The following is a 115343-nucleotide window of genomic DNA, read 5'->3' on the forward strand; positions in this document are numbered from 1 at the left end:
CCGACGGCGTCCCAGCCCAAGATGCGCGGCGCATCGGTCGGCGCACCGTTGCGTACCTTGGTATCCACCGGGTTGACGGAGATGGCGCGGATTTTTACCAGCAGATCGCGCGGGCCGGGCTGCGGCTTGGGCAGCTCGGTTTCGTACAGCGACTGCGGGTCGGCGATGGGTAAACCGTTCTGGCTGTAAACAATGGCTTTCATCATGCGGTTCCTTATTAATACGACGAATAATGAATGTATGTTAAACGCCGGCCGGTGGGTGAAACATGCCGGACAGAGAGCAGGACTTTCACTCCTGCTGTGAAAATCATTTACAGTGATAGCGTCAGACTTCAAATAATGGGGATAAATGATGATTCGTCTGGAGGACGTTACGCTGTTTGTCCGCTCCGCCGCGCTGGGCAGTTTTTCCAACGCCGCCAGGGAAGCGGACCTGTTGCCCGGACAGGTGAGTGCGGCGGTGCAGCGGCTGGAACGGGATCTGGATAAGCGGCTGTTTGCCCGTTCCACCCGCAGCCTGCGCCTGACGGCGGAGGGGGAAAAATATCTGCCCTACGCACTGGAGATGTTGGCGATCGTGCAGGCGGGGGCGGAAAGTCTGCACAATACGGATCATGAATTCAGCGGCGAGCTGAAAATCGCCGTGCCTTCCGACACCGGCCGCAATCTGCTGTTGCCGCTGCTCAATGCCTTCTGTCGGCAGCATCCGAAGCTGGCGCTGCGCCTGTCGGTCTCCGATCAGGTAAGCGATGTGTTCCGCGACCCGGTAGACGTGGCGATTCGCTACGGCGTGCTGAACGACAGCAGCTATGTGGCGCTGCCGCTGGCGGACAATAACCGGCGGGTGCTGGCCGCCTCGCCAGACTATCTGGCGCGCCACGGCCGGCCTGAGACGCTGGACGCGCTGGCGGATCACCACTGCATTCTGTTTACCATCAACGGTCACGCCTGGGACCGCTGGCCGTTTTATCCCGAGGAGGGGAGCCGGGAGCTGAAGGTTTACGGGCGGCTGATCAGCGATGATGCCGACGTTGCCCGGCGTTGGGCGGTGGACGGCATGGGCATTGTCTATAAGTCGTGGATCGATCTCTATCCGGATATCGCCGCCGGCAGGCTGGAAGTGTTGCTGACGCAGATCCCGGGCCAGGCGGCGCCGCTTAACTTTATCTGCCCGCACCGGCGCCAGTTTTCGCCGGCGATTCGCGAACTGTACCGGCAGTTGCAACAGGCGCTGAGCGATATCGCCGGGCGACGGTAGCCGCGCCGGTATGAAGGTCTTCCCCGTTGCGAATGGCGCCTGTTTCCCTTACGGCGTCATTTTATAGGTTTTTTCTTATTTATATTACGGATGATAAACCCTAATCTACTACTCCTAAAATATATATAACCGCCCGGTTCTACAGCATTAATCTTACTGCGGCAGGTTATTGAATCGCTGTTTCCATTCAATTTCTGCACAATTAAAAATCAATATATTTCCAATATTAATTGATTATTTAAATAATACCCTAAGTAATAACCTTTTATTTTGTCGTGGATTGATCGTTTTCAGCGATCAATCAGATCACATTGATCTGCACAACCAATTATCTTTGCGCTGTTTACACGGTTAAGATCGGAGCGGATCGCCGCTGTAGGGCTTTGCCGCTATTTTTTTGCTGACGATCCTTCCCGGCGTGCCGGCATCGTTGTTTATTCGGTGTTAATTTTTCTTGTGTATTCGCTCTTTCGACATAGGTGCGAAAGTAAAGCCCGTGGCATTTTTCCTGAGACGACGAATTATGAGCAGTCACCCCCACGCCGTATTTAACTCTCCTCATAAGGCGTTATTGCCCGATAGTCGTCTCCCCAATGTTTTATTACACCGTGAACGGGTGCAGCGCATATTGGTGATTAAACTGCGGCACTTTGGCGACGTATTACTGACGACGCCGTTGCTCAGTACGCTGCGGGCGAATTATCCCAACGCGCTGATTGATGTGCTGGTGTATGACGGTACCGAGGCCATGCTGGCCGGCAACCGCGATGTTTATCTGGCCTATACCGTGGATCGCAGCCTCAAACATCAGGGGCTGAAGGCGCAATACCGTGGCGAGTACGCGCTGTGGAACAGCTTGCGCACCGGGCATTATGATTTGGTCATCAACCTCTCCGATCAGTGGCGTGCGGCGCTGTACTGCCGCTTCCTCAAACCTACTTTCAGCCTTGGGTTCGCCTATCCGAAGCGTAACAACCGGCTGTGGCGGCGTTGTCATTCTCTGTTGGTCGATACCGAGGGGCATGAGCGGCAACATACCGTGCTCAATAACCTCAGCATTTTGGCGCCGCTGGCGCTGCCGACGCAGGTCACGCGCGTGACGCAATCCTGGCGACAGTGCGATATCGATGACGTGGAGCGGCTTGGCCGCCATTACCGGCTCAGGAATTTTGTCCTGATTCAGCCGGCGGCGCGCTGGGCGTTCAAAACCTGGACGGCGGCCGGCTTCAGCGAGGTGATCAATCACCTGACCGCCAGAGGTGAGACGGTGGTGCTCACCGGCGGGCGCTCGGCCGAAGAGGCGGCGATGATCGACGCCATTCTGGCCGGCTGCATCTCACCGCAGCGGGTGATTAACCTGGCGGGGCGGCTGGACTTGCCGGAACTGGCGGTGCTGATTTCCCGCGCCAGGCTGTTTATCGGCGTGGATTCGGTGCCGATGCATATGGCCGCCGCGCTGCAGACGCCGTCCGTAGTGCTGTTCGGCCCCAGCAATCTGGCGCAGTGGGCGCCGTGGCAGGCATCGCACACGCTGCTGTGGGCCGGTGATTACCGGCCGCTGCCGCCGCCGGAAGCAGTGGATACCGCGACGGCAGAACGCTATCTGGCCGCGATCCCGCCCGGCGATGTGATACGGGCGGTCGACCGGCATTTGGCGCCGTCGGATGCGCCCGCTTCTGTGGGTTGATGACGCTGGTGCGTCGTCGTTTCTCTATGGCGCTTGCGCCACGTTTTTCTTCTCTGCGATGAGTATTTCACTATGGTTTCTGTTCCTGCTCTTACTGTCCCGCAGTACCGGCAACGATTATTCGCCTTTACGGCCTTGTTACTTGGCGCATCGCTGCCGGCCTCCAACTTCCTGATGAATGTCGCCCTGGGGCTGGCGGTGGTCTGCCTGTTGTGGCAGCGGGATGGCCGTCAGTGGAGGGCTTTGGCGGTTCATCCGCTGGTATGGCTGCCGGCGCTGATGTTCGCGCTGTTGGCGCTGTCGCTGCTGACGCACAGCCATGCGTATGGGGCGTCGATGGTCGGCAAGTATAAAAAGTTACTGTATGTGCTGCCGCTGGCGCTGTTTTTTCTGGCCGATCGCCGCCTGCCGGCGCAGTTTCTCCGCGGCTTTTTGTGGGCCAACGCGCTGATACTGGCCATCAGCCTGGCCGGCGGCGCCGGGCTGGCGACGCGCTGGGGCATCAGCCCTGACAACCCGACGGTGTTTAAGCTGCAAATTACCCAGAACGTCTTTATGGCGCTGGCCGCGCTGGTCTGGCTGACGCGCGCCTTTGCCTGCCACGGTATGCGCCGCTGGCTGTACGGTGCGCTGGCGTTGCTGGCGGCGGCCAATGTATTGCTGATGGTGCAGGGGCGAACCGGCTATGTGGCGCTGGTGGTCGGCATGGGGATCTGGCTGCTGCTGACGCTGCGCCGCCGGCAGCGGGTGGCCGTTATCGCCTGCGGCATACTGGCCGTCGCGATGCTGATGCTGACCCCCAATCTTGCGATGGAGCGACTGGCGCTGGGCGTTCAGCAAGTGCGGCATTGCGTACTGGCCCCCGCCGAGACGGCTTATCAGGCCTGTGACAACTCGATGGGGCAGCGTACCGCTTTTGCCCGTGAATCATGGCGGCTGATTCAGCAGGCGCCGCTGCTGGGCAACGGCGCCGGCAGTTTCTGGTACGGCAACGCGGAGACCGGCTACAGCGTGCATAATCCGCACAATGAGTATCTGCTGGAAACGGTGCAAAACGGCCTGTTGGGCCTGGCGTTATTTATTGGCTGGATGTGGTGCTGCTATCGTGTGGCCTGGCGACAGCCGGTGCAGCGTCGTAACCTGCTGGTGGCGGTGCTGTGCAGCTATATGGCCTGTCATCTGTTCAACTCGTTCCTGCTGGATTCTTCCGAAGGGCACCTGTTCGTGGTGATTGCGGCATTGCTGGCGGGGTGGGTGGTGATGCCGCGGGAGATGGCGGATGAGTGGTGCTGATTTCGCATGCTTGCAAGATAGCATCCGGCAGGCGGGTATGGCGCTGTAAACATCATCTGGAATGATGGCCTGTTTACGCACCCCGCCGAGATTGTTGTCGCGACATCAAAAAACCACCGGCGGTACAGTTTGCCGGCTCAACGTCGCCGCCCGCTGCAAGGCGTGCCGATCGCCTTGCTCGTTTTCGGTTTTTTCCCCGGAGAAAGTACGCAGCGCCAGCATCTTGCCGACTTTTTCGCCGTCAACGGCAAACAGCTGCTCGGCCTGGGTGCCCATATGCGTTTTGGAGGTGACATAAATCGCAGGCCGGTTGTTAACCGTGACGAAAGCGGCCTTGCCGAGCGCCCTGCCGTAATAGCGCACGGCCGTCATGCCTGAGAACGTCTTGTTGGCTCCGATACGCACCAGATACGGCTGCTCATCAAACCCGGCGTCGACAATCAGATTGACCACGCACAGATCGTTGGCGCAATCGACGATGTGTAATTTGGGTTTTCGCCCTTCCTTGATGACGTTGGTCCAACCGCCTTTTTCCATGCTGTCGCTATAGGCCTGATAAAACGCGGAGCGAAAGGCGTCTTGCCTGTCCGGCGTCAGCGTTATCGGGGCGGCGTTGGCAAGGGCCGGCAGGCAGGCGGCGATGCCGAGCAGCACTCCGGCCAGTTTTCCGAACCATTTATTGCTGTTGGCTGATTGTCGGTAAGGCATGCGGCGTTCCCTCTCATTGAAAAATATCTCGGCGCCACAAAAGTGTAGCAGCGCCAGAGAGGGGATGCTTGACTACGCTCCCGGCCCGATCAACTGCCGCTGGACTGCCGCGCCGGGCATCATCGCCTCCAGTCCCTGGATCAGCGCGTCGCCGGCCTGCTGCAGCGCCTCGAGCGGCATCTCCGGCAGGCTTTCGAGGATAAACCACATCAGCGGGCTTTCCACGCTCAGGCGGGTTCTGACGCCCTGACGCCAGTTCCAGCGCCGGCAGGTGACGCCGGTATCATCACGCCATACCACTTCCCCCGCTTCCGGCGCTTCGTGGGCCGGCTGCCCCTCTTTGATGGTGTCGAACAGCTCTGTGCCGTCGGCGATGACCAGCCGCGGCTGACCGGCGTAGGCGGCCAGGTTCTCGCCGCCGACCGGCACCGCATAGCGCAGGCTGACCGCGTTGTAGAGATCCACCACCGGGTCGATGGCGGGCATCATGCCGTCGCGCTGTACGCGTTTGCGCAGCGCCTGCGCCGAACAGGGGGTGCGTTTGGGTTTGGCGCCGAATGCCTTGAACACGTTATCCCAGGCCGCCAGGTGTGCGTCCGCCCACGTCGGTTCGCCGGCCATCACCGCCTGGCAGGCCTGCTGCAGCGCGGTTTCCCCGACGTCAGGGTGGCGTACCGGCGCGGGTTCCACCAGAATGCTCAGCGCCCGGAAGGCTGGCGCAAGGCGGGTAATCTGCGGATCGATTGACGGGGTGACGCTAGGCATAGAATAATCCTGTAATGACCAATTTATTGCATACTAGCGACCAATGACCAAAAAAGTCAATAAAACGACCGAGGCGGGGGCCGATGTCGTCTCGGTAAGCGCCGCCGTCGCCGGGCGTATCCGGGAGTTTCGCCGTCAGCAGAAGCTGTCGCTCGACGAACTGTCGCGCCGCGCCGGCATCAGCAAAGGCATGCTGGTGGAGGTGGAGAAAGCGCAGGCTAACCCCAGCATCGCCATTTTGTGCAAAATCGCCGCCGCGATGGGGCTGTCCGTCGCCGATATTGTCGATGTCGCCAGTAAACCGCAGGCGCACCTGATCTCACAGCAGGACATTCCCACGCTGTGGCACGGACCGCAGGGCGGCAGCGCCCGGCTGCTGGCCGGCACCAGCGGCCCGGATATGCTGGAGCTTTGGCGCTGGGACATGCAGCCCGGTGAAGATTTTGCCTCAGAGGGGCATCCGGCAGGCACCACGGAACTGCTGCATGTTGAAAGCGGTAGTCTGACCGTGCAGGTCGGCGATGTGTCGCTGACGGTGCCGGCGGGCAGCTCCGCCGTCGCCAAAACCGATGTGCCGCACGCCTACCGCAATCAGGGCGCGGATGTGCTGGTGTTCACCATGACGGTGATGGAACGCCATATTTATCAGTAGCCTGATAACGTGATAGCGGCCGTTGTGGCCGCCGCCGTTGCCGTGATTTACCGCTTGTAAAACATTTGGTGATATGTGAGCCAGCACTTTTATCACGATGAACTATAGTTAACCTTCATCACGGAGGGGGAGCTATGCGCTTTATCGTCATCAGGCATGCAGAATCACAGGGAAGTCGCGAAGGGATCATTCAGGGACAGCATGACAGCCCGGTGACGGCCGATGGCTATCGCCAGATCGCAGCACTGATGGCGGCGCTGAAAGACACCACGCTGACGCAGATTTTCAGTTCTCCTTCCGGCCGGGCAATGACCACCGCGCAGGCGCTGGCGGCGCACTGCAAGTGCGTTGTGCGCAGCGATGAGCGCCTCTATGAACAACATTTCGGCTGTTATCAGGGCCAATCCTACCATCAGGCCATCTCCAGCGACCCAAGCGGTTTCGCCCGTATTTTTGCCGGCGAACCGACGGCGACTGCGCCGCAGGGCGAGTCGGCGCTGCAGGTGGTACAGCGGCTGATGTCTTTTTTCCGCAGTTTCCCCGCCGGCTCCTGCGGCACCGCCGGGGTGGTGACGCACGGCCATGCCATTCAGGCGCTGATCTGGCAGTTACAGGGCGCCAACCCCAAAGAAGAAACCAGCAAGTACGGCCATCTGAGCGGCAGCTATTCGATTGTTGAAGCCGGCAGTCAGGGGCTGACGCTGCAGCACTGGGGCATCGCCAGCCATTTACGCGCGTTGCGCCGCTCGCCGATCTGAGCAACGCTCAGACAAACCCCAATAAACGGAAAGCATCATCCTGCGGGTGATAATCCAGCAGGCGGGAGGTTTCCTCCAGCGACAGCCGTTTGTAGCGGTTGTCGGAGATGCCGTGCACTACCGCATAATGCACACCATCGACGCGAATACAGCGGTCCAGCAGGTCGGCAGCGTCGCGGTGGCTGAGGAAGGCGCTCATATCGCGGGCGCTGACCTGCTGGCCCGGCTCCAGCGTGCAGAAGTTGGCGAGACGCACCGACAGCGCGGATAATCCCTCCTGATAGGCAAAATAGGCGGCGATGCCTTCGCCGAACGCCTTGCTGGCACCGTACAGGTTTTTCGGTCGCGGCGCGTCGTCCGGCCGCACCTGATAATCCAGCGGATAGCCTTCCACCGCCTGCGCGCTGCTGGCGAACACCACGCGCCGGCAGCCGGCGTCTTTGGCGGCGCGGAAGATATTAAAGGTGCCGAGGATATTGTTGTCTTTGAGCGAGCCGCAAAAATCGGCGTCGGGCGAGGGGTCGGCGGCCAGGTGCAGCACGGTGTCGATGCCGTCGCAGGCGCGGCGGCAGGCCTGCAGATCGCGGATGTCGCAGGCGATGATTTCATCATGCGCGCCGATATCGGTCAGGAGGGCGGTATCGCGCTCCGCCAGCCGCAGCGCATGGCGTCCGGCGATAGCCCGTCGATAGACGGTGGCCACCCGGCCTCCGGCGCCGGTAATCAGGATACGTCCTATCTCATTACGCAACGTCATGGCTTTTAATCCCTAAAGCAAATTACGCTGGTCCAGTAATAATCCCATGAAGTATTTTTGTCCAGAATAATATTAATAATTCTGATGGTTATTGTTGGTAAGACCGCTGAAGGGATAGGTAACGCGCTGATGTAAAATATTTTACATACAGACGGCTGAAAATAACGCTATTTTACGTCAGGGTATGGATATAAATACCGAGTTTTCACCCGGTTATTTCTCCGCCACCGCCGGCAGCGCACGCCTGGTGGCAGATTATTTAGTTAGTTAATCTTATCTATTGGCGGGTGTTGTCCGGCGTTCAGGCGGATGCGCGTTCACTGTCGCGGTAGCGCTGACGCGCATGCTCAAACCAACTGGCGGGTACGCTGTGCGGAGGCAGCAGCAGCGCCGCCAGCCCCTGTTCGACGATATGGTGGGCCTGCTGCCAGAGTTGGCGATCCCCTTCGGTCAGGACTTCCAGCAGGCGCTGTTTTTCAATCAGATAGGTGCGGGCGAAGTGGCTGTCGTAGGTCAGCAGCGAGCGGGTGTTGTCGATCAAATCCGCCAGCTTGATGGTTTTTGCCTGCGGTGAGGCCTGCGCGCTGTGGCGTCGGTCGTCATTCTTACGCTGGTAACGGTTGCCGCTGCCGGGCGTGCTGACGTTGGTCAGCATGCCGACCAGTTCCGCCACCTGCGGGCCAAAGCGGCTTTCCAGGTCGGCCAGCGTGGTTGGCGTGTCTTCCACCGTGTCGTGCAGCCAGGCCGCCGCCAGCATTTCGTCGGTATGGGGAACGCTGCGGACCAGCTCCATCACCGCCTGCGGATGCACAATATAGGGATCATTGGTGTATTTACGGCGTTGATCGATGGCCGCATGCGCCTTGGTGGCATAGCGGCGCGCACGTTCTACCAGCGTTGCGCTCATGGCTGTTCCCTCCCGTCCTGTGGCACGCAAATGCGTTCCTGTAAATAAAAAAATAGCACAATCGTCGGGTGTTAGCTTGCTATTTTATCGTGTGCTATATATGTTTAAACAATGAAAGATAACAATACATTCAACGAAAAAAACGCGCTGCAGCTCGATCAACAGATGTGTTTCGCGCTCTACTCGGCCAACCTGGCGCTGCATAAGGTGTATCGCAAACTGCTCAGCCAGCTGGAGCTGACCTATCCGCAATATCTGGTGATGCTGGTGCTGTGGGAGCGGGATGAGATCACCGTATCCGATATTGGCGAGCGGCTGTTTCTGGACTCCGCCACGCTGACGCCGCTGCTGAAACGTCTGGAGGCCGCCGGGCTGTTGGTGCGCTATCGTGCCGCCGCCGACGAGCGGCAGGTGATTATTGCGCTGACCGACGCCGGCCGTGCGCTGCGCGCCAAGGCGCAGTCGGTGCCGGAAGCGGTGATGTGTGCTTCTGCCTGTAGCCTGGAGGACGTACAGAGCCTGAAGCAGCAGCTGGAAACGCTGCGCGGCAACCTGCTCGGACAGGTGTAACGCCGGGTGGCGGGCAGCACGCACGATCGTCGATCGTGCGCTAAACTGAAAATGAGTCTGTTAAGTATATAGTGTGCGATTTAATCGCGAGCTCATCTGGCGCCGCGGCATCTATGACGGGCGACGCCTGTTGGCCCACTCGAAAAAAGGAAGCAAAGATGTCTATTGAAAAAGTTGTGTACCGCGCTCATGCAAAAGCCACCGGCGGCCGTGATGGTCGTGCTACCTCATCTGACGGCGTACTGGACGTGAAACTGGGCGTGCCGAAAGAGATGGGCGGCGCCGGCGGCGAGGTCACCAACCCGGAACAGCTGTTTGCCGCAGGGTATTCCGCCTGTTTTCTCGGCGCGCTGAAGTTCGTCGCGGCGAAGGAAAAGGTCAAAATTCCTGCCGATGCCGCCATTGAGGGCACGGTGGGCATCGGAGAAATCCCGAACGGTTTCGGCATTGAAGTGCAGTTGGATATCAGTCTGCCGGGGGTTGAGCGCAGCGTGGCGGAAGATCTGGTGCAGAAAGCGCACGTGGTTTGCCCATATTCCAATGCCACCCGTGGCAATATTGATGTTATATTAAACGTGAAATAACGCGTTCGAGCGCTGATCAATGGAGGGGAAACCCTCCATTTTTTGTTTTTTCTCCTGCCTCGCCCCGCGTCCTGAAGCGGCAACACGCCCATTGCTTAAGAATCATCCTGATTCTCGACTAAAAAATAGGGCTTATTGTCGATCGGCTGAACCTGCCGACGCATTGAGTGTCTGAATGGTTTCAGAACAGTTTAAAAGTCCCCCGGAGTTACCGCGTTGCATGAACAAAGTTAAATCGCTATCACAGCAGAATTTATCGTTATTGTTAGCGATCTATATCGGCATCTTTTTAAACCTTTCCGTTTTTTATCGTCGTTTTGATTCATTTGCGCACGGCATTCAGGGGATTAAGGTTGTTTCCGCAATAACGGAAGTTGTTGCTATCGTTCTGTTCACCTTCTTTATCATGCGTCTGATATCGCTGGGCGGCCGGTTGTTTTACCGCATCGTCGCCTCGCTGCTGGTATTGATCTCGGTGGCGGCCAGCTATTACATGACCTTCTTCAACGTGGTGATCGGCTACGGCATTATCGTGTCGGTGATGACCACGGATATCGATCTGTCGAGAGAAGTGGTCGGCATGCACTTTGTGGTGTGGATGCTGGTGGTCAGTGCGCTGCCGCTGCTGCTGATCTGGCGCAACGACCTGCGTGATACGCTGATTGAACAGCTGAAAACGCCGGGCCGGCGGCTGAAGCCGCTGCTGGTGCTGCTGGCGGTGGTTGCGCTGGTGTGGCTGCCGCTGCGCACGCTGGATAAAGAGCAGACCGCGCAGGAGAAAATCACCAATATCGACCTGCCGAGCTATGGCGGCGTGGTGGCGCACTCTTACCTGCCGTCCAACTGGCTGTCGGCGCTGGGGCTGTTTGCCTATACCCGCTACGATGAAAGCCAGGACGCCGCCAATATGTTCGACCCGGCGCAGCACTTTACCTACGTGGCGCCGGACGGCCTCGATGATACCTATGTGGTGTTTATCATCGGCGAAACCACCCGCTGGGACCATATGGGCATGCTGGGCTATGAGCGTGACACCACGCCGAAGCTGTCGAAAGAGAAAAACCTGGTGGCGTTCCGCGGCGAGTCCTGCGATACCTCGACCAAGCTGTCGCTGCGCTGCATGTTTGTGCGCGAAGGCGGCACCTCGGACAACCCGCAGCGCACGCTGAAAGAGCAGAATATTTTTGCGGTGCTGAAAGAACTGGGCTTTACCTCCGAGCTGTTCGCCATGCAGAGCGAGGTATGGTTCTACAACAACACCGACGTGAATAACTACTCCTTCCGCGAGATGATCGCCTCCGAGAAGCGCAATGACGGTAAATCGGTCGACGATATGCTGCTGGTGGATGAGATGAAAGAGTCGCTGGCGCGCTATCCGAAGGGCAAGCACCTGGTGGTGCTGCATACCAAAGGCTCGCACTACCTGTACTCGCAGCGCTATCCGCGCAGCTATGCGCGCTATCAGCCGGAGTGCATGGGGGTGGATGATTTCTGTTCCAAAGATCAACTGATCAACGCCTATGACAACACCGTGCTGTATACCGACAGCTTTATCGATAAGGTGATTGACCAGGTGCGCGATAAGAAAGCCATCGTGTTCTACGCTGCCGATCATGGCGAATCGATCGGCGAGAACTCGCACCTGCACGGCACGCCGCGTGAGATGGCGCCGCCGGAGCAGTTCCGCGTGCCGATGATCGTCTGGGCCTCGGACAAATATCTGGCGGACGACCATAACCGCAGCGCGTTTGAGCGTCTGCAGGCGCAGCAGCGGGTGGGCAAATCCCACCGTCACGTCGAGCTGTTTGACACCATTCTCGGCTGCCTGGGCTATACCTCGCCGGACGGCGGTATCGTCGCCAAGAATAACTGGTGCAACAACCCTAATGCGGCACCGGTATCGGCCAAGGCGACGCCTGCTCCATCGGCGCCGGCTGCCGGCGCGGTCGCCAAGCCGTAACCTGACCGACCGGGCGCCGTCGCTGCTTTTTTGGCAGATTCGGCGCTTTTATCGCCGTTTGCAACGGCGGGGCGAAAAAGTGATTGACGCCCCTGTGCGCCAGCAGTAAGATGCGCCCCGCATCGGCGAGTAGCGCAGCTTGGTAGCGCAACTGGTTTGGGACCAGTGGGTCGGAGGTTCGAATCCTCTCTCGCCGACCACCATTCGAAAAACCTGCTTTTTAAAGCAGGTTTTTTTTCGTCTGTAGCGGATAGAGGATGAAGAACCTCCGAAGGAGGTTTGAGCCGAGCGCAGCGAGACCACGTTGCGCAGCAACGCCCGAAGGGGGCGCATCTTTGATGCGCATAATCCTCTCTCGCCGACCACCATTCGAAAAACCTGCTTTTTAAAGCAGGTTTTTTTTCGTCTGTAGCGGATAGAGGATGAGACAAAACTGTCGGGAACAGTTTTGAACAACGCGTTAGCGTTGGCCCGTAAGGGTGAGCGCAGGATGCGCGAAATAGCCTCCGAAGGAGGTTTGAGCCGAGCGCAGCGAGACCACGTTGCGCAGCAACGCCCGAAGGGGGCGCATCTTTGATGCGCATAATCCTCTCTCGCCGACCACCATTCGAAAAACCTGCTTTTTAAAGCAGGTTTTTTTTCGTCTGTCGATCGGCCATACCGTGGCCGTGAGGATGGAGATACGCCGCCACAGGCTCCCCCCACTTTTTTCCCTGCGCGCAGATAGTTGCCGAGCGGCGCGAAAAAAGCGCGCATCGGACTCACTCTTTCGGGGTATTCGTCAGCATTTCGTTCTGCTTTTGCAGCCAATCGTAAAAATAACCGTTCAGATTTTCAGCATTTAACAACAAACTTTTTTAGTTTTTTCTCGGAGTTTAACGCTGGTTAATTTTTGTTACTCAGGGAATCACACTGAAAAATTGTCACATAGCATAAGTTTAATGCTGTATATGTTAACAAATGGTTTTTTTTATGTTTGTTTGCTGTTTCTCACAGTCTGCGTAAAACCCCACTGGTTATATTGACGCCACCCTCAACAGTTGGCAACTTGATAGCCTTAGGGGTTAGAGCGAGAGCTGTTTGAGTGGCGACCACCCGCTTAAACGCCTATTTCCGGATGCGTTCCATCCGGCTCATTTCTGACCCTGGCCGCCGCACAGACCGCGCAATAAAAAAATACAGGTCTGGCGGACATTAACCCCCACGATTTCATGCTGCAGGAAAGCGGCACCCCAGAACGGCGCACTGCCTTGGCAGTGGGCCGGGTAAGGGCCGCCGCCGCACCGGCCAGCGGAAACGTGACGGGTATACACACATCACATCACAAATGGAGCACTAACGATGACGAGTTCCTTGACCAAATCGGGGATGCTGAAATTCGGTATAGGACTGGTGGCGCTGACCGTCGCCGCCAGCGTACAGGCGAAAACGCTGGTTTACTGTTCTGAAGGTTCGCCGGAAGGTTTTAACCCGCAGCTGTTCACCTCCGGCACCACCTATGACGCCAGCTCGGTGCCAATCTATAACCGTCTGGTGGAGTTCAAGCTCGGCACCACCGAAATCGAGCCGAGCCTGGCCGAAAAATGGGACGTCAGTGAAGACGGCAAAACCTACACCTTCCACCTGCGTAAAGGCGTGAAGTGGCAAAGCAGCAAAATCTTTAAGCCGACGCGCGATTTCAACGCCGACGACGTGGTCTACTCCTTCGAACGCCAGCAGGATCCCAAACACCCGTACCACAAGGTCTCCGGCGGCAGCTATGAGTACTTCCAGGGCATGGGCATGCAGGATTTGATCGCCAAGGTGGAGAAGGTGGACGATCACACCGTGCGCTTTGTGCTGACCCGCCCGGAAGCGCCGTTCCTGGCCGATTTGGGCATGGATTTCGCCTCGATTCTGTCGGCGGAATATGCGGACAACATGATGAAAGCCGGCACGCCGGAAAAAGTGGACCTCAACCCGGTCGGCACCGGTCCGTTCCAGTTGCTGCAGTACCAGAAAGACTCGCGCATCCTGTATAAAGCGTTTGACGGCTACTGGGGCACCAAGCCGAAGATCGACCGTCTGGTGTTCTCCATCACCCCGGATGCCTCCGTGCGTTACGCCAAGCTGCAGAAAAACGAATGTCAGGTGATGCCGTATCCGAACCCGGCCGACCTGGCGCGTATGAAGCAGGACAAAACGATCAACCTGATGGAACAGCCGGGGCTGAACGTCGGCTATGTGTCGTTTAACGTCGAGAAAAAGCCGCTGGATAATGTGAAGGTACGTCAGGCGCTGACCATGGCAGTCAACAAGCAGGCCATTATCGATGCGGTCTATCAGGGCGCCGGTCAGGCGGCGAAAAACCTGATCCCGCCGACCATGTGGGGCTACAACGACGCGGTGAAGGATTACGCCTACGACCCTGAAAAAGCGAAGGCGCTGTTGAAAGAAGCCGGCATGGCGGAAGGCTTCACCATCGACCTGTGGGCGATGCCGGTACAGCGTCCGTACAACCCGAACGCCCGCCGTATGGCGGAGATGATTCAGTCCGACTGGGCGAAGATCGGCGTCAAGGCCAAAATCGTTTCCTATGAGTGGGGTGAATACCTCAAGCGCGCCAAAGACGGCGAGCACCAGACGGTGATGATGGGCTGGACCGGCGACAACGGGGATCCGGATAACTTCTTCGCCACGCTGTTCAGCTGCGCGGCGGCGAAGGACGGTTCCAACTATTCACGCTGGTGCGACAAGTCGTTCGAAGCGCTGATTCAGCCGGCGCGCGCCGCCTCTGACCATAACAAGCGCATCGAACTCTACAAGCAGGCGCAGGTGGTGATGCATGACCAGGCGCCGGCGCTGATCATCGCCCACTCCACCGTTTACGAGCCTGTGCGTAAAGAAGTCAAAGGCTACGTGGTGGATCCGCTGGGTAAACATCACTTCGAGAACGTATCCCTGGATTAATGCGTAACCGGGCCGGGTTTACCCGGCCCTGACAAGCCGGGGATGGCGCATCAGCCGCAGGCACAACGCGTTGCGCCTGCGGCTGCCCGTCCCCGCCAGGATCTTTTCAGAAGATGTGAGCTTAATAAGCCCGGCGGACGATGAGCTGTCGGGCGCCTATACAGAGAGTTCGGGATATGTTGCAGTTCATACTCCGACGTTTGGGGTTAGTTATCCCAACGTTTATCGGCATTACTTTGCTGACTTTTGTCTTTGTGCACATGATCCCCGGCGATCCGGTGACGATCATGGCCGGGGAGCGCGGGATCTCCGCAGAGCGCCATGCGCAGATCATGGCGGAAATGGGGCTGGACAAGCCGCTGTATCAGCAATATTTCACTTACGTATCCAATGTGCTGCAGGGCGACTTGGGTACGTCCCTCAAGAGCCGTATTTCCGTCTGGGACGAGTTCGTGCCGCGCTTTAAGGCGACGCTGGAGCTGGGCATCTGCGCGATGATATTCGCCGTGCTGGTGGGTATTCCGGTCGGCGTGCTGGCGGCGGTGAGGCGGGGATCGATTTTTGACCATACCGCGGTGGGCATCTCGCTGACCGGCTATTCGATGCCGATTTTCTGGTGGGGCATGATGCTGATCATGCTGGTATCGGTGCAGCTGAACCTGACGCCGGTCTCCGGCAGGATCAGCGATACGGTGTTCCTTGACGATACTCTGCCGCTGACCGGCTTTATGCTGATCGACACCCTGTTCTGGGGCGAGCCCGGCGATTTTGTCGATGCGGTGATGCATATGATTTTGCCGGCAGTAGTGCTGGGCACCATTCCGCTGGCGGTGATCGTGCGTATGACCCGTTCGTCGATGCTGGAAGTGCTGGGGGAGGACTATATCCGCACCGCGCGCGCCAAGGGCGTCAGCCGTATGCGGGTGATTGTGGTGCATGCGCTGCGCAACGCGCTGCTGCCGGTGGTGACGGTGATTGGTCTGCAGGTCGGCACGCTGCTGGCGGGCGCCATTCTGACCGAAACCATCTTCTCCTGGCCGGGCCTTGGCCGCTGGCTGATTGAAGCGCTGCAGCGGCGCGACTACCCGGTGGTGCAGGGTGGGGTGCTGCTGGTCGCCTGTATGATCATCCTGGTTAACCTGCTGGTAGACGTGCTCTACGGCGTGGTTAACCCACGTATTCGTCACAAGAAATAAGGGGCGCCGTAATGACTCAAGTAACTGAGCCGGTAGCCGCCGGCGCGCCGAAGCCCATGACGCCGCTGCAGGAGTTTTGGCACTACTTCAAGCGCAATAAAGGGGCCGTGGTCGGCCTGGTCTATATCATCATTATGCTGGTTATCGCGCTGGGCGCCGGTTTCCTGGCGCCGCATGCGCCGGCGGAACAGTTCCGCGACGCGCTGCTCAAACCGCCGGTCTGGCAGGAGGGCGGCAGCTGGCAGTTTATTCTCGGCACCGACGACGTGGGCCGCGACGTGCTGTCGCGGCTGATGTTCGGCGCACGCCTGTCGCTGCTGGTCGGCTGTCTGGTGGTGGCGCTGTCGTTGATTATGGGCGTGGTGTTCGGCCTGCTGGCCGGCTACTGCGGCGGCGTGGTGGACGCTGTCATCATGCGCGTCGTCGATATTATGCTGGCGCTGCCGAGCCTGCTGCTGGCGCTGGTGCTGGTGGCGGTATTCGGGCCGTCGATCGTCAATGCGTCACTGGCGCTGACCTTCGTCGCCCTGCCGCACTACGTGCGCCTCACCCGCGCGGCGGTGCTGGTGGAGGTCAACCGCGACTACGTCACCGCCTCACGGGTGGCGGGCGCCGGGGCGCTGCGCCAGATGTTTGTCAATATTCTGCCTAACTGTCTGGCGCCGCTGATCGTGCAGGCGTCGCTCGGTTTTTCCAATGCCATTCTCGATATGGCCGCGCTGGGTTTCCTCGGTATGGGCGCACAGCCGCCGACGCCGGAATGGGGCACGATGCTCTCCGACGTACTGCAGTTCGCGCAAAGCGCCTGGTGGGTAGTGACCTTCCCGGGGCTGGCGATTCTGCTGACGGTGCTGGCGTTTAACCTGATGGGGGACGGTTTGCGCGATGCTCTCGACCCCAAACTCAAGCAGTAACTGAGGAATGGATCATGGCGTTATTAAATGTAGATAAGCTTTCGGTGCACTTTGGTGACGAAGGCGCGCCGTTCCGCGCGGTTGATCGCATCAGCTACAGCGTGGAGCAGGGGCAGGTAGTGGGCATTGTCGGCGAATCCGGCTCCGGCAAGTCCGTCAGTTCGCTGGCGATTATGGGGCTGATTGATTATCCCGGCCGGGTGATGGCCGATAACCTGGCGTTCAACGGCCAGGATTTGCAGAAACTGTCAGAGAAAGAGCGCCGCCAGCTGGTGGGCGCCGAAGTAGCGATGATTTTCCAGGACCCGATGACCAGTCTGAACCCGTGCTACACCGTCGGTTTTCAGATTATGGAAGCGCTGAAGGTGCACCAGGGCGGCAGCCGCCGCACCCGGCGTCAGCGCGCGGTCGATCTGCTGACGCAGGTGGGGATTCCCGACCCGGCGTCGCGGCTGGACGTCTACCCGCATCAGCTGTCCGGCGGTATGAGCCAGCGCGTGATGATCGCCATGGCGATCGCCTGCCGGCCCAAGCTGCTGATTGCCGATGAGCCGACCACCGCGCTGGATGTCACCATCCAGGCGCAGATCATCGAGCTGCTGCTGGAGCTGCAGCAGCGTGAAAACATGGCGCTGGTGCTGATTACCCACGACCTGGCGCTGGTGTCGGAAGCGGCGCAGCACATTATCGTGATGTACGCCGGTCAGGTGGTGGAGTCCGGCAAGGCGTCGGAAATCTTCCGCGCGCCGCGCCATCCGTATACCCAGGCGCTGTTGCGCGCGCTGCCGGAGTTTGCCGCCGACAAGGCGCGCCTGGCGTCGCTGCCGGGCGTGGTGCCGGGCAAGTATGACCGCCCGGGCGGCTGTCTGCTCAACCCGCGCTGCCCGTACGCCACCGAGCGCTGTCGCAATGAGGAGCCGGAACTGCGCAGCATTCCCGGCCGTCAGGTTAAATGTCACACACCGCTGGATGATGCGGGGAGGCCGACCGTATGAGCCAGAATCAACCTTTACTGCAGGCCACCGGGCTGAAGAAGTATTATCCGGTGAAGAAAGGCTTGTTTGCGCCGGAGCGGCTGGTGAAAGCGCTGGACGGCGTCTCTTTCACCCTGGAGCGCGGCAAGACGCTGGCGGTGGTGGGGGAATCCGGCTGCGGCAAGTCCACGCTGGGCCGCCTGCTGACCATGATTGAGACGCCGACCGACGGCGAGCTGTACTATCAGGGGCAGGATCTGCTGAAGCCGGACGTCACGGCGGAAAAGCTGCGCCGGCAGAAGATCCAGATTGTGTTCCAGAATCCCTACGGATCGCTCAACCCGCGCAAGAAGGTCGGGCAGATCCTTGAGGAGCCGCTGCTGATCAACACCTCGCTCAGCGCCGCCGAGCGGCGGGAGAAGGCGCTGGCGATGATGGCCAAAGTCGGGCTGAAAACCGAGCATTACGACCGCTATCCGCATATGTTCTCCGGCGGCCAGCGGCAGCGTATCGCCATCGCCCGCGGTCTGATGCTGAATCCGGACGTGGTGATCGCCGATGAGCCGGTCTCCGCGCTTGACGTGTCGGTGCGGGCGCAGGTACTTAACCTGATGATGGACCTGCAGCAGGAGCTGGGGCTGTCCTACGTGTTTATTTCGCACGACCTGTCGGTAGTGGAGCATATCGCCGACGAGGTGATGGTGATGTATCTGGGGCGCTGCGTGGAGAAGGGCAGTAAGGACGCCATTTTCAACAATCCGCGCCATCCGTACACTCAGGCGCTGCTGTCGGCGACACCGCGCCTGAACCCGGATATGCGTCGGGAGCGCATCAAGCTGAGCGGCGAGCTGCCCAGCCCGATGAACCCGCCGCCGGGCTGTGCGTTCAACGCCCGCTGCCGCCGGGCGTTCGGCGCCTGTACGCAGCGCCAGCCGCAGCTGCGCCAGTATGGCGAGCAGATGGTGGCGTGTTTTGCCGTCGATCAGGATGAGGAGCGCGGATAACCCGCAGGGGAGCAGGGGCCGTAGCGGCGGCCCCTGTTATTCAGCCAGGCAGAAATAAGGTCGCCGGCGCGAACGGATAAGGAATACGGCCATTTTTCCTGATGTCGGAAAGGTTAAATAGCGTCGCCTTTTTATGTCATAAAATGGCGAAAGTATGCAGAGTGACTAGCAGGGTAATTATTTTTTTACCGCGGTTAAAAACAAGAATAGTATTTGTATTCAGAATGTTCCTAGTCGCGATTTTGACATGATTAAAATAAAACGGGCGCATATTTTATGCGCCCGTTTTCTCTTTGCCATCCTTGCTATTGCGGGTAGGGCACCCAGTCGCCGCCGTTAAGGCGAATATAGGTTTTACCCTGATATTGCATCACCACCGCATTATCATTCTCAGAGATTGGCGCGGTCTGCGGCAGCCCCTGAGTCAGCGTCTGCCAGTCCACCTGGTCGGCGCTAAAGGCTTTGCCGTCCACCAGGCGCGCCACCAGTTCGGAAATTGCCAGATAGCTGCTTGGTGTTTTCACCTGCAGCGGGCTGCCCGGGTGCGCCGCTGTCATGCCGACCAGCTTAATGCCGACCGGAATATGGGTGATGCTCGGGCTGGGGATATCGCGCAGGCCGGACATCTGCATTTTGTCGCCGACCAGCGCCGCGCCGTGCTCCGGCACGATGACCACCATGACTTTACGGCCGGACTTCTCCAACTGGTCGAGGAAGGTGTTCAACTGGTCGAACAGCTGCTGCGCCCGCGGCGCATAGTCGGCGGTCTTTTTCGAACCGACGAAGCGGTTGCCGTCGTGCAGCGGAATCAGGTTGAAGAAGGTCGCGGTGCGCGCTTCGCCGCCGTTTTTCTGCTGTTCCAGCCAGCGGCTCAGCAACTGCAGATCGTTGTAAATCGGTTCGCCGTCAAACGAGCCCAGCTCATTGCCGATGCCGTTCTGCGACATCAACGGCGCCTGCATATCACCTTCCTCGCGCAGCTCTTTCAGGTAATTGCCGAACACGCCGGAGTGGTCCATCATCAGTTGCTCTTTGAAGCCCAGTTTCGCCAGGTTATCAAACAGGTAGCACTGCTGGTTCACCGGCTGGTACAGGTCGCGGTGCGACGTCTGGCCGCAGCTGGCGCGCAGCAGGCGAATCGACGCCGGGCCGCTGTAGGCGGTCGCCGAGTTGAAGTTGTCGAACATGATGTCCATTTTGGCCCACAGCGGGTGGTTCTGCAGCCCGGAGGCCTCAATATCCGACCAGGCCAGCGAGCAGATATTGATCACCAGCAGGTCGAACGGCTGGGCATCGGCCGGCAGCGACGCCGGGAAGGCGGTGGCGCGCTTTTTCTCCTGCTGATAGAACCGATCGAGGTAGGCCGTCAGATTAGCGCTGGTGGGCGGCCCGCTGGCGGCGGGCAGCTGGCCGTTGGCGGTATCGTCAGCGGACGCCGGCGTAGCGGCAGGCCCCGGCGTCGCCGCGGTGCTGGGGGCGGATGGCAGCAGGGAAAACGCCGGGCCGCCGATGGCCAGCAGGTTGAGCCAGACCAGCGCCGCGACGGTAAACACCGTCACGCGGATCCACTGCGACAGGAACAGGTAGCCGATCAGCGCCACAAAAGCCGCGCCGACCATTTGCCAGTTGATAAAGCGTGTTACCAGTTCCAGCAGGTAGTCGGCGCTGAAGCCGGTGAGCTGCGAGCCCTGGCTGAGAATGCTGCTGATACCCGGTAGCCAGGTGTCGTGATAGAACAGCGCGAAACCTATCGGGATCGCCAGCCAGTGGCGCCAGCGGTGCAGCCGCAGCGAAGGGAGCGGCATCAGCAGGAAAGCCATAAATACCAGGTTGGCCAGCGGGTGGAAGTTCAGATATCCGAACCACAGCAGACCGAATTTAATCAGAAAATAGTAGTTCCAGCCGCCGAGACCGCGCCAGTAGCGCCACAGCGCGTGCGTGGTGTGCGTCGTGTTTTTATCGTTCATTGCGGTTTCTTACGCTTAGTCTGAGAGGTGGAACCATCGCGCGACCACAGTCCGGCCGACTGCAGATAACGCGGTGAAAGAAAACGGTTTTTTATATTGCGCCAGCCGTGGGGGAAGCGGCGGTGCAGTCCATAGCCCAGCGGGAGAAAGATAATCGCGCACAGCAGCACCAGCTGTACGATGTCGTCCAGATTGATCATGCCTGTTTCTCCTGAGCGACGGGCAGGGTGATGGCCACCGGCTGACGGCGCACGGGCGGCGCGGCGTCCGCGTTTTTCTCCGCCGTTTTGGCAGCGATCGGCGTTTCCTGCCGGGCGGCGGGGGTAGCGACGCCCTGCGCCATACGCTTGATTTCCGAGTTGATATCGACGTCCTGATACCATACTACGCGGTTGCTGAACGCCTCCTCCACCGGCAGGCGCAGGATGTGCCGCAGCGCGGTGTCCAGATCGTTGATGCGGCAGGTGGAGAGAAACAGCAGCAGCCGTCCCTGCGCCACGGTCATCACGTCGCCGAAACGGCGCAGCTGGCACAGCGTCATCGCCTGTTCGGCGCGCAGCCCCGGCGCCGGACGCAGCGCCACCATCACGCCTTTGCCGTCTTCCGGCAGCAGGGTATTACCCATCAGCGAGCGCACCGCCGCCGTAAACGCCTCAGGGCGCAGATAGCCTTTCAGCTGCAGCGGGCGCAGGCCGGACAGCAGCACGTCGATATCTGCCGGCACGTGGCGTGAGAAGCGCTGCCCCTGGATGCCCTCCAGCATGGTGAGAAAGCGCGACAGCGGCGCGACGTGCGGCACAATCAGGTTGGCGCCGCAGGCCAGCAGCAGGCGTTCGTCGCTGTAGCGCAGGCTGGCGCGCATTTCACGCACCACGATTTTCAGACCGTTGCCGCGCTGCCGGCGCAGGCTGTGGATCTGCTGCGCCAGCGTATCGATCTCTTCGCTGTGGTACAGGGCGAACACCAGCGTGGCAGACAGCATCAGCATGCCCTGCTGCGCCAGTTGGGCGTTGTTTTCCAGCAGTTGCCAGTTGGCGGACAGCGGCGGCGCGCCTTCCAGCACGCGCTGTTCCGCCAGGTAGATATGGTCGTCGTTGCGTGCGGCGCTGGGGGCGGGTTTCTGGTCGTCTTCCCCCTGCCAGCCCTGCTGCGCGGCGTACAGCGTCAGCAGTTGATTGGCGTTGACGCCGTTTGCCGTGCCCCACCAGTTCACCAGGTACTGCGCGCTGTCCTGCTGCCACAGCAGGCTGGCCAGCCCGTCCAGCGCGCGATGCTGTGCCGCCAGCTGGCCGCGCAGTTTATTGACGCCGTTGCCATGGCTGAGCACCACCAGGGTGCACTGCCGGCGGCGCAGCCAGTGACCCAGCTCGCGCAGCCAGGCGTGGAGCTCTTCACGGGTGAAGGTTTGCCACAGGCTGGCGTGGGCCAGCAGGATCAGCAGACGGTTGTGTGGCTTCAGGGCGCGGGTCAGATCGTCGCTGAGGCTGAGCAGGGCGGCTTTTTTTTCCGGCAGGGTATACAACGGCAGCTTGTGCAGCGCCGGCGCAGCCAGTTCGCTTAACAGTGCGTCGGGTTTGTCGCCGCTGCAGATCAAGGCGCCGCGGCTGTCTGCGGATTGCGCGGCGATGATTTGACGGCAAAGCAGGTTGGCGTCGGTTTGGCGGTCGCAGTTAATCCAATAAAATCCAGGGGACTGCATGACAGAAAGTTCTTCCCAAATCTGTCGTATTCCTAATGAGAAAGAGTGCGCCATAGGTTTTTCTACTTTCGTTGAAAGCGTCGCGGGTCAATAACTGGCAACTGGATTAAATTAATAAACGATTGTAACATTGTCATCAATAATAACAAATTCGCCACCTGAGTAATAATATCCGACGGGATTTATCTTATTGGGCGTTTCTTTCCATATCATTGCTATAGCTATGTAATATTAGCCTATTTTCAGAGACCGCAGGATGGATAATCAATTAATACGCTCCGATGCGGATTTATCGTCAGAAACGCCGGATGACCTGCAGGCGCTGCGTCACGCTTTCTCCTTACCCCCATTACGTTATATCGATATTTTGCAGCAGGAACGTTTAATGCAAATGATGACGCGTTGGCCGCTGCTGGATGAATTGTCCAAAGAATCAGGGAGTCACTAATTTATGCCGGTAATTGCGCTGCAGGGGATGCGGGGCGGAATAGGAACGACGTCGGTCACGGCGGCGTTGGCCTGGGCATTTCAGCAACTGGGTGAATCGGTGCTGGCGATCGACTGTTCGGCGGATAATTTACTGCGCCTGCATTTCAACACGCCGTTCGCGCTGGCGCGCGGCTGGGCGCGCGCGGAGCTGGACGACGGCGACTGGCGACAAGGGGCGATGCGCTATAGCGAAAACCTCGACTTTCTGCCGTTTGGCCGGCTGAGCGATGCGGAACGCCGCAATCTGCAGCAAAGCCCGACGCCGTGGCGGGAAAAGATCCGTCAGCTGCAGGACGCCGGGCGCTATCGCTGGATCCTGCTGGACGTCCCGGCGGGCGACGATGCGCCGGCACGGCAGGCGCTCGACGCCGCCGACCGGGCGTTTGTGCTGCTGACGCCGGACGCCAACTGCCATGCGCGCCTGCATCAGCAGCCGCTGCCGGAGCACGGCCATTTTCTGATTAACCATTACAATCCGCACAGCCAGCTGCAGCAGGATCTGCACCAGCTGTGGCTGCAAAGTCTGCATAACCTGCTGCCGGTGATGGTGCATCGCGATGAGGCGCTGGCGGAGGCGCCGGCGATGAAACAGCCGCTGGGGGAATACCGCCCGGAGAGCCTGGCGGCGGATGAAATTCTGACGCTGGCCAACTGGTGCCTGCTGCATCTGCAGGACAGCGCTGCATGAGCCGGGTGATGCATCTGCTGCTGATGCCGCCGGTCTATCAGGCGGTGCAGACGCGCTATCGCGGCTACCGGCGCAACGGTTCGTCAGCGCTGACCGCCCTGCTGACCACGCTGTTGGTCGCCTGCGGCTGGGCGCTGCTGCGCTTTGAATCACCGTCCTGGCAGCGCATTCGCGCCGGCCGGACTTACTGGTTCCCGCATCTTTCCTCTACCCGGCCGCGTCCGGCCGACGCGCTGCGCTATCTGCTGCAGGCGCTATGGCTGCTGCTGTTTCGCAGCGGGCGCGGGTCGCGCACACGTTTTACCTTCAGCGGCTGGCGCACGCTGCGCCTGCGCTACCTCAACTGGATGCAGCGTTTACCGCACCGGCTGGCGGACGCCGGCGTCGAGCAGCAGACCACGGCGCGTCTGGGGCGGATGAACCGCCATCTGCGCCGTATCCTGTTTATCTTTGCCGGCGTGCTGGCGGCGATCCTGGCGCTGCTGTGCATCTCCCAGCCGTTCGATCTGTCCGCGCAGTTTGTGTTTGTGCTGCTGCTGTGGGGCATTGCGCTGGTGGTGCGGCGGGTGCCGGGGCGTCTGCCGGCGCTGATGCTGATCGTGCTGTCGCTGACCGTCTCCTGCCGCTATCTGTGGTGGCGCTATACCGCCACGCTGAACTGGGATGACCCGCTCAGCCTGATCTGCGGCCTGTTGCTGCTGGTGGCGGAAACCTACGCCTGGGTGGTGCTGGTGCTGGGCTATTTCCAGACCGTGTGGCCGCTGAACCGTCAGCCGGTTGAGATGCCGCCGGACAGCCGCCAGTGGCCGACGGTCGATCTGATGGTGCCGACCTATAACGAAGATCTCAGCGTGGTGAAACCGACTATCTATGCCGCGCTGGGCATCGACTGGCCGCGCGACAAGCTGAATATCTTTATTCTGGACGACGGCAACCGCCCGGAGTTCCGCGCTTTCGCCGAAGAGGTGGGGGTGAAGTATATTGCGCGCGCCACGCACGAGCACGCCAAGGCCGGTAATATCAACCACGCGCTGCAGCACGCCAGCGGCGAATTCGTAGCGATCTTCGACTGTGACCACGTGCCGACGCGCTCTTTCCTGCAGCTGACCATGGGCTGGTTCTTTAAAGACCGCAAGCTGGCGATGCTGCAGACGCCGCACCACTTCTTCTCGCCGGATCCGTTTGAGCGCAACCTGGGCCGCTTCCGCCAGACGCCGAACGAAGGCACGCTGTTCTACGGGCTGGTGCAGGACGGCAACGATATGTGGGACGCCACCTTCTTCTGCGGTTCCTGCGCTATTTTACGGCGTTCGGCGCTGGATGAAATTGGCGGTATCGCGGTGGAAACCGTCACGGAAGACGCGCATACCTCGCTGCGCCTGCACCGTCTGGGCTACACCTCGGCCTATATCCGCATTCCGCAGGCGGCCGGGCTGGCGACCGAGAGCCTGTCGGCGCATATCGGTCAGCGCATCCGCTGGGCGCGCGGCATGGTGCAAATCTTCCGGCTGGACAACCCGCTGTTCGGCAAGGGGCTGAAGCTGGCGCAGCGACTGTGCTACGCCAACGCCATGCTGCACTTCTTGTCGGGCATCCCGCGGCTGATCTTCCTGACCGCGCCGCTGGCATTTCTGCTGCTGCATGCCTATATCATCTTCGCCCCGGCGCTGGCCATCGCGCTGTACGTGCTGCCGCATATGATCCACTCCAGCCTGACCAACTCGCGCATTCAGGGCAAATACCGCCACTCGTTCTGGAGCGAAATCTACGAAACGGTGCTGGCGTGGTATATCGCCCGGCCGACCACCGTGGCGCTGCTCAACCCGCACAAGGGTAAGTTTAACGTCACCGCCAAGGGCGGCCTGGTGGAAGAGGAACACGTCGACTGGGTGATTACCCGGCCATATATGGTGCTGGTGCTGCTGAATCTGGCCGGCCTGTGCTTCGGCGTCTGGCGCATGATGTACGGCCCGGCGGATGAAATCATGACGGTGATCGTCAGCCTGGTGTGGGTGCTGTACAACATGACCATTCTCGGCGGGGCGGTAGCGGTGGCGGTGGAAGCCAAACAGGTGCGTCAGTCGCACCGGGTGGAGATCGCCATGCCGGCCGCGCTGTCGTGCGAAGACGGCCACCTGTATCCCTGCACGCTGCGCGATTACTCCGACGGCGGCGTCGGGGTGGAAATGCGCCTGCCGGATCGGCTGCAAGAGGGCGACAAGGTCGGGCTGCTGCTCAAACGCGGCCGGCAGGAATACAGCTTCCCCTGCGTGGTGACGCGCGCCTTCGGCGCCAAGATCGGGCTGCGCATGGTGGCGCTGACCACCCGCCAGCACATTGATTTTATTCAGTGCACGTTTGCCCGCGCCGATACCTGGGCGCTATGGCAGGACGGTTTCCCTGAAGACAAGCCGATTGACAGCCTGCGGGACGTGCTGGCGCTGGGCTTCCGCGGCTATCTGCGGATGGCGGACTATGCGCCGCCGCTGGTGCGCGGCGTGCTGGTCGGTGCGATGTCGCTGCTGAGCTGGCTGCTGTCGTTTATCCCGCACGGCGTCGGGCGCAGCGCGACGTTCAGCCAGAAAGAAACCGTGGTGTAGGCCGTGTAACAACAGCCGGCGGGCTTCCGCGCCGGCGCTAACTTTGATGATGATACGATGACGAGAAAAATTACCTGGTTAACCGCGCTGGCCTTAGGCATCAGTACGTTGTCGCAGGCCGCACCCGCCACCGCGCCGGAGGTGACGCCGCCGGCGAACGCCGATGCGCCGCTTGTCGCGCCGCTCAACCCGGCTGCGCCGCAGGATCCGAACGCGCCGGTGCGCGACGTACAGCTGCCGTTTGCGCAGATTGCGCCGCCGCCGGGCACTTTTACCCTGCGCGGCACCCATCCTGACGGGCAGATTGAGTTCGGCGTGCGCAGCGACGAGGTGGTGTCGCAGGCGATGCTGGACCTGGAGTTTACCCCGTCGCCGGCGCTGATCCCGGTAGAATCGCACGTCAAAGTGTACCTTAACGACGAACTGATGGGCGTCACCACCCTGACCAAAGAGCAGCTGGGTAAGCCCAATCGTGTCCAGATGGCGATCGATCCGCGCTATATCACCGATTTTAACCGCGTGAAGCTGGTTTTTGTCGGCCACTATCAGAACATCTGTGAAAACCCGGCCAGCAGCGCGCTGTGGCTCGACGTCGGCAAGGGCAGTTCTCTGAAGCTGCGTTACCAGACGCTGCCGCTGAAAAATGAGCTGTCGCACTTCCCGGAGCCATTCTTCGATAGCCGCGACAACCGTCCGCTGACGCTGCCGATGGTGTTTGCCGGCCAGCCGGATATCACCCAGCAGCGCGCCGCCGGTATTCTGGCTTCCTGGTTCGGCAGCAAGGCGCAGTGGCGCGGGCAGTCCTTCCCGACGCTGTTTAATCAGCTGCCTGAACGCCACGCGGTGGTATTCGCCACCAACGATCGGCGGCCGGATTTCCTGCGCGATTACCCGGCGGTGAAAGGCCCGACGGTGGAGATGATCAGCCATCCGGATAATCCTTACGTCAAGCTGCTGCTGATTCAGGGCCGCGATGACAACGATCTGGTAACGGCGGTGAAGGGCATCGCCCAGGGCAATATTCTGTTCCGCGGCCAGAACGTGTTGGTGGACAAGGTGGAACAGCTGCAGCCGCGGCAGCCGTACGACGCGCCGAACTGGGTGCGCACCGACCGGCCGATGACCTTCACCGAACTGCAGCAGTATGCCGAGCAGCTGCAAACCAGCGGCATTCAGCCCGGCCCGATTTCGCTGACCATGAACCTGCCGCCGGATCTGTATCTGATCCGCAGCACCGGCATCGATATGCGCCTGAAATATCGCTATACCCCGCCGCGTATTCAGGACGGTTCGCGGCTGAACGTCAGCCTGAATAACCAGTTTATGCAGGCGTATTCACTGCTGCCGGAGCATGAACAAGGTTCGCAGTTGCTGCGTCTGCCGTTGACGCAGGGGCTGATCGACTCGGATAAGAACGTCAATATCCCGGCGCTGCGGCTGGGGGCGATCAACCAGCTGCGCTTCGATTTTGATTACACCACGCTGCTGGCCAGCGGTGCGGAAGGACGCTGTGAGACTTACTCCTTTACGCAAAACCACGCGGTCATTGACGGCAATTCGACCATCGACTTCTCCGGCTACCGCCACTTTATGGCGATGCCGGATCTGCGCGCCTTCGCCAACGCTTCGTTCCCGTTCAGCCGCCTGGCGGATCTGTCGCAGACGCTGGTGCTGGTGAATAAACAGCAGCAGCCGGCGCAGGTCAGCGCCATGCTGAACGCGCTGGGTAATATCGGCGCGCAAACCGGCTACCCGGCGCTGGCGGTCAAACTGAGCGACGACTGGGGACAGGCCAAACAGGCGGACAGCGATCTGCTGCTGATCGGCGCTATCCCGCCGGAGTTGCGTGACGATAAAAAAGTCAGCCTGCTGGTGGATGCAACGCAGAGCTGGGTGAAACAGCCGCGTCGCCAGCCGACGCTGCCGATGGCGGACGTGCAGGCGGAAGATGCGCAGGCCGACAGTAAAACCAGCGTACGTTCGGAAGGGGCGATGTCGGCGATTATCGGCGTGCAGTCGCCGTTTGATAAGCAGCGCAAGTATGGTGGCGCTGCTGGCCGACAGCCCGCGCGGCTATGAACTGCTGAACAACGCGCTGCTGGACAGCGGCAAGCGCGCCGCGATGTTCGGTTCGGTGGCGGTGATCCGTGAGTCCGGCGTCAACAGCCTGCGCGTGGGCGATATTTATTACGTCGGCCACCTGCCGTGGTGGGAGCGCATCTGGCATGCGCTGTCGACCCATCCGGTGCTGCTGGCGGTGCTGGCGGTGATTGTGGTGGTGATCCTGGCGCTGATGCTGTGGCGCGCTCTGAAAGCCTACAGCCGTCGTCGTCTGGCGCCGGAAGATCGGGATTAACGCCATGGGCGTGCTGTTGAAATATTCCCTGAGCCTGCTGCTGCTGTGCGCGTTCGGCGCGGCAGCCGGCTGCGACTGGCCGGCCTGGCAGCGCTATAAGCAGGACTACATCAGCGAAGGTGGCCGGGTGATCGATCCGAGTTCGCCCAACCGCATCACCACCTCGGAAGGGCAGAGCTACGGCCTGTTCTTTGCGCTGGTGGCCGGCGACCGCCCTGCCTTTGACCGCCTGCTGGGCTGGACCGAAGACAATCTGGCGCAGGGCGATCTCAGCGCCCGCCTGCCGGCCTGGCTGTGGGGCGAAAATGAGCAGAAAACGTGGACGGTGCTGGATGACAACTCGGCATCCGATTCCGATCTGTGGATTGCCTACAGTCTGCTGGAGGCCGGCCGCCTGTGGGACAGCCGCCGCTATCAGACGCTGGGCACTCTGTTGCTGCAACGCATCGCGCGCGAAGAGGTGGCGGATATTCCCGGGCTGGGGCCGATGCTGCTGCCCGGTAAAGTCGGCTTTGTGAAAGATGACGGCTGGCGGCTCAACCCGAGCTACCTGCCGCCGCAGCTGCTGGCGCGTTTTGCCGCGCTGCGCGGACCGTGGCAGGCGATGCGCGAGTCCAATCAGCGCCTGTGGCTGGAGAGTGCGCCGCACGGCTTCTCGCCGGACTGGGTGGTATGGCGCAAAGCGCAGGACTGGCGGCCCGATGAGGCCAAGCCGAACGTCGGCAGTTATGATGCCATCCGCGTTTACCTGTGGGCGGGCATGCTGGCGAACGACGATCCGCTCAAGGCCGCGCTGGTGCGGCGCTTTCAGCCGATGGCGCAGCTGACCGCACAGCAGGGCGTGCCGCCGGAAAAAACCGATACCGCCAGCGGAAAAACCCACGGCAGCGGCCCGGTGGGCTTTTCCGCCGCCCTGCTGCCGCTGCTGGCAGAGCAGCCTGAGGCGCTGGCGGCGCAGCGGCAGAAAGTCATCGACCACCCGCCGGGCAACGACGCCTACTTCAGCGCGTCGCTGACGCTGTTTGGCCAGGGTTGGGATGAACAACGTTACCGTTTTAACCGTCAGGGTGAACTGCAACCTGCCTGGGATCGTCAATGCGCAACTTCAGAATAAATTGGCTGGGGCTGTTTCCCCTGAGTCTGGCCCTGCTGCCGCCGGCGCTGGGGGCGGATGCCGTATCGCCCGAACGGTGGCTGTTGGAACAGGTGCGGGTTGGCGAAGCCAGCCATAAAGACGAGCTGGTGCGCCAGTCGCTGCACCGGCTGGAGCTGATGGATCCGAATAATCCCGAGGTGATTTCGGCGCGGATGCGTCTGGCGCTGCGTCAGGGCAACCACGTGCTGGCGCAGCAGCAGCTGGAGAAATTAAAGGGCGTTGCGCCGCAGTCGGCTGCCTACCGGCAGGCGCAGATGAATATGCTGTTGACCCAGCCGGAAACGCGGCAGCAGCTGCAGCAGGCGCGGCTGATGGCGACGGCGGGACGGCTGCCGGAAGCGAAGGCCGCCTACGACGCGCTGTTCAAGGGCGAACCGCCGACGCTCGATCTGGCGATCGAATATTGGCGGCTGGTGGCCCGGCTGCCGGGGCAGGAAGCGGCGGCGGCGAGCAAACTGCAGGCGTTGGATAAACAGTATCCCGGCAGCGTGCCGCTGCGCATGGCGCTGGCGCGTATGCTGTTCAGTCAGGATAAGAACGCGCAGGCCTACGCGCTGCTGCAACAGGTGGCGGCGGACAGCGCCGGTCGGGGTGAAGCCGCCGATCTGTGGCTGGATAAGGTGAAGGCGATGCCGGTCAGCAACGACAGCGTGGCGGCGCTTAACCGTTTCCTCGGCGTGTTCAGCAGCGGCGATCAGGCCGCCGGCGCCCGGCAGGAGCTGGCGCGGCAGCAGACGCTGCTGGCGGATCCGGCCTATCAGGCGCGGGCGCGCGGACTGGCGCAGGTCGGCAAGGGCGGCGGCCGCGCCGCGATCCCGGAACTGAAAAAGGCGCTGGCCGCCTCCCCGGACGATCCGGAAGTGCTGGGGGCGCTGGGGCTGGCCTATGCGCGCGCCGGCAACCGCGCGCAGGCCATCGCGCTGTTTCGTCAGGCGCAACAGGCCGACAAGAGCGGCTATGACGGCGGTAAATGGCAGAGCCTGATCAAAACCAACAGTTACTGGCTGGCGGTTGCCGAAGGCGACCGGGCGCTGAAGGCCGGCAATCTGGCGCGAGCGCAGCAGCAGTACCTGCGGGCGCGCCAGATCGATAACAGCGACAGCGACGCCCTGATCGGCCTCGCCGACGTGGCGGTGGCGCGTCATGACGACGCCGCGGCGGAGCGTTATTACCAGCAGGCGCTGCGTCTTGACCGAAACAGCGGCAGCGCGGTGCGCGGGCTGGCGAATATCTACCAGCGTCAGTCGCCGCAGAAGGCGCTGGCCTATCTCAATAGCCTGCCGCGCGCGCAGCAGAACCAAATGCGCAGTACGCTCGACGGCCTGCGGCTCGATATGCTGAAGCAGGACGCCGAGGCGCTGGCGCAGCGGCAGCAGTGGCACCAGGCGGCGGAGAAATACCGTCAGGCGCAGCGGCAGGATCCGGACGATGTGTGGCTGACCTACCGTTATGCGCAGGCGTTGCGTCAGGCCGGACAGCCGCAGCAGGCCGACGAGCTGTTCCGTTCTCTGGCGCAGCGGCACCCCGACAGCCCGCAGCAGGCGTATGCCTACGCGCTGTATCTCTCCGCCAGCGATCGCGACCGGCAGGCGCTGGCGCAGCTGGATACGCTGCCCCGGGCGCGCTGGAATGACGATATCCGCCAGCTGGCGCAGCGGCTGCGGCTGCAGGCGACGCTGGAGCATGCCGAACAGCTGCGCAGCGGCGGCGATGAGGCGGCGGCGATCGCCTACCTGAAACGGCAGCCGACGGCCACGCGTATCGATCTGACGCTGGCCGACTGGGCGCTGGCGAACGGCGACTACCAGAGCGCGCTGGCGGATTACCGGCGCGTGCGGGCGCGTGAGCCAAACAATCCGGATGCGCGGCTGGGCGAGATTGAAGCCTATGTGGCGCAGGGCGATCTGCCGGCGGCGCGTCAGCGGCTGCAGAGTGCATCACCGGCGCAGGATACGTCGCTTAACGGCCGGCGCCGCGAGGCCAACGCCTGGCATGCGGTGGGCGAGCGGCAGAAGGCGGGCGAGATCTTCAGCCAACTGAAGATGGCGGCGGCGCAGGAAGAGAACGGCCAGGGCAAAGCGCTGATTTACCGTGATGCGGCCAGGTTGGAGCGCGAACAGCGGCAGCCGGATCTGGCGCGGCAGGATTATCAGCAGGCGATGGTGGCCGGCGGCATCACGCCGGGCATTCCGCAGAATAATGACGATTATACCCGCCTGACGCGCAATACGCCGGGCGATGACTGGCTCAAACGCGGCATCCGCGCCGACGCGGCGGATCTGTACCGCCAGCAGGATGTGAATGTGACGCTGGATCACGATTATTGGGGCTCCAGCGGCACCGGCGGCGTGTCGGACTATCGGGCGCATGACACCATGCTGCAGGTGGACCTGCCGCTGTATGACGGGCGCGCCTTCCTGCGCACCGATACCGTCCAGCTGAACGCCGGGCGCTTCTCGACCCGCGACGGCAAATCGTACGAAACCTTCGGCACCTGCCATGATGTGGGCTGCAGCGGCGATGAGCGGCAAAAAACCAACGGCACCAGCGTGGCGGCGGGCTGGAAGAACGACCGCTGGCAGGCGGATATCGGCACTACGCCGATGGGCTTTGAGGTGGTCGACTGGGTCGGCGGCCTGGCCTACAGCGGCGACTGGCGGCATATCGGCTGGACGCTCGGCGCATCAAAGCGGCCGATCTCCAGCTCGCTGCTGGCCTATGGCGGCACCCGCGATCCCAATACCGGCAAAACCTGGGGCGGCGTCCGCGCCACCGGCGTCAGCCTGAGCGCCAGCTACGACCGCGGCGAGGCGCACGGCGTCTGGGCCGATCTCAGCGCTCATCAACTGACCGGTAAAAACGTGGCGGATAACCAGCGTGAACGTCTGATGGCCGGCTATTACTACAAGCTGATCAACGAGGACAACCGGCGGGCGACCATCGGCCTCAATACCATGCTGTGGCACTACCAGAAGGATTTGAGCGGCTATTCTCTGGGGCAGGGCGGCTACTACAGCCCGCAGCGCTATATGTCGCTGGCGCTGCCGGTCAACTATCGCCAGCGCACCGAGAACTGGTCGTTTGAGGTGGGCGGTTCGGTGTCGCTGTCCCACTCGAAAACCGACAGCCAGCGGCGTTATCCGCTGCAGGGGCTGATTCCGGATTCGCTGCCGGATAAACAGGCCGTCGAAAGCGGCAGCTCCTCCACCGGGGTGGGCTATACGCTGCGCGCCATCGTCGAGCGCCGCCTGACGTCGCACTGGACGCTCGGCGCCGGCGTGGATATCCAGCAGGCGAAAGACTACACGCCAAGCCATGCGCTGATTTATCTGCGCTATTCGCAGGGCGGCTGGCAGGGCGATCTGGATCTGCCGCCGCAGCCGCTAACGCCGTACGCCGACTTCAAGTAATGCGCCGGCCGGCGCGGGTTCCCCTCCCGGGGTAACGGCGCGCCGGCCTCTTTTCATCCCCGTCCGCCCCCGGAAATAATCAGACAGATTCAGAGTGTCGCCCACAGGGTAGTTTTGCTACCCTGTGTTCAGGTTAGGAAAAGACTGAAACCCGCGTATTTCTAAGTTCTTCCATAACAATGGCAAGATAAAAACACGCAGCGATCGCGTATACTCGAACCGATTCAAAAAGGGCGTGGCGTGACTCTCGTCCCTGATTATTCTTTCAGTCCGATTAACGGAGAGCAGATTTGCGCGTCAGGCGTTCATTAACGATTAAGCAGATGGCGACGGTGTCCGGCGTGGCGCTGGTGACGATCTGTATTTTTATCGTGATTCAGTTGTTCCATTTTGTGCAGCAGCGCAGGGATGACTACGCCCAACAGCTGGAGAATATCGCCCATTCTGTGCGTCAGCCGCTGGCGGACGCGGTGCTGCGCATGGACATGCGGGAAAGCAAACGGGTGCTGAACTCGCTGCTGCCGGTCGGTATTCTGACGCAGGCAGATATTGTCTTGCCGAATGAACTGCAGGCGCTGCACGCCAACTTCCCGCCGGAACGCCCGGTGCCGGCGGCGATCGCGCGGCTGTTCGACCTGCCGGTGCGCATCTCGGTGCCGCTCTATTCGCTGGAGCGGGTGCCGGCCAATCCGCAGCCGCTGGCCTATCTGGTGCTGCAGGCCGACTCCTACCGCATGTACAAATTTATCCTCAGCGCGCTGTCGACCATGCTGTCGACCTATCTGCTGCTGGCGCTGATTCTGTCGATCGCCATCACCTGGTGCATGAACCGGCTGATGGTCTATCCGCTGCGCGCGATGGCGAAAGAGCTGGAAAATATCTCCGAAGAGGATGCGCCGTATCATCAGCTGATGCTGCCGACGCTGCATCAGGATGACGAACTGGGCCTGCTGGTGCGCAATTACAACCGCAATCAGCAGCGGCTGGCGCGGGCATATGCGGATATGAGCCGCCTCAGTACGCGCAACTCGGTCACCGGGCTGCCGAATCAGGTACTGCTGACCGCCCTGCTGGAGCAGCATATCGCGTCGACCCTGCGTCCCCAGCGGTTTAACCTGCTGGTGATCGGCATTGAAACGCTGCATGAGGCCACCGGCGTATTGTCGCAGCAGCAGCGGGAAAAGCTGCTGCTGGCGCTGACAGAAAAATTACGCCAGTGCCTGGATAAGGATTCGCTGCTGGCGCAGCTGAGCAATGCCGAGTTCGCCATTCTGGCAAAGGGCGTTGAACGGCCGTTTCACGCCATGCAGCTGGCGCAGCGCATCATGCGGCAGCTTAATGCGCCGCTGAGCATTGAGCCGTTGTCGCTGCGGCCGAGCGCCAGCATCGGCATCGCCCATTACCTCCAGCCGGGGGAAAACGCCGAACAGCTGTTGCGCAGCGCCATGTCGGCGATGATGTCGGCCCACCGCGACGGCAAGAACCGCATCCTGTTCTTTGAGCCGCGGCTGACGGAACGCACGCAAAAGCGCCTGACGCAGGAAAGCGAAATTCTGCACGGTATCGAACATAACCAGTTTGCCCTGTTCCTGCAGCCGCAGATGGCGATGCGCAGCAACACGCCGGTCGGCGCGGAAGCCCTGCTGCGCTGGCAGCAGTATGACGGCAGCTTCAGCCTGCCGGCGGATGTCATCCCGCTGGCGGAAGAGCTGGGGGTGATGGTGCCGCTGGGCAACTGGGTGCTGGAAGAGGCCTGCCGCATGCTGGCCGACTGGCGGGCGCGGGGCATCGGCCTGCCGCTGGCGGTAAATATTTCACCGCTGCAGATGCGCGACGCCGGGTTTATCCCCCACCTGAAACAGCTGCTGGCGCAGCACCAGATCGACCCGCGTCAGCTGCAGCTGGAAATCACCGAAACGGTGCGTATCGACGACTTTGACCACCTGCTGGCGAAGCTGCGCGAGCTGCATGAGCTGGGCTTGTCTATCTCACTGGACGATTTCGGCATGGGGTATTCCAACCTGCATTACCTCAACCGCCTCAAGAGCCTGCCGGTCGATCAGATCAAGATCGACAAAAGCTTCATCTGCAGCCTGCCGGCGGATGATGCCATGGCGCGCATTATCGGCCAGATTTCGCAGGTGCTGCAGTTGCCGGTGCTGGCGGAAGGGGTGGAAACGGCGGCGCAGCGCGACTGGCTGCTGCAAAACGGTATCGAACACGGCCAGGGCTTCCTGTTCTCGGCCCCGCTGCCGCGCGACGAGTTTGAACGGCGGTTTATCGCCGGCGGCGATAAATAGGCCGTTATTGCGTCCATCTGCGGTTATCGGTGTGTTACTGCTCGCATAAATAGAAACTTTTTCTCAACAAGGCCGTAAACAACCCTTATGCTGGCGTCTTGGTTGGCACATTTTGTTACAAGCTGCCACATTTGATGACCAAGGGATGCGAAATTCATGGCTGATACTCCTCTGACACCCTCTACTTCTTCGCCGGCGACGCGGCGCGGGCTGCTGATTCTGGCGGCCGACTGCGTGCTATTTGCGGTTTTGCTCTACACGCTGCCTTTTTCCCCGCAGGAAAATACCGGCCTGGCGCTGCTGGCGTTTATCGGCATTCTCTGGCTGACCGAGGCGATCCACGTCACCGTGACGGCGCTGCTGGTGCCGGTGATGGCGGTGGCGCTCGGCATGATGAATGTCGATAAGGCGCTGGCGTCGTTCGCCAACCCGACCATCTTCCTGTTCTTCGGCGGCTTTGCGCTGGCGACGGCGCTGCATATCCAAAAGCTGGACCGGCTGATCGCCAACCGGCTGCTGTTGCTGGCGGGCGGTAAAATGCTGCTGGCGGCGCTGATGCTGTTTGGCGCGACGGCGGTGTTGTCGATGTGGATCAGCAATACCGCGACGGCGGCGATGATGCTGCCGCTGGCTATGGGGATCCTGAGCAACCTTGACCGCGAACGGGATCACAATACCTACGTCTTCCTGCTGCTGGGCATCGCCTACAGCGCCAGTATCGGCGGCCTGGGCACCATGGTCGGCAGCCCGCCGAACGCCATTGCCGCAGCGCAGCTGGGGTTGGATTTCGTCGGCTGGATGAAGTTCGGCGTGCCGGTGATGATCGTGCTGCTGCCGCTGATGGTCGGCACGCTGTACCTGATGATGCGGCCGAATCTGAAGCACCGCTTTGACATCACGCTGGAAAACTTCCCGTGGACGCGACCACGCTGGATTACGCTGGGTATTTTCCTGCTGACGGTCTTTTGCTGGATCCTCAGCAGCCAGATCAGCGCGCTGCTCGGCGGCGTGAAGCAGTTCGACACCCTGGTGGCGGTAGGTGCGGCGGTGCTGATCGGCATCAGCGGCGTGGCCAGCTGGGCGCAGATTCAGCAGAACACCGAGTGGGGCGTGCTGATGCTGTTCGGCGGCGGCCTGACGCTGAGCGTGATCCTCAAAGACTCCGGCGCCAGTGCGGTGATGGCTGAAGGGATGGCGTCGCTGTTTGGCGCCAGCCACTGGTTTGTGATTATTCTGGCGGTGGCGGCATTTATTATTTTCCTGACCGAATTCACCAGCAACACCGCCAGCGCCGCGCTGCTGGTGCCGGTGTTCGCTACGGTGGCGGAAGCGCTGGGCATGCCGCCGGCGCTGCTGACCATCGTGATCGGCATTGGCGCGTCCTGTGCCTTTATGCTGCCGGTGGCGACGCCGCCGAACGCCATTGTTTACGGCACCGGCGAGATCCGCCAGAGCGAGATGGTGAAAGTCGGCTTTTGGCTGAATATCCTCTGCGTGTTGGTGGTGTCGCTGTTCGCCTGGTTTATCTGGCGCTGACCCCTGCTGCCGGCGGCGTTTTGCCGCCGGCAGGCTGTCTATCTCTGCGCCCCGGTCTGCGGGGCCGCAATACAATCTTCTGTAAAAAACGCGCGTAAACCCGGTTTTACGCTGTTTTTTCGTTTCATTTCTGCTGTACCGTTTCAGCTCTTAAATTCATATCAACGACAGGCGCGATCTCAGCAAATTGTTCCCATCTTGTTAATCGGGTGTTATTTTCGCGCAGGCGTTGAGCAGGCATGAAAAGTACCGATAACCGCCTGTCCGCGTCCCCTTCAAAGGATGTTCATATGAAAAAAAATATCTTTAAGAGCCTTTATTTCCAGGTGCTTATGGCCATTACGCTGGGTGTGCTACTCGGCCATTTCTACCCTGACCTCGGCACTCAGATGAAACCTCTGGGTGATGGATTTGTTAAGTTAATCAAAATGATTATCGCGCCGGTGATCTTCTGTACCGTGGTAACCGGCATCGCAGGCATGGAGAGCATGAAGGCCGTCGGCCGCACCGGTGCCATTGCGCTGCTGTACTTTGAGATAGTCAGCACCATCGCGCTGATTATCGGCCTGGTGGTGGTGAACGTGGTACAGCCGGGAGCGGGGATGAACGTCGATCCCGCTACGCTGGATGCCAAAGCCGTGGCGGTGTACGCCGAACAGGCCTCGCAGCAGGGGATTATTCCGTTCCTGTTGGATATTATTCCCGGCAGTGTGATCGGCGCCTTCGCCAGCGGCAATATCCTGCAGGTACTGCTGTTTGCGGTGCTGTTCGGCTTTGCGCTGCATCGCCTGGGAGAAAAGGGGCAGCTGATCTTTAATGTGATCGAAAGCTTCTCCAACGTGATTTTCGGCATCATCAATATGATCATGCGTCTGGCGCCGCTGGGCGCTTTCGGCGCGATGGCGTTCACCATCGGTAAATACGGCGTGGGCACTCTGGTGCAGTTGGGGCAGCTGATTTTGTGCTTCTACCTCACCTGTATCCTGTTCGTGGTGGTGGTGCTGGGGGCGATTGCCCGCGCCAACGGCTTCAGCATCTTCAAGTTTGTTAACTACATCAAAGAAGAGTTGCTGATCGTGCTGGGCACCTCGTCGTCCGAATCCGCGCTGCCGCGCATGTTGGACAAGATGGAGCGGCTGGGTTGCAAGAAATCGGTGGTGGGGTTGGTGATTCCGACCGGTTACTCCTTCAACCTGGACGGCACCTCGATTTATCTGACCATGGCGGCGGTGTTTATCGCCCAGGCCACCAATGCTCATATGGATATTATGCATCAGATTACGCTGTTGATAGTGCTGCTGCTCTCCTCGAAAGGGGCGGCGGGGGTGACCGGCAGCGGCTTTATCGTGCTGGCGGCGACCCTTTCCGCAGTCGGTCATCTGCCGGTGGCGGGGCTGGCGCTGATTCTCGGCATCGACCGCTTTATGTCGGAGGCGCGTGCGCTGACCAACCTGGTGGGCAACGGCGTGGCGACGGTGGTGGTGGCCAAATGGTGCAACCAGCTGGACAGCCAGCAGCTGAAAGATACGCTGAATAACAAACGGCCTGCCGGCGTGGCGGACGAGAGCCAACGCTCGACGTGACGGCCGGTTGTTGAAGTCAAGCCATCGGCTGTTGTGGCGGCCGATGGCGTTTTCCACCTTTTCCGCTTGTAAAACTCCCTCAATGACTATTTTTCGCCGCATTGGGTAACATCGAACAAGGCGCGCGGTCCAACACAATGGTACACTTTCTACTTTCCGCCCCACTGTGAAACTCAGGGCGTGCTTTTATGATTCCAGTGAATGGAATACGTGTATCAAAGATAAATTGGATAGCCATTAAGTAGGGGTTCACATGCAGGGCACCAGAATTCATCTTCTTGTGGGTGGGCTGTTGTTGGCGGCCGCCAGCGGCGGCGTGCAGGCTGAAGCGCTACAACCCGATCCTGCCTGGCAGCAGGGAAAATTGGATAACGGGTTTTCCTGGCAGGTGCTGGATACGCCGCAGCGGCCAAGCGACCGCATTGAACTGCGGCTGCTGGTGAATACCGGATCGCTGGTCGAATCTTCCCAGCAGATCGGTTTCGCCCACCTGCTGCCGCGCCTGGCGATGGCGCGCAACGAAAGTTCGCCGCAGCTGCGTTCGCTGTGGCAGCAGGGCGTGGATGACGAACAGCCGCTGCCGCCGGCTATTAGCTCGTATGATTTCACCCTCTATAACCTGAGTTTGCCGAATAACCGCCCGGATCTGCTGAAAGAGGCGCTGAGCTGGCTGGCGGAAACCAGCGGCAAGCTGCCGATCGACGAGCAGACGGTGCATAAGGTGGTGAATTCCGGTGCCGATCCGATCGGCCTGTTCCCTGCCAATACCCAGGATGCCTGGTGGCGCTATCGGCTGAAAGGCTCTACGCTGCTGGCGCACGACCCGGGCCAGGCGGTGAAGCGGCCGGTCAATCTTGAACAGCTGAAAGATTTTTACCAGCAGTGGTACACCCCGGACATGATGACCTTGTATGTGGTCGGTCGGGTGGACAGCCGCAGCCTGAGCGAGCAGATCAACAAGGCCTTTTCGCCGCTGAGCGGCAAACGGGAAACGCCTGCCACCATGCCGACCCTGGCGCCGCTGCCGCCGCAGCCGGTCAGCCTGATGAATGAGTCTATCCAGCAGGATATGCTGTCCATTATGTGGGATACGCCGTGGCAGCCGATTCGCGACTCCCAGCAACTGAGCCGCTACTGGCGCAGCGATCTGGCGCGCGAGGCGCTGTTCTGGCACCTGCAGCGCGCGCTGGAAAAGAGCCCGCAGAAGGATGCGCAGCTGGGCTTCGACTGCCGGGTGCAGTATCAGCGTTCACAGTGCGCTATTCATCTCAACACCAGCAACGCCAACCTGAAGTCCGCGCTGGAGTTTGTGGCGACGGAAATGGCGGCGGTGCGTGATAACGGGCTCAGCCAGCAGGAATTTGATGATTTGCTGGCGCAGAAGAACGATCAGCTGAGCAAGCTGTTCGCCACCTATGCCCGTACCGATACCGATGTGCTGATGAGCCAGCGTCTGCGTTCGCAGCAGAGCGGCGTGGTGGACATTTCCCCGGAGATGTATCAGAAGCTGCGTCAGGCGTTTCTGGCGTCGCTGACGCCGGAATCATTGCACCAGGCGCTGAAACTGCAACTGTCGCAGGACGCTACGCTGGTGCTGCAGCAGCCGAAAGGCGAAGCGGAAACCAATATGAAGCAGCTGCAGGATGTTTACAACGGCATTATGGCGCCGCCACCGGCGGTGGTGAGCGAAGAGCCGAAGCCTGAAGGCGAAGCGGCGACGCCGGAGAACGGCGCGCAATAACGCCCCGGCAGCGCCCCTTCGGGCGCTGCCGGTCAGTTTCGGTACAACACCTTGATAATGTGGTAGCCGAACTGGGTTTTCACCGGCCCGTACGGTTTGAGCAGCGGGATGCTGAACACCGCTTTATCAAACGCCGGCACCATCGCGCCCTTGTTGAATTCGCCCAGTGAGCCGCCGTTACGTTTCGACGGGCAGGTCGAGTATTTGCGCGCCAGCGTGTCGAAGCTGACGCCGCGCTTGAGTTTGGCCAGCAGTTCATTGGCCAGCTTCTCGTTATCAACCAAAATATGCAGTGCGGATGCGCTCTTCGCCATGGTATTACCCTGTGTGCTTACGGTGGAGGGCGCATTATACCCGTTTTATCCGGGCAGGGCGGCATTGACGCGACGGGTATCAATCTTGCCGGCGCTTTCTGCTACACTGCCTGTCCCACGTTAAGATTGTCGAGCCATAAAGCCCCATGCGATTAAACCCCAGCCAACAACAAGCCGTTGAATTCGTTACCGGTCCCTGCCTGGTTCTGGCCGGCGCCGGCTCGGGCAAGACGCGCGTAATCACCAATAAAATCGCCCACCTGATCCACCATTGCGGCTATCAGGCGCGGCATATCGCCGCGGTGACCTTTACCAACAAGGCGGCGCGCGAGATGAAAGAGCGCGTATCGCAGACGTTGGGGCGGAAAGAGGCGCGCGGCCTAATGATTTCGACCTTCCATACGCTGGGGCTGGAGATCATCAAGCGCGAATATAAAGCGCTGGAGATGAAGTCCAACTTCTCGCTGTTTGACGACCAGGATCAGCTGGCGCTGCTGAAAGAGCTGACGGAAAAATGGCTGGAAAATGACAAAACGCTGGTGGCGCAGCTGATCTCCACCATTTCCAACTGGAAGAACGATCTGGTGGACCCCCAGCGTGCTGCCGAGCTGGCGCGCTCCGAGCGCGACAAGCTATTTGCCCACTGTTACGGTCTGTACCATGCGCATATGCGCGCCTGTAACGTGCTGGATTTCGACGATTTGATCCTGCTGCCGACGCTGCTGCTGCAGCGCAACGAAGAGGTGCGTGAACGCTGGCAAAACCGCCTGCGCTATCTGCTGGTGGATGAGTATCAGGATACCAACACCAGCCAGTATGAGCTGGTGAAGCTGCTGGTGGGCAACCGCGCCCGTTTTACCGTGGTGGGCGATGATGACCAGTCAATCTACTCCTGGCGCGGCGCGCGGCCGCAGAACCTGGTGCTGCTGAAAGAGGATTTCCCGGCTCTGCAGGTGATTAAGCTGGAGCAGAACTACCGCTCCAGCGAGCGTATTCTGAAAGCGGCCAACATTTTGATCGCCAATAACCCGCACGTGTTTGAGAAACGGCTGTTTTCCGAGCTGGGCTACGGTGAAGAGCTGAAAGTAGTGACCGCCAATAACGAAGACCACGAGGCCGAGCGGGTGGTTGGCGAGCTGATCGCCCACCACTTTGTGAAGAAGACCAACTATGGCGATTACGCCATTTTGTACCGCGGCAACCACCAGTCGCGGGTGTTCGAAAAAATGCTGATGCAGAACCGCATCCCGTACAAGATTTCCGGCGGTACCTCGTTCTTCTCCCGCCCGGAAATCAAGGATCTGCTGGCCTACCTGCGGGTGCTGACCAACCCGGACGACGACAGCGCCTTTCTGCGCATCGTCAATACGCCGAAGCGGGAAATCGGCCCGGCGACGCTGCAGAAGCTGGGAGAGTGGGCCAACCTGCGCAATAAGAGCCTGTTTGCCGCCAGCTTCGACGTGGGGTTGGGCCAGCACCTTACCGGCCGCGGCCTGGAGTCGCTGCAGCGTTTTACCCAGTGGATGGACGGCATCGCCCGGCAGGCCGAGCGCGAGCCGGTGGCGGCGGTGCGCGACCTGATTCGCGGCGTCGACTACGAAAGCTGGCTGTTTGAAACCTCCGCCAGCCCGAAGGCGGCGGAAATGCGCATGAAAAACGTCAATACGCTGTTCGGCTGGATGACGGAAATGCTGGAAGGCAGCGATCTGGAAGAGCCGATGACGCTGACGCAGGTGGTCACCCGCTTCACGCTGCGCGACATGATGGAGCGCGGCGAAAGCGAGGAAGAGCTGGACCAGGTGCAACTGATGACGCTGCACGCCTCCAAGGGGCTGGAGTTCCCCTATGTGTTCCTGGTGGGGATGGAGGAGGGTTTACTGCCGCATCAGAGCAGTATTGATGAAGATAATGTCGAGGAAGAGCGGCGTCTGGCCTATGTGGGGATAACCCGCGCCCAAAAAGAGCTGATTTTCACCCTGTGCCGTGAGCGCCGACAGTATGGTGAATTGGTGCGTCCGGAGCCGAGCCGTTTCCTGTTGGAGCTGCCGCAGGATGATTTGGCGTGGGAAACGGAGCGTAAGGTAATTAGCCCGCAGGAACGGATGCAAAAGGGGCAGAGCAACGTCGCCAATATCCGCGCCATGCTGGCGAAGGCCAAGGGCGGCGGCTGAGTCGCGGGGAAAAAGCGGGGTTCGCCTGGGCGAACCCGCATCGGGTTAGGCCTGTTCTTCCAGCATCAGCGGCCAGTGGACATAGCTCTGCCAGCGGCTTTCCTGCTCCAGTTCTTCACCACGCAGCGGATGCTGCTCCAGCCAGCCGTGCGGCACAATCACGCGCAGCGCGTCGTCGTTCTGGTGGCCGCGCAGTCTGACCGCCGGCAGCGTGTCGTCGCGGCGGCGGCTGGCGAAGATAATCGCCAGGCGCAGCAGGCGGCACAAATGCTGGGCGATGCGCGGCGGCACGGCGTTTTGCTGGCTGAGCAGCGTGAGATCGAGCGTGTTGCTCTGGTTTTGCAGCAGGGCGGCCAGCAGTTTTTTCTGCGCCGGGGTAAAACCGGGCAGCGCCAGATGGCGAATCAGATAGGCGGCGTGCTGCGGCGCCTGTTTGAAGTCGACGCTCAGACCGATTTCATGAATCAGACAGGCGGCGTGCAGTAGTTCACGGCTGCGGGTATCCAGCTGCCACTCATTGGCTACCTGCTGTGAGAAGTTACTCGCCAACTGGGCAACGCGGGCCGCCTGCTCGGTATCCAGCAGGTAGCGCCGCTGCAGATTGCGAATGGTGCGGTGGCGGATATCCTGCTCCACCGGCAGGTGCAGCATGCCGTACACCAGCCCTTCGCGCAGCGCACCGCCGGAAAGCAGCATGCTCTCAATGCCCAGCTCCTGGAAGATCGCCAGCAGAATCGACAGCCCGCTGGGGAACACCAGCGCGCGCTCCAGCGTCAGGCCTTCAATTTCCAGCTCTTCCAGCTTGCCGCATTGGATGGCGCGCTGTTTGAGCTGGCGCAGTTTCGGCAGGGTAATGCGTTCGTCCATACCCTGCGCCACCATGATTTCCTGCAGCGCCTGCACGGTGCCGGAGGCGCCGACGCAGATCTGCCAGCCGTGCTCACGTAAAGCGGAGGCAATCGGTCGCACCATTTCGCGCGCGGCCAGTTCGGCGCGGTCAAAGTTGTCGCGCCCGAGGTTACGGTCGCTGAAGAAGCGTTCCAGCCAGGTGACGCAGCCCATCGACAGGCTGTACAGCTGCTCGGCCTGGGCGCCGCTGCCGGTCACCAGTTCGGTGCTGCCGCCGCCGATATCGACCACCAGACGTCGATCGGGGCCGCCGGTAGTGTGCGCCACGCCGTGGTAAATCAGGCGCGCCTCTTCTTCGCCGCTGATCACCTGTACCGGGCAGCCTAAAATTTGCTGTGCGGTATGCAGGAACTCATCGGCGTTATTCGCCAGACGCAGCGTGGCGGTCGCCACCACGCGGATCTGTTCGCGCGGAATATCCTGCAGACGTTCGGAAAACAGCCGCAGGCATTGCCAGCCGCGCTGCATGGCGTCGTGCGACAGGTTATTGTCCCGATCCAGCCCGGCCGCCAGCCGGACTTTGCGTTTGATACGCGCCAGCGTCTGAATACTGCCGGCGACCTCGCGCACTACCAACATATGGAAGCTGTTGGACCCCAGATCGATGGCGGCATACAGCGTGCTGGAACTGAGCATAATTTATCTCCCTGAAGTTTCACATCGCATCGTGGCTGTCAGCCCGCCGTTGCCGAGCGGCGCCGGACTGTGGGGAAAGTAACCTTGGCTGTCGGGATGCAATGTGAAATTCATGGAGTTATCTCAGCCTGAACGTTTACGGTTGTTGCGCGGCGCGCCGCCGCTGCGGCGTTGCGACGAATTACGGCGCGAATTGTTGCCGCCGCGCGGGCGCGACAGGCGTTTCGGCGCCGGCAAATCATCCAGCAGTGCGTCGCTGTTGTATTTGCTGACCGGAATGCTGTGGCCGGTATAGGCTTCGATCGCCGGCAGGTTGAGGGCATATTCCTCACAGGCCAGGCTGATGGAGTGCCCGCTGGCGCCGGCGCGGCCGGTACGGCCGATGCGGTGGACGTAGTCCTCGCAGTCGTCAGGCAGATCGTAGTTGAAGACGTGGGTAACCGCAGGAATATGCAGGCCGCGCGCCGCAACGTCGGTGGCCACCAGAATATCCAGGCTGCCTTTGGTGAAGTCTTCCAGAATACGCAGGCGTTTTTTCTGGGCGACGTCGCCGGTCAGCAGGCCCACGCGGTGACCGTCGGCGGCCAGATGGCCCCAGATGTCTTCGCAGCGGTGTTTGGTGTTGGCGAAGACGATAGCGCGATCCGGCCATTCTTCTTCAATCAACGTCTGCAGCAGGCGCATTTTCTCTTCGTTGGACGGGTAGAACAGCTCTTCTTTGATGCGGTGGCCGGTTTTCTGTTCCGGTTCGACTTCCACATATTCGGCATTGTTCATCTGCTCGAACGCCAGCTCGCGTACGCGGTAGGAGAGGGTGGCGGAGAACAGCATGTTCAGACGCTGATCGGCCGATGGCATGCGGCGGAACAGCCAGCGGATATCTTTGATAAAGCCCAGATCGTACATGCGATCGGCTTCATCCAGCACCACCACCTGAATGGCGCTCAGGTCGATATAGTTTTGTTTTGCGTAGTCAATCAGTCGGCCGGTGGTGCCGATCAGAATATCTACGCCCTTTTCCAGCACTTTCAGCTGTTTGTCGTAGCCGTCGCCGCCGTAGGCCAGGCCCAGCTTCAGTCCGGTGGACTGCGACAGCATTTCCGCATCGGCGTGGATCTGCACCGCCAGCTCGCGCGTAGGCGCCATGATCAAGGCGCGCGGTTGGTTGGTCTGGCGATCCTGTTTCGCCGGGTGGGAGAGTAAATAGTGAAAAGTAGACGTCAGAAATGCCAACGTCTTTCCGGTACCGGTTTGCGCCTGACCTGCAACGTCACGCCCGGAGAGCGTGAGCGGTAATGCCAGCGCCTGAATAGGCGTGCAGTTGTGAAACCCTTTTTTTTCAAGGGCTTCAAGGACTAACGGGTGCAGGGCGAAGTCGGAAAACTTCTGTTCAGTCAAGTGTGTTTTGCTCATAGTGTGGTAGAATATCAGCTAACTATTGCTTTACGAAAGCACATCCGTTGAAATAAACGCGGTGAAATAAAATCACCTTGAGTTGGTTTAATGCTACACCAACAAGGTAGACATAATCCTGTGGAGTAGAACATGAGCGATAAAATTATTCACCTGACTGACGACAGCTTTGCTACAGAGGTGCTGAATGCCGAAGGGCCAATCCTGGTCGACTTCTGGGCTGAGTGGTGTGGTCCGTGCAAGATGATTGCTCCGATTCTTAATGAAATTGCCGAAGAGTTCGACGGCAAATTGACTATCAGCAAACTGAACATCGACGAGAACCCGGCTACCGCACCTAAGTACGGTATCCGCGGCATCCCAACGCTGTTGCTGTTCAAGAACGGTGAAGTGGCGGCGACCAAAGTGGGCGCACTGTCCAAAGGTCAGCTGAAAGATTTCCTGACCGCCAATCTGTAACCGGGCGGGATGCCCCGGGTCTGGCGTCCGGTCGCGAGTTTTCGCATCGGCGCCGGCCCAATTTTTCCGGTTTGCGGCGGCAGTGTCCGCGGCTCTCCAGGCAGGCTCCGCACGGTGATGTGGGTAAACATGGCCCGTCTGCGACTAAAGATGCAGTTTGCTTGCGGCGGCTATAGACGCCCGCCGAGAAGCGTGTTAAGTTTAATCACACTGCATATAGAACTTGCCCGAAGTTTTAAGTCTAAAGAGTTTGAATCTAAAGCGTTACTCTGTGTCATAGCATCGGCGTTGTCTTCATACCTGGACTTGGCCCGCGCGTTGACAATCAATGGTTTTGCAAAAATCAGTTTTAAGGCACCTTCGATCCTAAACCGCCAGCGTGCGCGTCCAATGTAAGCCATCTCTTACCACGACGGCTAAGCGGCCCGGTGATTGAACGTCCAGTAAACAGGCACGAAAATCCCGATGCGGGAACATCACGCTGCCATACTATTCACGTTAAAGTTCGAGACATACCCCGATTTTAAGAACCCACCACTATGAATCTTACCGAATTAAAGAACACGCCGGTTTCTGACCTGATCACACTCGGCGAAAATATGGGGCTGGAAAACCTGGCCCGCATGCGTAAGCAGGACATTATCTTTTCCATTCTCAAGCAGCATGCGAAAAGCGGAGAGGATATTTTCGGTGACGGCGTGCTGGAGATATTGCAGGATGGATTTGGTTTCCTCCGCTCCGGAGACAGTTCCTACCTCGCAGGCCCCGACGACATCTACGTATCCCCTAGCCAAATCCGCCGCTTCAACCTCCGTACAGGTGACACCATTTCCGGTAAGATTCGTCCGCCAAAAGAAGGCGAACGTTACTTTGCCCTGCTGAAGGTTAACGAAGTCAACTACGACAAACCGGAAAACGCCCGCAGTAAAATCCTGTTCGAAAACCTGACGCCGCTGCATGCCAACTCGCGTCTGCGTATGGAGCGCGGCAACGGTTCAACCGAAGACCTGACCGCTCGCGTACTGGATCTGGCATCGCCGATCGGTCGCGGCCAGCGCGGCCTGATCGTCGCACCGCCGAAAGCCGGTAAGACCATGCTGCTGCAGAACATTGCCCAGAGCATTGCCTACAACCACCCGGACTGCGTGCTGATGGTGCTGCTGATCGACGAACGTCCGGAAGAAGTCACCGAGATGCAGCGTCTGGTGAAGGGCGAAGTGATCGCCTCAACCTTCGACGAACCGGCTTCCCGCCACGTGCAGGTTGCGGAAATGGTGATCGAAAAGGCCAAGCGTCTGGTTGAGCACAAGAAGGACGTGATTATCCTGCTTGACTCCATCACCCGTCTGGCGCGCGCTTACAACACCGTGGTGCCGGCTTCCGGCAAGGTGCTGACCGGTGGTGTGGACGCCAACGCCCTGCACCGTCCGAAGCGCTTCTTCGGCGCGGCGCGTAACGTGGAAGAGGGCGGCAGCCTGACCATTATCGCCACTGCGCTGGTGGATACCGGCTCGAAGATGGACGAAGTGATTTACGAAGAGTTCAAGGGCACCGGCAACATGGAACTGCACCTGTCGCGTAAAATTGCGGAAAAACGTGTCTTCCCGGCGATTGATTACAACCGCTCCGGTACCCGTAAGGAAGAGCTGCTCACCAGTTCTGAAGAGCTGCAGAAGATGTGGATCCTGCGCAAGATTATCCACCCGATGGGGGAGATCGACGCGATGGAGTTCCTCATTAATAAATTGGCGATGACCAAGACCAATGATGAGTTCTTCGATATGATGAAGCGCTCATAATTACATAAAAAATTTAATCAACGCCACGCCAAGCCGTGGCGTTTTTTGCTTTTGGCAGATAGGATACGCGGCAGAAATAGAAATTTAATTTACTTTTCTGATCGCGGCGTGTTTGATTGGGTTACGCACATATCCATTTGCGGCATCGGTCGTTCACGATGAGAAATGCTATATAGTGCAATGAAACTCAATCGCGTTCGTCATAGGAAATGACTGAAAGGAAGCGAGACATCTGGTGCCAGATTCAGCCCGTGTTAAGCTGCCTTATCTTCTCAGAGATCTGTTAACTGTGAACTACTCACATGAGTACTGAAATTCTATTTGTTTTTCTATTCTCCTTGGCATTTTTATTTGTTGCCCGTAAGGCAGCGAAACCGATCGGCCTGGTGGATAAACCCAATTATCGCAAGCGTCACCAGGGGTTAATTCCGCTGGTCGGGGGGATTTCGGTTTATGCCGGACTGTGTTTTGCCTTCCTGATCTCTGACCAAACGATTGCGCACAGCAAGTTATATCTCGCCTGCGCCGGTTTGCTGGTATTTGTCGGCGTGTTGGACGACCGTTTCGATATCAGCGTAAAAATCCGTGCCTTTGTTCAGGCGCTGGTCGGCGTGATTATGATGGTGTTTGCCGGCCTGTACCTGCATAGCTTCGGCTATATTCTGGGCGGATGGGAAATGCAGCTGGGGCCGTTCGGCTATCTGGTAACGCTGTTTGCGGTGTGGGCGGCGATTAACGCCTTCAATATGGTGGACGGCATCGACGGCCTGCTGGGCGGTTTGTCCTGCGTGTCATTCGGCGCGCTGGGCGTGCTGCTGTATCTCAACGGTCATTCTGAGCTGGCATTCTGGTGTTTTGCCATGATCGCCGCCATCGTTCCCTATATCTTGCTGAACCTCGGCATTCTTGGCCGTCGCTATAAAGTGTTTATGGGCGACGCCGGCAGTACGCTGATCGGCTTTACCGCCATCTGGCTGCTGCTGCAAAGTTCGCAAGGCCAGACGCCGGCGATTCGTCCGGTGACCGCGCTGTGGATCATCGCGATTCCGCTGATGGATATGATCGCCATTATGTATCGCCGTTTGCGTAAGGGCATGAGTCCGTTTTCCCCCGACCGGCAGCATATTCACCATCTGATTATGCGTGCCGGCTTTACGCCGCGTCAGGCTTTTGTCCTGATTACCCTGGCTGCAGCGCTGCTGGCGGCGGTCGGCGTGCTGGGCGAATGGTTAACATTTATCCCGGAATGGTTCATGTTGGCATTATTCTTGCTAGCATTTCTGTTCTACGGTTATTGCATCAAGCGCGCCTGGCGTGTTGCGCGTTATATTAAGCGCATCAAACGCCGTATGCGTCGCTCGGTGGACAATAAGCAAGTACCTTAAACCAGAGGCTTTTGGGCAGTGATGATTCCAGATACAACGTCAGACAAGAACCGCCCGGCGGTAGATAACGAACTCGATATTCGTGGCCTGTGCCGCACTTTGTGGCGCGGCAAGGTCTGGATTATTGGTCTTGCCGTTTTGTTTGCAGCGGTCGCGCTGGCGGTCTCTTACCTGGTCAAGCAGGAGTGGAGCGCAACGGCGATCACCGATCGGCCGACCGTGAATGCGTTGGGCGGATACTACTCCCAGCAGCAGTTCCTGAGGAATCTGGATGTGCGCACCATGCCGGCCGTGGCGACCGACCAGCCGAGCATTGCCGATGAAGCCTACAAAGAGTTCATCATGCAGCTGGCGGCCTACGATACCCGGCGCGATTTCTGGCTGCAGAGCGATTACTACAAGCAGCGGCAGGAAGGGGATGAGCGCGCGGATGCCGCGTTACTTGATGAATTGATCGCCAATATTCAGTTTACGCCGCGTGATGATAACAAAGTGCCGAACGACGGGGTTAAACTGACGGCTGAAACGGCGTCGGATGCCAACCGTTTACTGCGCGAATATGTGCTGTTTGCCAGCCATCGCGCGGCGCTGCATCTGAACGAAGAGATTCAGGGCGCCTGGGCGGCGCGCACCACCTCGATGAAAGCGCAGGTTAAGCGCCAGGAAGCGGTGGCGGACGCGATTTATAAGCGTCAGCTGAGCTCGGTGCAGCAGGCGCTGAAAATCGCCGAGCAGCAGGGCATCGCCCGTGCGCAGACCGATACGCCGGCCGAACAGCTGCCGGACTCCGACCTGTTCCTGCTGGGCAAACCGATGCTGCAGGCGCGTCTGGAAGGTTTACAAGCCTCCGGTCCAAGCTATGATTTGGATTACGATCAAAACCGCGCCATGCTGGCGACGCTGAACGTCGGCCCGACGCTGGATAAACAGTTTCAGACTTACCGCTATTTGCGCACGCCGGAAGAGCCGGTAAAACGTGATAGTCCAAGAAGAGTATTTTGGCTGATCCTATGGGGCGCTATCGGTGCGATGGCCGGCGCCGGGGTGGCTTTGGTTCGTCGTTCACGCAATTGAAAATATTATAATAATTCGTTGATGGGCGCGTAAGCGCCCTCTTTGCAGGTTTGCCTGCGATAACTGACCAAAAGAGATCCGCTGTGAAAGTGTTGACCGTTTTCGGCACCCGACCTGAGGCCATCAAGATGGCCCCGTTGGTACATGCCTTGGCTCAGGACGAAGCCTTTGAAGCAAGAGTCTGTGTGACCGCCCAGCATCGTGAGATGTTGGATCAGGTCTTGCGCTTATTTGAAATTGTTCCTGATTACGATCTCAATATCATGCAACCGGGGCAGGGGCTGACGGAGATCACCTGCCGCATTCTGGAAGGGCTGAAGGGCGTTCTGGAAGAGTTTAAACCGGATGTGGTGCTGGTGCACGGAGATACCACCACCACGCTGGCCACCAGCCTGGCGGCATTTTATCAGCGCATTCCGGTCGGCCACGTCGAGGCCGGCCTGCGTACCGGCAATTTATATTCCCCCTGGCCGGAAGAGGCGAACCGTACGCTGACCGGCCACCTGGCGATGTTCCACTTCGCGCCGACGGAGAATTCACGTCAGAACCTGCTGCGTGAGCAGGTGCCGGACAGCCAGATTTTTGTCACCGGCAACTCGGTGATTGACGCATTATTCTGGGTGCGCGATCGCGTGATGAGCGATACGCAGCAGCGCGACGAACTGGCGCAGCGCTACCCCTTCCTGGATGATGACAAGAAACTGATTCTGGTAACCGGCCACCGCCGTGAGAGCTTCGGCGGCGGTTTTGAGCGTATCTGCAGCGCGCTGGCGGAAATTGCCCGTCAGCACCCTGACGTACAGGTGGTGTACCCGGTGCATCTGAATCCGAACGTCAGCGAGCCGGTTAACCGTATTCTGAAAGGCATCGACAACATCATGCTGATCGACCCGCAGGATTACCTGCCGTTCGTCTATCTGATGGCCAGATCGACCATTATCCTGACGGATTCCGGCGGCATTCAAGAGGAAGCGCCGTCGCTTGGCAAGCCGGTATTGGTGATGCGTGAAACCACCGAACGCCCGGAAGCGGTTGATGCCGGCACGGTGCGTCTGGTAGGCACCGACGTGGCGAAGATCGTCGAAGCGGTGGGACGTCTGCTGACGGATGAAAACGAATATCACGCAATGAGCCGGGCGCATAACCCTTACGGCGATGGTCATGCCTGCCAGCGTATCCTCGAAGCGTTAAAGAATTATCAGGTGACATTATGAGTTTTGACACGATTTCAGTTATCGGCCTGGGTTATATCGGCCTGCCGACGGCGGCGGCGTTTGCCTCACGCAAGAAGCAAGTCATCGGCGTTGATGTTAATGCCCACGCGGTGGCAACCATTAACCGCGGTGAGATTCACATCGTCGAGCCGGATCTGGACAAAGTGGTGAAGGAAGCGGTCGACGGCGGTTATCTGCAGGCGGTGAACAAGCCGGTAGCGGCGGATGCCTTCCTGATCGCGGTGCCGACGCCGTTCAAAGGCGATCACGAGCCGGATCTGGCCTTTGTGGAGTCCGCCGCCAAATCGCTGGCGCCGGTGCTGAAAAAGGGCGATCTGGTGATTCTGGAATCGACGTCGCCGGTTGGCGCTACCGAACAGATGGCCGCATGGCTGGCGCAGGCGCGCAGCGATCTGAGCTTCCCGCAGGACGCCGGCGAAGAGGCGGACATCAACATCGCCTACTGCCCGGAGCGCGTATTGCCGGGGCAGGTGATGGTGGAACTGATTCAGAATGACCGCGTGATTGGCGGGATGACGCCAAAATGTTCCGAGCGCGCCAGCGCGCTGTATAAAATCTTCCTGGAAGGCGAGTGCGTGATCACCAACTCGCGCACGGCGGAAATGTGCAAGCTGACGGAAAACAGCTACCGTGACGTCAACATCGCCTTCGCCAATGAACTGTCGCTGATCTGCGCCGATCAGGGGATTAACGTCTGGGAGCTGATCCGCCTGGCCAATCGACATCCGCGCGTCAATATTCTGCAGCCCGGTCCGGGCGTCGGCGGCCACTGTATCGCCGTCGATCCGTGGTTTATCGTGGCGCAGAACCCGCAGCAGGCGCGTTTGATTCACACGGCGCGGCTGGTCAACGACGGCAAGCCGCTGTGGGTGGTCGACCGCGTGAAAGCGGCAGTGGCAGATTGCCTGGCGGCCACCGACAAGCGGGCGTCCGAACTGAAAATCGCCTGCTTCGGTCTGGCCTTCAAACCCAATATCGATGACCTGCGTGAAAGCCCGGCGGTAGAAGTGACCCAGCTGATTGCCGACTGGCATCAGGGCGAAACGCTGGCGGTAGAACCGAACGTGGAGCAACTGCCGAAGGCGCTGGCCGGCCAGGTCACGTTGAAAAGCATCGGCGATGCGCTGCAGCAGGCCGATGTGCTGGTGATGCTGGTGGATCACAATGAGTTCAAGGCCATCGCGCCGGAAGCCGTCAAGCAGAACTGGATCGTCGATACCAAAGGCGTCTGGCGTTAAGCGCCGCCTTCGCCCCGTCGGCAGATTAGCCGCCGGGGCGGAGCTTGTTTCCTACACTCTGGCGCAGACGTCGGTCATCAACTGAATGGATAACGCTATGATTCTCCGCGCTACCGTCGACCCGTTAACCTGGGAAAGCGACTATTTCCGTATTAACAGCGCCAGGTTGAATATTGCCGCATCGGCGCCGCCGCTGACCGCCGCCGCGCTGGATCGCTTTACGCTGGTTCAGGCTAAAATCCCGTCTCACCGCCTCGATCTCGCTGATGCCCTGACTACGTTTGGTTTTCAGCTGGCGGAGGGGGAAGTCGATCTGGTTATGCAGATTGGCACGGAAACTGCTTCTAAAACGGCTTCCGACGTGCGATCGGCGGCGGCCGACGATATTCCCGTTTTACAGGCCGCCGCCGCGCAGGCGTTCGCCGCCAGCCGTTTCCGCGCCCCTTGGTATCAGCCGGCGGACAGCGGGCGATTTTACGCCACCTGGATTGAGAAAGCGGTGCTTGGCACGTTTGACCACCTTTGCCTGCTGGCGCTGGATCGTCAGGGGCAGCCGGAAGGATTTGTCAGCCTGCGGGATATTGGCGACGGTGAGGCGCGTATTGGCCTGCTGGCCGCGTTCCCCGGCGCCGGTGGCAAAGGTATTGGTTCGCGGCTGATGACCGCCGCCGCCGCCTGGTGTCAGCAACAACAATTACAGCGCCTGCGGGTAGCGACACAAATCAGTAATATTGCCGCGCTACGGCTTTATCAACGGCACGGTGCCGTTATCGACAGCACCGCGTATTGGTTATACAGAGGTTCACATGATTCCATTTAACGCACCACCGGTTGTTGGCACGGAAATCGACTATATGCAGGCTGCCATGGGCAGCGGGAAGCTGTGCGGCGACGGCGGCTTTACCCGCCGCTGCCAGCAGTGGATGGAGCAGCATTTCGGCGCGCGCAAAGTGCTGTTGACGCCGTCCTGCACCGCGTCGCTGGAGATGGCGGCGATTTTGCTGAACATCCAGCCGGGCGACGAAGTGATCATGCCAAGCTTTACCTTTGTCTCCACCGCCAACGCTTTTGTGCTGCGCGGCGCCACCATCGTATTTGTCGACGTGCGTCCGGATACGATGAATATTGATGAAAGCAAAATCGAAGCGGCCATCACCGATAAAACCCGCGCGATCGTACCGGTGCACTACGCCGGCGTTGCCTGTGAAATGGACGCCATTATGGCGCTGGCGAAAAAGTACAACCTGTTCGTGGTGGAAGACGCCGCGCAGGGCGTAATGTCGACCTACAAGGGCAAGGCGCTGGGCACCATCGGCCATATCGGCGCGTTCAGCTTCCATGAAACCAAAAACTATACCGCGGGCGGCGAAGGCGGCGCGACGCTGATCAACGATCCGGCGCTGATTGACCGGGCTGAAATCATTCGCGAGAAAGGCACCAACCGCAGCCAGTTCTTCCGCGGCCAGGTGGATAAATATACCTGGCGCGATATCGGTTCCAGCTACCTGATGGCCGACCTGCAGGCGGCCTACCTGTGGGCGCAGCTGGAGGCGGCCGAGCGTATCAACCAGCGCCGGCTGAAGCTGTGGCAAAACTATTATGATGCGCTGAAGCCGCAGGCTGACGCCGGGCGCATCGAGCTGCCGGTGGTGCCGAAGGACTGCCGCCATAACGCCCATATGTTCTACATCAAGCTGAAAGACGTGCAGGATCGTACGGCGTTTATCAACTACCTGAAAGAGGCGGAAATCATGGCGGTGTTCCACTATATTCCGCTGCATGAATGTCCGGCGGGCGAGAAGTTCGGCCACTTTGCCGGCGAAGACCGCTTTACCAGCAGCGAGAGCGCGCGTCTGGTGCGTCTGCCGCTGTATTACAACATGTCCGATGTTAACCAACGTACGGTGATTCATACCATTTTGAGCTTCCTCGCCTGATATGTCCCTGGCAAAAGCATCCATCTGGACCGCCGGTTCCACGCTGGTCAAAATCGGCGTGGGGCTGCTGGTGGTGAAACTGCTGGCGGTGGCGTTCGGGCCGAGCGGCGTGGGGCAGGCGGGCAACTTCCGTCAGCTGATCACCGTGCTGGGCGTACTGTCCGGCGCCGGCATCTTCAACGGCATCACCAAGTATGTTGCGGAATATCATCAGGATCCGCAGCGTTTACGCCTGGCAGTCGGCACCGGCTCCAGCATTGTGCTGGGCTTCTCTACCCTGCTGGCGCTGGTGTTTCTGTTTGTCGCCGAGCCGATAAGCCAGGGGCTGTTCGGCCATACGCGCTATATCAACGTGGTGCGCGCGCTGGCGTTTATGCAAATGGGCATCGCCTACGCCAACCTGTTTCTGGCGATTCTGAAAGGCTATCGCGACGCCATGGGCAACGCGCTGGCGGTGATCGGCGGCAGCCTGATAGGTCTGGTGGCCTTTGTGCTGTGCTTTAAACTGGGCGGCTATGAAGGTGCGCTGGCGGGGCTGGCGCTGGTACCGGCGCTGGTGGCGCTGCCGGCCGCTACGCTGCTGTGGCGGCGTAAAACCCTGCCGCTGCGCTATCTGGCGCTGGCGTGGGATAAGGCGTTGGCCAGCCACCTGGGCAAGTTCACCATTATGGCACTGATCACCTCCGTGACCTTGCCGGTGGCGTATGTCATGATGCGTAACCTGTTGGCGGCGCACTATAGCTGGGATGAAGTGGGCATTTGGCAGGGCGTCAGCAGCATTTCCGACGCGTATCTGCAGTTTATTACCGCCTCTTTCACCGTATATCTGCTGCCGACGCTGTCGCGGCTGAGCGATAAGGCGGCGATCGGCCGTGAAATCGTCCGCGCGCTGAAGTTCGTGCTGCCGGCGGTGGCGGCGGCCAGTTTTACCGTGTGGCTGCTGCGTGATTTCGCCATCTGGCTGCTGTTTTCAGACAAGTTTATCGCCATGCGCGATTTATTCGCCTGGCAGCTGGTGGGCGATGTGCTGAAGGTTGGCGCCTATGTGTACGGCTATCTGGTGATCGCCAAGGCGTCGCTGCGCTTTTATATTATGACTGAGGTCAGCCAGTTCCTGCTGCTGACGCTGTTCTCGCACTGGCTGATCCCGCAGCACGGGGCGCTGGGGGCGGCTCAGGCTTATATGGCAACTTACATCGTGTATTTTACGCTGTGTAGCTGCGTATTTATTCTTTACCGTAGACGAGTATGACCACACTGATTCACGTATTGGGATCTGATATCCCGCACCATAATCAGACGGTGCTGCGCTTCTTCAACGACGTGCTGGCCAACCAACTGCCGTCGCAGCAGGTGAGCCGGTTTATGGTCGCCGCCAAAGACGTGGCCGCGCTGGGGGAGTACCCGGCGTTGACGATTGACAGCTATCCGGATAAGAAGAGCCTGGCGGAGGCGGTGATCGCCTGCGCCAAAGCCGACCGCAGCCGCCGTTTTTTCTGGCACGGGCAGTTTAACCCGACGCTGTGGCTGGCGTTGCTGAGCGGTAAAATCAAGCCGCAGCAGGTCAGCTGGCATATCTGGGGGGCCGATTTGTATGAAAACGCCACCGACTGGAAATTCCGCCTGTTCTATCTGCTGCGTCGGGTGGCGCAGGGGCGGGTTGGGCATGTGTTCGCCACGCGCGGCGATCTGATTCACTATCAGCAGCGCCATGCGCGGGTGCCGGCATCGCTGCTTTACTTCCCGACGCGTATGGATCCGGCGCTGACCGGCGTTGAGGTCGAGAAAAACGTCGCCGGGCCGATGACCATTCTGGTGGGCAACTCCGGCGACCGCACCAACCGCCATATCGAAGCGCTGACTGCTATCCATCAGCAGTTCGGCGACAATGTGCGGGTGATTGTGCCGATGGGCTATCCGGCCAATAACGACGACTATATCGAGCAGGTGCGCAGCGCCGGCCTGCGGCTGTTCAGCGAAAGAAATCTGCAGCTGCTCACCCAGCAGGTGGCGTTTGACGATTACCTGAATATTTTGCGCGAGTGCGACCTCGGCTACTTTATCTTCGATCGCCAGCAGGGCATCGGCACGCTCTGCCTGCTGATTCAGTTCGGCGTGCCGTTTGTGCTCAGCCGGCAGAACCCGTTCTGGCAGGATCTGGCCGAGCAGCACCTGCCGGTGCTGTTTTACGGCGATACGCTGGATGAGGCGGTGGTGCGTGAAGCGCAGCGTCAGCTGGCGTCGGTGGACAAGCAGGATATTGCCTTCTTTAACCCGAACTATGTTGACGGCTGGCGGCAGGCATTGGCGCTGGCGGCGGGAGAAACGGCATGACGCTGGCCCAATTTGGCGGTTTGCTGGTGGTTTACCTGATTAGCGTCACCTTTATTCTGACGGTGACCTATCAGGAGTTCCGGCGCATTCGTTTTAACTTTAACGTATTCTTTTCGCTGCTGTTCCTGCTGACGTTTTACTTCGGTTTTCCGCTCAGTTGTCTGTTGGTGTTCCGCTTTGACGTGGCTATCGTGCCGGTCGAGTTTCTGCTGTACGCCATGCTTTCCGCCACCTGTTTCTATGCTATCTATTACGTCAGCTATAAGACCCGGCTGCGCAAGCGCAGCACCGAGCCGCGTCAGCCGCTGTTCAACATGAACCGGGTGGAAACCAATCTGACCTGGGGATTGCTGGCGCTGGTGGCGATCGGCACGGTGGGCCTGTTCTTTATGCAGAACGGTTTCCTGCTGTTTAAACTGAACTCCTACAGCCAGATCTTTTCCAGCGACGTTTCCGGCGTGGCGCTTAAACGCTTCTTCTACTTCTTTATCCCGGCGATGCTGGTGGTGTTCTTCCTCAGACAGAGTCTGCGCGCCTGGTTCTTCTTCCTGGTGGCGACGGTGTCGTTCGGCCTGCTGACCTATGTGATCGTCGGCGGCACGCGCGCCAATATCATTATCGCGTTTGCCCTGTTCCTGTTTATCGGCATCGTGCGTGGCTGGATCACGCTGTGGATGCTGGCGGCGGCGGGCGTGATGGGCATTGTCGGCATGTTCTGGCTGGCGCTGAAACGCTATGGTTTGGACGTCAGCGGCGATGAAGCGTTTTACACCTTCCTGTATTTAACGCGCGACACCTTCTCCCCCTGGGAGAACCTGGCGCTGCTGCTGCAGAACTACGACAAAATCGACTTCCAGGGGCTGGCGCCGATCGTTCGCGACTTCTACGTCTTCATCCCTTCCTGGCTGTGGCCGGGGCGGCCGGACGTGGTGCTGAATACCGCCAACTACTTTACCTGGGAAGTACTGGAGAATAACTCCGGCCTGGCGATTTCACCGACGTTGATCGGATCGCTGGTGGTGATGGGCGGCGCGCTGTTTATTCCGCTTGGCGCGGTGGTGGTCGGGCTTATCATCAAATGGTTCGACTGGCTGTACGAGCTGGGACGCCATGAGCCAAACCGCTATAAGGCGGCCATTTTGCAGGGCTTCTGCTTTGGCGCGGTGTTCAACATCATTGTATTGGCGCGCGAAGGGCTGGATTCGTTCGTTTCGCGCGTGGTGTTTTTCTGTTTGATTTTCGGCGCCTGTCTGGTGCTGGCGAAGTTGCTGTACTGGCTGCTTGATACGGCAGGTCTGATCAAGACGCGTATGGGCCCCCGCCCGCCTGCGGCGCAAGCGACCGCCGCATCGGGATCCGACAGCCTACTGCAAAGGTAATGAGAATAATGGATACAAAGGTTTCGGCTCCAGAGTACGCGCTGCGCGGCATTAAGCTTTGGGGATTTCGCAATATGGCGCACTGCCTGGACTTCCTGTTTGACGGCGGCCGGATGAAGCAGGGGACGCTGGTGGCGATGAACGCCGAGAAAATGCTGGCGGCGGAGCAGGACGCTAATCTGCGGGCGCTGCTGGACGGCTGCGAATTTAAATATGCCGACGGCATCAGCATGGTGCGTGCGATGCGACGTAAATATCCGGGGGCCGATGTTTCGCGCGTGGCGGGCGCCGACCTGTGGGAGGCGCTGATGCAGCGTGCCGGGCAGGAGGGTACGCCGGTATTTTTGGTCGGCGGTAAACCGGCGGTACTGGCGGAAACCGAAGAGAAACTGCGTCGCCAATGGAACGTCAACATTGTCGGCAGCCAGGACGGTTACTTCACGGCGCAGCAGCGTGAAGCGCTGTTTGAACGGATTCATGCCAGCGGTGCGGCGATCGTAACCGTAGCGATGGGGTCACCTAAGCAGGAAATCCTGATGCGCGACTGCCGCAAGGTGCATCCGCAGGCGCTGTATATGGGCGTAGGCGGCACCTATGACGTATTTACCGGCCATGTGAAGCGGGCGCCAAAGGTGTGGCAGAACCTCGGGCTGGAGTGGCTGTATCGCCTGCTGTCGCAGCCAAGCCGCATCCGCCGGCAGATCAAACTGCTGCGCTTTGTCGGCTACTATTACGGTGGCAAACTGTAACCTCGCCGGCCGGGGCTAATGCTGCCCCGGCATGGCTGCTCGCCGCTATTGTGCGGCAGTTGTATAAAATCGCCGCACAACTATAACCTCATCTAAGAATTATCCCTTCATTTATTCCATAAAGTTTTAATTCGCGGTTTGCTTATAGCAGCAAAATACGGAACGATACCGTCCGGAAATCACCCCAGGCCGCTGATGCCGCTAATCGCAGTGCTGAATACCCTATTTTTCGCTGTCAATTTGCCCTCATCCTTGCTGGCGATCGGTCGCGCCGGCGGGAGTGATGCCGCTTTCTGTTTAAAACAATAAGGCCGTTGCAGGTCGATGCACGCACGACGCAGACATAACGACTGAGGATCTATGCCAACTAAAGATAAACCGCAAGGACTACATCGCGGGCTGGAAGCCCGGCACATTGAACTTATCGCGCTCGGCGGCACGATCGGCGTCGGCCTGTTTATGGGCTCGGCCAGCACCCTGAAATGGGCAGGGCCTTCGGTGCTGCTGGCATACATTATCGCCGGGCTGTTTGTGTTCTTTATTATGCGTTCGATGGGCGAGATGCTGTTTCTGGAGCCGGTGGCCGGCTCGTTTGCGGTCTATGCCCACAAATATATGGGCCCTTATTTCGGCTACCTGACCGCTTGGGGCTACTGGTTTATGTGGATTGCGGTCGGGATTTCGGAAATTACCGCCATCGGCGTGTATGTGCAGTTCTGGTTCCCGGAGATCCCGCAGTGGCTGCCGGCGCTGTTGGCGGTGGCGATGGTGGCGCTGGCCAACCTGGCGGCGGTGCGGCTGTACGGCGAGCTGGAGTTCTGGTTTGCGATGATTAAGGTCACCACCATTATCGTAATGATTCTGGTGGGGCTGGGCGTCATCTTCTTTGGTTTTGGCAACGGCGGCGTACCGACCGGGTTCGCCAACCTGACGCAGCACGGCGGCTTCTTTGCCGGCGGTTGGAAAGGCTTCCTGTTTGCGTTGTGTATCGTGGTGGCCTCTTATCAGGGCGTAGAGCTGGTGGGCATTACCGCCGGTGAGGCGAAGAACCCGCAGGTTACCCTGAAGCGCGCCATCAACAATATTCTGTGGCGCATCCTGATTTTCTATGTCGGCGCAATTTTCGTTATCGTCACTATCTTCCCGTGGAACGGCATCGGCACCGCAGGCAGCCCGTTTGTGCTGACCTTTGCCAAAATCGGCATTGTGGCCGCCGCCGGCATCATTAACTTTGTGGTGCTGACCGCAGCGCTGTCCGGCTGCAACAGCGGTATGTACAGCGGCGGACGCATGCTGTATGCGCTGGCGAAGAATCGACAGCTGCCTTCCGCGTTCACCAAACTGTCCGCCAGCGGCGTGCCGGTAAACTGCATCGCCATTACCATCGTCTGTTTGCTGGCCGGGTCGGCGCTGAATTACCTTATCCCGAACCCGCAGCAGGTGTTTGTGTATGTCTACAGCGCCAGCGTACTGCCGGGCATGGTGCCGTGGTTTGTGGTGCTGATCAGCCAGCTCTACTTCCGCCGTGAACATAAAGAGGCGATCAAAAACCACGGTTTTAAATCGATAATGTTCCCGTATGTGAACTACCTGACCATCGCTTTCCTGGCGTGTGTGCTGGTTGGCATGGGCATTAACCCGGATACGCGTATTTCTCTGCTGGTCGGGGCGATTTTCCTGGCGGCGGTCAGCCTGTGCTACTTCGCCTGCGGGATGCATAAAAAACGCCATCAGGCTGAAATTGGGATAAAAAACCAGCAGTAAAGGTGAAAAAGGGGCTGCGGATTGCGCTTTTATGCGTAGGAGTGAGCAAAGCGTAATCAAACGCAACATTTCTGCGAAAAAGCACTAGACAGGATTGCTTTAAATCCGTAGTATCCCCACCCGCAACGGCGCTACGCGCCCGTAGCTCAGCTGGATAGAGCGCTGCCCTCCGGAGGCAGAGGTCTCAGGTTCGAATCCTGTCGGGCGCGCCATTTAGTTTGTGCGCAAGAGCTGCGGTGGTATGATTACCGCGTGAAGTAGTAAAGAAATGGTGGCTATAGCTCAGTTGGTAGAGCCCTGGATTGTGATTCCAGTTGTCGTGGGTTCGAGTCCCATTAGCCACCCCACTTTACCCTAGGGGTAGAGTAGAAGATAAAAAGCTGTTTTGTGACCGTGCGAAGGTGGCGGAATTGGTAGACGCGCTAGCTTCAGGTGTTAGTGTTCTTACGGACGTGAGGGTTCAAGTCCCTCTCTTCGCACCACACAAAACGTCATGTAAATCTTAACGATTACATGGACATGGGCTTTAAAATCTTGTAGTATCAGCACCACAGAATCGGCGAGTAGCGCAGCTTGGTAGCGCAACTGGTTTGGGACCAGTGGGTCGGAGGTTCGAATCCTCTCTCGCCGACCAATTCGAAAAACCTGCTTTTTAAAGCAGGTTTTTTTTCGTCTGTAGTTTATCCTCCGCCTGCCATCCTTTCCGTGTCCATCCACCCGCTGTTTAGACCGTGGGCATGCCCGCTATTTGTCTGCCGTTGGTTTTTAGCGACAACAGAAGGGCCGCCTGTCGTCGGTGAGAGACACGCAATGCATTGAAAAATAATATAAAAAATAACTTTACCTTAAGTCGTCGTTTTTTGGCGACAGGCGGGCCGATGGCCGCGATGACGGGATGGATAGGCACCGGCCGCAGGGTGATAGGAAAGTTAAAAATAAACCTTTTGAATTCAGGTGATTAAATTTATTTTTTACAAGACTGACGCCAGAATGGGAGAGTTGGCACGCGAAGTGCAATATCTATAGCGTAGATGCTCATTCCACTTCTTATGTTCGCCCTAGGCCTCATAAACCCTGGGAATGACGCAGAGCCGATTTAGGGTGCCTATTGCCCACCAGAACGATGAAAGCCTCGCTTGCGACGCCGACATCACACTGCGGGCACAACGTTGAGTGAGGCACCACCCCTGTTGTCCTAGACCTGATTGCTTCTTTATACACTTGCCGGACCGGCAAGTGTTTTTTTTTGCCCATACCCGTCATACTTCAAGCTGCAGGTGCGTTGGCTGCGCTCAGTCACCCGAATCACTGACCAGAGTCAGCTCATCGGGATTCCTTCCCTTGCCGCCTTCCTGCAACTTGAATTATTTAGGGTATCTACCCGCCATACTTAAAACAGCAGGTGCGTTGGCTGCGCTCAGTCACCCGAATCACTGACCAGAGTCAGCTCATCGGGATTCCTCTGCAACTCGAATTATTTAGGGCATATTGCCGCGTAAAGGGACGCGGGCGAAAAAAAAGCGTGGCCGTAGCCACGCTTTGTTCAGCGGTTTATCCGGCGTTATTCGCCGTTTTGCCGCAGGGTCAGCATCAGGCCTTCACGGCGCATTTGTGCTGCCTCCTCGGAGCGGTGCAGCTTTTCCAGTACGTCGGCCAGCCAGGCATAGTCATAGGCATCCGGACGCTGTTTCAGCGCTTCTTTGAAGGCGTCGTTGGCCTGTTGCCATTCACCGTGCTTCATCAGCAGCTGGCCCAGCGTGCTGTTAAGCAGCGGCGTGGCGCCATGCTGTTTGATCTGCTGACGCAGCGCTTTTTCCAACTGCTCCGGGTTGCCGGATTTGATGCGCGGAATCAACAGAACCAGGCGCTCGTCATACTGGCGTTTCAGGCCGTCGAGGACGATCTCCTGCGCCATTTCATGATCGTTGCATTCGATCAGGTGCTCCACCATGGCGATCTGCAGCGGTACTTCATGGCGTACTTTGCGGCTTTGATTCTTCCACCAGCGTTTCAGACCGTCGCTGCCTTCCTCCGCCATCGCCTGGTTCATCAGGCCGAGATAGGCCTGCTGTTGCAGCGCCTGCAGTTTCTCTTCGTCATGCAGCTTGATTTTGCTCATCGACGGCAGGATTTCCAGCAGGGAAGCGTAAGCGCCGGTGCGCAGGTAGGCCTGCTCCGCCAGACGCAGCACTTCCGGGTGGCGCGGCGCCTGATTCAGCAGACGATCGACACCGTGGCGCGCGGCATGTACTTCACCCTGCGCCAGCTGAATGCGTACGCGGGTAATGTCGACCGGCAGCTGGTCGGTGTCTGCCGCTTCGGCGGCGCGTTCCAGATACTGGTTGGTGCGGAACTCGTCGCCGCGCTGCTGTGCCGCTTCTGCCGCCAGCAGGTAGTTCACCACCGGCTGTTCGGCATGATCGGCATTGCGCGTCAGCAACTGTTCGACCTGTTTATGGTCGCCTTCCGCCAGCTTAATCAGCGCCGCTTTGGTTTGAGCGCGCGCGCGGCTGCGTTTACGGCCGAGGAACCAGCCGCGGGTGCGGGCGCCGGTACGGAAAATGCGGCGCAGGATCCATTCGATAATAAACAGCGCCACAAACAGCAGAATGCCCATGATCACCAGACCGGTGACGCTGGTTTCAATGTTGTAGTTGTCGGTCTGGATCAGGACATAGCCCTGATGACCGGCCAGCATCGGCCCGAGCACCACGCTGGCGATCAGCACCAGAAACAGGAATAACACGCGTAACATGGCTTATCCCTCCTGGTGAGTGGCGGCAGCGCCTTGCGCCAGCAGATTGCGTACCCGGGTCTGCATCAGTTTTTCCAGCAGCGGCTGGCTCTTCAGCTGATCCGGCACGTCCATCGATACGGACTGCTGGCTCAGGGCGTCAAGCTCTTCCAGGAAGGCTTTGGTGGCCGGATCGCTGGTATCGAAATAGGCGCGCACCCAGGTAGAGATGGTTTCCAGCGACTGCTTATACACTTCGTTCTGATGGCGCGGCACCGCCTGGGCGGCGACCAGCAGGCGGGAGCGGATATTTTCGCGCAGGTAGATGTCCTGATTCGGCGCCAGCAGCGGCTCTGCGCCGGTGTCGCGGCGGCGGATGGTAATGAAGTTGGCCATAAAGTTATGCCAGGACTTGGTCAGGTTCTGTCGCCATTCGCTCAGCGAGGCGGACAGTTCGCCGCTGTCTTCATCCATCGGCGCTTCGTCGCTGTCGTTATCTGCCAGGCGCAGGTTGTCGACCTGGTTAGACAGCTGGTTCACCTTCAGAATGATGCCGTCAAAATCGACCTGGGACAGGGTGGACAGCCCGCTGATATCTTCGGTAATGGCGCGACGCACGTTCATCAGGCTGGGATCGTTCATATCCGCCAGGCTGGCATCGGCGCTTTTCAGCAGGGTGGCGGCGGTGGTGACGTCCTGATCGCTCCACAGCTTGCGGCCGGCCATTTTGACCAGGAAGTCAGCCTGCGCCAACAGCCAGGTTTTGGCGTCGCTGCCGGAAATGGTGGCGACTTTTTCTTGCAGTTCGCTGAGCTGACGCGCCAGCGAGGTCTGCTCGCGGTCAGCGGCGTCGAGGGTTTTACCCTGCTGCTGCAGCAACCCTTCCAGCGCGCTCTTCTCCTGTTGCTGGCTCTGCTTCAGATCCGCCAGCTGTTGCTGCAGGGACTGGTTTGCCGCAATCAGCTGCTGTGCCTGTCGGTGTGTGTGGTAGTAACCGCCGGCGGCCAGCGCAATAACCAGCACGATGGCGATCGCGCCGAGCACCGGGCCGCTGTTTTTACTTTTACGGCTGCCGGTCTCTGGCTGTTGGGGACTCTCAACCGCCTGGTTGTTCTCTTCAACCGGTGCGGATGGGGTATTTTGTTCCGTCATAGTGGCGCATCCCATTGTCAGGTTTATTGTAGCGCGCGTAGCAGCGCGTCATTATCGGCATTTTCAGCTACCCGAATGCTGCTCCAGCCCAGTTCCCGGGCCAGGGTAGCCAGACGTTCGCTGACCACTACCAGGCGGCAACGCAGCAGCCATAAAGAACGGTAGTAATCAGGAACTAAAGTATACAACTGTTGTAACATTTCACCGCTGGTGACCACCAGCGTATCAATGCCCACGCGTTGCCAGTGGGCGCTCTGTTCCGCGCCGTCATAATGGACGGGACTGCGCTGGTAACATTCATAATAGCTGACATTGGCGCCGCGCTCGCGCAGCGTATCGCCGAGCAGCTCGCGTCCGCCGTTGCCGCGCAGGATCAGCGCCTGCTTGCCCGTCAGTTTTTGCAGCGCGGGTAATAATAGTAGCGTTTCGCTGATTTCGCGCTCGTGCGGATAGTCCACCGGCAGGCTGGTGATGCGGTGCAGCGCCAGCGCGGTGGTGCGCCCGATGGCGTAATAGGCGGGCTGGGCCGGCCAGGCGATGCCCGTGCGCCCGATCACCGAGTCGGCGTAATTCACCGCGTGCTGCGACAGGACGAACACCAAATCGCCGGCGCTCAGGTTGTGCAGCGCCGACGCCAGCCGCGGCAAATCGGCACCGGGGGCGAAATCAATCAGCGGGGCATGATAGGCAACCCGGCCGAGCGCGCGCAGCCGGCTGACCAGTTGCTCCCCGGAGGGGGAAGGGCGGGTTACCAAAATCGTCATGCCGGCGGATTCCCCTGATACACGTCCTGCAGGATTTCACGGGCGCCGTTGGCCAGCAGCTCTTCCGCCAGCGAGACGCCCATTTGCTGCGCCTGCGCCGCCGGGCCGCGGCGTTCGCCGCGCACCATCTGGCTGCCGTCCGGCGCGCCGACCAGTGCGCGCAGCCACAGCGTGTCGCCATCCAGCTCGGCATAGCTGCCGATCGGCACCTGACAGCCGCCTTCCAGGCGGGTGTTCATGGCGCGTTCAGCGCTGACGCGCAGGGCGGTCGCCTCATCGTTCAGCGGCGCCAGCAGCGCGCGGGTCACCTCGTCATCCAGCCGGCATTCGATGCCGACAGCGCCCTGACCGACGGCCGGCAGGGATTCTTCCGGGCTCATCGCGCTGCGGATGCGCTGCTCCAGCCCCAGCCGCTTCAGGCCGGCGACCGCCAGAATAATGGCGTCATACTCGCCGTTATCCAGTTTGGACAGGCGGGTACCGACGTTGCCGCGCAGATCGCGTACGATCAGATCGGGACGACGTTGGCGCAGCTGACACTGGCGACGCAGGCTGGAGGTGCCGACCACGCTGCCCTGCGGCAGTTGGTCGAGGGATTCGAAACGGTTTGATACAAATGCGTCGCGCGGATCGTCACGCTCGCAAATGGTCACCAAACCCAGCCCCTGCGGGAATTCTACCGGCACGTCTTTCATCGAGTGCACGGCGATATCGGCGCGGCCTTCCAGCAGCGCCAGCTCAAGTTCTTTGACAAACAAACCCTTACCGCCGACTTTCGCCAGCGGCGTATCCAGAATGATGTCGCCGCGCGTCACCATCGGCACCAGCTCTACCTGCAGGCCGGGGTGGCTGTCCATCAGGCGTTGCTGCACATAGTGCGCCTGCCAGAGCGCCAGAGGGCTTTGTCGGGTGGCAATTCGAATAATTTTGTCTAACATGCTTGTTACCGTTTTTATATTTCGCCAGCCATCCTACCACTGAGGACGAAAACTGTCAGTGCAAGAAGGAAGGGGGCCAGAAAAGGACAACGGAATCAACAGGACGTGTGATGTGTTTTGGGCAGTTAACACCGCGGATACGTCGTTTATGGTGAGGCGATAATAAGTGTGTCGCGTTACTTTCTTTACGGTCAATCAGCAAGGTGTTAAATTGATCACGTTTCCAGCAATAAGTCGTCAAATACTCTTTCTAACCTAACGACGCTTATGGAATACGGGTTTTTTTCTAAGCACCGGGATAATCAGGCGAGACGTCTTGTACCTTTATATCGAGACATTGAAGCAGAGACTGGATGCGATCAACCAACTACGTGTCGATCGCGCCCTGGCGGCCATGAAACCTGCCTTTCAACGGGTATACAGTCTGCTGCCTACCTTACTGCACCACCACCACCCGCTGATGCCGGGTTACCTGAATGGTAACGTTCCCCATGGCATTTGCCTCTACACGCCTGATGAAAACCAACAATCTTATCTGCACGATCTGGAAGACAAGTGGGGTAGTCCGTTTGAAACGCTGGCCAGCGGCGAACTGCCGATCACCGGCGTTTACTCCATGGGCAGCACCTCCTCGATCGGGCAGAGCTGCAGTTCGGATCTGGATATCTGGGTCTGCCACCAATCCTGGCTTGATAACGAAGAGCGTAATCGCCTGCAGCAAAAATGCAGCCTGCTGGAGAAGTGGGCGGCCTCGATGGGCGTGGAAGTCAGCTTCTTCCTGATCGACGAAAACCGCTTCCGCCATAATGAAAGCGGCAGCCTGGGCGGTGAAGACTGCGGTTCTACGCAGCATATCCTGTTGCTTGACGAGTTTTACCGTACCGCCGTGCGCCTGGCCGGCAAACGCATCCTGTGGAATATGGTGCCGTGCGAAGAAGAAGCGCATTACGATGAATATGTGCTGTCGCTGTACGCGCAGGGTGCGCTGACGCCGAACGAGTGGCTGGATCTCGGCGGGCTTGGCACGCTGTCGGCGGAAGAGTACTTCGGCGCCAGCCTGTGGCAGCTGTATAAAAGCATCGACTCGCCGTATAAGGCAGTGTTGAAAACCCTGCTGCTGGAAGCTTACTCCTGGGAATACCCGAACACGCAGCTGTTGGCGACGGGTATCAAACAGCATCTGCACGAGGGTGAGATCGTCTGCTTCGGTCTGGATGCCTACTGTATGATGCTGGAGCGCGTCACCCGCTATCTGACGCAGATTAACGACACCACCCGCCTCGATTTGGTCCGCCGCTGTTTCTACCTGAAAGTGTGTGAAAAACTGTCTCATCCGCAGGCCAGCGTCGGCTGGCGGCGGGAGATCCTCAGCCAACTGGTCAGCGAGTGGGGCTGGGACCAGGAACGGCTGGCGATGCTGGATAACCGCGCCAACTGGAAGATCGAACGGGTACGCGAAGCGCATAACGAGCTGCTGGATGCGATGATGCAAAGCTACCGCAACCTGATTCGCTTTGCGCGCCGCAACAACCTCAGCGTCAGCGCCAGCCCGCAGGACATCGGCGTGCTGACGCGCAAGCTGTACGCCGCCTTTGAGGCGCTGCCGGGCAAGGTAACGCTGGTGAATCCGCAGATTTCGCCGGACCTGTCAGAAGGCGATCTCACCTTTATCCACGTGCCGATCGGCCGCGCCAACCGCACCGGCTGGTACCTGTACAATCAGGCGCCGGCGATGGACTCCATCGTCAGCCATCAGCCGCTGGAATATAACCGCTACCTGAACAAGCTGGTGGCCTGGGCCTATTTCAACGGCCTGCTGACGTCGCGTACGCGGCTGCATATCAAGAGCGCCAACCTGTGCGACAGCGAGAAACTGCAGGAGCTGGTGGCCGACGTGTCGCACAGCTTCCCGCTGCGCCTGCCGGCGCCAACGCCGAAAGCGTTGTACAGCCCGTGTGAAATCCGCCATCTGGCGATTATCGTCAATCTGGAAAACGACCCGACCGCCGCCTTCCGCAATCAGGTGGTGCACTTTGATTTCCGCAAGCTGGATGTCTTCAGCTTCGGCCAGCAGCAGCAGTGTCTGGTCGGCAGTATCGATCTGCTGTACCGCAACTCGTGGAACGAAGTGCGTACGCTGCATTTCAGCGGTGAACAGTCAGTGCTGGAAGCGCTGAAAACCATTCTGGGCAAAATGCACCAGGATGCGTCGCCGCCGGAGTCGGTGGAAGTGTTCTGCTACAGTCAGCATCTGCGCGGACTGATCCGCACCCGTATTCAGCAACTGGTCTCCGAATGCATCGAGCTGCGTCTGTCCAGCACGCGGCTGGAGCCGGGCCGCTTCAAGGCGGTGCGCGTGGCCGGCCAGACCTGGGGCCTGTTCTTCGAACGTCTGAGCGTCTCGGTGCAGAAGCTGGAAAACGCGGTGGAATTTTACGGCGCGATTTCCAACAACAAGCTGCACGGCCTGTCGATCAAGGTGGAAACCGATCAGGTGCATCTGCCGCCGGTGGTGGATGGCTTCGCCAGCGAAGGGATTATTCAGTTCTTCTTTGAGGACGCCAAGGACGATCAGGGCTTTAATATCTACATTCTGGATGAGTCAAACCGCGTTGAGGTGTATCACCACTGCGAAGGCAGCAAGGAAGAACTGGTACGCGACGTCAGCCGTTTCTACTCCTCCTCACACGACCGTTTCACCTATGGCTCCAGCTTTATCAACTTCAACCTGCCGCAGTTCTATCAGATCGTGCAGATCGACGACCGCACGCAGGTGATCCCGTTTCGCAGCAACGCGCTGTCCAACCTGTGCGTTACCGTCAGCGACGGCGCCGCCGCGCAGCCGCTGAAGCAACAATATCAACTGCACTGATAACGTCAGGCGCGCTCCTTCGCACCCGTGATGACGGTCAGGCGAATTCGATCGTCTCGCCGGCCTGCTGCGTCGCCGCCTCGCTCAACAGTTGGGAGAATGACCAGCCGCTGCGGTCGCATAGCCAGGTGCCGTCGCGGTAGTCGAAGTGATAGCCGCCGGATTTGGTCGCCAGCCAGACCTGATGCAGCGGCTCCTGACGGTTGATGACGATCTTACTGCCGTTCTCGAAAGTCAGCGTCATCACGCCGGCGTTGGTTTCGTAATCGATGTCCGCATCGCCGTCAAAATTATCCAGCGTTTGCTCAATATCCTGCATCAGCTGGTCGGCCAACTGGTGAAACTCACTGTCGTTCATATTCGATTCCTATTGCTTTTCATGATCCACCTGCGATTATATACCCTTCATACTTGCCGCCTTGCTGCAACGCCGATTATTTTGGCTATGGCAGGCTCGGACGCATAAATTACAGGCATTAATGCAAATGAAAAAACAACTACGCTATGCGCTGCTGGCGGTTCTGGTCGCCGGTCTCTCTGGTTGCGGTCTGAAAGGCCCGCTGTACTTCCCTGATGATGCGAAAGGCGAGAAGACGGCGCAGCCGGTACAAACCGGCGATCAGGTGCAGAAAAATCAGCAGGAAGCCGCCGGCTCTCAGCAAAAACCGTCGATGAGCGCCGAATAACGCGCTGCACGGCGGAGGCGAGCGCCGCCGTGAATGACCGACGGCTAGCGCGTCCAGAAAGCGGAGTATGATATGCAGTTCTCCAAAATGCACGGTCTGGGCAACGACTTTATGGTGGTCGATGCCGTGACACAGAATGTCTATTTTTCCCCGGAGCTGATTCGCCGGCTGTCTGATCGGCATCTGGGCATCGGTTTTGACCAGATGCTGGTGGTGGAACCGCCTTACGATCCGGAACTGGATTTCCATTATCGCATCTTCAATGCCGACGGCAGCGAAGTGGCGCAGTGCGGCAACGGCGCGCGCTGTTTTGCCCGTTTTGTGCGGCTGAAAGGGCTGACCAATAAGCGCGATATCCGCGTCAGCACCCAAACCGGCCGCATGGTGCTCAGCGTGACCGACGACGATCGGGTATGCGTCAATATGGGCGAGCCTAACTTTGAACCGCAGGCGGTGCCGTTCCGCGCCGCCAAGGCGGAGAAGACCTATATCATGCGAGCGGCCGAGCACACGGTGCTGGCCGGCGTGGTATCGATGGGCAACCCGCATTGTGTTTTGCAGGTGGATGATGTAAAAACCGCCAAAGTGGAACTGCTTGGCCCGGTGCTGGAAAACCACGAACGTTTTCCGGAGCGCGCCAATATCGGCTTTATGCAGGTGGTCAGCCGCGAGCATATTAAGCTGCGCGTTTACGAGCGCGGCGCCGGTGAAACGCAGGCTTGCGGCAGCGGCGCCTGCGCCGCCGTGGCAGTAGGGATTCAACAGGAATTGCTGTCAGAAGAGGTGCATGTGGAACTGCCGGGCGGCAGTCTGCACATACGCTGGAAAGGGCCGGGCACGCCGCTGTTTATGACCGGCCCGGCCACCCATGTTTATGACGGATTTATTCATCTATGAAAAGCGTTGAGGACCAGGCCGTCGCAGCCATTGCGCTTGATGACGACGCCGTAATGCAGTACCTGCAGCAGAACCCGGATTTCTTTATGCGCAATGCGCGCCAGGTTGAGCAGATGCGCGTGCCCCACCCGGTGCGCGGCACCGTATCGCTGGTGGAGTGGCATCTGGCGCGACAGCGCAACCATATTGACCGGCTGGAAGAAGAGATTACGCTGCTGATGGAGCAGGCCAGCGCCAATGAAAACCTGTTTGGCCGGCTGCTGCATCTGCAGGCCAACCTGGCCACCGCCGACAGCCTGCAGGATATGCTCAATCGCCTGCAGCGCTGGGCGCGCGGCTTCGGGCTGGCCGGCGCCAACATCCGCCTGTTCAGCGATCGCTGGCAGATCGGCGCGCCGTCGGACTTTACCCACCTGGGCATTGCGCGCTCGGCATTTGAACCGCTGCGCATTCAGCGCCTGGGGGATGACCACCACTTTCTCGGCAGCCTGAACGGCCCGGAACTGCTGCTGCTGTTGCCGCAGGCCAAACAGGTCGGCTCGGTGGCGCTGTCGCTGCTGGGCGAGGACGGCGATTTGGGCATGGTGATCTTCAGCAGCCGCGACACGCAGCACTATCAGCCGGGTATGGGCACCGTAATGCTGGCCCAGCTGGCGCGCATGCTGCCGGAACTGCTGGAACGCTGGATCGAACGCGCATGACGGGCCCAGCGGCCGGCCTGCAACCGCCGGTGGACGCTTTTCTGCGCTACCTGAAAGTGGAACGCCAGCTCAGTCCGCTGACCCAGATTAACTACTCCCGCCAGCTGCAGGCGCTGTGCTCGTTGGCCGGCGGGCTGGGCGTCAGCGCCTGGTCGCAGCTGGATGCGGCGCTGGTGCGGCAACTGGTGGCCCGCAGCAAGCGGGCGGGGCTGCATGCCGCCAGCCTGGCGCTGCGTCTCTCCGCACTGCGCAGTTTCCTCGACTGGCAGGTGAGCCAGGGGCAGCTGCCTGCCAACCCGGCGAAGGGCATCCGCACGCCGCGCAGCGGCCGCCATTTGCCGAAAAATATCGACGTCGACGAAGTGAGCCAACTGCTGGAGATCGACGTCAACGACCCGCTGGCGGTGCGCGACCGCGCGATGCTGGAAGTGATGTACGGCGCCGGACTGCGTCTGGCGGAGCTGGTGGGGCTGGACTGCCGGCACCTCGATCTGGCCGCCGGCGAGATCTGGGTGATGGGGAAAGGCAGCAAGGAGCGCAAGTTGCCGATCGGCCGCACCGCCGTCACCTGGCTGGAGCGCTGGCTGGCGATGCGCGATCTGTTCGCGCCGGGCGACGATGCGGTATTTCTCTCCAATCAGGGCAAGCGCATCTCCACGCGCAATGTGCAAAAGCGCTTTGCCGAGTGGGGCGTCAAACAGGGCGTCAGCAGCCACATTCACCCGCACAAGCTGCGCCACTCCTTTGCCACCCACGTGCTGGAATCCAGCGGCGATCTGCGCGCGGTGCAGGAGCTGCTGGGGCATGCCAACCTGACCACCACACAAATCTACACCCACCTCGACTTTCAACACCTGGCCAACGTGTACGATGCGGCGCATCCACGCGCCAAACGGGGGAAATCCTGATGCATTTTTACCGGCCGCTGCGCCCACTGGCGGCGCTGACGTTCGATCTGGACGATACGCTGTACGACAACCGCCCGGTGATCGTTGAGACGGAGCGGCAGTCGGTGGCCTTTTTACAAGATTACCATCCGGGGCTGAAAGACTTTCAGTCGGCGGATTTTCACCGCCTGCGGCAGGCGCTGCGCGCGCGCGAGCCGGAAATTTACCATGACGTCACCCGCTGGCGCTGGCGGGCCATTCACCTGGCGCTGAGCCGGCAGGGGCTGGCGGAAGGCGACGCGGCGGAAGGAGCTGACGCCGCCATGCGGCACTTTGCCGACTGGCGCAGCCGCATTGAGGTGCCGGCGGCCACCCACGCCACGCTGAAGGCGCTGGGTGCGCGTTACCCGCTGGTGGCGATCACCAACGGCAACGTCGATCCGGCGCGCTGCGGCCTGGACGGTTATTTCCGCTTTGTGTTGCGTTCCGGGCCGGACGGCCGCGCCAAGCCCTATCAGGATATGTATCAGCTGGCCGCCGAACGGCTGGCGATCGCGCCCGCGCATATTTTGCACGTGGGCGATGACCTGACCACCGACGTAGCGGGAGCGCTGCGCGCCGGTTTTCAGGCCTGCTGGATCAATGACCGCCGGCGCAGCCTGATGCAGGCCGCCGACAGCCGTTTGCTGCCACATATTGAGGTTTCGCAGTTGGCATCGCTGACAGCGTTGTTATAATCCCTCCATAACTCTGTATAAATTCACAGTGAAAGCCGCGCCGGCGCGGTTTTCCCTTACCACGTAATGGTGCCTATGGACGTTTCCGACCTGCTCAACAGCATGAATGACAAACAACGTGAAGCCGTGGCGGCGCCACGCAGCAACCTGTTGGTGCTGGCGGGCGCGGGAAGCGGCAAAACCCGGGTGCTGGTGCATCGCATCGCCTGGCTGCTGGCGGTAGAGAACTGCTCGCCGTATTCGATTATGGCGGTCACCTTCACCAACAAGGCGGCGGCGGAGATGCGTCACCGTATCGAGCAGCTGATCGGCACCAGCCAGGGCGGCATGTGGATCGGCACCTTCCACGGTCTGGCGCACCGTCTGCTGCGCGCCCACCATATGGACGCCAACCTGCCGCAGGACTTCCAGATTCTCGACAGTGAGGATCAGCTGCGGTTGCTCAAACGCATTATCCGCGCGCTGAACGTGGACGAGAAACAGTGGCCGCCGCGTCAGGCGATGTGGTACATCAACGGCAAAAAAGATGACGGCCTGCGTCCGCAGCATATTGAAAGCTATGGCAATCCGGTGGAAGCCACCTGGCTGCGTATCTATCAGGCCTATCAGGAGGCCTGCGATCGCGCCGGGCTGGTGGACTTTGCCGAGCTGCTGCTGCGCGCCCACGAGCTGTGGCTGAACAAGCCGCACATCCTCAACCATTACCGCGATCGCTTCACTAACATCCTGGTGGACGAATTCCAGGATACCAACCGCATTCAGTACGCCTGGATCCGCCTGCTGGCGGGCGACCGGGCCAATGTGATGATCGTCGGCGACGACGACCAGTCGATCTACGGTTGGCGCGGTGCGCAGGTGGAGAATATTCAGCGCTTCCTGAAAGACTTTCCGGGCGCCGAAACCATCCGTCTGGAGCAGAACTACCGTTCGACCAGCAATATCCTCAAGGCCGCCAACACGCTGATCGCCAATAACGACGGCCGCATGGGGAAAAACCTGTGGACCGAAGGGGCGGAAGGGGAGCCGATTTCGCTGTACTGCGCGTTCAACGAGCTGGATGAAGCCCGCTTTGTGGTCAACCGCATCAAAACCTGGCAGGAAAACGGCGGCGCGCTGAACGACTGCGCAATCCTCTACCGCAGCAACGCCCAGTCGCGCGTGCTGGAAGAGGCGCTGCTGCAAACCGCCATGCCGTACCGCATTTACGGCGGCATGCGCTTCTTCGAGCGGCAGGAGATCAAAGATGCGCTGGCCTACCTGCGTCTGATCGCCAACCGTAACGACGATGCGGCGTTTGAACGCGTGGTGAACACGCCGACGCGCGGCATCGGCGACCGTACGCTGGACGTGGTGCGCCAGACGGCGCGCGACCGCCAGCTGACGCTGTGGCAGGCCACGCGCGCGCTGCTGCAGGACAAAGTCCTGGCCGGACGCGCCGCCTCCGCCCTGCAGCGCTTCACCGAGCTGGTGGATTCGCTGGCGCATGAAACCGCGGATATGCCGCTGCACGTGCAGACCGACCGGGTGATCCGCGACTCCGGCCTGTTCCTCATGTATGAGCAGGAAAAGGGTGAAAAGGGCCAGGCGCGGATCGAAAACCTGGAGGAACTGGTGACGGCGACGCGCCAGTTCAGCTATCAGGATGAAGATCAGGATTTAATGCCGCTGCAGGCATTTTTATCGCACGCGGCGCTGGAAGCCGGCGAAGGGCAGGCCGACGCCTATCAGGACGCGGTGCAGCTGATGACGCTGCACTCGGCCAAAGGGCTGGAGTTCCGCCAGGTGTTTATCGTCGGCGTGGAAGAGGGCATGTTCCCCAGCCAGATGTCGCTGGAAGAGGGCGGCCGGCTGGAAGAAGAACGCCGTCTGGCCTACGTCGGCCTGACGCGGGCGATGGAAAAGCTGACGCTGACCTACGCCGAGACGCGCCGGCTGTACGGCAAGGAAGTGTACCACCGGCCATCGCGCTTTATCGGCGAGATCCCGGAGGAGTGCGTGGAGGAAGTGCGGCTGCGCGCCAGCGTGTCGCGGCCGGTGAAACACCAGCGTATGGGCACGCCAATCAGCGAGAACGATACCGGCTACAAACTGGGTCAGCGGGTGCGCCATCCGAAGTTCGGCGAAGGCACCATCGTCAATCTGGAAGGCAGCGGCGAGCACAGTCGGCTGCAGATTGCTTTCCAGGGCGAAGGCATCAAATGGCTGGTGGCGGCCTACGCCAAGCTGGAGACGCCGTAATCCCCCGGCGCCCGGCGGCCTCAACCCGGGTAGCGGTCGCCTTCCTGTGCGGTCGCGTACCAGCGCAACACCGCCTCAATGCCGTCGCCGCCTTCGGGCGGCGCCCAGCGCATGCAGTCTTCCGCCGTTAACGGCTGATACGGCCCCGGCTTCACCTCGAACAGCACCCCGCCGGCATCGACCGACAGCACGGTATGCCAGACGTTGGCAGGCATTTCCAGCAGCCGGTTCTCTTCGCCCAGCATAATGCGCCGGATCACCGCGCCGTGGTCGTCAAATTGCAGCACCACAAAGCGGCCGCGCAGCGGCGTCAGCAGCTCCCAGCTTTGCGGGTGGCGGTGCGGGCGAATATAGGTGCCCGGCTCCATGGCAATGGTCATTCTCTGCACCGGCTCATTGATATCGTCATGCAGCAGGTGGTGGGTGCGCAGGCGCGGCAGTTGGGCGGCCTGCTCGCCCATCGCGTTCATCTGTTGTTGGGTTATTAATTTCATTAAGGAAATCCGCAAGCTATCGATGTAGTGATTCTAGCAACTTTCCCGGCGCGGGGCGTTGCGCGCGGTCATTTCTTTGCGCCGGCACGCGGATTTTTATGGCATTGTCATCGTGGTGAATTGTTGGGTATTTATCCTGTTTAACGTGTTGACAGGCTTTTTCCTCTCGGCGTAACATGCGCGCACGATTATCAATGAGGACATTCGCCTTGGACACACCCAGTAGATGCTGGCTCACTGACCTGGATCCCAACAGGTACAACTTCTAAGGCTATCCCATTACGCTGATAGCCTTCGTGGTTGTCGGCGACCCCTCCGTGTGTCGCTCTGAGTCAGATCTCTTTATGGTCTGAAACGAGCGTGGCCTGTGTGCCTCCCCCGTTTCTGTGCTTCAACGCGTTGTCTGCCTAAAATGATGTGAGTTGCATCAGTGGGTTTGGGCGTTCTGTCGCCCGGGATGATGCAACTCCAATGAATGCAGGGTATCCCCTCACCATTAGGGAGTTTTAGCACATGCTAAGCGCTTTCAAATTAGATAACAGCCGCTTGTCCCGCCTCGAGCTGGATGAGGCAGAAGACCTGACCACCTCACTGTGGGTAGACCTGGTCGAGCCGGAAGAAAGCGAGCGCGACCGTGTGCAACATGAGCTGGGACAAAGCCTGGCCACCCGTCCGGAACTGGACGACATCGAGGCCTCGGCGCGTTTTTTTGAAGACGAAGACGGTCTGCACATCCACTCCTTCTTCTATTTCGAAGATGCGGAAGATCACGCCGGCAACTCCACCGTGGCATTCACCATCCGTGACGGCCGACTGTATACGCTGCGCGAGCGCGAGCTGCCGGCGTTTCGCCTGTACCGCATGCGTGCCCGTAATCAGATGATGGTGGATGGCAACGCCTATGAACTGCTGCTGGATCTGTTTGAAACCAAAATTGAACAGCTGGCGGACGAAATTGAGAATATTTACAGCGATCTGGAAAAGCTCAGCCGGGTGATAATGGAAGGGCATCAGGGCGATGAGTACGACGAGGCGCTGTCGACGCTGGCGGAGCTGGAAGACATCGGCTGGAAGGTGCGCCTGTGTCTGATGGATACCCAGCGCGCGCTGAATTTTCTGGTGCGTAAGGCGCGGCTGCCAACCGGCCAGCTGGAGCAGGCGCGTGAGGTGCTGCGCGATATCGAATCCCTGCTGCCGCACAATGAGTCGCTGTTCCAGAAGGTGAACTTCCTGATGCAGGCGGCAATGGGCTTTATCAATATCGAACAGAACCGCATCATCAAGATCTTCTCGGTGGTGTCGGTGGTGTTCCTGCCGCCGACGCTGGTGGCCTCCAGCTACGGCATGAACTTCGAATTTATGCCGGAGCTGAGGTGGTCGTTTGGCTATCCGGGTGCGATCAGCCTGATGATTCTGGCCGGCCTGGCACCGTACCTGTACTTTAAGCGTAAGAACTGGCTGTAAGCCGGTGCGGTTCCCGGCCTGCCGGCGTCAAGCCGCAGGCCGGGGCGGCGTAGCGCCTGCCGTATCGTGATTTCACGCCGTTAGCCTGCTAAGATAATTCCCTGCAAAATTATTTGAAGGCAATCCTTCCCATGGAGAGGTTCCCCGCGGTACTGCAATGGCTGATCCTGCTGCTGGCGTCGCTGGCGCTGGGCTTCGCCCTGCTGGCGTTCCATATTCCCGCCGCCCTGTTGCTGGGGCCGATGATCGTTGGCGTGACCATGGGGCTGCTGGGCGCGTCGGTACGCATTCCTAAACCGCTGTTTATCGGCGCGCAGGCCGTGCTGGGCTGCATGATCGCCCAAAGTCTGTCCCCTTCCATTCTGACGCCGCTGCTGGCCGACTGGCCGCTGATTTTACTGGTATTGCTGGCGACGCTGCTGGCCAGCGCCATCTCCGGCTGGTGTCTGGTGCGCTTTAGCGATCTGCCCGGCCCGACCGGCGCCTGGGGCGCGTCGCCCGGCGGCGCCTCGGCGATGGTCGCCATGGCCGGCGACTTCGGCGCGGACGTGCGTTTGGTGGCGTTTATGCAGTATCTGCGCGTACTGTTTGTCGCCACGGCGGCGGCGGTAGTGGCGCGTATCGGTCTGGGGGATGAAGCGGGGCAGAGCAGCGCCGCATTGGTCTGGTTCCCGCCGCTGGACTGGCGCTTTCTGGCGACGCTGGCGGTGGCGGCCGCAGGCGCTTGGCTGGGGCCGCGGCTGCGTATTCCTTCGGGAGCGCTGCTGCTGCCGATGATTATCGGTGCCGCGCTGCACTCCAGCGGCGCGATGGCGCTGCAGATCCCGGAATGGCTGCTGGCGCTGGCCTATACGCTGATTGGCTGGAGCGTGGGGTTGCGTTTCACCCGGCCGATCCTGTTGCTGGCGATGCGTACGCTGCCGCAGATGCTGGTGTCCATCGCCGCGCTGATGCTGTTTTGCGGCCTGCTGGCGTGGATGCTGACCTGTTTCCTGCCGGTAGACATGATGACCGCCTACCTGGCCACCAGTCCCGGCGGGCTGGATACGGTGGCGATTATCGCCGCCGGCAGTCGGGTGGATATGTCATTTGTGATGGCGCTGCAGACGCTGCGGCTGTTCACCATCCTGCTGACCGGGCCGGCGATCGCGCGTTTTATTTCCAACCACGCGACGCCGGCCTCCAGCTCATCGTAGCTTGCGCTGGGTGTACAGGGCGTCGAGGGTAAACAGCACCAGTGCGGCCCAGATAAAGCCGAAGGTCACCAGTTTATCCTGACCGACGGTTTCCCCGTAGAAGGTGACCGCCAGCAGGAACATCAGCGTCGGGCCGAGATACTGGAAAAAGCCCAGCGTCGACAGACGCAGACGGGTGGCGGCGGCGGTGAAGAACAGCAACGGCACGGTGGTGACGATGCCGGCGGCGACCAGCAGCAGGTTCAGTGACCAGGGGTTGGCGCCGAGATGGCTGGTGGCGCTGTCGGCGATAAAGAACAGATAAACGGCGGCGACCGGCAGCAGCCACAGCGTCTCAATCAGCATACCGGTTTGCGCGTCGATGGCGATTTTCTTGCGCAGCAGGCCGTAAAACGCAAAGCTGAACGCCAGCCCCAGCCCGATAACCGGCAATGAGCCGAACTGCCACAGCTGCACCAGCACGCCGGTAAACGCCAGGGCGACCGCCACCCACTGCATCCGGCGGAAACGCTCGCCGAGAAATAGCACCCCCAGCAATACGTTCACCAGCGGGTTGATGAAGTAGCCCAGGCTGGCTTCCAGCATATGGTGATTATTCACCGCCCAGATAAACAGCAGCCAGTTGCCGCCGACCAGCAGCGCGGTGAGCGCCAGCAGCAGCAGGCGCTTGCGGTTGGCGCAGGCGGCGCGCACCTTCGGCCAGTTACGCCCCAGCGTCACCAGCGCCAGCATAAAGAAAAACGACCAGATAATCCGGTGGGTAAGGATTTCGTCGGCCGGTACTTGCTGGATAAGTTTGAAATAGGCCGGGGCGATGCCCCAAATAAAATAGGCGGCCAGGGCAAAGAAGATGCCCTGACGCGTTTGCTGTGCGTCCATGACGTGACCTGGAGGTAAGGGTTCGGATACGGTGAGTGTACTGAAGACGCTCACCGGGCACAATCAGCCAACCAGATAGGTGGCGGTGGCGCTAGCGATATGCAGGCCGTCGTTGTTATGCAGCTCGACGCGGGCGACGGCCACCTTGTTGCCGCTGCGCAGCACCGAGGCGGAGGCGATGAAATGTTCGCCGCGGCCGGGGCGCAGATAGTCGACGCGCAGGTCGATGGTGCCCATGCGCGACAGGCGCGCCGCCAGCTCCTCTTCAATCAGCGATTCCTGACGCATCAGCACGCTGCCGACGCATGTCAACCCGGCGGCGACGTCCAGCACCGAGGCGATCACGCCGCCGTGCAGGATCTTCTGCGCGGCGTTGCCTACCAGTTTGTGCTGATTGGTAAAGGTCAGTTCGACGCCGTCGTCGTCAAAATGGCGCAGCTCCAATCCCAGCTCGCGGTTAAACGGCATGTGATAAACAAAGATTTCGCCAATTTTCTGGCGAGCGGCTTCCGTTGTAAGAGGCATGGTCGACATAATGGTGATTCTTCTTATTGATAGATGGGTTTAGGATACTGGTCAGTCCAGGTTAATGACTTGTTGATTTTATGCTTAACCTTTGTTGCTTTCCAGACTATTCCAATAAAAGCGCCCCGGACTGCTGTAAACGCTGCTTTGTGTGTAAAATGGCCTGTTTTTATTTCAGGGTGTGTTTTTATTTGCTGGAGTGATGAGAATTATGCGTATTCTGTCAGGGGCCGTAATGGCAACGCTGCTGGCCCCGGCGCTGGTTCAGGCCGAAGAAGCGAAACAACAAGAAATACATGATAAACCGGCGGTTAACGGCAGCATTATCGCCAATATGCTGCAGTCCCACGATAACCCGTTTACGCTCTACCCGTACGAACCTAACTACATACTGTATAGCTACACCAGCGATCTCAATAAAGAGGCGATCGACAGCTACAGCTGGGCGAACCATGCGCGCAAAGACGAAGTGAAATTCCAGCTCAGCCTGGCGTTTCCGCTGTGGCGCGGCATTGTTGGTGAAAACTCGGTGCTCGGCGCGTCCTATACTCAGCGTTCCTGGTGGCAGCTCTCCAACAGCGGTCAGTCCTCGCCGTTCCGTGAAACCAACTATGAGCCGCAGATTTTCCTCGGTTGGGCAACGGATTACACCTTTGCCGGCTGGACATTGCGCGACATCGAGGTGGGGCTTAACCACCAGTCGAACGGCCGTTCGGAGCCGACCTCGCGCAGCTGGAACCGCGCCTACGCGCGCCTGATGGCGCAGAACGGCAACTGGCAGGTCGATGTCAAACCCTGGCTGCGTTTCTCTGAAAGTGCCAGCAGCGACGACAACCCGGATATCACCAAATATATGGGCTACTACCGCCTGAAAGTCGGTTATACCTGGGGCGAGAGCGTCTTCAGCGTGGACGGCCACTATAACTGGAATACCGGCTTCGGCGGAGCGGAACTGGGCTGGAGCTATCCGATCACCAAGCATGTCCGCTTCTATACCCAGGTATTCAGCGGCTACGGTGAATCGATGATTGATTACAACTTCCGGCAGACACGCGTCGGCGTTGGTGTCATGCTGAACGATATTATGTAATCATATCCCCACGTCCCTGAGGCCGCCGCAAATCTGGCGGCGGCTTCATTTATCGGGGTACTCAGAATTTAACATGGGGAAGTGTGTGTCTACCGCAGCAGTGATAAACAGCGAATTGCTGGCAGAGCAGGTGTTACGCGACACCTTTGGCTATCAACAATTCCGTCCGGGACAACAAACGATTATCGACGCGGCGACCCGCGGCCAAGACTGCCTGGTGGTGATGCCGACCGGCGGCGGCAAATCGTTGTGCTATCAAATCCCGGCGCTGATGCTGGAGGGCCTGACCCTGGTGGTCTCCCCGCTGATCTCCCTGATGAAGGATCAGGTGGATCAACTGCTGGCCAACGGCGTGGCGGCGGCCTGCTATAACTCGACGCAAACGCGCGAACAGCAGTTGGAAGTGATGGCCGGTTGCCGCAGCGGCGCGATTAAAATGCTGTATATCGCCCCTGAACGCCTGATGATGGACAGCTTCCTGTCGCTGCTCGACAGCTGCCCGCCGGCGATGCTGGCGGTGGATGAGGCGCACTGTATTTCCCAGTGGGGCCACGATTTCCGGCCGGAGTACCGCGCGCTTGGCCAGCTGAAGCAGCGCTTCCCGGCGATGCCGGTGGTCGCACTGACGGCGACCGCTGACGAGACCACGCGCAATGACATTTCGCGCCTGTTGGCGCTGCAGGATCCGCTGATTCAGGTCAGCAGCTTCGACCGGCCGAACATCCGTTATACGCTGGTGGAGAAGTTTAAACCGCTCGATCAGCTGTGGCGCTTTGTGCAGGACCAGCGCGGTAAAAGCGGCATTATCTACTGCAACAGCCGCGCCAAGGTGGAAGACACCGCCGCCCGTCTGCAGAGCCGCGGCCTGAGCGTGGGGGCATACCACGCCGGCCTCGACAACGCGCGGCGTGCGCAGGTGCAGGAAGCCTTCCAGCGCGACGATCTGCAGGTGGTGGTGGCCACGGTGGCGTTCGGCATGGGGATCAACAAGCCCAACGTGCGTTTCGTGGTGCACTTCGATATTCCGCGCAACATTGAGTCCTACTATCAGGAAACCGGCCGCGCCGGCCGTGACGGCCTGCCGGCGGAGGCGATTTTGCTGTATGACCCGGCCGATATGGCCTGGCTGCGCCGCTGTCTGGAGGAAAAACCCGCCGGGCAGCAGCTGGATATCGAGCGTCATAAGCTCAACGCCATGGGCGCCTTTGCCGAAGCGCAAACCTGCCGGCGTCTGGTGCTGCTCAACTACTTTGGCGAAGGCAAACAACAGGCCTGCGGCAACTGCGATATCTGCCTCGACCCGCCGAAGCGCTATGACGGGCTGGAGGACGCGCGCAAGGCGCTGTCGGCGATTGGCCGCGTCGGTCAGCGTTTCGGCATCGGCTACGTGGTGGAAGTGCTGCGCGGCTCCAATAATCAGCGCATCCGCGAGTTCGGCCACGACAAACTGCCGGTGTACGGCATCGGTCGCGATCACACCACCGAACATTGGATCAGCGTGCTGCGCCAGCTGATCCATCTGGGTTTTATTACCCAGAACGTCGCCATGCACTCGGCGCTGCAGCTGACCGAAGCCGCACGTCCGGTACTGCGCGGCGAAGTGGAGCTGCAGCTGGCGGTGCCGCGTATTCAGAGCCTGAAGGCGCGCGGCGGCGCGGCGCAGAAATCCTACGGCGGCAACTACGACCGCAAACTGTTCGCCAAGCTGCGCAAGCTGCGTAAATCGATCGCCGATGAAGAAAATATTCCGCCGTACGTGGTGTTTAACGACTCGACGCTGCTGGAAATGGCGGAACAGATGCCGATCCGGGCCAGCGAACTGCTGAGCGTCAACGGCGTCGGCCAGCGTAAACTTGAACGTTTCGGCGCGCCGTTTATGGCGATGATCCGCGACCATATGGATAACGATGAGGATTAATCATGCTGATGCTGTTTCTGACCGTCGCGCTGGTGCACCTGATCGCCCTGATGAGTCCGGGGCCTGATTTCTTCTTTGTGTCACAGACCGCCGCCAGCCGATCGCGCCGCGAGGCGATGATGGGCGTGCTGGGCATCGCCCTGGGGATCGTGGTGTGGGCCGGCGTGGCGCTGATGGGGCTGCACTTGATTCTGGCGAAGATGGCCTGGCTGCATCAGATCATTATGGTCGGCGGCGGCATCTATCTGTGCTGGATGGGCTGGCAACTGCTGCGTTCGGCGCGCGCCAGGCGCGGGCAGCCGGCGGCGCAGCCTGATGAGGCGCAGGTGGCGCTGGCCAAGCCGGGCCGCAGCTTTATCCGCGGTTTTCTCACCAATCTGTCCAACCCGAAAGCGGTGATCTACTTCGGCAGCGTGTTTTCGCTGTTTGTCGGCGACAGCGTCGGCGCCGGCGCGCGCTGGGGGCTGTTTCTGCTGATCGTGGCGGAAACTTTTGCCTGGTTCAGCCTGGTGGCGATGATTTTTGCCCTGCCGGCGATGCGCCGCGGCTACCAGCGGCTGGCGAAATGGATCGACGGCCTGGCGGGCGTCCTGTTCACCGGTTTCGGTTTACACCTGATTTTTACCCGCTAAGCGGTCGGCGACAGCGGAAGGAAAGCATGTCATGACGGCGTTTATACTCAGCCCCGATGAGTGGCTCACGCGTGAAACCCAGTTTGCGGCCTTTGCCACCGGGCCACTGCTGGATTTCTGGCGTCAGCGTCAGGAAGGCGAGTTCAGCGGCGTTGACGATGTGCCGATCCGCTACGTGCGCTTTAGCGCGCCGCAGCACCAGCGGGTGGTGGTGATAAGCCCCGGCCGCATCGAAAGCTATGTGAAATATCCGGAAGTCGCCTACGATCTGTTTCAGCGCGGCTACGACGTGATGATTATCGACCACCGCGGGCAGGGGCGATCCGGGCGCCTGCTGGCGGACAGTCATCGCGGTCACGTGGTGAACTTTGCCGATTACGTCGAAGACTTTACGCGTTTTTATCAGCAGGCGGTGCTGCCGCTGGGATATCGCCAGCATTTTGCCCTGGCGCACTCGATGGGCGGCGCGATTCTGGCGCAGTTCCTCGCCCGGCAGCCGCAGGCGTTTGCCGCCGCCGCGCTGTGCGCGCCGATGTTTGGCATCTTTTTACCGATGCCTGACTGGATGGCACACCGTATCCTGAACTGGGCGGAAAAGCGGCCGAATGTGCGCGATTACTACGCGGTGGGCACCGGACAATGGCGGCCGTTGCCGTATGTGGTCAACGTACTGACCCACAGCCGTGAACGCTACCGGCGCTCGGTGCGTTATTATGCCGACTACCCGGAGCTGCAGGTGGGCGGGCCGACCTACCACTGGGTGCGGGAAAGTATTCAGGCCGGGCAACAGGCGATTGCCGAGGCGAAAGACATCACCACGCCAATCTTGTTATTGCAGGCCGGTGAGGAACGGGTGGTTGATAACCGTTCGCACCAGGCTTTTTGTCAGGCACTGTCAGACGCGGGACACCCTTGTGAAGGGGGCGAACCGCGGGTTATCCAGGGCGCGCGCCATGAGATCCTGTTTGAGCGGGACGCTATGCGCGCCGAAGCGTTGAACGCAATCCTGCGTTTTTATGCCCAACACGCTTTCAGCGGCGCTGATGCCGCCGACAACTCCATTAGAGGTTGAACGTATTTATGTATCATGTTGTTGCTTCCGACCTGGATGGCACCCTGCTGTCCCCTGACCATACTTTGTCGCCTTATGCCAAGGAGACGCTGAAGCTGCTGACGCAGCGCGGCGTGCACTTTGTGTTTGCCACCGGACGTCACCATATCGACGTGGGGCAAATCCGCGATAATCTCGGCATCAGCGCGTTTATGATCACCTCCAACGGCGCGCGGGTGCACAACACCGCCGGCGAACTGATCTTCAGCCATAACCTGGACGGCGATATTGCCCGCGATCTGTACGGCATCGTCCATAACAGCCCGGATATCACCACCAACGTCTACCGCGACGATGACTGGTTTATCAACCGCGAAAGCCCGGAGCAGAAGGAGTTTTTCCGCGAGTCGGTGTTTAAATATCAGCTGTTTGAGCCGGGTCTGCTGGAAACCGACGGCGTCTGTAAGGTGTACTTCACCTGCGACGACCACGAACAGCTGCTGCCGTTGGAAGAGGCGATTAACGCGCGCTGGGGCGACCGGGTGAACGTCAGCTTCTCGTTCCCGACCTGTCTGGAAGTGATGGCCGGCGGCGTGTCGAAGGGGCATGCGCTGGAAGAGGTGGCGAAAATCATCGGCTATTCGCTGAAGGAGTGCATCGCGTTCGGCGACGGCATGAACGATCTGGAAATGCTGGCGATGGCGGGCAAAGGCTGCATTATGCGTGACGCGCATCAGCGCCTGAAGGACAAACTGCCGGAGCTGGAGGTGATTGGCTCCAACGTGGATAACGCGGTGCCGCATTATCTGCGCGAGATGTTCCTCTCCTGAGTGATGCAGGCGGGGATGTCCCCGCCCGCATTGACAACGTCGCTGGCCTGCCGGCCAGCCGCGTGTATTACCGGTGCTGCCCCTGTTTTTGCAGGAACTGCACGCCTTTGTCCGGGAAGTCGGTGAATACCCCGTCAACGCCGGCCTGGTTATAAATCACGTCGTACAGCTGATTGACGTCGGTGACGTACTTCGGCAGCGCGTCGGCGCGGATGGTAAACGGATGCACCGCCAGCTTGTTGGCGTGAGCTTCTTTCACCATATCGGTCAGTACGATGTGGCCTGGTTTGGACTTCTCGGCGGCCACTAGCATATGGTAATCAGGCCCGATGCCGTCGGCATACTGGGCGATCTGCTTCATCGCACCCGGCTTGAACATCCAGTCGTAGTCGTAATTGACCCACTTACCGTCGGCGTTCTGCTCGTAGGTTTCATTCCAGTCGTTATAGGCGATCAGCTGCACCAGCTTCAGGTCCATGCCCAGCTTCGGCTCCAGCTGGGTTTTGATGCGTTTCAGCTCGTTGGCGTCGAAGCACTGCAGGTACACATTGTCATTTTTACCGGTATAGCCGTACTGCTTCAGCACCGCCAGCACCTTGCTGGAAATGTCTTTCCCTTCCTGCTGGTGGAACCACGGCGCCTTGATTTCCGGATAGATGCCGATGTTCTTGCCGGTTGAGTGGTTCAGGCCCTGCACGAACTCAATCTCTTCCTGGAAGGTGTGGACGCGGAAATCGGATTTACCCATCGGGAAGCGGCCCGGGTAGCTCTGCACCTGCTTGCCGTCTTTGATATCAAAGCCTTCGGTGAACTTCAGCGATTTGATCTCGGCCAGGGTAAAGTCGATGGCGTAGTAGCGGCCGTCTTTGCGTGCGCGATCCGGGAAGCGTTTGGCGACGTCGGTGACGCGGTCCAGGTAGTGATCGTGCAGCACCACCAGTTCGTCGTCCTTGGTCATCACCAGATCCTGCTCGAGGAAATCCGCGCCCTGCGCGTAGGCCATGGCCTTGGCCGGCAGCGTGTGTTCCGGCAGGTAGCCGCTGGCGCCGCGGTGGGCGATCACCACCTTGTCGGCGGCGAAGGCGGCGCTGCTGAGGGTAGTCGCCAGAATAATCCCTGACAGCAGGGCTTTAACGTGAGTCCGCATAGTCTTCTCCTTAAGTGGCAGGGCAGCCGCAGGCGGCATCGTTGCCAGTGGGTGGGGAATAAAAAGGCCGCGGTGCGGCCTTTGGGCATATACCCGTCATACGCCAAGTGACCGGTGTGTTGGCGGCGCTCAGTCACCCGAATCGCTTACCTGGGTAAGCGATTCGGGATACCTTCTCTTGCCGCCTTCCTGTCACCCGGGTTATTTCGGGTATAGTGCGTAGTTTTCGTGACGATTAGCCGCGTTTCGCCGCAATGTCTGCGTGATGTTTCTTCTCGTTCAGCATGGTCAGCAGCAGCAGGATAACTGCGGCGATGCTGCCGCCGATCATCACCATAAAGCCGCCGTCCCAGCCGAAGAAGTCCACGGTGTAGCCGACGATGGCGCTGGCGGCGACCGAGCCGCCCAGATAACCGAACAAACCGGTGAAGCCAGCGGCGGTGCCTGCGGCTTTCTTCGGCGCCAGTTCCAGCGCGTGCAGGCCGATCAGCATCACCGGGCCGTAAATCAGGAAGCCGATGACCAGCATACAGAGCATATCGATCGTCGGGTTGCCCGCCGGGTTCATCCAGAAGACGATGGTGGCGATGGTGACCAGCGTCATAAAGAAGACGCCGGTGGCGCCGCGGTTGCCTTTAAACACTTTATCCGACATCCAGCCGCACAGCAGGGTGCCCGGGATACCGGCATATTCGTACAGGAAGTAGGCCCAGGAGGACTTATCCAGCGCGAAGTGCTTCACTTCTTTCAGGTAGGTCGGCGACCAGTCCAGAATGCCGTAGCGCAGCAGGTAAACGAACACGTTGGCGACCGCGATATACCACAGCAGCTTGTTCGGCAGGATGTACTGCATGAAGATCTGCTTGGCGGTCAGTTCTTCTTCCGCTTTTTCGCTGTAATCGTCCGGGTAGTCGTTTTTGTACTCTTCCACCGGCGGCAGGCCGCAGGACTGAGGCGTATCGCGCATCAGGCCGAAGGCGATCAGAGCCACCAGAATGGCGCCGAAGGCCGGCATGTACAGCGCGGCGTGCCAGTCGTTGAACCAGGCCATGCCGAGCAGGAACAGCAGCGGCGGCAGGCCGCCGCCGACGTTATGCGCGCAGTTCCAGATGGAGACGATCTGGCCGCGTTCTTTCTGCGACCACCAGTGCACCATGGTGCGGCCGCACGGCGGCCAGCCCATGCCCTGGAACCAGCCGCACAGGAACAGCAGCACGAACATCACGGCGATGCTGGAGGTGGCCCACGGAACAAAGCCCATAAACAGCATGACGCAGGCGGCCAGAATCAGACCGGCGGGCAGGAAGACGCGCGGGTTAGAGCGGTCGGACACCGAGCCCATGATAAATTTGGAGAAACCATAAGCGATGGAGATCCCTGACAGGGCGAAGCCCAGATCGCCGCGGCTGAAGCCTTCTTCGATCAGATAAGGCATTGCCAGGGTGAAGTTTTTACGTACCAGATAGTACGCGGCGTAGCCGAAGAAAATTCCCATAAAAATTTGCCAGCGCAGTCGGCGATAGAGCGGATCTACCTTGTCGACCGGCACACGAGAAATGTGTGCGGCTGGCTTAAAAATACTCAACATGAGCGCCTCCGATGGCTTTATCAGTATGACACGCTCAGAGCAGGCGTTCTGAGTCGTGTTTGAGCGGATATCTAGAGTGTTGCTTTTTGTTCTATAACGAGCGCCATGCTAGACAAAACCCCTGGTTGGCTCTGTGATGGATGGCGCATTTGTTACACTTTTATAAAACAACGGCGAATTTTGAGCGATTCGTTAACGTTATGAAATAGACAAAGCCAAAAAAGTCGTGATGACGATCACATAAGTGGATTTTTATAGACATTTCTCTTTCGTTTTATGTTCGTTATTGTTCCTTATCAAACAAATTCCACACTAACTATGGATCAATAGCCCCATAATCAGCGTCATTGGGGGTGGAAATGAGCCACGCTTCACCGGTAACTGAAACGGATGTCATCATTATAGGCGGCGGCGCGACCGGCGCCGGCATTGCCCGCGACTGCGCGCGCCGCGGCTTACGCTGCCTGCTGCTGGAGCGTCACGATATCGCCACCGGCGCCACCGGGCGCAACCACGGCCTGCTGCACAGCGGCGCGCGTTATGCGGTGACCGACGGCGAATCCGCCCGCGAGTGCATTGAAGAAAACCGCATTCTGAAACGTATTGCGCATCACTGCATCGAGCGCACCGATGGCCTGTTCATCACGCTGCCGCAGGATTCGCTGGCGTATCAGCAACAGTTTATCCAGGCCTGTCAGCAGGCCGGCATTGACGCACAGGCGATTGATCCGCAGCAGGCGCTGCGCCTGGAGCCGGCGGCCAACCCGGCGCTGATCGGCGCCGTGCGGGTGCCGGACGGCACGGTCGACCCTTTCCGGCTGACCGCTGCCAATATGCTGGACGCGCGCGAACAGGGCGCGCAGATCCTGACCTACCATCAGGTGGTGGGGCTGTTGCGCGTGGGCGATCGCGTGCGCGGCGTGCGCGTTTACGACCATCAGCAGCGGCGTCAGTATGAAATTCATGCCGAGGTGGTGGTCAACGCCGCCGGCATCTGGGGCCAGCAAATTGCCGAATACGCCGATCTGCGCGTGCGCATGTTCCCGGCGAAGGGGGCGCTGCTGATCCTCGGCCATCGCATTAACAACATGGTGATCAACCGCTGCCGTAAACCGGCGGACGCCGACATTCTGGTGCCGGGCGACACCATCTCGCTGATCGGCACCACTTCGACGCACATTGATTACGATCAGATCGACAACATGCTGGTGACGCCGCAGGAAGTGGATACGCTGATGCGTGAAGGGGCGCTGCTGGCGCCCGCGATGGCGCAGACCCGTATTCTGCGCGCCTATGCCGGCGTGCGGCCGCTGGTGGCCAGCGATGACGATCCGTCCGGGCGTAACGTCAGCCGCGGCATTGTGCTGCTCGACCATGCGCAGCGCGACGGCCTGGAAGGCTTTATCACCATCACCGGCGGCAAGCTGATGACCTACCGGCTGATGGCGGAGTGGGCCACCGACCTGGTGTGCGAAAAACTCGCCGTCAACGCCCGCTGCACCACCGCGGAACAGGCGCTGCCCGGCTCGCGTCAGTCGGCGGAAGAAACCGTGCGCCGCGTGGTGTCGCTGCCGGCCAGCATTCGCGGTTCGGCGGTGTATCGCCACGGCGACCGCGCCGGATTGGTGCCGGCCGAGAATCGCCTCGATACCAGCCTGGTGTGCGAATGCGAAGCGGTGACCGCCGGCGAAGTGCGCTACGCGGTAGAGTCGCTGACGGTCAATAATCTGGTGGATTTACGCCGCCGCACCCGCGTGGGAATGGGCACCTGTCAGGGCGAGCTGTGCGCCTGTCGCGCCGCCGGCCTGCTTTCCCGTTTTAACGTCAGCACGCCGCAGCAGTCCATCACCCAGCTCTCCCATTTTCTGAACGAACGTTGGAAAGGCGTGCGGCCGATCGCCTGGGGCGATGCGCTGCGCGAAAGCGAGTTCACCAGTTGGGTCTATCAGGGACTGTGCGGGCTGGATGCGTGCGGCGACGGCAAACAGGAGGCGGATGATGCAATTTGATGTCGTGGTGATCGGCGGCGGACTGGCGGGCTTGAGCTGCGCGTTGCGTCTGAGCGAGCAGGGCCGGCGCTGCGCGGTGGTGAGCAACGGGCAGAGCGCGCTCTATTTTGCCTCCGGTTCGCTGGATCTGCTGGCGCAGTTGCCGGACGGCACGCCGGTGGCGGCGCCGCTCGACGCGCTGCCTGCGTTGGCGCAGCAGGCGCCGCAGCACCCTTACAGCCTGATAGGCGCGTCGCAGGTGGCCGCGCTGGCGAACGAGGCGCAGCAGCTGCTGCAGCGCTGCGGCCTGGCGATGCAGGGCGACAGCCGGATGAACCATCTGCGCGTTACGCCGCTGGGCACGCGGCGGGCGACCTGGCTCAGTCCGCAGGCGGTGCCGACCACGCCGCTGGACGCGCCGCTGCCGTGGCGCAGCATCGCGCTGCTGGGCATCGAAGGCTTTCTGGATTTCCAGCCGCAGTTGGCGGCCAGCTCGCTGCAGCGCCAGCAGGGCGTTGACGTTCGTGTCGGCTATCTGCATCTGCCAGCGCTCGACCGTCTGCGCAATAACCCCAGCGAATTCCGCGCGGTCAATATCGCCCGGGTGCTGGATATGCCGGAACAACATGCCGCGCTGGCGGAGGAAATCCGGCGGCTGGCGGACGAGGCGGAGGCCGTATTCCTGCCGGTCTGCCTGGGACTGGAGGATGACCGTGCGCTGCAGGCGCTGCAACAGCGGCTGGGCAAGCCGGTAATGCTGTTGCCGACTCTGCCGCCTTCGGTGTTGGGTATGCGCCTGCACCAGGCGCTGCGTCAGCGTCTGGTGCAGCTGGGCGGCGTGCTGATGCCCGGCGATCGCGCGCTGCGCGCCGAGTTTGACGGCGGGCGGGTGACGGCGCTGTATACCCGTAACCACGGCGATATTCCGCTGCGGGCGCCGCAGCTGGTGTTGGCCGGCGGCAGTTTCTTCAGTAACGGCCTGAGTTCGGATATCAACGGCATCCGCGAGCCGGTCTTCGGGCTGGATGTTTACGACCGCGCCGAGCGCGCCGACTGGTGTCAGCGCGACCTGTTCGCGCCGCAACCCTATCTGCAGTTCGGCGTGCGCACCGACGCGCAACTGCGAGCCGTCAGGCAGGGGCAGGCGCTGGATAACCTGTACGCCATCGGCGCGGTGACCGGCGGCTACGATCCGCTGCAGCAGGGATGCGGTGCCGGCGTGTCGCTGTTGGGGGCGCTGCATGTCGCCCGACATATTGTTGAACAGGGAGGGGACGCATGAGCCTGACGAGCGATAACAGCTTTGAAAGCTGCATCAAATGCACCGTCTGCACCACCTATTGCCCGGTGGCCAAGGTGAATCCGCTCTATCCGGGGCCGAAGCAGGCGGGACCGGACGGCGAGCGTCTGCGGCTGAAAGATCCGGCGCTGTATGACGAAGCGCTGAAGTACTGCACCAACTGCAAACGCTGCGAAGTGGCCTGTCCGTCGGAGGTCAAAATCGGCGATATTATTCAGCGGGCGCGTGCCGATCTGAGCCAGAGCAAACCGAGCCTGCGCGACGCCATCCTCAGCCATACCGACATCATGGGTTCGCTGTCGACGCCGTTCGCGCCGATCGTCAATGCCGCCACCGGTCTGAAACCGGTGCGCAAACTGCTGGATAAGGCGCTGAAAATTGACCATCGCCGCACGCTGCCGAAGTACTCGTTCGGCACCTTCCGCCGCTGGTATCGTCAGCAGGCGCAGCAGCAGCGGAGCTATGCCGAGCAGGTGGCGTTTTTCCACGGCTGCTTTGTTAACTACAACCATCCGCAGCTGGGCAAGGATCTGATCCGCGTGTTTAACGCCATGGGGATCGGCGTTCAGCTGCTGCAGCGGGAAAAGTGCTGCGGCGTGCCGCTGATCGCCAACGGTTTTATCGAACAGGCGAAAAAACAGGCGACGGTGAACGCCGAATCCCTGCGCCAGACGGTGCTGGAGCAGGGCATGCCGGTGGTGGCGACCTCGTCGAGCTGCACCTTTACCCTGCGCAATGAGTATCCGCACCTGTTAGGCGTGGACACCACGGCGGTGCGTGACCGCGTGGAGCTGGCGACGCGTTACCTCTATCGTTTGCTGAGCGAAGGGCGGACGCTGCCGCTGCGCCATACGCCGCTGCGCGTGGCCTACCATACGCCGTGCCATATGGAGAAAATGGGCTGGACGGCCTACACCCTGGAACTGCTGCGGCAGATCCCCGGGCTGGAGCTGGTGGTGCTGGATTCGCAGTGCTGCGGCATTGCCGGCACGTACGGTTTTAAATCGGAGAATTACGCCACCTCGCAGGGTATCGGCGCATCGCTGTTTCAGCAGATTGAGCGGAGCGGCGTCGATTTGGTGATTACCGATTGTGAAACCTGCAAATGGCAGATTGAAATGTCGACCAGCAAGCGCTGCGAACATCCGATCACGCTGCTGGCGCAGGCGCTGGCCTAACGCGGGGGAGAACGGGGCCGGCTGCGCCGGCCCGCGGAGGATTACTGCTTGAGCTTCAGCGTGTTGATAATCGCGGAGGCGTCGGTCTGCGCCTGCTGCTGATTATCCGCCGGCAGCGTCACCTGAATGGTCAGCAGGTGGTTGTCCAGCGTGCCGATCAGGATAGATGAGTAGGCTTTCTCGCCGCCGCTGCTGAGGATGCTGTCCAGCTGGCGCAGCGGAACGCCGTCGACCTCGATGGCCTTATTGGTCACTACCTGCAGGTTGGCGTCGCGTGCGCGCTGCGTGGTTTCCAGACGCTGCGCCAGCGTTTCCAGGCTCTCGGCGGTCTTATCGCCCAGAATGACGATCACCGCGCGCTGGCCGGTGCTGTCGGCATACACGTGCATATTGTTGGCCTGATTGCCCAGCTTGCCGCTTTGGTCGGACATGCCGGTCGGCAGGGTAAACGCCAGTTTACCGTCCAGCAAACTCACCTGTTGTGCGGCCGCACTGCTGCTGGCGGCGTCGCCGGCCGGCGCCTGCGCGTCTTTGGTGTCGCCGTCGCAGGCTGCCAGGCCAAGTACCAGCAGGCTGATACCCATTAATTTTGCTACTTTACGCATTGGGCTTTCTTCCTTTTCTTCACGGGTTATACCCTGAATCATGCAAATGCAGGGCAGCGCATAACGCTATGGTTCCTGTTACCTGAAGTATGACGGATCGCGTGTCTCTTTGCTCGATCGCAACCTATTGAGCAGCGAAATGCAAGAAGGATGTTGTCATAAAATTTTTTCCAGTAATAGCCGATAATCAGCTACTTCGCCCTTCTTTTCCAGCGCAATAATCTGATAGTGGCGGCTGACCAGCAGCGTCAGCATCGCGCGGAATTGATTGCGCGTTTTCACCGTCAGCCGGGTAAAGCCCTGCATGCGCGCCCAGCGCTCCTGCTCTTCCAGCAGCCGTCCGGCGACGCCGCAGCGGCGGAAGGCGGGCAGCACGCCGCCCAGCCAGCTGTAGAAGGTATCGTCACTGGTTTGATAACCCAGCTTGAAACCGGCCGGCTGACCGTCCAGCTCGGCAATCAGCGCGTAATGCGCGGCGTCGCCGATGCGCAGCTGCAGATCCTGCAGGCTGTGTGCGGCGGCAAACTCGGGGATGTGCTGATAGATCTGCTGGATTTGTGCCAGCGTGGCAGGGCGGGTGGTTAACATCTTGGCGGCCTCCGTCATTGCGCAGACCGCCATCATAGCTTAACTGGTCTGCAGCGCGCCGTTCTGATGACGGCTGGCGAGATATTTCAGCAGCATGTTCAGCAGCACGCCGTACATCGGCAGGAAAAACAGCAGGCAGATCATCACCTTGAAACTGTAATCCACCAGGGCGATTTCCACCCAGTGGGCGGCCATAAACGGATCGCTGCTCTGGTAGAAGGCGATAAAGAAGAACGACAGCGTATCGCTGATATTGCCGAGGAACATCGCGGCGGCGGGCGCGACCCACCAAGCGCTGCGCTGGCGCAGGCGGTTAAACACGTGCACATCGAGGATCTGGCCGAGCACATAGGCCATAAAGCTGGCGACTGCGATGCGTGCAACAAACAGGTTGAACTGACCCAGCGCCGCCAGCCCCTGCCATTCGCCCTGAAACGTCACGGTGGAAATCACGTAAGAGATAAACAACGCCGGCACCATCACCGCCAGAATGATCTTTCTGGCCAGCGGCGCGCCGAAAATGCGCACGGTCAGATCGGTAGCGAGAAAAATAAACGGAAAGGTAAAAGCGCCCCAGGTGGTGTGGAAGCCGAAAATGGTAATCGGCAGCTGCACCAGATAGTTGCTGGAGGTAATGATGAGGATGTGGAACAGCGACAGCCAAAGCAACGCGCCGGTGCGCTGTTGCGGAGTAAAAGCGTACATAAATGACCTTTTTGAATGAATGGGGTGAGGGAACCCATACCGACGATGTTCACCCTGCAGTGTGCGGGGCGATCAATAAATTGTACGGCCGCTTTTTTTGTCAGCCGCGCGGCGCATGATACGCGTTTGCGCAACCAATGCAATCAACGGTGCGGTTAAAATACACGCAAACGTTAACGCATGTTGCACAGAAAAACCACCGGCGTAAACTATGCCGTTATGAGATCCGGCGAGCGTTCGCCGATCGTAGTTGATCGAGATTAATAACATGAGTGACATCTTTTCCCAGGCAGACCAAACGCTCGATGCGCTTGGCCTGCGCTGTCCAGAACCGGTCATGATGGTGCGTAAAACCGTACGCCATATGGACAATGGCCAAACGCTGCTGATCATTGCCGACGATCCGGCCACCACCCGCGATATCCCCGGCTTCTGCCGTTTTATGGAGCATACGCTGGTGGCGCAGGAGACTGAGCAGACCCCTTACCGCTATTTGCTGCGTAAGGGCACCGCTGCTGCCTGAGGCCGGCGTGCCGCCCGTCAGCGCTTTTCCAGTATCTGCCGGGCGTCTTCGGCCCGGGCGTGCAGCGCCAGGGCGCTGAAGTCTTTCGCCGTATAGTAGGGCGACGGCGGCGGCAGATGACGCGGGGAACTGCCCGGCCAGAGTTGTAACTCTCCGATATCATCCAACGGAATGCCGTAGCGCTGCTGCGGCAGCATCAGGCGCTGCGGCGCGGTGCGTTCGAACGGCACCGGCGTCGGCAGACGGTTGTCGCCGGTGTCATAGTTGCGTTTCAACACCAAAAATTTTTCCGGCACCCGCCGGTGGCTGTCCCACCAGTCGCCGTCGATAGCGGCCAGCTGCCGCCGGGTCTGCGTGGCGGATACCGCGCCAAGCTGATTAAGCGCCGCAGGCAGCAGGCTTTCCATCGCCCGGTTATAGCTGCCGACCGAAACCGCGCCGCCCTGTAAAATTGCATCGATCGCCAGCCGCGCGCCCAGCAGGTTGGAATAGAGATCTTCCGGCGAAAAGGCGGAGATCTCCTCGGAAAAACCGGGTACGGACTGGTAACCGTACCACTGGGCGATTTCATGCCAGGCGGCCAGCTGGTACGCCAGTTTCCCTGCCAGATAGGCCGCCAGCGTATAGCGCTGTGCCGCGTCTGTCGGCGGCGTAAAGGCGTTGAGCTGAATCCGCCGCTGCGCCAGCTCCTCCCCCAGGGAGAGCTGCCAGCGTTGGCCGAGCCGTGGCAGGATCTGGCTGAAGAGGTACAGGGTGTTGTCGGCGGTGTCGCGTACGTGGGCGATATCGATAAACCCGCCGCGGCGGGTGTACAGCAGACCGTCCCGCTCGCTGCTCAGCCCCAGCACATTGCTGACGGCGCCGAAGGCGCTGTCGTTATAGCGGTGATGGCCAAGCTGATTGGCGTCCACCACGTTACCCAACTGATAAAAGGGCACCGGAATGCCCAGCGCCTGAACCTTGAGATCGAAGCCGAAGGCGCAGCATGGCCGCAACCCGTCCGGCGCGGACAGCGGGGGCGTTACCGGCCAGGCGATGCGCGTGGCGCGGGTCGGCTGCGCTGTGATAGTGGTTTCCGTCGCCGCGACGGCCTGTGCCGTATTCAGAAACATGATGAATATCAGCGCACTATAACGCATTAAAAAGCTTCTCCTACCTGAAAATAGAACCCGCTGCTCTGACGCCCGACGCCGAAGTCGAGGCGTACGTTCATCCGAGGTTTAAACTCAAAACGGTAGCCGGCACCGACGGTCGGCAGCCAGTCCCGTCCCAGCTCGCCGGCGTCGCGGCTCATGGTGCCGGTGCCGGCCCACAGCACATAGCCGTGCCGCCAGTTGAGCTTGCGGCGGTATTCGATCTGCCCGCTGAAGGCGTTGCGATCGCGGTAGCGTCCCTGATAGTAACCACGCATACGGTTATCGTTGCCCAGCTCCGACAGGCGATCCCATGGCACTTCGCCGCTGGCAAAACGGCCGTAGAGATCGAGTGCCAGTACGCTTTTGGCGCTCAGACTATGGTACAGATTGTACTGCGATTCCAGCGTTTCGAACCGGCTGTCGCTGCCTAGTTCAGGGGCGAAATGGGTGTAGGTCAGGTTGAAGTACTGTCCACGGCTGGCGTTGGCGACAAAGTCCCGCGTATCGTAACTGAAATGCGCGCTGACGCCGGAACTGATCGAAGACGGCCCGGCCGCTTCCGACAGAAACAGGCTGTGGTCGCCGTTGTCCGGATCGTCGGCGTGGGTTGAGGAGAAATCCCAGCCGAGTCCCAGGTAGGTAGCATCGGCAATGCGGTACATCACGACAGGCGCGACTTGCAGCGACTGCTGGGTATATTTCTCCTTGTTGCTATCATGCCGGCCGGCCTGATAGCCGGTGCCCCAGTAATAGGTGGGCATATTTTTCATGCTGCCGGTGGTGAAAAAACGCCACTGGTCGTTGGCAAAGAAGCTGTAGTTTTCAAAGCCCATGCCGAACGCGCCGGTCGAACTGAAAAAGCCCTTGAGCGCCAGCGTAGAGTTTTGGCTGACGCTGTCGCTGCTGTCCGGGCGATACATGCCGACCACGGCGGTGCCAATGCCCAGACCCAGTTCCGGAGTATAGAACGGCCCCGGTAGTACGCCCCAGTCGATGGTCTTACGGTGGTCAAAATGGTTGTCTGCGCCCAGCGGGCGCAGCAGGTCGTCAATCTGCTGCCGGCTGGGCAGCACGGCGCAGGCCGCCGTTTGCACCGTCAACAGCAGAAGGGGAAGCCAGCGTAACATCAGAAGCGGTATTCAGCGGAAACCATCGCACTGTTGCGCTCGCTAAAGCCGATTTCCGTCATCACGTTGAAGTTCCGGGTGATCTCATATTGCGCGCCGACCAGCACGTTCCACGGTGACTGCAGGTGTTGCTTGACCCGGAAGCGCCCTTCACCGCGCTGGTTGGCGATAGCGATCAGCGGCTGCAGAGCGGCCGGCATATTTAGATCCCCCAGGCTGCCTTTAAACTCTTGCTGCACGTCCTGATACATGCTGCCGACCCACAGATTCAGGTGGCTGGTGCCGCTGATGCCCGGCATCTGGAAACGGTAGCCGACGCGCGGCGTCACGGTGAGCGCCGAAATTTGCCCGTCGAGAATGTTGAAGTCGGTACGGGTGTAGTTGGTGTCCAGCGTCGCGAACCAGTTTTCGTAACCGCCGGCCAGCGTAAAGCCGGCGCCGTAGGTAGTGCCTTTAAAATCCAGATTGAAATCCAGATCTTTCAGCTGACCGCTTTTGTTCATTTGGTGCACTGCTGAGGCGATGATCCTGTCCATCAGATTGGTGTACTGGCTGGGATCGGCATCGACGGAGACGATCGAGTGGGAGCTGCCACGGGTATGGCCGACGATGCCGTAGACGTTCAGGAACGGTAACACCCAGGCGTCGAGACGCATCGTTTCGGTTTTACTTTTCTCGCGGCTGTTTTCGGCTTTGATATTAAACAGGTCGCCCGGCATCTGGAAGGTGTCCCAACCCAACCCGGAGAAGGCGATACTGCTGACCTCAATATTCTGCCGCATATTCATATGGTTAATGCCGATACCGAAGGTTTCCGGCAGGTCGTAACCGCGGGCGCGCGCTTCATCGCCCCAGAAAGGCAGCATGTGATGTTGCGACTGTGATTGCAATTGCGGTGTGACCGGCTGGGTTGGCGGTGTGACGTCCTGCTGGCTGGCCGCCGGCAATGCGCCTTGGGAAAAAGCGGGGCGCTGGGCGTTGTCAATCAGCCGTTCGGTGTCTTCAGAAGTGGGTTGTTGCGCAAATGTTACCGCTGAAAACAAAGCAACGGGAACGAAAATAACGTTTTTATAGTTAAAGGGTTTCATCATTCAGGCTCTTTGCATGTGAATACGTTTAAAAAAGCAGAGTATTCTTATGGTAAGAGCGTAAGGATATAATAACTAAGGGCGTGTAGGCGTACATTAAATGCGCCTATTGTGCTCCGCGCGTGGCGCGGAGCACAATAAGATCACTGACGGATTTTTAACAGCCGGATCGCATTCAGCGTCACCAGCGCGGTGGCGCCGGAGTCGGCCAGCACCGCCAGCCACAGCCCGGTGAAGCCCAACAGGCTGGTGACCAGGAAGATTGCCTTCAACCCCAGCGCAATGGTGATGTTTTGCCGGATATTGGCGTGGGTGGCGCGTGAGATGCGCACCATCTCGGCGATGCCCAGCAGGCGGTTGTGCGTCAGCGCCGCATCGGCGGTCTCCAGTGCGACGTCGGTGCCGCTGCCCATGGCAATACCGATGCTGGCGGCTTTCATGGCCGGCGCATCGTTGATGCCGTCGCCGAGCATCGCCGTCGGCCGTTGCCGGCTCAGTTCCGTCACCGCCGTGACCTTATCTTCCGGCAGTAGCCCGGCGCGGTAGTCGATACCCAGCTCACGGGCGATGGCGGCCGCCGCGCGCGGGTTGTCGCCGGTCAGCATGACGCCGCTGATGCCCATTTGGCTGAGCTCGGCGATCGCCTGTCGCGCGTCGCTACGCAGCGTATCGCGCAGGGCCAACAGGCCGACGGGCTGATTATCCTCCAGCGCCACTACCACGGTTTTCCCTTCGCTTTCCAACTGTTCCAGACGCGTTTGCCAGGTAATGTCCAGCAGCCCCGGCGCCAGTTTGGCCGGCGCGCTGATGCGCACCGTTTTGCCGTCAAGCTGCCCCTCGATGCCCACGCCGGCCAGCGCGCGACGGCTGTCGGTCAGCGGCAGCGGTGTGCCATATTGTTCGGCCCGGCGAACGATCGCCTGCGCCAACGGGTGATGTGAACCGGCTTCGACCGCAGCCGCCAGCGTCAGCAGTTGCTGTTCGCTCAGCGCGCCGATCGGCAGCACGTCGGTGACTGTCGGTTTACCTTCGGTCAGGGTGCCGGTTTTATCAAACGCGATGGTTTGCACCTGTCCCAATTGTTCCAGGGCGGCGCCGCCTTTAATCAATGAGCCGCGGCGGGTGGCCGCCGCCAGGCCGGAGGTGATGGCCGCCGGCGTTGAAATCACCAGCGCGCACGGGCAACCGATCAGTAACAGCGTCAGGCCGCGATAAATCCAGGTCTCCCATGGCTGGGAAAACAGCAGCGGCGGCAACAGAATGACGGCCAGCGACAGCAGCATGATTGCCGGCGTGTAGTAGCGGCTGAAGCGGTCAAGGAAGCGCTCAATCGGCGCGCGGCGTTCTTCCGCCTCTTCAATCAGCTGCAGGATGCGGTCGATGGCATTCTTGCCCGGCTCGGAGACCACTTTCATCTGCACCGACTGATCGACCGACAGGCTGCCCGCCACCACTTTTTCTCCCTGCTGGCGTTCCACCGGTACGGACTCGCCGGTCAGTGCACTTTCGTCAAAGCTGGCGAACGGGTCGATCAGCTCGGCATCGGCCGGCAGCCGGGCGCCGGGGGCGATTTCAATCACATCGCCCGGCCGCAGGCTGCTGACCGGTACGCGCCGGCGCTGGCTGCCGCTCAGCAGCACCGCCTCTTCCGGCACCAGCGCCATCAGCGCGGTGACGCCGCGTCGCGCCCGGTTGGCGGCATAGGATTCCAGCAGTTCGCCGACCATAAACAGCAGCAGTACCATGGCGGCTTCGGCGGTAGCGCCGATAAACAGCGCGCCGATGGCGGCGACGCTCATCAGGGTTTCAATGGCGAACGGCGTACCGGAGCGGATTAAACGCAGCGCTTTGCGCGCGATCGGCGCCAGCCCGACCAGCGTGGTGGCGATAAAGGCGATGCTGCCCCATTGCGGGTTGATGCGGTCGAGCGCCCAACTGAGAATCATCAGTGCCGTCAACAGCAACAAAGGATAGTAGGGTGCAAAACGTGATTCGTTGCCCGGCGCCGTCTGCGGCTGGCCGCCGATGCCAAGCAGGGTAAAGCCGGCCTGTGCGACGGCCTCCTGCACGCGTTGGCTGATATCGCTCTGCGCATCCACCACTAATTTCTCGGTGGCAAACAGTACGCGTGCGTTGCTGACACCGGGTACGGCGGTGACGGCATTCTCGATTTTTTTGGCGCAGCTTGGGCAGTCCATGCCGTTGACCTTCCAACTAAAACGCTGGCTGCCGGCTGGGGGAGCGGCGGCTAACCTGTCGCTTTCCTCATCCGGGTCGCCGCTGTCGCAGCAGCTTGCGCCGTGCTGATGCTGGTGGCCGTCGCTGCAGGCGTGGCCTGCGGCGTCAGCCGGTTTTTCACTGCTGCAGCCGTGTTGGGTTTTGGCGTGGCTGTGGTTGCAACCGCAGCCGCCGTCATGGTGGTTGTGTTCGTGGTGCTGATGTTCTTTATGAGTATGCATAACGCCCCCAGGCAGTTAACGATCATTATCGTGGCAAACTTTACACCTTGGAGCCAACTCCAGAGTCAAGGGGAATAAAATAGACGAGTGATTAATTAATCAGGCCGGCTTTGTTTAGCATGCTAATAATATGAAACTCAATCCAGAGGTTTTTATTATTGATTTAGTCATTATTTTGCTTTCTATATTTTATTTTTAGCACGTCAAATATGTTCGTTGTGGATATTTAGTTTGTGTTCAAAATAATATTTGTGATCAATTTATCATTTAATAAAATAAAACTTCAGGCAATATGAAAAGTGCCAGCATGAAACACTCGTTGCCCGACGTGGCGTTCTTATTGGGCTTTGTCTCTTTCTTGTCGTTATTTTTGTGTTTCATATGTGTTTGTTTCATGTTTTTCTAGATAAAAACACTTTCGTAAAGCATTTAAAAAGTTTTTAATTCTGAGATTCATTCAATATCGCTACCTATACTTGGAAACGATTACCATTTGGGATGGTGATCTTATTTACTGATTGTTATGTATTAATTCCTTATCTATTCAAGCCATCACTGGCGCATACGCGTCTTCCCAGAGATCTGCGGGATGTACTTACGCAGTAACAGGGAAGGTTATGTTTATCTATTTGATCGTTAACGATCAAATAATGCGTGGAATCGAACCAATGCAATCGAAGAAAAAAGCGATAGAAGTAAATGAATCCAGCCTGGCGGCGACCAAAACTGGTTATGATGCCGTTAATGATTTACTGCATTATCACCAACGCGGTAATGGGATTCAAGTTAATGGCAAGGACTCATTTTCTACTGAAGAGGCCGGGTTATATATTACCCGCACTAACCAAACCTGGAATGGAAAAGGCGTATTTGATACCCCGGTAAAACTGACCTTCTCATTTCCCGACTATCAGTTCAATTCCGCCAATGACGGCGGCGATCGCGGGTTAAGCAAGTTCAGCGCTGAACAGCAGCAGCAGGCCAAACTGTCGTTGCAGTCCTGGTCTGATGTGGCCAATATCACTTTTACCGAGGTGTCCGGCACGCAAAAAGCCAACATTACCTTCGGCAACTACAGCCAGGATCAGTACGGCCAGACCGACTATGACACCCAGGCCTACGCCTGGCTGCCGGGCTCCGGCAGCGTCTCTGGTCAAAGCTGGTACAACATTAACCAGTCCAATATTCAGCATCCGGCCTCTGAAGATTACGGCCGTCAGACCTTTACCCATGAAATCGGTCATGCCTTGGGGCTGAGCCACCCTGGCGACTACAATGCCGGCCAGGGCAACCCTTCCTATCGTGACGCCAGCTATGCGGAAGACAGCCGCATGTTCAGCCTGATGAGCTACTGGAGCGAAAGCAACACCGGCGGCGACAACGGCGGCCATTATGCCGCCGGCCCGCTGCTGGATGACATTTCGGCGATCCAGCACCTGTACGGCGCCAATATGAGCACCCGTACCGGTGATACGGTATACGGCTTTAACTCCAACACCGATCGCGACTTTTTCAGCACCAGCAGCAACGCGGAAAAAGTGATCTTCTCCGTGTGGGATGCCGGCGGTAACGATACCTTTGACTTCTCCGGCTATAGCGCTGACCAGCGCATCAACCTGAACGAGACGTCATTCTCCGACGTTGGCGGGCTGAAGGGCAACGTGTCGATTGCGGCCGGCGTGACCATTGAGAACGCCATCGGCGGCTCCGGCAACGACGTGCTGGTCGGCAATCAGGCCGACAACGTGCTGAAAGGCGGTGCGGGCAATGACGTGTTGTTCGGCGGCGGCGGTGCCGATGAGCTGTGGGGCGGCGCCGGCAATGACACCTTTGTGTTCTCTGCCGTCGGTGACTCCACCCCGGATGCGCCGGACTGGATCCGTGACTTCCAGAAGGGTATCGATAAAATCGATCTGTCATACTTTAACAAGGGCGGTGATGCGATTCACTTTGTCGACCAGTTCAGCGGTGCGGCGGGTGAGGCTCTGCTGACTTATGATGCCGCCAACAATGTCAGCGATTTGGCGGTGGACTTCGGCGGGCATAGTACGCCGGATTTCCTGGTGAAAATCGTTGGGCAGGCGGATGTAGCCACCGATTTTATCGTCTAGGCAGTAATCAGGCAGTTGCCGGTTGACCGGCAGGACGGGTGCGGCCCTTGTGCCGCGCCCGCCACGTTTACGGTGAACAGACCATGAGCAAACGACGGATGCGCGCCACCCTGGCGGTGGCCGCGATGATGACATATTGCATAACGACAGGAGCCGCTATGGCCAGCAGTTTGGTTCTTCCTTCCGCGCAGTCGCTGGCGGGTGAGTGGCAGGTCGCCAAGGGCGACACACAGTGCCGGGTTGCGTTGCGGGCTGACAAACAGCCGGCTGCCAACGGTTATCAGCTGCAGGATGCGCAGCAGTGTCTGCAGACGCTGCTGAGCGCGCCGGCGGCCGGCTGGCGTCCCGCACCGGACGGTATCGCGCTGCTGCAGGCCGACGGCAGCACGCTGGCGTTTTTTTCACGTGACGGCGATATTTATCGCCACCGCATCGGCGATGAGGACGGCCTGACGCTGAAGGCGCTGGACTGAATGGCGGGTTCGCGGCTGCGAACCCGTAAGCTTACAGATAGAGCGAACGCACGATCAGGAAGTGGCCGACAAAATAACAGAAGGCGACGATAGCGTCGGCGGCGCGAAACTTGGTGCGATAATGGCTCACCAGCCAGACAATGCTTGCCAGCAGCAGTAACGAGGTGCCGGTCAGCAACGAGAAACCGTAGTCGGTGCTGCGCAGGAAATATTGTTCCCCGGCCAGCCAGACCATCAGCAGCGTCATGCCGACGTAGGCAACGACCGCCCAGCGCTGCTCGGCGATCCGCGTCCACAGCGCCGCCAGCAGCAGCACGCCGATAATCAGCAGCGCCAGCGGCAGTGGCCAGAACAGGCTGAAGGTCATCTGGCTGGCGAAGCTGAGGGCATACAACAGATGAGCAAGGAAGAATGCGCCGAGGGCGTACAGTATCTGCTGGCGGGGCAACTGCAGCAAGGCATCGCCCGCCAGGGTTGCCAGCAGGCCAAAGACGATCAGATAACCGGCGGCGCCGAGCACCGGCGCCTGCCAGGCGAGCAGCAGCAATAGCAGCAGCGTGACGGGTTTGAACACCCAGCGTTGCCAGCTCGGGCCGCGATAGGCGGCGTCAACGTATAACCAACCGGAAAAGAATACGGCAAGGAATGGCCAACTCATATATCTTCCTTATTAGTCATCAGCGCCATAATCGGGCGGCGCGAAAAATGTCACCTGCGTCACTTCTTCAGTGTATACCTGGAATCAGGACCGCGATGTTATTTGTCCGGCTATAGAGAAGCACGTTGCGGTGCGGTAAGGTTTTTCACTGAGTGCTATGTTTACCCGCTTTTAGCGGCGAAGGGAATGGGAAAGAGATGAGTAAACCACCGCTGATTTTTATCGCCGTGGTGGCGCTGATTGCCGTACTGGCAACGCAGCGTTACTTCAGCCAGCGTAAGCAGGAGGCGGCGAACGACCGCGAGCCGGTGCGCGCCACGCAGGTTGTGGTGAGCGACAAACGCGCCTTTGCGGCCAGCACCAACCGCTCGCGCCAGCGTGAGCATATCGTCAATGAAGCGATGCGCTATGAGGTGACCTTTCAGCCGCAGCGCGGTGGTGAAAATATTGTGGTGCGGCTGAAGCAGCCGCAGTATGACCCGATAACGCCCGGTGCGCACGGCACCCTGAAGATGCAGGGCACGCGCTTTATCTCTTTTACCGCGCAGCGGTAAATGCGGAAGGTTACTTCTTCTTCAGCGGCGGCTGTTTTTTCTGCCAGGCCAGCAGCTCAAACACGCCGAAAATAAATATTTTGGCTTCCTGCCAGTAGCTGATGGGCTGATCCTTCGGCTGGGTGGATTTCAACAGCATCACCTGAAACCCGTGCATTATCACCATAAAGAACAGCGCCACGTCGATAAAGTACTTCAGCGGCTTGGGGAACGGGTGAATCAGGTTGGTCAGCAGGAAGCCCCATACGCATAACATCAGCAGGCGACCCAGATTAATCAGCATTTTCAGTTTTCTCTTTGGCGGAACGAATATAAAGACGATAGGCCACCTGTCCGGCGACCTTTTCACGGTGCAGCGCCCAGTTGGCCGGCACGTCGGCCGCGGCGCTTTCGGCCTCGGCCTCCACGTATACCCAGGCCTCATCGGCCAGCCAGCCTTGCTGCTCCAGCAGGTTGACGGTTTGCGCCAGCAGCCCCTTGCGGAACGGCGGATCGAGGAATACGACGTCATAGGCTGCGCCGGCGTTGGCCAGCCAGCTCAGCGCATTGGTATTGATCACCTGGCCGTTGCCGTTAAGCAGCGCCAGATTTTTTTCCAGCTGCTGGGCAACCGGGCGTTCGAACTCCAGCAGCGTGGCGCTGCCGGCATAGCGTGACAGCGCTTCCAGCCCCAGCGCGCCGCTGCCGGCAAAACAGTCCAGACAGCGCGCGCCCTGAATCACCGGCGCCAGCCAGTTAAACAGCGTCTCACGCACCCGATCGGTGGTAGGCCGCAGCCCGGCGCTGTTCGGCACCGGTAATTTACGTCCGCGCCACTGGCCGCCGATAATGCGGATTTGTCCGGCCGCGGCCGCCTGCGCTTTGCGGGGCGCGGGCCGTGACGATAGTCTTGCCATAAAAAGTCTTAATGTATTTCGCAGATCGAGAAAAGTTAACGCTATTCTAACGGGGAGAGCGTCCCGGGGAAATAGCGCGCTGTCTGGCAATTTGCGGTTTATGCGGCGGGATGTGCCGGCGAAGAGGCGTCGAGCAACGGCCATTGGCGGATTTTCACCTGCCGGATGCGTGTTGCTCCGCGAGGGAAAGTGATAGACTCGGGGGTTAAATTATTTTCGTTATTCAGCCATTGGTACGGAGTTAGGGTCACAGCATGGCAAAAGAAAAGAAACGTGGGTTTTTCTCCTGGCTGGGTTTCGGCCAAAAAGAAGAGAAACAGCCGGAACCACAGGCTGAACAGGCCGAGCCTGAAGCGGCGGCGGTAGAACCTGCGCCGGCGACCACGCTGGATGATAAGCTCCCCGCGCAGGAATCCGAGCCTGCCGCTTCTGTCGATCTGCCGGGCGAATGGGACGGCAGCACCGAACAGGTTGCCGAAAATGTGCCGGATATTGCGGCGCACGCTACGCCGGCGGCAGAAGCACAGGAAGAAGACGCTGAGACGGCGTCGGAAAGCGCTGCGCCGGTGTATACGCAGGACGAGATCGTTGAGGCGGTGATGCCGCAGGCGGAAGCGGATGCACCGCAGGCCGATGATATGACGGCAAGCGATGCCAAACCTGCCGAGAGCATCGACACGGCCGCGCCGGCCATCGCCGAGCTGCTGGTGGAGAAGGACGCGGCGCCGGAACATGCGCCGCAGCCCGAACGCGCCATACCGGAAGCGGAAGCGGAGCCGGTTGTAGAAGCTGAGCCGGTTGTCGAAGTTGAACCGGAAGCGGAAGCTGAACCGGTTGCGGAAGCTGAACCGGTTGTAGAAGCTGAACCGGTTGCAGAAGTTGAACCGGTTGTCGAAGCTGAACCGGTTGCGGAAGCTGAACCGGTTGCGGAAGCTGAACCGGTTGCGGAAGCTGAACCGGTTGTAGAAGTTGAACCGGTTGCGGAAGTCGAGCCGGTTGCAGAAGCTGAACCGGTTGCAGAAGTTGAACCGGTTGCAGAAGCCGAGCCGGTTGCGGAAGCTGAACCGGAGGTCGCGGCGGTAGCGCCGGCGGCGTCGCAGGAACAGGAGCGGCCGACCAAAGAAGGCTTCTTCGCCCGCCTGAAACGCAGCCTGGTTAAGACCAAACAGAACCTGGGGTCCGGTTTTGTCGGCCTGTTCCGCGGCAAGAAGATCGACGACGATCTGTTTGAAGAGCTGGAAGAACAGCTGCTGATCGCCGATGTTGGTGTGGAAACCACCAGTAAAATCATCAGTTCCCTCACTCAGCACGCCAGCCGTAAACAGCTGAAAGACGCTGAAGCGCTGTACGGCAAGTTGAAGGAGGAAATGTCCGAAATTCTGGCCAAGGTTGATCAACCGCTGGATGTCGGTGGTAAAACGCCGTATGTCATTCTGATGGTTGGCGTTAACGGCGTCGGCAAAACCACCACTATCGGTAAACTGGCGCGTCAGTTCCAGGCCGAGGGCAAGTCGGTGATGCTGGCGGCGGGGGATACCTTCCGCGCCGCAGCGGTAGAGCAGCTGCAGGTGTGGGGCGAACGTAATCACATTCCGGTGGTGGCGCAGCATACCGGCGCTGATTCCGCTTCGGTGATCTTTGATGCGGTGCAGGCGGCCAAAGCGCGCGGCGTCGACGTACTGATTGCCGATACCGCCGGACGTTTGCAGAATAAATCCCACCTGATGGAAGAGTTGAAGAAGATCGTCCGGGTAATGAAAAAACTGGACGAGGACGCCCCCCATGAGGTTATGCTGACGCTGGACGCCAGTACCGGTCAAAATGCGGTCAGCCAGGCGAAATTATTTAATGAAGCCGTAGGGTTAACCGGCATCACGCTGACTAAACTGGACGGTACCGCCAAGGGCGGGGTGATCTTCGCCATTGCCGATCAGTTCGGCATTCCGATTCGCTATATCGGCGTTGGCGAAGGCATCGAAGATTTGCGGCCGTTTAAGGCTGACGATTTTATTGAGGCACTTTTTGCCCGAGAGGATTAATACGGATGATTCGCTTTGAACAGGTCAGTAAAGCTTATCTGGGCGGGCGTCAGGCGTTGCAGGGGGTGGATTTTCATCTGCGCCCGGCAGAAATGGCGTTTCTGACCGGCCATTCCGGGGCGGGTAAGAGTACCCTGCTGAAGCTGATATGCGGCATCGAACGGCCGAGCGCCGGCCATATCTGGTTCGCCGGTCATGACATCAGCCGGCTGAGAAACAGCGAGGTGCCGTTCCTGCGCCGCCAGATCGGCATGATTTTCCAGGACCACCATCTGCTGCTGGATCGCACGGTGTATGACAACGTGGCGATGCCGCTGATTATCGCCGGCGCCAGCAGCGAAGATATCCGCCGTCGCGTGTCGGCGGCGCTGGACAAGGTAGGCCTGCTGGACAAAGCGAAGAACTTTCCGATCCAGCTGTCCGGCGGTGAACAGCAGCGCGTGGGCATCGCCCGTGCGGTGGTGAACAAACCGGCGGTGCTGCTGGCGGATGAACCGACCGGCAACCTGGACGACGCGCTGTCGGAAGGTATCCTGCGCCTGTTTGAAGAGTTTAACCGCGTTGGGGTAACCGTCCTGATGGCGACCCACGACACCGGGCTGATCGCCCGCCGCAATTACCGTATTCTGACGCTCAGCCAGGGCCGCATGATAGGAGGAGCGCAGCATGGCGAATAGTAAAAAAACCGCCAAGAGCAAGGCGCTGCGCGGCGGCTGGCGCGAACAGTGGCGCTATGCGTGGATGAATGCGATCAAAGACATGCTGCGTCAGCCGCTGGCGACGTTGCTGACGGTGATGGTGATCGCCATCTCCCTGACGCTGCCGAGCGTGTGCTACATCGTGTGGAAAAACGTCAGCACGGCGGCAACCCAATGGTATCCAACACCGCAGCTGACGGTGTATCTCGATAAATCGCTCGACGATGACGCTGCGGTCAAGGTGCTGGACACCATCAAGGCTGAAGCGGGCGTCGAGAAGGTGAACTACCTGTCGCGCGAAGAAGCGCTCGGTGAGTTCCGCAACTGGTCCGGCTTCGGCGGGGCGCTGGATATGCTGGAAGAGAATCCGCTGCCGGCGGTGGCGATTATCACGCCGAAAATGGACTTCCAGAGTTCAGACACCCTGAATACGCTGCGCGAGCGCGTAACGGCGGTGCAGGGCGTGGATGAAGTGCGTATGGACGACAGCTGGTTTGCCCGCCTGGCGGCGTTGACCGGGCTGGTGGGCCAGGTGGCGGCCATTATCGGCATTCTGATGGTGGTGGCGGTGTTCCTGGTGATCGGCAACAGCGTGCGTCTGAGCATCTTCAGCCGGCGCGACACCATCAACGTGATGAAGCTTATCGGCGCGACCGACGGCTTTATTCTGCGGCCGTTTCTTAACGGCGGCGCGATGCTGGGCTTCTTCGGCGCGCTGCTGTCGTTGATTCTGTCCGGCGCGCTGGTGTGGCAGCTGGAGTCGGTGGTGGCCGGCGTGGCGAAGGTGTTCGGCACCACCTTTACGCTGCACGGGCTGGGTTGGGACGAGGCATTACTGTTGTTGATCATCTCCGCGATGATCGGCTGGATTGCCGCCTGGTTGGCCACCGTGCAACATTTACGCCGATTTACACCACAGTAAAAAATTTTTTGATATACTCTTCTCCTGCTGCGTTTGCCGTGTTGCAGGAGAAGAGCCATCTCGGATCTTCTGGGATCCCGCCTCTGCTCAAGCGCACGAATTCCCTATCTGGCCGTCAGTTCATCGCGTATTGTCATGAACATTGCGATCGAAAAACGGTGAACTTTTAGGGTAGAGCACGGTCAAAAATTGCAGCAAATGTTAAGGTGCCCGGCGTGTGGAACCGTTTTGCAATGATCACCGTAAATCAATGACTCCCCGCCAAACAGATACTCAACAGGCTCAATCGGCAACCGACAAACCTCCTTACAGAGGCTTGGCAGCAACAGCGTTGTGATGTGCAGCAGCAGTATCGTCACCTGTACGATCGGTTTTATTAGAGAGAGGGTTTGAATGACCAAAGAAATGCAAACTTTAGCCTTAGTACCCCAAGGCAGCTTGGAAGCCTATGTTCGGGCCGCCAACGCCTATCCGATGCTTACGGCAGAGGAAGAGCGGGAGCTGGCTGAACGGCTGCATTACCAGGGCGATTTGGATGCGGCCAAGCAGCTGATCCTGTCTCACCTGCGCTTTGTCGCTCATATTGCCCGTAATTACTCGGGTTACGGCCTGCCGCAGGCGGACCTGATCCAGGAAGGTAATATCGGCCTGATGAAAGCTGTGCGCCGTTTTAATCCGGAAGTTGGCGTGCGTCTGGTTTCCTTTGCGGTGCATTGGATCAAGGCAGAAATTCACGAATACGTACTGCGTAACTGGCGTATCGTCAAAGTCGCTACCACCAAGGCGCAGCGCAAGCTGTTCTTTAACCTGCGTAAAACCAAGCAGCGTCTGGGCTGGTTCAACCAGGACGAAGTCGAGCTGGTGGCGCGTGAGCTGGGCGTATCCAGCAAAGACGTGCGCGAGATGGAATCCCGCATGGCGGCGCAGGACATGACCTTCGACCCGACGCCGGACGACGAAGCGCGCGACGGCCAGTCGATGGCGCCGGTGCTGTACCTGCAGGACAAAACGTCTGACTTCGCCGAAGGTATCGAAGAAGACAACTGGGAGAGCAACGCCGCCGACAAGCTGGCCTATGCGCTGGAAGGTCTGGATGAGCGTAGCCAACATATTATTCGCGCCCGCTGGCTGGACGATGAGAACAAGTCCACCCTGCAGGAACTGGCCGACCGCTACGGCGTTTCCGCCGAGCGTGTGCGTCAGTTGGAAAAGAACGCCATGAAAAAACTGAAAATGGCGATCGAAGCATAATTGCTGATGCAGTCAAAAAACCCGGCAGAGCCGGGTTTTTTTATGCCTGTCGTCCGCCGCGGCGGTTCAGGACTTGGCGGTTAACGCATTGAAGTCCGGCGCCGGGCACTGATAGCCGAACTTATTTAGGGCGGCATCCGGCTTGCCGTTGGCGAGGTAGCGTTTATACAGCGCGCGGCCGGTTTTGGCATCGCGCTTGATCACCCAACTGGCGGCGTTGCACAGCACCGCGCCGTACGCCTGGTTTTTCGGCGGCAATAAGTCCGCAGCCTTCTGCGCCGCCGCTACCGCCTGCCAGCGGTAGTGCAGGAAGCGGTTGTCCTGCGGCGGCAATGCCTTGGCGGCGCGCGCGGCCTCTGCCGTGGTGATCCAGCTTTTGTGCGTCAACTCACGGGTGTCGAAGGCGTCGCCCAGGTAAGAGTACCCGGCGCCATATATGCCGTAGTCCGGCGTCATTTCATAGCCGGTCAGCTCTAGCCCCTGTTCACGCAGCAGCGTTGCAGTCTGGTAGTAGGCCTGCGCTCGCGCCAGTTTGCTATTGCTGCCTTGCTGCGCAAGGCTGAACTGCTGCGCCAGTTGCTGGGCGGCGGCGCGATAATTTGGCACAGCGAAATAGTTCTGCGCTTCCTGATAGCGTTCAGCGCGCATCAGACGCCGGGCCAGCAGCTGGCGCAGGTGGATATCAGGCGTCAGCACCTGGCCGTTATACACGTTCGGCTCCTCCGGTTTGAGCGGCTGACTGGGCGGCGGCACCTGCTTATCGACAAACGCTTTCAGCTCGTCAACCGTCAGCACCCGCTCGGCCACGTCGGCGACATCCGCCCAATACAGATCCTTACTGCGGTACAGCAGCGTCAGCGCCTGCAGATAATCGCCGCGGTTCAGCGCCAGAATCGCCTGTTCGCCGGCGATGCGGCAGTCCGGGATAATGGTTTCCTGCGCGTAATTGTCCCCGCGCTGTTCGCCCCAGCTTTCATCCGCCGGGAAAGCGGCCGCCGCTTTGGCGTAGGCGGCAGTGGCGTCCTGCAGCTGGCCGTCGCGCAGCGCCATTTTGGCGCGCAGCCACCAGGCAAGGCCGGAGTCACCGGCATGGCGCAGCAGGCTGGCGGCGAGCGGGTAGTTACCGGATCGGTAGGCCAGCGCCGCCAGGCGGTCGCTGCCGTTGAAGCCGCTTTTTGTCTCGGCGTCCAGCAGCGTCAGCAAACGTTGGGTAATCTGCTGCGAACGTGGGGGCGAACTGTCATTATCCTGTGCCTGCAGGTTGCCGCTGCGGGCGAACAGCTCGACGGTCACCAACTGCTGTACCAGCGGATCGGCCACGATCTTTTTCAGCTGTTCGAAGTGCTGCGGATCGACCAGATAGCTGGCGACATATTGCAGCGACCGCCCACCTTGCGCATCACCCTGCGCCGCCTGCTGCGCATAGAGGTGTGCGGCGCGGCCGATATCACCCAGCCAGAAATGGATGCGCGCCTGCTGCCCGAGGCTGCTGAGCGCCAACTGGTCCGGATCGTCGCTGCCGCTTTTCACGCGGTCGATAACCTGCTGAAAGGCGGCCAGCGCCTGACGCAGCTGCGCCGGGTCCGGACGAGGAGGTGTGGCGGAGGTATCGGCGTCTTCCGGCGTCCCGTAGTCGTTCATCAGCAGCCGGCCGAGGGAGTAGCGCGCGCGCAGCCCCCATGCTCTCTGCTCGCTATCCGGCAGGGCCAGCACCTGCTGAAAGTAGTCCGCAGCGCGCGGATCGCGGGCGGCAAAGGCGACGGCGCCCAGCGTGTACTGGCGTGCGGCGGCGGACAGTACCTGGCCGTTGACGGCGTCGGCTTCTTCCACGGTTTTGGCAGCGCGCATCTGTTTAATGGCGACGGTTTCCGGCGACAGCGGCATCGGTTTCATCGGGCCTGGCGGCGGCGGTGCCTGCCAGCGCGGCAGTTGCGGGTCGATCGGCGTCAGACGGCTGGTTTCAAAGGTGAAATTGCCTTCTGGCATCGACAGCAGCGTGCCGTTGCGGTCGAGCAGCAGACGGTTGGGAAAATCCGGGCCGCAGGCCTGCGCCAACGGCGCGCCCAGCGTGGCGGCGATGGCGATGCTCAGCGTCAGCGGCCGGGCGGTGCGAAAATTAAGGTGTAACACGAATGCCTCCTGGCGTCAGATGTTGGCAGCGCAGCCAACCTAGCGGGCGTGATTGCCCGGCGCGCACCAACTCATCCCCGGTGCGGATAAAACGCAGCTGCGTGGCCGTTGAGTCCAGCCGGTAACGGCCAACCGCGTCGGCGGCCAGACAGTCGCCGGCCGCCAGCGTAACCGCCGTGGGCAGCGGCGCATCGGCTGGCCCATCATTGGCAATTATCAGATCATACAGGCCGTTTTGCTGTGGTTGCGGGCGCATTTTTACCTGCCAGCGGCTGTGTAAAGGCTGCTGACGGATCACCCTGCGCAGGGTATTCATCGACCAGGCACGGCGGTCGCCGGCCAGCGGCAGGCGAAACCAGACCACGCCCCGCAGATGCGGTTGCGGATGTGCAGACAGCCGCTGCAGAAAGTCGGCGATGTGCTGCGGCGCGACCGTCAGCTCGCGCAGGCTGCCCGCCACGCGCAGTGAGGCTTCGCTCTCCACCTGCGCGCCCTGCGCATCAACGCCGACCAACCCCATGCCGTAGGCCGGCAGAGCAATGCGGAAGGGTTTATTGGTCACCTGGGCGTAACGCTGCGTCCAGCGCAGCGCCAGCCGGCTGTCAAACAGCCCCTGCTGCGGGGAGAGTACGGCGTGTAATTGCAACACCGAGCTGTCAACCTGCCGCAGCAGGGCCGGCAGCTGCGGCGAGTCGAGCCAGGCCGGCAGTGCGGTGATGCTCAGCTGTACGTCTGCCGGCAGCTGTCGGCGCAGGCGCCGGAGCGCATCGCGGTACTGCGGCAGGCGGGCGGTGGCGGCGTCGTGATCGATCTCGATACCGACCACGGACAGCCCGGCGGCGCGGTATTGCTGCACTAGCTGCAGCAGCCGGGAATATAACCGCTCCTCATCCCAGCGCGGCTGCGAACCGTCCAGACGCGCCACCAGCCACAGCGGGCGGCCGTCCTGCTTCAGCAGCGCGGTATCGACCGGCATCACCCGCAGCCCTTCGCGCGGATGCAGTTGCAGAGCGAGAATACGTAAGCTGGAAAACAGATCGCGGCTGGCGGCCAGCGCCGGGGCGTGCTGAGCGCTCCAGACCCGTTGCCACAGATAAACCTGCTGATCCCAGACCGGCGGCGCCGACAGCGCCTGATGGCGCCCGGCTAACCAGGCGCCGAAAGCCAGCAGAACTAGCAACAGCGCAGCCGCCCAGCGTTTCATTTTTGCCAGATTTCGCCGTGCACGCTGAAGCCGCAGGCGCGCATAAAGTTTTCCACCTCACCGCGTTCACGGGCGGCGAGATCGGCGGTGGAGAGCTGCCAATGGGCAGCCTGCGGCAGCTGACGCTGCATATCCTGCACCAGATAGAGGCCGACGCCGCGACGGCGGGTGACTTCACGCACCAGCAGGTCGTGCAGCTGCGCCGTGTCGCCATCCAGCGAGACCTTTACCGCGCCTAACAGGCGTTCGTTAAAGCGTGCGCCAAACAGCGCCCGTTCGCCGGTTAACCAGGATTGCCACTGCCCCGCTGTCTGGTGCGGCCAGATTTTTCCAAGATCGATCAGGTCCTGTGCGGACAGCGCGGTTAACCGTTCGATAGTGAGTTTCATGCAACATTTCCGGACAAATTAGCGATGGCGTCAGTGTAATAGATCTTGCTGGTCACGATGTGTAACTTTTTCTGTACGACGGATTCGCAGAATGTTTTTCCGTGCGGTAATTTTCCGAGTAAAAAATTAGTAAACAGATTGTTAACCAGTGTAACGCGCTGCATAAAGGAGGAAATAGCTCAGATTTCATCCATACTTTATCCTGTTTACATCGCTTGTTTCTGGATGGTCAAGTTGATTTGCAGAAGAAAACTCCTGTTTAATGGCATGAAAAATAAGGTCTTATAAGAAAATATTGCCGTTTAAATGCCTAAGTCATTATTACTTATGAATAAAGCGCTGATGCGTCGGCATGGCAAACACAACGGACAGCTTCACACACAACAACAGACGGGGATGATGCGGATGAAAGTAACCAAGGGTAAGGCATGGTTGGCCGGCTGCATCGCCATGGCGATGAGCCACGGCGCGCTGGCGGAAGAGATTAAAGTGGCCGTCGTCGGGGCGATGTCCGGCCCGGTGGCGCAATACGGCGATATGGAATTTACCGGCGCGCGTCAGGCGATCGCCGATATCAACGCCAAGGGCGGCATCAAGGGTGACAAACTGGTGGCGGTCGAATATGACGATGCCTGCGATCCG

96 protein-coding genes, 5 tRNA genes, 2 other RNA genes and 1 pseudogene (2 of these 104 running past the window's edge) are annotated in these 115343 nt (G+C 59.8%); 70 read left to right on the forward strand and 34 right to left on the reverse strand.

Features of this window, described 5'->3' with window-relative positions:
• Positions 1-203, reverse strand: partial view of a zinc-binding alcohol dehydrogenase family protein gene (locus tag CLM71_RS00525; RefSeq protein WP_105229289.1) — the start only. Its footprint begins 799 nt before the window's first position; only the first 203 of its 1002 coding nucleotides appear in the window; it begins with the start codon at positions 201-203; its stop codon lies off the left edge, out of view.
• Between the two features lie 151 nt (positions 204-354).
• On the opposite strand from CLM71_RS00525, the gene CLM71_RS00530 reads away from it, so the two are divergent.
• From CLM71_RS00530 to CLM71_RS00540, 3 genes are all read left to right on the forward strand, one after another.
• Positions 355-1260, forward strand: a complete 906-nt coding sequence (locus tag CLM71_RS00530; protein WP_105233178.1) for a LysR family transcriptional regulator — start codon at positions 355-357, stop codon at positions 1258-1260.
• Positions 1261-1783: 523 nt separating this feature from the next.
• A complete protein-coding gene (rfaQ, locus tag CLM71_RS00535) occupies positions 1784-2947 on the forward strand; it encodes a putative lipopolysaccharide heptosyltransferase III (protein ID WP_105229290.1) in 1164 nt (387 codons plus the stop codon).
• A 72-nt stretch (positions 2948-3019) separates the two neighbouring features.
• Positions 3020-4240 (forward strand): O-antigen ligase, encoded by a 1221-nt coding sequence (locus CLM71_RS00540; protein ID WP_105229291.1) that lies wholly within the window; start codon positions 3020-3022, stop codon positions 4238-4240.
• A gap of 105 nt (positions 4241-4345) precedes the next feature.
• On the opposite strand, the gene CLM71_RS00545 is transcribed toward CLM71_RS00540, so the two are convergent.
• Both CLM71_RS00545 and CLM71_RS00550 read right to left on the reverse strand, forming a co-directional pair.
• Positions 4346-4948, reverse strand: coding sequence for a hypothetical protein (locus tag CLM71_RS00545; protein ID WP_105229292.1), 603 nt, complete (start codon positions 4946-4948; stop codon positions 4346-4348).
• Between the two features lie 72 nt (positions 4949-5020).
• A complete protein-coding gene (locus CLM71_RS00550) occupies positions 5021-5713 on the reverse strand; it encodes a B3/4 domain-containing protein (RefSeq protein WP_105229293.1) in 693 nt (230 codons plus the stop codon).
• 43 nt (positions 5714-5756) lie between these two features.
• Between CLM71_RS00550 and CLM71_RS00555 the strand changes: the two genes are divergently transcribed.
• Complete coding sequence (locus CLM71_RS00555) at positions 5757-6365, forward strand: helix-turn-helix domain-containing protein (RefSeq protein WP_105229294.1); 609 nt, start codon at positions 5757-5759, stop codon at positions 6363-6365.
• Between the two features lie 134 nt (positions 6366-6499).
• Entirely contained in the window at positions 6500-7123 is a 624-nt protein-coding gene (locus tag CLM71_RS00560; RefSeq protein WP_105229295.1) for a histidine phosphatase family protein, read from the forward strand.
• Between the two features lie 7 nt (positions 7124-7130).
• On the opposite strand, the gene CLM71_RS00565 is transcribed toward CLM71_RS00560, so the two are convergent.
• Together CLM71_RS00565 and CLM71_RS00570 are read right to left on the reverse strand one after the other, a co-directional pair.
• On the reverse strand, positions 7131-7880 hold the full coding sequence (locus tag CLM71_RS00565) for an NAD(P)-dependent oxidoreductase (RefSeq protein ID WP_105229296.1): 750 nt from the start codon (positions 7878-7880) through the stop codon (positions 7131-7133).
• A gap of 301 nt (positions 7881-8181) precedes the next feature.
• Entirely contained in the window at positions 8182-8787 is a 606-nt protein-coding gene (locus tag CLM71_RS00570) for an HD domain-containing protein (RefSeq protein WP_105229297.1), read from the reverse strand.
• Between the two features lie 111 nt (positions 8788-8898).
• Between CLM71_RS00570 and CLM71_RS00575 the strand changes: the two genes are divergently transcribed.
• The 11 genes from CLM71_RS00575 to dppF all read left to right on the forward strand — a co-directional run bounded on the left by CLM71_RS00575 (position 8899) and on the right by dppF (position 18938).
• The gene (locus CLM71_RS00575) at positions 8899-9357 is read left to right on the forward strand and encodes a MarR family winged helix-turn-helix transcriptional regulator (RefSeq protein ID WP_105229298.1); all 459 of its coding nucleotides are present in this window, start codon (positions 8899-8901) and stop codon (positions 9355-9357) included.
• Positions 9358-9515: 158 nt separating this feature from the next.
• Positions 9516-9941 carry an organic hydroperoxide resistance protein gene (locus CLM71_RS00580; protein WP_105229299.1) on the forward strand — a complete coding sequence of 142 codons (426 nt, stop codon included), beginning with the start codon at positions 9516-9518 and terminating at the stop codon, positions 9939-9941.
• 220 nt (positions 9942-10161) lie between these two features.
• A complete protein-coding gene (eptB, locus tag CLM71_RS00585; RefSeq protein ID WP_105229300.1) occupies positions 10162-11901 on the forward strand; it encodes a kdo(2)-lipid A phosphoethanolamine 7''-transferase in 1740 nt (579 codons plus the stop codon).
• A 123-nt stretch (positions 11902-12024) separates the two neighbouring features.
• Positions 12025-12101 (forward strand) — tRNA-Pro (locus tag CLM71_RS00590).
• Between the two features lie 36 nt (positions 12102-12137).
• A non-coding RNA gene (locus CLM71_RS00595) (RtT sRNA) lies at positions 12138-12266 on the forward strand.
• 113 nt (positions 12267-12379) lie between these two features.
• Positions 12380-12507: non-coding RNA, RtT sRNA (locus tag CLM71_RS00600), on the forward strand.
• A gap of 735 nt (positions 12508-13242) precedes the next feature.
• Positions 13243-14850, forward strand: a complete 1608-nt coding sequence (dppA, locus tag CLM71_RS00605; RefSeq protein ID WP_105229301.1) for a dipeptide ABC transporter periplasmic-binding protein DppA — start codon at positions 13243-13245, stop codon at positions 14848-14850.
• 176 nt (positions 14851-15026) lie between these two features.
• Positions 15027-16046, forward strand: a complete 1020-nt coding sequence (gene dppB, locus CLM71_RS00610) for a dipeptide ABC transporter permease DppB (RefSeq protein ID WP_105229302.1) — start codon at positions 15027-15029, stop codon at positions 16044-16046.
• Positions 16047-16057: 11 nt separating this feature from the next.
• Positions 16058-16960: a dipeptide ABC transporter permease DppC gene (dppC, locus tag CLM71_RS00615; RefSeq protein WP_105229303.1), complete on the forward strand. Its 903-nt coding sequence runs from the start codon at positions 16058-16060 to the stop codon at positions 16958-16960.
• A 14-nt stretch (positions 16961-16974) separates the two neighbouring features.
• On the forward strand, positions 16975-17955 hold the full coding sequence (dppD, locus tag CLM71_RS00620) for a dipeptide ABC transporter ATP-binding protein (protein WP_105229304.1): 981 nt from the start codon (positions 16975-16977) through the stop codon (positions 17953-17955).
• Positions 17952-18938 (forward strand): dipeptide ABC transporter ATP-binding subunit DppF, encoded by a 987-nt coding sequence (gene dppF, locus CLM71_RS00625; protein WP_105229305.1) that lies wholly within the window; start codon positions 17952-17954, stop codon positions 18936-18938. The genes dppD and dppF overlap by 4 nt, the downstream gene beginning before the upstream one ends.
• A gap of 305 nt (positions 18939-19243) precedes the next feature.
• Here the strand turns inward: dppF and bcsG are convergent, their stop codons facing one another.
• From bcsG to bcsE, 3 genes are read right to left on the reverse strand one after another with little or no spacing between them, the layout of a single operon-like run.
• Entirely contained in the window at positions 19244-20905 is a 1662-nt protein-coding gene (bcsG, locus tag CLM71_RS00630) for a cellulose biosynthesis protein BcsG (RefSeq protein WP_105229306.1), read from the reverse strand.
• The gene (bcsF, locus tag CLM71_RS00635; protein ID WP_105229307.1) at positions 20902-21105 is read right to left on the reverse strand and encodes a cellulose biosynthesis protein BcsF; all 204 of its coding nucleotides are present in this window, start codon (positions 21103-21105) and stop codon (positions 20902-20904) included. Before bcsF ends, bcsG begins: the two co-directional genes overlap by 4 nt.
• Positions 21102-22658 carry a cellulose biosynthesis protein BcsE gene (gene bcsE, locus CLM71_RS00640; RefSeq protein ID WP_105229308.1) on the reverse strand — a complete coding sequence of 519 codons (1557 nt, stop codon included), beginning with the start codon at positions 22656-22658 and terminating at the stop codon, positions 21102-21104. Before bcsE ends, bcsF begins: the two co-directional genes overlap by 4 nt.
• Before the next feature lie 202 nt (positions 22659-22860).
• Between bcsE and bcsR the strand changes: the two genes are divergently transcribed.
• The 10 genes and pseudogenes from bcsR (at position 22861) to CLM71_RS00690 (ending at position 40463) form a co-directional block, all read left to right on the forward strand.
• Positions 22861-23052, forward strand: a complete 192-nt coding sequence (bcsR, locus tag CLM71_RS00645; protein ID WP_105229309.1) for a cellulose biosynthesis protein BcsR — start codon at positions 22861-22863, stop codon at positions 23050-23052.
• A gap of 3 nt (positions 23053-23055) precedes the next feature.
• A complete protein-coding gene (bcsQ, locus tag CLM71_RS00650) occupies positions 23056-23781 on the forward strand; it encodes a cellulose biosynthesis protein BcsQ (protein WP_105229310.1) in 726 nt (241 codons plus the stop codon).
• Positions 23778-26381, forward strand: coding sequence for a UDP-forming cellulose synthase catalytic subunit (gene bcsA, locus CLM71_RS00655; protein ID WP_105229311.1), 2604 nt, complete (start codon positions 23778-23780; stop codon positions 26379-26381). Before bcsQ ends, bcsA begins: the two co-directional genes overlap by 4 nt.
• 57 nt (positions 26382-26438) lie before the next feature.
• Positions 26439-28737 (forward strand): annotated as a pseudogene (gene bcsB / locus CLM71_RS00660) (cellulose biosynthesis cyclic di-GMP-binding regulatory protein BcsB).
• A 4-nt stretch (positions 28738-28741) separates the two neighbouring features.
• Positions 28742-29851: a cellulose synthase complex periplasmic endoglucanase BcsZ gene (gene bcsZ, locus CLM71_RS00665; protein ID WP_105229312.1), complete on the forward strand. Its 1110-nt coding sequence runs from the start codon at positions 28742-28744 to the stop codon at positions 29849-29851.
• Positions 29833-33303, forward strand: a complete 3471-nt coding sequence (gene bcsC / locus CLM71_RS00670) for a cellulose synthase complex outer membrane protein BcsC (RefSeq protein WP_105229313.1) — start codon at positions 29833-29835, stop codon at positions 33301-33303. Before bcsZ ends, bcsC begins: the two co-directional genes overlap by 19 nt.
• A gap of 290 nt (positions 33304-33593) precedes the next feature.
• Positions 33594-35603, forward strand: a complete 2010-nt coding sequence (gene hmsP / locus CLM71_RS00675; RefSeq protein ID WP_105229314.1) for a biofilm formation regulator HmsP — start codon at positions 33594-33596, stop codon at positions 35601-35603.
• Between the two features lie 156 nt (positions 35604-35759).
• The gene (locus tag CLM71_RS00680) at positions 35760-37139 is read left to right on the forward strand and encodes a DASS family sodium-coupled anion symporter (protein ID WP_105229315.1); all 1380 of its coding nucleotides are present in this window, start codon (positions 35760-35762) and stop codon (positions 37137-37139) included.
• 290 nt (positions 37140-37429) lie between these two features.
• Positions 37430-38722, forward strand: coding sequence for a dicarboxylate/amino acid:cation symporter (locus tag CLM71_RS00685; protein ID WP_105229316.1), 1293 nt, complete (start codon positions 37430-37432; stop codon positions 38720-38722).
• A gap of 253 nt (positions 38723-38975) precedes the next feature.
• Positions 38976-40463: a pitrilysin family protein gene (locus CLM71_RS00690; protein WP_105229317.1), complete on the forward strand. Its 1488-nt coding sequence runs from the start codon at positions 38976-38978 to the stop codon at positions 40461-40463.
• A gap of 32 nt (positions 40464-40495) precedes the next feature.
• Here the strand turns inward: CLM71_RS00690 and ppiC are convergent, their stop codons facing one another.
• Entirely contained in the window at positions 40496-40777 is a 282-nt protein-coding gene (ppiC, locus tag CLM71_RS00695; protein ID WP_105229318.1) for a peptidylprolyl isomerase PpiC, read from the reverse strand.
• A gap of 146 nt (positions 40778-40923) precedes the next feature.
• Between ppiC and rep the strand changes: the two genes are divergently transcribed.
• Complete coding sequence (gene rep / locus CLM71_RS00700; RefSeq protein ID WP_105229319.1) at positions 40924-42948, forward strand: DNA helicase Rep; 2025 nt, start codon at positions 40924-40926, stop codon at positions 42946-42948.
• Positions 42949-42993: 45 nt separating this feature from the next.
• Here rep and ppx read toward each other — a convergent pair whose 3' ends face one another.
• Both ppx and rhlB read right to left on the reverse strand, forming a co-directional pair.
• The gene (gene ppx / locus CLM71_RS00705; protein ID WP_199776392.1) at positions 42994-44493 is read right to left on the reverse strand and encodes an exopolyphosphatase; all 1500 of its coding nucleotides are present in this window, start codon (positions 44491-44493) and stop codon (positions 42994-42996) included.
• Positions 44494-44616: 123 nt separating this feature from the next.
• The gene (rhlB, locus tag CLM71_RS00710) at positions 44617-45906 is read right to left on the reverse strand and encodes an ATP-dependent RNA helicase RhlB (protein ID WP_105229321.1); all 1290 of its coding nucleotides are present in this window, start codon (positions 45904-45906) and stop codon (positions 44617-44619) included.
• A 132-nt stretch (positions 45907-46038) separates the two neighbouring features.
• Here rhlB and trxA point away from each other — a divergent pair, with 132 nt between their 5' ends.
• The 17 genes from trxA to CLM71_RS00795 all read left to right on the forward strand — a co-directional run bounded on the left by trxA (position 46039) and on the right by CLM71_RS00795 (position 61893).
• Positions 46039-46365, forward strand: a complete 327-nt coding sequence (trxA, locus tag CLM71_RS00715) for a thioredoxin TrxA (RefSeq protein ID WP_105229322.1) — start codon at positions 46039-46041, stop codon at positions 46363-46365.
• Positions 46366-46904: 539 nt separating this feature from the next.
• Positions 46905-48164, forward strand: coding sequence for a transcription termination factor Rho (gene rho / locus CLM71_RS00720; protein ID WP_015344121.1), 1260 nt, complete (start codon positions 46905-46907; stop codon positions 48162-48164).
• A 302-nt stretch (positions 48165-48466) separates the two neighbouring features.
• Positions 48467-49549, forward strand: coding sequence for a UDP-N-acetylglucosamine--undecaprenyl-phosphate N-acetylglucosaminephosphotransferase (gene wecA, locus CLM71_RS00725; protein WP_105229323.1), 1083 nt, complete (start codon positions 48467-48469; stop codon positions 49547-49549).
• Positions 49550-49570: 21 nt separating this feature from the next.
• Entirely contained in the window at positions 49571-50623 is a 1053-nt protein-coding gene (wzzE, locus tag CLM71_RS00730; protein ID WP_105229324.1) for an ECA polysaccharide chain length modulation protein, read from the forward strand.
• 83 nt (positions 50624-50706) lie between these two features.
• Positions 50707-51837, forward strand: coding sequence for a non-hydrolyzing UDP-N-acetylglucosamine 2-epimerase (gene wecB / locus CLM71_RS00735; protein WP_105229325.1), 1131 nt, complete (start codon positions 50707-50709; stop codon positions 51835-51837).
• Positions 51834-53096, forward strand: a complete 1263-nt coding sequence (wecC, locus tag CLM71_RS00740; RefSeq protein WP_105229326.1) for a UDP-N-acetyl-D-mannosamine dehydrogenase — start codon at positions 51834-51836, stop codon at positions 53094-53096. Before wecB ends, wecC begins: the two co-directional genes overlap by 4 nt.
• Before the next feature lie 97 nt (positions 53097-53193).
• Entirely contained in the window at positions 53194-53916 is a 723-nt protein-coding gene (rffC, locus tag CLM71_RS00745; protein ID WP_105229327.1) for a dTDP-4-amino-4,6-dideoxy-D-galactose acyltransferase, read from the forward strand.
• Complete coding sequence (rffA, locus tag CLM71_RS00750) at positions 53903-55033, forward strand: dTDP-4-amino-4,6-dideoxygalactose transaminase (RefSeq protein WP_105229328.1); 1131 nt, start codon at positions 53903-53905, stop codon at positions 55031-55033. Before rffC ends, rffA begins: the two co-directional genes overlap by 14 nt.
• Position 55034: 1 nt before the next feature.
• Entirely contained in the window at positions 55035-56285 is a 1251-nt protein-coding gene (gene wzxE / locus CLM71_RS00755) for a lipid III flippase WzxE (RefSeq protein ID WP_105229329.1), read from the forward strand.
• The gene (locus tag CLM71_RS00760; protein WP_105229330.1) at positions 56282-57367 is read left to right on the forward strand and encodes a TDP-N-acetylfucosamine:lipid II N-acetylfucosaminyltransferase; all 1086 of its coding nucleotides are present in this window, start codon (positions 56282-56284) and stop codon (positions 57365-57367) included. The genes wzxE and CLM71_RS00760 overlap by 4 nt, the downstream gene beginning before the upstream one ends.
• Entirely contained in the window at positions 57364-58746 is a 1383-nt protein-coding gene (gene wzyE / locus CLM71_RS00765; RefSeq protein WP_105229331.1) for an ECA oligosaccharide polymerase, read from the forward strand. The genes CLM71_RS00760 and wzyE overlap by 4 nt, the downstream gene beginning before the upstream one ends.
• A gap of 8 nt (positions 58747-58754) precedes the next feature.
• Positions 58755-59495 carry a lipopolysaccharide N-acetylmannosaminouronosyltransferase gene (gene wecG, locus CLM71_RS00770; RefSeq protein WP_105229332.1) on the forward strand — a complete coding sequence of 247 codons (741 nt, stop codon included), beginning with the start codon at positions 58755-58757 and terminating at the stop codon, positions 59493-59495.
• Between the two features lie 360 nt (positions 59496-59855).
• A complete protein-coding gene (locus CLM71_RS00775) occupies positions 59856-61259 on the forward strand; it encodes an amino acid permease (RefSeq protein WP_105229333.1) in 1404 nt (467 codons plus the stop codon).
• Positions 61260-61394: 135 nt separating this feature from the next.
• A tRNA-Arg gene (locus tag CLM71_RS00780) sits at positions 61395-61471 on the forward strand.
• A gap of 59 nt (positions 61472-61530) precedes the next feature.
• Positions 61531-61606, forward strand: a tRNA-His gene (locus CLM71_RS00785).
• 48 nt (positions 61607-61654) lie between these two features.
• Positions 61655-61741: transfer RNA gene (locus CLM71_RS00790), tRNA-Leu, on the forward strand.
• A 75-nt stretch (positions 61742-61816) separates the two neighbouring features.
• Positions 61817-61893: transfer RNA gene (locus CLM71_RS00795), tRNA-Pro, on the forward strand.
• A gap of 927 nt (positions 61894-62820) precedes the next feature.
• Here CLM71_RS00795 and hemY read toward each other — a convergent pair.
• The 4 genes from hemY to hemC are packed head-to-tail and all read right to left on the reverse strand — an operon-like array spanning position 62821 to position 66847.
• The gene (hemY, locus tag CLM71_RS00805) at positions 62821-64014 is read right to left on the reverse strand and encodes a protoheme IX biogenesis protein HemY (protein ID WP_105229335.1); all 1194 of its coding nucleotides are present in this window, start codon (positions 64012-64014) and stop codon (positions 62821-62823) included.
• Between the two features lie 3 nt (positions 64015-64017).
• Positions 64018-65145, reverse strand: coding sequence for a uroporphyrinogen-III C-methyltransferase (gene hemX / locus CLM71_RS00810; protein ID WP_105229336.1), 1128 nt, complete (start codon positions 65143-65145; stop codon positions 64018-64020).
• 23 nt (positions 65146-65168) lie between these two features.
• The gene (hemD, locus tag CLM71_RS00815; RefSeq protein ID WP_105229337.1) at positions 65169-65909 is read right to left on the reverse strand and encodes a uroporphyrinogen-III synthase; all 741 of its coding nucleotides are present in this window, start codon (positions 65907-65909) and stop codon (positions 65169-65171) included.
• Complete coding sequence (gene hemC / locus CLM71_RS00820) at positions 65906-66847, reverse strand: hydroxymethylbilane synthase (protein ID WP_105229338.1); 942 nt, start codon at positions 66845-66847, stop codon at positions 65906-65908. The genes hemD and hemC overlap by 4 nt, the downstream gene beginning before the upstream one ends.
• Before the next feature lie 316 nt (positions 66848-67163).
• Between hemC and CLM71_RS00830 the strand changes: the two genes are divergently transcribed.
• The gene (locus CLM71_RS00830) at positions 67164-69719 is read left to right on the forward strand and encodes a class I adenylate cyclase (protein ID WP_105229340.1); all 2556 of its coding nucleotides are present in this window, start codon (positions 67164-67166) and stop codon (positions 69717-69719) included.
• A gap of 37 nt (positions 69720-69756) precedes the next feature.
• Here the strand turns inward: CLM71_RS00830 and cyaY are convergent, their stop codons facing one another.
• Positions 69757-70077 carry an iron donor protein CyaY gene (cyaY, locus tag CLM71_RS00835; RefSeq protein ID WP_105229341.1) on the reverse strand — a complete coding sequence of 107 codons (321 nt, stop codon included), beginning with the start codon at positions 70075-70077 and terminating at the stop codon, positions 69757-69759.
• Between the two features lie 127 nt (positions 70078-70204).
• Between cyaY and CLM71_RS00840 the strand changes: the two genes are divergently transcribed.
• The 6 genes from CLM71_RS00840 (at position 70205) to uvrD (ending at position 75865) form a co-directional block, all read left to right on the forward strand.
• Positions 70205-70405 carry a lipoprotein gene (locus CLM71_RS00840; protein ID WP_281354970.1) on the forward strand — a complete coding sequence of 67 codons (201 nt, stop codon included), beginning with the start codon at positions 70205-70207 and terminating at the stop codon, positions 70403-70405.
• Between the two features lie 72 nt (positions 70406-70477).
• Positions 70478-71302, forward strand: a complete 825-nt coding sequence (dapF, locus tag CLM71_RS00845; RefSeq protein WP_105229343.1) for a diaminopimelate epimerase — start codon at positions 70478-70480, stop codon at positions 71300-71302.
• On the forward strand, positions 71299-72003 hold the full coding sequence (locus CLM71_RS00850) for a DUF484 domain-containing protein (RefSeq protein WP_105229344.1): 705 nt from the start codon (positions 71299-71301) through the stop codon (positions 72001-72003). Before dapF ends, CLM71_RS00850 begins: the two co-directional genes overlap by 4 nt.
• Positions 72000-72911: a tyrosine recombinase XerC gene (xerC, locus tag CLM71_RS00855; RefSeq protein ID WP_105229345.1), complete on the forward strand. Its 912-nt coding sequence runs from the start codon at positions 72000-72002 to the stop codon at positions 72909-72911. The genes CLM71_RS00850 and xerC overlap by 4 nt, the downstream gene beginning before the upstream one ends.
• Positions 72911-73627: a 5-amino-6-(5-phospho-D-ribitylamino)uracil phosphatase YigB gene (gene yigB, locus CLM71_RS00860; RefSeq protein WP_105229346.1), complete on the forward strand. Its 717-nt coding sequence runs from the start codon at positions 72911-72913 to the stop codon at positions 73625-73627. The genes xerC and yigB overlap by 1 nt, the downstream gene beginning before the upstream one ends.
• Before the next feature lie 75 nt (positions 73628-73702).
• A complete protein-coding gene (gene uvrD, locus CLM71_RS00865; RefSeq protein WP_105229347.1) occupies positions 73703-75865 on the forward strand; it encodes a DNA helicase II in 2163 nt (720 codons plus the stop codon).
• A gap of 20 nt (positions 75866-75885) precedes the next feature.
• Here uvrD and CLM71_RS00870 read toward each other — a convergent pair whose 3' ends face one another.
• Positions 75886-76359, reverse strand: coding sequence for a WbuC family cupin fold metalloprotein (locus CLM71_RS00870; protein WP_105229348.1), 474 nt, complete (start codon positions 76357-76359; stop codon positions 75886-75888).
• Between the two features lie 513 nt (positions 76360-76872).
• Between CLM71_RS00870 and corA the strand changes: the two genes are divergently transcribed.
• Positions 76873-77823: a magnesium/cobalt transporter CorA gene (gene corA / locus CLM71_RS00880; RefSeq protein ID WP_105229350.1), complete on the forward strand. Its 951-nt coding sequence runs from the start codon at positions 76873-76875 to the stop codon at positions 77821-77823.
• Between the two features lie 131 nt (positions 77824-77954).
• Positions 77955-79019: an AbrB family transcriptional regulator gene (locus CLM71_RS00885; RefSeq protein WP_105229351.1), complete on the forward strand. Its 1065-nt coding sequence runs from the start codon at positions 77955-77957 to the stop codon at positions 79017-79019.
• Here the strand turns inward: CLM71_RS00885 and rarD are convergent.
• Positions 79011-79898: an EamA family transporter RarD gene (gene rarD, locus CLM71_RS00890; protein ID WP_105229352.1), complete on the reverse strand. Its 888-nt coding sequence runs from the start codon at positions 79896-79898 to the stop codon at positions 79011-79013. The genes CLM71_RS00885 and rarD overlap by 9 nt on opposite strands.
• A gap of 63 nt (positions 79899-79961) precedes the next feature.
• Complete coding sequence (locus CLM71_RS00895) at positions 79962-80432, reverse strand: thioesterase family protein (RefSeq protein ID WP_105229353.1); 471 nt, start codon at positions 80430-80432, stop codon at positions 79962-79964.
• 202 nt (positions 80433-80634) lie between these two features.
• Between CLM71_RS00895 and pldA the strand changes: the two genes are divergently transcribed.
• The 5 genes from pldA to yigL all read left to right on the forward strand — a co-directional run bounded on the left by pldA (position 80635) and on the right by yigL (position 85944).
• On the forward strand, positions 80635-81513 hold the full coding sequence (pldA, locus tag CLM71_RS00900) for a phospholipase A (protein WP_105229354.1): 879 nt from the start codon (positions 80635-80637) through the stop codon (positions 81511-81513).
• A gap of 85 nt (positions 81514-81598) precedes the next feature.
• Positions 81599-83431 carry an ATP-dependent DNA helicase RecQ gene (recQ, locus tag CLM71_RS00905; RefSeq protein WP_105229355.1) on the forward strand — a complete coding sequence of 611 codons (1833 nt, stop codon included), beginning with the start codon at positions 81599-81601 and terminating at the stop codon, positions 83429-83431.
• Positions 83432-83433: 2 nt separating this feature from the next.
• The gene (gene rhtC, locus CLM71_RS00910; protein ID WP_105229356.1) at positions 83434-84063 is read left to right on the forward strand and encodes a threonine export protein RhtC; all 630 of its coding nucleotides are present in this window, start codon (positions 83434-83436) and stop codon (positions 84061-84063) included.
• A gap of 31 nt (positions 84064-84094) precedes the next feature.
• Positions 84095-85135, forward strand: a complete 1041-nt coding sequence (pldB, locus tag CLM71_RS00915) for a lysophospholipase L2 (protein WP_105229357.1) — start codon at positions 84095-84097, stop codon at positions 85133-85135.
• Between the two features lie 8 nt (positions 85136-85143).
• On the forward strand, positions 85144-85944 hold the full coding sequence (gene yigL / locus CLM71_RS00920) for a sugar/pyridoxal phosphate phosphatase YigL (protein ID WP_105233179.1): 801 nt from the start codon (positions 85144-85146) through the stop codon (positions 85942-85944).
• Positions 85945-86011: 67 nt separating this feature from the next.
• Here yigL and glpQ read toward each other — a convergent pair whose 3' ends face one another.
• Positions 86012-87091, reverse strand: coding sequence for a glycerophosphodiester phosphodiesterase (gene glpQ, locus CLM71_RS00925; protein WP_105229358.1), 1080 nt, complete (start codon positions 87089-87091; stop codon positions 86012-86014).
• 235 nt (positions 87092-87326) lie between these two features.
• Entirely contained in the window at positions 87327-88679 is a 1353-nt protein-coding gene (gene glpT / locus CLM71_RS00930; RefSeq protein WP_105229359.1) for a glycerol-3-phosphate transporter, read from the reverse strand.
• A gap of 359 nt (positions 88680-89038) precedes the next feature.
• On the opposite strand from glpT, the gene glpA reads away from it, so the two are divergent.
• From glpA to glpC, 3 genes are read left to right on the forward strand one after another with little or no spacing between them, the layout of a single operon-like run.
• The gene (glpA, locus tag CLM71_RS00935; protein ID WP_105229360.1) at positions 89039-90688 is read left to right on the forward strand and encodes an anaerobic glycerol-3-phosphate dehydrogenase subunit A; all 1650 of its coding nucleotides are present in this window, start codon (positions 89039-89041) and stop codon (positions 90686-90688) included.
• Positions 90678-91949, forward strand: a complete 1272-nt coding sequence (glpB, locus tag CLM71_RS00940) for a glycerol-3-phosphate dehydrogenase subunit GlpB (RefSeq protein ID WP_105229361.1) — start codon at positions 90678-90680, stop codon at positions 91947-91949. Before glpA ends, glpB begins: the two co-directional genes overlap by 11 nt.
• Positions 91946-93145, forward strand: a complete 1200-nt coding sequence (gene glpC, locus CLM71_RS00945; protein WP_105229362.1) for an anaerobic glycerol-3-phosphate dehydrogenase subunit GlpC — start codon at positions 91946-91948, stop codon at positions 93143-93145. Before glpB ends, glpC begins: the two co-directional genes overlap by 4 nt.
• Before the next feature lie 41 nt (positions 93146-93186).
• Here the strand turns inward: glpC and CLM71_RS00950 are convergent, their stop codons facing one another.
• From CLM71_RS00950 to CLM71_RS00960, 3 genes are all read right to left on the reverse strand, one after another.
• The gene (locus tag CLM71_RS00950) at positions 93187-93750 is read right to left on the reverse strand and encodes a DcrB family lipoprotein (protein ID WP_105233180.1); all 564 of its coding nucleotides are present in this window, start codon (positions 93748-93750) and stop codon (positions 93187-93189) included.
• A 156-nt stretch (positions 93751-93906) separates the two neighbouring features.
• Positions 93907-94338, reverse strand: a complete 432-nt coding sequence (locus tag CLM71_RS00955; protein ID WP_105233181.1) for a GNAT family N-acetyltransferase — start codon at positions 94336-94338, stop codon at positions 93907-93909.
• Between the two features lie 39 nt (positions 94339-94377).
• Positions 94378-95043 (reverse strand): 7-cyano-7-deazaguanine/7-aminomethyl-7-deazaguanine transporter, encoded by a 666-nt coding sequence (locus CLM71_RS00960; protein WP_105229363.1) that lies wholly within the window; start codon positions 95041-95043, stop codon positions 94378-94380.
• A gap of 268 nt (positions 95044-95311) precedes the next feature.
• Here CLM71_RS00960 and tusA point away from each other — a divergent pair, with 268 nt between their 5' ends.
• Entirely contained in the window at positions 95312-95566 is a 255-nt protein-coding gene (gene tusA, locus CLM71_RS00965) for a sulfurtransferase TusA (RefSeq protein WP_015344163.1), read from the forward strand.
• 17 nt (positions 95567-95583) lie between these two features.
• On the opposite strand, the gene CLM71_RS00970 is transcribed toward tusA, so the two are convergent.
• The 4 genes from CLM71_RS00970 to CLM71_RS00985 form a co-directional block, all read right to left on the reverse strand.
• Positions 95584-96678 carry a DUF4056 domain-containing protein gene (locus CLM71_RS00970; RefSeq protein ID WP_234008606.1) on the reverse strand — a complete coding sequence of 365 codons (1095 nt, stop codon included), beginning with the start codon at positions 96676-96678 and terminating at the stop codon, positions 95584-95586.
• A gap of 26 nt (positions 96679-96704) precedes the next feature.
• Positions 96705-97829 (reverse strand): BamA/TamA family outer membrane protein, encoded by a 1125-nt coding sequence (locus CLM71_RS00975; RefSeq protein ID WP_105229365.1) that lies wholly within the window; start codon positions 97827-97829, stop codon positions 96705-96707.
• Positions 97829-98917 carry a hypothetical protein gene (locus CLM71_RS00980; protein ID WP_105233182.1) on the reverse strand — a complete coding sequence of 363 codons (1089 nt, stop codon included), beginning with the start codon at positions 98915-98917 and terminating at the stop codon, positions 97829-97831. Before CLM71_RS00980 ends, CLM71_RS00975 begins: the two co-directional genes overlap by 1 nt.
• Before the next feature lie 143 nt (positions 98918-99060).
• Entirely contained in the window at positions 99061-101376 is a 2316-nt protein-coding gene (locus CLM71_RS00985) for a zinc/cadmium/mercury/lead-transporting ATPase (protein ID WP_105229366.1), read from the reverse strand.
• A 668-nt stretch (positions 101377-102044) separates the two neighbouring features.
• Here CLM71_RS00985 and CLM71_RS00990 point away from each other — a divergent pair.
• Both CLM71_RS00990 and CLM71_RS00995 read left to right on the forward strand, forming a co-directional pair.
• Positions 102045-103487 (forward strand): serralysin family metalloprotease, encoded by a 1443-nt coding sequence (locus CLM71_RS00990; protein ID WP_105233183.1) that lies wholly within the window; start codon positions 102045-102047, stop codon positions 103485-103487.
• A gap of 158 nt (positions 103488-103645) precedes the next feature.
• Complete coding sequence (locus CLM71_RS00995; protein WP_232251578.1) at positions 103646-103960, forward strand: AprI/Inh family metalloprotease inhibitor; 315 nt, start codon at positions 103646-103648, stop codon at positions 103958-103960.
• A gap of 31 nt (positions 103961-103991) precedes the next feature.
• Here the strand turns inward: CLM71_RS00995 and CLM71_RS01000 are convergent, their stop codons facing one another.
• Positions 103992-104618 (reverse strand): lysoplasmalogenase, encoded by a 627-nt coding sequence (locus CLM71_RS01000; RefSeq protein WP_105229368.1) that lies wholly within the window; start codon positions 104616-104618, stop codon positions 103992-103994.
• Positions 104619-104815: 197 nt separating this feature from the next.
• On the opposite strand from CLM71_RS01000, the gene CLM71_RS01005 reads away from it, so the two are divergent.
• Entirely contained in the window at positions 104816-105172 is a 357-nt protein-coding gene (locus CLM71_RS01005) for a DUF2500 domain-containing protein (protein ID WP_105229369.1), read from the forward strand.
• Positions 105173-105182: 10 nt separating this feature from the next.
• On the opposite strand, the gene CLM71_RS01010 is transcribed toward CLM71_RS01005, so the two are convergent.
• Together CLM71_RS01010 and rsmD are read right to left on the reverse strand one after the other, a co-directional pair.
• Positions 105183-105455: a DUF1145 family protein gene (locus CLM71_RS01010; protein WP_105229370.1), complete on the reverse strand. Its 273-nt coding sequence runs from the start codon at positions 105453-105455 to the stop codon at positions 105183-105185.
• Positions 105445-106068, reverse strand: coding sequence for a 16S rRNA (guanine(966)-N(2))-methyltransferase (rsmD, locus tag CLM71_RS01015; protein WP_105229371.1), 624 nt, complete (start codon positions 106066-106068; stop codon positions 105445-105447). The genes CLM71_RS01010 and rsmD overlap by 11 nt, the downstream gene beginning before the upstream one ends.
• Before the next feature lie 254 nt (positions 106069-106322).
• Here rsmD and ftsY point away from each other — a divergent pair, with 254 nt between their 5' ends.
• The 4 genes from ftsY to rpoH all read left to right on the forward strand — a co-directional run bounded on the left by ftsY (position 106323) and on the right by rpoH (position 110978).
• On the forward strand, positions 106323-108107 hold the full coding sequence (ftsY, locus tag CLM71_RS01020) for a signal recognition particle-docking protein FtsY (protein WP_105229372.1): 1785 nt from the start codon (positions 106323-106325) through the stop codon (positions 108105-108107).
• Positions 108108-108112: 5 nt separating this feature from the next.
• Positions 108113-108784 carry a cell division ATP-binding protein FtsE gene (ftsE, locus tag CLM71_RS01025; RefSeq protein ID WP_105229373.1) on the forward strand — a complete coding sequence of 224 codons (672 nt, stop codon included), beginning with the start codon at positions 108113-108115 and terminating at the stop codon, positions 108782-108784.
• On the forward strand, positions 108774-109727 hold the full coding sequence (ftsX, locus tag CLM71_RS01030; protein ID WP_105229374.1) for a permease-like cell division protein FtsX: 954 nt from the start codon (positions 108774-108776) through the stop codon (positions 109725-109727). The genes ftsE and ftsX overlap by 11 nt, the downstream gene beginning before the upstream one ends.
• Positions 109728-110120: 393 nt before the next feature.
• Positions 110121-110978: an RNA polymerase sigma factor RpoH gene (gene rpoH / locus CLM71_RS01035; protein WP_105229375.1), complete on the forward strand. Its 858-nt coding sequence runs from the start codon at positions 110121-110123 to the stop codon at positions 110976-110978.
• Between the two features lie 66 nt (positions 110979-111044).
• Here the strand turns inward: rpoH and CLM71_RS01040 are convergent, their stop codons facing one another.
• The 3 genes from CLM71_RS01040 to panM are packed head-to-tail and all read right to left on the reverse strand — an operon-like array spanning position 111045 to position 114701.
• Positions 111045-113108, reverse strand: a complete 2064-nt coding sequence (locus CLM71_RS01040; RefSeq protein WP_105229376.1) for a hypothetical protein — start codon at positions 113106-113108, stop codon at positions 111045-111047.
• Positions 113095-114312, reverse strand: coding sequence for a DUF3142 domain-containing protein (locus CLM71_RS01045; RefSeq protein ID WP_105229377.1), 1218 nt, complete (start codon positions 114310-114312; stop codon positions 113095-113097). Before CLM71_RS01045 ends, CLM71_RS01040 begins: the two co-directional genes overlap by 14 nt.
• Entirely contained in the window at positions 114309-114701 is a 393-nt protein-coding gene (panM, locus tag CLM71_RS01050; protein WP_105229378.1) for an aspartate 1-decarboxylase autocleavage activator PanM, read from the reverse strand. The genes CLM71_RS01045 and panM overlap by 4 nt, the downstream gene beginning before the upstream one ends.
• Before the next feature lie 405 nt (positions 114702-115106).
• Between panM and CLM71_RS01060 the strand changes: the two genes are divergently transcribed.
• Positions 115107-115343 carry the beginning of a branched-chain amino acid ABC transporter substrate-binding protein gene (locus tag CLM71_RS01060; RefSeq protein WP_105229380.1) on the forward strand. 876 nt of this gene lie beyond the right edge of the window, so the window shows 237 of its 1113 coding nt (coding positions 1-237); it begins with the start codon at positions 115107-115109; its stop codon lies off the right edge, out of view.

This window comes from Serratia sp. MYb239 (assembly GCF_002966855.1).
Taxonomy (GTDB): Bacteria; Pseudomonadota; Gammaproteobacteria; order Enterobacterales; family Enterobacteriaceae; genus Serratia_B; species Serratia_B rhizosphaerae.

Bases quoted from the DNA above. Each gene is read 5' to 3' on its own strand.
- hemY (WP_105229335.1), bottom strand. From the start codon at position 64,014: ATGTTACGCGTGTTATTCCTGTTTCTGGTGCTGATCGCCAGCGTGGTG.
- CLM71_RS00850 (WP_105229344.1), top strand. From the start codon at position 71,299: ATGAAAAGCGTTGAGGACCAGGCCGTCGCAGCCATTGCGCTTGATGAC.
- CLM71_RS00990 (WP_105233183.1), top strand. From the start codon at position 102,045: ATGCAATCGAAGAAAAAAGCGATAGAAGTAAATGAATCCAGCCTGGCG.
- CLM71_RS00580 (WP_105229299.1), top strand. From the start codon at position 9,516: ATGTCTATTGAAAAAGTTGTGTACCGCGCTCATGCAAAAGCCACCGGC.
- rsmD (WP_105229371.1), bottom strand. From the start codon at position 106,068: ATGGCAAGACTATCGTCACGGCCCGCGCCCCGCAAAGCGCAGGCGGCC.
- CLM71_RS00885 (WP_105229351.1), top strand. From the start codon at position 77,955: ATGGAGAGGTTCCCCGCGGTACTGCAATGGCTGATCCTGCTGCTGGCG.
- rhlB (WP_105229321.1), bottom strand. From the start codon at position 45,906: ATGAGCAAAACACACTTGACTGAACAGAAGTTTTCCGACTTCGCCCTG.
- wecC (WP_105229326.1), top strand. From the start codon at position 51,834: ATGAGTTTTGACACGATTTCAGTTATCGGCCTGGGTTATATCGGCCTG.
- bcsA (WP_105229311.1), top strand. From the start codon at position 23,778: ATGAGCCGGGTGATGCATCTGCTGCTGATGCCGCCGGTCTATCAGGCG.
- rffC (WP_105229327.1), top strand. From the start codon at position 53,194: ATGATTCTCCGCGCTACCGTCGACCCGTTAACCTGGGAAAGCGACTAT.
- dppC (WP_105229303.1), top strand. From the start codon at position 16,058: ATGACTCAAGTAACTGAGCCGGTAGCCGCCGGCGCGCCGAAGCCCATG.
- wecG (WP_105229332.1), top strand. From the start codon at position 58,755: ATGGATACAAAGGTTTCGGCTCCAGAGTACGCGCTGCGCGGCATTAAG.
- CLM71_RS00540 (WP_105229291.1), top strand. From the start codon at position 3,020: ATGGTTTCTGTTCCTGCTCTTACTGTCCCGCAGTACCGGCAACGATTA.
- dppF (WP_105229305.1), top strand. From the start codon at position 17,952: ATGAGCCAGAATCAACCTTTACTGCAGGCCACCGGGCTGAAGAAGTAT.
- yigB (WP_105229346.1), top strand. From the start codon at position 72,911: ATGCATTTTTACCGGCCGCTGCGCCCACTGGCGGCGCTGACGTTCGAT.
- CLM71_RS00555 (WP_105229294.1), top strand. From the start codon at position 5,757: ATGACCAAAAAAGTCAATAAAACGACCGAGGCGGGGGCCGATGTCGTC.
- ppiC (WP_105229318.1), bottom strand. From the start codon at position 40,777: ATGGCGAAGAGCGCATCCGCACTGCATATTTTGGTTGATAACGAGAAG.
- CLM71_RS00560 (WP_105229295.1), top strand. From the start codon at position 6,500: ATGCGCTTTATCGTCATCAGGCATGCAGAATCACAGGGAAGTCGCGAA.
- wzzE (WP_105229324.1), top strand. From the start codon at position 49,571: ATGATTCCAGATACAACGTCAGACAAGAACCGCCCGGCGGTAGATAAC.
- wzxE (WP_105229329.1), top strand. From the start codon at position 55,035: ATGTCCCTGGCAAAAGCATCCATCTGGACCGCCGGTTCCACGCTGGTC.
- CLM71_RS00975 (WP_105229365.1), bottom strand. From the start codon at position 97,829: ATGTTACGCTGGCTTCCCCTTCTGCTGTTGACGGTGCAAACGGCGGCC.
- CLM71_RS00950 (WP_105233180.1), bottom strand. From the start codon at position 93,750: ATGCGTAAAGTAGCAAAATTAATGGGTATCAGCCTGCTGGTACTTGGC.
- CLM71_RS00970 (WP_234008606.1), bottom strand. From the start codon at position 96,678: ATGTTTCTGAATACGGCACAGGCCGTCGCGGCGACGGAAACCACTATC.
- glpQ (WP_105229358.1), bottom strand. From the start codon at position 87,091: ATGCGGACTCACGTTAAAGCCCTGCTGTCAGGGATTATTCTGGCGACT.
- CLM71_RS00870 (WP_105229348.1), bottom strand. From the start codon at position 76,359: ATGAAATTAATAACCCAACAACAGATGAACGCGATGGGCGAGCAGGCC.
- trxA (WP_105229322.1), top strand. From the start codon at position 46,039: ATGAGCGATAAAATTATTCACCTGACTGACGACAGCTTTGCTACAGAG.
- corA (WP_105229350.1), top strand. From the start codon at position 76,873: ATGCTAAGCGCTTTCAAATTAGATAACAGCCGCTTGTCCCGCCTCGAG.
- CLM71_RS00530 (WP_105233178.1), top strand. From the start codon at position 355: ATGATTCGTCTGGAGGACGTTACGCTGTTTGTCCGCTCCGCCGCGCTG.
- bcsR (WP_105229309.1), top strand. From the start codon at position 22,861: ATGGATAATCAATTAATACGCTCCGATGCGGATTTATCGTCAGAAACG.
- CLM71_RS00690 (WP_105229317.1), top strand. From the start codon at position 38,976: ATGCAGGGCACCAGAATTCATCTTCTTGTGGGTGGGCTGTTGTTGGCG.
- CLM71_RS00575 (WP_105229298.1), top strand. From the start codon at position 8,899: ATGAAAGATAACAATACATTCAACGAAAAAAACGCGCTGCAGCTCGAT.
- CLM71_RS00685 (WP_105229316.1), top strand. From the start codon at position 37,430: ATGAAAAAAAATATCTTTAAGAGCCTTTATTTCCAGGTGCTTATGGCC.
- CLM71_RS01000 (WP_105229368.1), bottom strand. From the start codon at position 104,618: ATGAGTTGGCCATTCCTTGCCGTATTCTTTTCCGGTTGGTTATACGTT.
- ftsE (WP_105229373.1), top strand. From the start codon at position 108,113: ATGATTCGCTTTGAACAGGTCAGTAAAGCTTATCTGGGCGGGCGTCAG.
- dppB (WP_105229302.1), top strand. From the start codon at position 15,027: ATGTTGCAGTTCATACTCCGACGTTTGGGGTTAGTTATCCCAACGTTT.
- bcsG (WP_105229306.1), bottom strand. From the start codon at position 20,905: ATGAACGATAAAAACACGACGCACACCACGCACGCGCTGTGGCGCTAC.
- CLM71_RS00570 (WP_105229297.1), bottom strand. From the start codon at position 8,787: ATGAGCGCAACGCTGGTAGAACGTGCGCGCCGCTATGCCACCAAGGCG.
- rpoH (WP_105229375.1), top strand. From the start codon at position 110,121: ATGACCAAAGAAATGCAAACTTTAGCCTTAGTACCCCAAGGCAGCTTG.
- dppA (WP_105229301.1), top strand. From the start codon at position 13,243: ATGACGAGTTCCTTGACCAAATCGGGGATGCTGAAATTCGGTATAGGA.
- CLM71_RS00980 (WP_105233182.1), bottom strand. From the start codon at position 98,917: ATGAAACCCTTTAACTATAAAAACGTTATTTTCGTTCCCGTTGCTTTG.
- pldA (WP_105229354.1), top strand. From the start codon at position 80,635: ATGCGTATTCTGTCAGGGGCCGTAATGGCAACGCTGCTGGCCCCGGCG.
- cyaY (WP_105229341.1), bottom strand. From the start codon at position 70,077: ATGAACGACAGTGAGTTTCACCAGTTGGCCGACCAGCTGATGCAGGAT.
- CLM71_RS00545 (WP_105229292.1), bottom strand. From the start codon at position 4,948: ATGCCTTACCGACAATCAGCCAACAGCAATAAATGGTTCGGAAAACTG.
- ftsX (WP_105229374.1), top strand. From the start codon at position 108,774: ATGGCGAATAGTAAAAAAACCGCCAAGAGCAAGGCGCTGCGCGGCGGC.
- bcsE (WP_105229308.1), bottom strand. From the start codon at position 22,658: ATGGCGCACTCTTTCTCATTAGGAATACGACAGATTTGGGAAGAACTT.
- eptB (WP_105229300.1), top strand. From the start codon at position 10,162: ATGAACAAAGTTAAATCGCTATCACAGCAGAATTTATCGTTATTGTTA.
- wzyE (WP_105229331.1), top strand. From the start codon at position 57,364: ATGACGCTGGCCCAATTTGGCGGTTTGCTGGTGGTTTACCTGATTAGC.
- panM (WP_105229378.1), bottom strand. From the start codon at position 114,701: ATGAAACTCACTATCGAACGGTTAACCGCGCTGTCCGCACAGGACCTG.
- CLM71_RS00960 (WP_105229363.1), bottom strand. From the start codon at position 95,043: ATGTACGCTTTTACTCCGCAACAGCGCACCGGCGCGTTGCTTTGGCTG.
- xerC (WP_105229345.1), top strand. From the start codon at position 72,000: ATGACGGGCCCAGCGGCCGGCCTGCAACCGCCGGTGGACGCTTTTCTG.
- CLM71_RS01010 (WP_105229370.1), bottom strand. From the start codon at position 105,455: ATGCTGATTAATCTGGGTCGCCTGCTGATGTTATGCGTATGGGGCTTC.
- CLM71_RS01005 (WP_105229369.1), top strand. From the start codon at position 104,816: ATGAGTAAACCACCGCTGATTTTTATCGCCGTGGTGGCGCTGATTGCC.
- glpA (WP_105229360.1), top strand. From the start codon at position 89,039: ATGAGCCACGCTTCACCGGTAACTGAAACGGATGTCATCATTATAGGC.
- rho (WP_015344121.1), top strand. From the start codon at position 46,905: ATGAATCTTACCGAATTAAAGAACACGCCGGTTTCTGACCTGATCACA.
- CLM71_RS00895 (WP_105229353.1), bottom strand. From the start codon at position 80,432: ATGTCGACCATGCCTCTTACAACGGAAGCCGCTCGCCAGAAAATTGGC.
- CLM71_RS00550 (WP_105229293.1), bottom strand. From the start codon at position 5,713: ATGCCTAGCGTCACCCCGTCAATCGATCCGCAGATTACCCGCCTTGCG.
- CLM71_RS00680 (WP_105229315.1), top strand. From the start codon at position 35,760: ATGGCTGATACTCCTCTGACACCCTCTACTTCTTCGCCGGCGACGCGG.
- CLM71_RS00760 (WP_105229330.1), top strand. From the start codon at position 56,282: ATGACCACACTGATTCACGTATTGGGATCTGATATCCCGCACCATAAT.
- dppD (WP_105229304.1), top strand. From the start codon at position 16,975: ATGGCGTTATTAAATGTAGATAAGCTTTCGGTGCACTTTGGTGACGAA.
- hemX (WP_105229336.1), bottom strand. From the start codon at position 65,145: ATGACGGAACAAAATACCCCATCCGCACCGGTTGAAGAGAACAACCAG.
- ftsY (WP_105229372.1), top strand. From the start codon at position 106,323: ATGGCAAAAGAAAAGAAACGTGGGTTTTTCTCCTGGCTGGGTTTCGGC.
- CLM71_RS00985 (WP_105229366.1), bottom strand. From the start codon at position 101,376: ATGCATACTCATAAAGAACATCAGCACCACGAACACAACCACCATGAC.
- hemC (WP_105229338.1), bottom strand. From the start codon at position 66,847: ATGTTAGACAAAATTATTCGAATTGCCACCCGACAAAGCCCTCTGGCG.
- rffA (WP_105229328.1), top strand. From the start codon at position 53,903: ATGATTCCATTTAACGCACCACCGGTTGTTGGCACGGAAATCGACTAT.
- bcsC (WP_105229313.1), top strand. From the start codon at position 29,833: ATGCGCAACTTCAGAATAAATTGGCTGGGGCTGTTTCCCCTGAGTCTG.
- bcsQ (WP_105229310.1), top strand. From the start codon at position 23,056: ATGCCGGTAATTGCGCTGCAGGGGATGCGGGGCGGAATAGGAACGACG.
- CLM71_RS00565 (WP_105229296.1), bottom strand. From the start codon at position 7,880: ATGACGTTGCGTAATGAGATAGGACGTATCCTGATTACCGGCGCCGGA.
- rfaQ (WP_105229290.1), top strand. From the start codon at position 1,784: ATGAGCAGTCACCCCCACGCCGTATTTAACTCTCCTCATAAGGCGTTA.
- CLM71_RS00995 (WP_232251578.1), top strand. From the start codon at position 103,646: ATGGCCAGCAGTTTGGTTCTTCCTTCCGCGCAGTCGCTGGCGGGTGAG.
- dapF (WP_105229343.1), top strand. From the start codon at position 70,478: ATGCAGTTCTCCAAAATGCACGGTCTGGGCAACGACTTTATGGTGGTC.
- rhtC (WP_105229356.1), top strand. From the start codon at position 83,434: ATGCTGATGCTGTTTCTGACCGTCGCGCTGGTGCACCTGATCGCCCTG.
- hemD (WP_105229337.1), bottom strand. From the start codon at position 65,909: ATGACGATTTTGGTAACCCGCCCTTCCCCCTCCGGGGAGCAACTGGTC.
- rarD (WP_105229352.1), bottom strand. From the start codon at position 79,898: ATGGACGCACAGCAAACGCGTCAGGGCATCTTCTTTGCCCTGGCCGCC.
- bcsF (WP_105229307.1), bottom strand. From the start codon at position 21,105: ATGATCAATCTGGACGACATCGTACAGCTGGTGCTGCTGTGCGCGATT.
- tusA (WP_015344163.1), top strand. From the start codon at position 95,312: ATGAGTGACATCTTTTCCCAGGCAGACCAAACGCTCGATGCGCTTGGC.
- pldB (WP_105229357.1), top strand. From the start codon at position 84,095: ATGACGGCGTTTATACTCAGCCCCGATGAGTGGCTCACGCGTGAAACC.
- yigL (WP_105233179.1), top strand. From the start codon at position 85,144: ATGTATCATGTTGTTGCTTCCGACCTGGATGGCACCCTGCTGTCCCCT.
- CLM71_RS00955 (WP_105233181.1), bottom strand. From the start codon at position 94,338: ATGTTAACCACCCGCCCTGCCACGCTGGCACAAATCCAGCAGATCTAT.
- bcsZ (WP_105229312.1), top strand. From the start codon at position 28,742: ATGGGCGTGCTGTTGAAATATTCCCTGAGCCTGCTGCTGCTGTGCGCG.
- CLM71_RS00775 (WP_105229333.1), top strand. From the start codon at position 59,856: ATGCCAACTAAAGATAAACCGCAAGGACTACATCGCGGGCTGGAAGCC.
- ppx (WP_199776392.1), bottom strand. From the start codon at position 44,493: ATGCTCAGTTCCAGCACGCTGTATGCCGCCATCGATCTGGGGTCCAAC.
- uvrD (WP_105229347.1), top strand. From the start codon at position 73,703: ATGGACGTTTCCGACCTGCTCAACAGCATGAATGACAAACAACGTGAA.
- glpC (WP_105229362.1), top strand. From the start codon at position 91,946: ATGAGCCTGACGAGCGATAACAGCTTTGAAAGCTGCATCAAATGCACC.
- CLM71_RS00840 (WP_281354970.1), top strand. From the start codon at position 70,205: ATGAAAAAACAACTACGCTATGCGCTGCTGGCGGTTCTGGTCGCCGGT.
- glpB (WP_105229361.1), top strand. From the start codon at position 90,678: ATGCAATTTGATGTCGTGGTGATCGGCGGCGGACTGGCGGGCTTGAGC.
- rep (WP_105229319.1), top strand. From the start codon at position 40,924: ATGCGATTAAACCCCAGCCAACAACAAGCCGTTGAATTCGTTACCGGT.
- glpT (WP_105229359.1), bottom strand. From the start codon at position 88,679: ATGTTGAGTATTTTTAAGCCAGCCGCACACATTTCTCGTGTGCCGGTC.
- CLM71_RS01045 (WP_105229377.1), bottom strand. From the start codon at position 114,312: ATGAAACGCTGGGCGGCTGCGCTGTTGCTAGTTCTGCTGGCTTTCGGC.
- wecA (WP_105229323.1), top strand. From the start codon at position 48,467: ATGAGTACTGAAATTCTATTTGTTTTTCTATTCTCCTTGGCATTTTTA.